Here is a 115343-nt window from a genome sequence, read left to right on the forward strand (position 1 = left end):
CCATTCCGTATGGAATGGCGTTTTTTATGCTTACTGTGCCAGCGCATTGACCTTCTTGGCAAGACGCGACTTCTTGCGTGCTGCAGCGTTCTTGTGATAGACATTGTTTGCAGCCGCCTGATCGATGGACTTGTATGCCGCAACGAGGAGGGTTTTCGCCTCGTCTGCGTTGCCGGCAGCAACAGCGTCGTTGACGCTGCGAATGGCGCGGCGGACGCGCGTCTTCTCTGCAACATTGCGTGCACGGCGCTTGGCGTCAGACTTTACACTCAGAATGGATGCCTTGATGTTTGGCAAATGGTTCACCCCCTCAACGAAAAATGTACTGGGTCATTCTATCACACGACATTCTAAAATGCAAATTTTTTTTCGCGCTCGCCGACGGAGCGAAGGCTTGCGGCGTTAAGCAGGAGAATGAGTGCGGATGCTGCATGCCAGAGTGCGCCCGAGACGGGGGTGAGAATGCCTGCCGCAGCGAGCCCGATGCCGATGAATCCGAGCGTGTTGCCGAAGATCTCGTTCTGCTCGATCTTCCCGCGTGTACGGCGTGCCATGCGGATGAGCACGAGGAGCTTGTGCAGATCGTCGCTGAGGATGACCGCATCAGCGGTGGTAGTGCTGCTGCTCAGAGCGATGCGGATGCTGCTGCCGTGTGCCGCGCATTGGTGGAAATGGACCAGTGCGACAGGCGCGGAGGACGCGGATACACGCTCCATATCCGCATCGCTGCGAAGATCCGAGATGCCGGCAACTGCGCCAATGCGCGCTGCTGTCTCTGTGTCATCGTCCGCGCGAAGGGCAGGATGCAGTCCCATGCGGCGCAGGGTTGTGATCATGCGTGGAAAATCAGCGTTGAGATTGTCCGTACGGTTTAGAACGTTGCAGTCAAATACGATCGTTTCCGCACATCCGAGCGTTTTGAGAACATTGCTCGTACGGACGAGGATACTGCGGCGTGCAAGGCTGAGTTCGGCCCCCGCCGCGGCGGTTGATCCCGCGAGAAGACAGGCGCAGGGGCTGAACGCGATGACGGCGGTCACAGCGCGTACCATCTCACCCGTCCCCCAGTAGATGAGCACGGCAAAGCACAGAAGGGCAGCAATGCCCATCAGGATTTTTTGAGTTTCCGATGCTTCCAATCTCATGAGAAAGGCCTCCTTGGAACGACATGATTTTCAAAAGACGAACTTGTTTCAGTTTTGAACATATAGTACAATAGACGAAGAAAAAACGTAAGAAACAGTTCGACTTGAATGTCCGTTATTGGACAAAATAAGAAATATGTTCAAATCGATCGAATGGATGGAAGGAAAACGCGATGGAGCGACGCCGTAAAAAGACCAGACAGGCAATCCTTGCTGCATTTCAGGAACTCCTTGCACGCAAACGGTACGAGAATATCATTGTGCAGGACATCATCGAGGCAGCGGATGTCGGACGCAGCACGTTTTACACGCACTTCGAGACGAAGGATCTGTTGCTGCGTGCAATGTGCGAGGATATGTTTTCCCATGTGCTCGAGGATGTCACGGATGAGGGCAGTCACGATTTCTCTCGTGACCGCGACAACCCTGCGACGATCATCTCGCATATGCTCTACCATATGCAGGATCAGCAGAAAAATATTCGCAGCCTCCTGACCTGCGAGAGCCGTGACATCTTTCTCCGCTATTTTCGCGAGAAGCTGGGGGAGACACTGCGCGCACGCGGGGACGCGCTCCTGCGTGAGCACCGTTTGCCCGAGGACTTTCTCATCCATCACATCACGGGAAGCTTCATGCTGATGGTGGAGTGGTGGATGCAGGGCGGCTGCCGCCAGTCACCGAAGGAGATGACGGAGATGTATGCCGCACTTATCACCCCGATCTTTCGCAAGATGAACAATGCATGAATTTGAAAGGTTTTGAACATACGGCGCATTGTTTTCTGTAAATTTTTCTCTGTCAGCTTCTTGATTCGCAGGCAAACATAGAGTACAATAATGGTACAATAAATATAAAAAATGGGAAGTACAAAAGTCCTTTGTCCTTTTGGTGAGTTTGAAAAAAGACTGAAAACGACGCAGGAACTTGCAGGAAATTTGGCTTGTTTATCGAATTAACTAAGTATATTAAAGTAAATATCGGAGGGAAAACACGAAAGAATGAGTGCCACCTCATTGAACTCGGCAGGAATACGGCGAGGCGGATGGGTGTACGGCAAGCCCAACTGTTTTGCCATTGCATATATGTTGGGGATACCGCCAGGTATCCGTGAGGGGAGAAATACCTATGAGAAAAACAGAGTGCTTGGCAATGATCCTGGCAGGCGGACAAGGCAGCCGCCTTGGTGCGCTCACGAAGCGCGTCGCAAAGCCGGCGGTTCCGTTCGGGGGGAAATACCGCATCATTGACTTTCCTCTCAGCAACTGCGTGAACTCCGGCATCGAAAAGGTCGGTGTTCTGACGCAGTATCGTCCGTTGGAGCTGAACCAGTACCTCGGTTCGGGCAGCGCGTGGGATCTCGATAAGCGTGACGGGGGACTTTTCGTCCTGCCGCCCTATGCGCGTGAGAAGGGGGCGGAGTGGTATCGCGGTACGGCAGATGCGATCTACCAGAACCTCAACTTCGTCGATATGGCGGATCCCGACTATGTGCTCATCCTCTCGGGCGACCACATCTATACGATGGACTATGCGTGGATGCTTGAGTCGCATAAGAAAAACAAGGCACAGGCGACGATCGGGGTCTTTGAAGTGCCGTGGGACGAGGCGTCGCGCTTCGGCATTATGAATACGGACGAGAGCGGTCGTATTGTCGAGTTTGAGGAGAAACCGGCAAAGCCGAAGAGCAATCTTGCTTCAATGGGCATCTACATCTTCAATCGTGACTATCTCGCGGAATACCTTACTGCTGACGCAAAGAGCGAGACTTCGAGCCATGACTTTGGCAAGGACATCATTCCGAAGATGCTCGCCGATGAGGGGCGACTTTATTCCTATGCCTTTAACGGTTATTGGAAGGATGTCGGTACGATCGAGAGCCTGTGGCAGGCGAACATGGATCTTCTGCAGGATGAGCCGCCGTTCGAGCTCTCGGGCAAGTGGCGCATCTATTCGTTCAACCCGTCCATGCCGCCGCAGTTCGTCGGCATGGAGGCAAAGATCACGCGCTCGATGATCAGCGAAGGTACGATGATCCTTGGCACGGTTGAGAACTCCGTGATCTTCCCGGGCGTACGCGTCGGCAAGGGCGCGGTGGTACGCAACTCGGTTCTCCTTCCTTCAGCGGTCGTCAGTGACGGTGCTGTTGTGGACTATGCGATTCTCGCGCAGCGTGCTGTGATTGAGGAGGGGGCTCAGGTCGTCGGCGAGCAGACGCAGATTACGGTCATCCCCGAAGGAGAGACGGTGACAGCGGCTTCGAGCGAGAAGTGCGTCGGCTGATCCGAAGAGAATGGAGTGAACTACAATGAACAGCGTGATGGGCCTCATCAATCTGCAGGAGGATAGCAGTCTCATTCGTGAGCTTGCAGATCGGCGTGCCGTTGAATCCATTCCCTTCGCCGGACGCTATCGCCTGATTGATTTTTCTCTCTCGAGCATGGTCAACTCCGGTGTTCACAAGGTGGGCATCATGCTTCCCGACGAGCCGCGTTCGGTGCTCGACCATCTGCGCTCGGGCAAGGATTGGGATCTGGCACGCCGCCATGACGGCCTCTTCTACCTGCCGGCAGCGCACGATGATGCGCAGCGCCGCAAGGGCGACCTCAAGAATTTCTATTATAATCTTGACTTCATCGAACATGCGTCTTCGCGTTATATTCTGCTTGCGAACGGCAGCTTTGTCTACAACATCGACTTCAACAAGGTGCTCCGCTTCCATCAGAATACGGGCGCGGATATTACGCTCGTCTCGCATACGACGGAGGACGAGAACACAGGCAACAACATTGTGCTCGATACAGCGGAGAATGGCCTCGTTCTCGACATCGCAGAGAAACCGGTCGCGTATCAGGGCATGAAAGTCTCCATGGGCATCTATCTCATGGATAGGCGCGCATTCGTTGAGATTGTTCGCTATGCCTATGAGCGCGGCGGCATGGATTTCATGCTTGACGGGATCATCCGACGCTTCGGTGACTACACGATGTTCGCGTACGCGCACGACGGCTACATGGCTCACGTGGACTCCATGTCGACCTACTACCGGGCGAATATGGAGATCCTCGATCCCAAGGTCTGGCAGGGGCTCTTCATGGGGGAGCGTCCCATCTACACGAAGATCAAGGACGGCGTACCCGTGCAGTACAAGGAGACAGCGAAGGCCACGAACTCCCTCATTGCAAACGGCTGCATCGTGCGCGGTGAGGTAGAGAACAGCATCCTGTTCCGTGGCGTCAAAGTGGGCAAGGGTGTGAAGATCCGCAATTCGATCATCATGCAGAAATGCGATATTCAGGATGGCGCGCTTGTCGAAAATGTTATTTGCGACAAGAATGTCACCATCACGGCGGAGAAATGGCTGAAGGGAGCTGCAGAGTATCCGCTTGTGATCAAGAAGAATATCACAATCTAAAGAAATCTGTTTATTTGCCGTTAGCGGTTCCTTCTCCGCTCCGATTCTCGGAGCGGGAGGGACTATAACGGCTTCTTGTTTCTGATACTTCTTACGGGGATTTCTGCCGTGTGTAGGAAAAGAAGGTCGGGGGGAGACAAGAGAAGTTTGGAAAAGGAGTGGACGATTTGGCACAGAAGGATCAGGTCAACCGACCGACAGGGAAAGCTCTCGAGACGATGAAAAAGATCCTCAAGAGCCGTTTTATCACGACCGCGCATGTGATGTTTGGACGCGAGGTAGAGGAACTGACAGAGGTTGAGATCTACAAGACAATCGCAGCAACCGCCAAGCAGTCCATCTCGGATAACTGGATCAAGACGAACAAGCAGTATGCCGAGCGCAAGGAGAAGCAGATCTACTACTTCTCCATTGAGTTCCTGCTCGGCAGGCTCTTAAAGTCCAACCTCATCAATCTCGGCATCGAGGAGGCTCTGAAGGAGGTCCTAGGAGATTTCAAGCTGAACCTCTCGGATGCCTACGAGGTAGAGCCGGACGCGGGCCTCGGCAACGGCGGCCTCGGCCGTCTCGCCGCCTGTTTCATCGACTCACTCGCAGCGCATCGTTATCCGGGGCACGGCTGCACGATTCGATACCAGTACGGGCTCTTTGAGCAGAAGATTGTCGGCGGCAACCAGGTTGAGATTCCCGATAACTGGCTCCGCGACGGCTTTGCATGGGAGTACCGCAAACCCGATAAGTCCGTCGATGTCAAGTTCGGCGGCAACGCCTATATGCGTGACATGGGGAATGGCAAGCTCGAGCTTGTCCATGAGGATCCGATGATCGTCATGGCGGTACCGTACGATATGCCGATTGTCGGCTATCACAACGCGACGGTGAATACGCTGCGTATGTGGAATGCCGAGGTCAACCGTGACTTCTCCGACTACGGTATGTTGACGCAGGAGCAGATTCAGCAGCGGAATGATTACCGCAGCTTTGTCGAGTCTATTACGCGTTACCTCTATCCGGATGACAGCACATTCGAGGGACGGCGTATGCGCCTCATCCAGGAGTACTTCTTCGTCTCGGCAGGGGTGCAGAGCATTGTCCGTCACTACAAGAAGACGGGCATGAGCATCTACGATTTCGGCAAGAAGATCGGCATCCACATCAACGATACCCATCCCGCGCTCTGTGTCGCGGAGCTCATGCGTATCTTTGTCGATGAGGAGGCACTGACGTGGGAGGACGCGTGGGCGATCACGCGCGATACGATTGCGTATACGAACCATACGATCATGCCTGAGGCACTTGAGACATGGAGCATTGATATGTTCCGTCCGCTGCTCCCGCGCATCTACATGATCATTGACGAGATCAACCGCCGTCACCTTGAGGAGGTGCGCCGCCGCTATCCAAACAATGAGGACAAGGTGCGTGCGCTTTCCATCATTCAGGACGACGTGATTCACATGGCGCGTCTTTCCATCATCGGCGGACACAGCGTCAACGGTGTGGCGAAGATCCATACGGGTATTTTGAAATCCACGACACTCAAGGATTTCTATGACTATACGCCGCGCAAGTTCAACAATAAGACCAACGGCATCACGCACCGCCGCTGGCTGATGGGGGCAAACCCCGAGCTCGCGGTTCTGATTGACGATGCGCTCGGCAGTCATTCGTGGCATCGCCATCCGGAGAAGATGGATGGACTGTATGACCGTGTCGATGACAGAAACTTCCTTGAGCAGCTTATGAAGATCAAGCACTTGCGCCGCGAGGGGCTTGCCCGTTATATCGAGCGGCACAACGGGGTGAAGCTCGACCCGGATTCGATGTTCGACATTCAGGTTAAGCGCATTCACTCGTACAAACGGCAGCTGATGAACATTCTGCACATCATGTACCGCTACCAGCGTGCTCTCAGCGAGCCGGGGTTCCTAACGCAGCCTGTGACCTACTTCTTTGGCGGCAAGGCTGCACCGGGCTACTACATAGCGAAGGAGACGATTCGCCTCATCAACGTGGTTGCGGATCGGATCAACAAGGACAAACACGTCAATGACTTCATGAAGGTCATCTTCATCGAGAATTTCGGTGTTTCCATCGGCGAACTGGTCTATCCCGCAGCGGATGTCAGCGAGCAGATCTCGACCGCATCGAAGGAAGCCTCGGGTACGGGCAATATGAAGTTCATGATGAACGGTGCGATCACGCTCGGCACGCTTGACGGTGCAAATGTCGAGATCCGTGATGCGGTCGGCAATGAGCACTGTGTCATCTTCGGGCTCAAAGCCGAGGAGGTCATGAACTACTATGCGACGGGGGCGTACTCTGCGTGGGATGAATACAACACGAATGAGAAGGTACGCACGGTGATGAACCAGCTCGTCGACGGCACTTACGGAGATTTCCGTTCGCTGTATGACTATTTGCTGCACGCGAACGATGAATTCTTTATCTTAAAGGACTTCAATGCGTACGACAACGCACGCATCGAGGTCATGCGGCGGTTCAAGGACAAGGAAGGCTGGGCGCGCACGGCGGCAATGAACGTCGCGCACTCCGGCGGGTTCTCGTCCGACCGCACGATCGACGAGTATGCACGGGAGATCTGGAACATCCATCCCGTTATTATCTCGTAGGTATACGAGCGGAGTACGGTATATATCCGCACTCCTTACGAGGAAAACACAGGAGGGGTTCGTATGAAAACATCCGCGCTCAGTGAGTTTGATCTGTACCTCTTTCATCAGGGAACGAATTATCATGCCCAGGAGATGCTCGGTGCGCATTTTGTGGAGCAGGGCGGCAAAAAGGGCGTCCGCTTTACGGTGTGGGCACCAAATGCAAAGGCGGTCAGTGTTGTCGGCGAGTTCAATGATTGGAACGTCTTCATTCATCCGATGAACCGCATCGATGACGGCGAGATCTGGGAGGTATTCGTCGAGGGGCTCGGCGAGGGTGAAATCTACAAGTATGCCATCGAGCCGCAGTGGGGCGGTCCGCGCATCATGAAGGCAGACCCCTATGGATTCTATGCTGAGAAGAAACCGCAGACAGCGTCCCGTACCTACGACATGAACCACTACGAGTGGCAGGATGCGGCGTGGCAGAAGCGCAAGGAGGAGGAGTCCTCCTATGAGCGTCCCATGCTGATCTACGAGGTGCATGCGGGCTCTTGGCGGCGCACGCTTGAGGGCGACTACCTCTCTTACCGTGAGCTGGCGGATCAGCTTATCAGCTACGTCAAGGACATGAACTATACCCACATTGAGTTCATGCCGCTCTGCGAGCACCCCTATGATGGGTCGTGGGGCTATCAGGCAACGGGGTACTTCGCCGTGACGAGCCGCTACGGCACGCCTGATGATTTCCGTTATCTGGTCGATACGGCGCACCAGAACGGCATCGGCATCATCATGGACTGGGTGCCCGGGCACTTCTGCAAGGACGAGCAGGGGCTGCGTCATTTCGACGGCAAGAACCTCTATGAATCCGACAATGAGATGCGTGCGGAGAACTGGGAGTGGGGCACCACGAACTTTGACTACGGGCGCACAGAGGTGCAGAGTTTCCTCATCTCGAATGCGCTGTTCTGGTTCGAGGAGTTCCACATCGACGGCCTGCGCATCGATGCCGTTGCAAATATGCTCTACCTCAACTACGGGCGCAAGGACGGCGAGTGGCAGCCGAACAAATACGGCGACACAGGCAATCTTGAGGCGATGGACTTTCTGAAGAAGCTCAATGAGACAATCTTCAAGTACCATCCACAGGCGCTGATGATCGCGGAGGAGTCGACCTCATGGCCGCTCATCTCAAAGCCTGTCTACATGGGCGGCATGGGCTTCAACTACAAGTGGAACATGGGCTGGATGAACGATATGCTCTCCTACATGAGCCTTGACCCGATCTACCGCAAGTGGAATCAGGACAAGATCACGTTCTCCCTCATGTATGCGTTCTCCGAGAACTTCGTCCTGCCGCTCTCACACGACGAAGTCGTGCATGGGAAATGCTCGCTCATCAGCAAGATGCCGGGCGACTACTGGCAGAAGTTCGCGGGGCTGCGCGGATTCTTCGGCTACTGGATGGCGCATCCGGGCAAGAAGCTGCTCTTCATGGGCGGTGAGTTCGGACACTTCATTGAGTGGAACTTTGACGACAGCATGGACTGGCATCTCGTCGAGCAGTACCCGATGCATACGAAGATGCTCGCGTACTCGAAGGCACTCAATAAGTTCTACGTCGATAACAAGCCCTTCTGGGAGGTTGATTTCGACTGGAACGGCTTCCAGTGGATTGACTGCAACGACAGCGAGAACAGCATTATCGCACTCGTCCGTCGCGCCGAGGATCGCAGTGACTTCATCGTCTGCGTCCACAACTTTACCCCCGAGGTGCGACACGGCTATCGCATCGGCGTGCCGACGAAGGGGACGTATGTCGAGGTCTTCAACTCCGACGAGGAATGCTACGGCGGCAGCGGCGTCCTCAATGCAGGTGATATTGTGAGCGAGGACTACGCATTCCACGGACGTGAGCAGTCCATCGTCATCACCGTACCGCCTCTGGCGACCACATTCTACCGTTTGAAGCAGCAGAGCGGTGCGGGAACGCCCGACCATAAAGTGGCTGAGGCAGTCGATGCCGTTGCAAAAAAAAAATCGGTAACTTCTAAGGCAAAGGCGGCAGCGGCAAAGAAGGCGGATGCAGCTCCGGCTACGGAGAAAACCACCCCGAAGAAGCGCACGGCATCAGCAAAGACCTCCGCTGAGAAAGAGACGAAAAAAGCTGCGCCGAAGAAATCAACGCGTACGAGCACCGCGAAGAAAGCTGAGACGGGGGGAAAGTCCGTAAAGAAGGCGGCGTCCAAGAAACCGCCGGCAAAGACTGTGGCAGAGAAAAAGGCATCACCCGCAAAGGATGCGACGAAATCCTCGAAGTCCCTGGAAACGTCCGCCGCCAAGACGAAAACAGCATCCATGACAGCGACGAAAAAGAAGCCTGTGCGCAAGGCTGCGGCAGAGGTTGAGGAAAAACCAAAGAAAACGCGTGCGGCAAAGTCATAAGACAAAGAACTCTCTGCACGCATTGAACAGGAGAATGACGAAAGCTGCGAAATACAGTATGAAAAACTCGCAGGGCGGATGGTTACGGCATCCTTTCGCGAGATAAAGGAGGATATTGGGATGAAGGTACTTTATGTAGCATCAGAGGCAGTTCCCTTTGTCAAGACCGGCGGTCTTGCGGATGTGGCAGGGTCGCTCCCCGCTGCACTCGTCAAGGATGGCGTGGATTGCCGCGTTATCCTACCGAAGTACGGCGCGATTTCTGAACAGATTCGGAACACGATGGAGCATATCTACGATGGGGTCCTGAATGTCGCATGGCGGGACAAGTTCGTCGGTATTGACAAGTATGTGCTGGACGGCGTGACCTACTATTTCGTGGATAATGAGGAGTATTTCAATCGCGAAGGCTTCTATGGATATCCCGACGATGCGGAGCGGTTCTCATTTTTCAGCCGCGCTGTACTCAATCTCCTGCCTGCGCTGGATTTCTGGCCGGACATCATCCACGCGAACGATTGGCACTCCGCGCTCGTCCCCGTGTTCCTAAAGCTCGAGCATCAGGCGGATGAACGCTATGCAGGGATCAAGACGATCTTCACCATTCACAACCTCAAATATCAGGGGGTATTCCCGAAGGATGTCATGACGGATGTGCTCGGGCTTGACTGGCAGTATTTCAACAACGGCGATTTTGAGTTCTTCGATGCGGTCAATTTCATGAAGGCGGGTATCATTTACGCCGACTACGTGTCGACCGTCAGTAAGACCTATGCCGAGGAAATCCAGTACGATTACTACGGCGAGCATCTTGAGGGGCTTCTGCGCAAGCGTCGTGAGGAGCTGTTTGGCATCGTCAACGGCATTGACTATGATGTCTACAACCCCGAGACGGACAAGAATCTCTATGTCAACTACAGTGTGAAGAAGGCGGTCGAGGGCAAGAGCGACAACAAGGTGTGTCTGCAGCGTGACCTTGGGCTGCCAGAGAATCGCCGCACGCCGATGATCGCGATGGTCACGCGCCTTGTGGCGAACAAGGGGCTTGATCTCGTGGTGCGTGTACTGGATGAGATCCTGCAGCATGAGAATGTTCAGTTCGTTCTGCTCGGTACGGGTGACCGCGGCTACGAAGACTGGTTTAAGGAACTTGCGTGGCGTTTCCCGAACAAGGCGTCGATCAACATTCGTTTCTCGAACGAACTTGCACAGCGCATCTATGCGGCATCGGACATCTTCCTCATGCCGTCCATGTTCGAGCCGTGCGGTCTCGGACAGCTCATCGCCATGCGCTATGGAACCATCCCCGTCGTGCGTGAGACGGGCGGGCTCAAGGATACTGTCGTCCAGTTCGATCGTTCGGACGTGGACAAGGGGAACGGATTCCTGTTCTACGAATACAATGCGCACGAGATGATGTATGCGATCAAGCGTGCACTCGCTGCATACGGAAATCTTCGCGAGTGGCGGCAGCTGGTATTCACGGCGATGCACAGTGACTTCAGCTGGAAGCGGTCGGCAAAGGAGTACGAGACCCTCTATGAACGCCTCCTGCACGAAAAATGAGTTGCTTTGCTGTGCATTGGGTGACCGCATTTAGGTCATATACGATGCAACTTTTATGAAACCGCTGGTGAATTCGTTCAAAATAAGAACATTTGATTCGCCAGTGGTTTCTGTGCGTTTAATTTTAGGAAGGGGGAGGATGTTATGCTGGAAGCTTATCAGGTGGAGCACAACTCGCAGAATATTTATTACCGCTCCATTGTTGGGGCAGCCGAAGCAGGGAGTCGGCTGCGTCTTGGCATCCGCATTCGTACCTACGAGACCATACAGCAGGTGCTCGTACGCCTGTGGCAGGATCAGACGGGGGAGCGTCTGATTCCACTTGAGACGAGGGACACGCAGGGAGAGCAAAAATTTTATACCGCGTGGTTCAACTTGCCGGACTATGGCTGTCTTGTCTGGTATTACTTTGTCATTACGACCGAGAGCGGCACCTATTTTTACGGAAACAATGCGGAAATGCTGGGCGGTGTTGGAGCACTCAGTATGGAGGCACCTTCATCCTATCAGATCACGATCTATAACAAGGGGGCGCATACGCCCGACTGGTTCAAGAATGCCGTCATGTACCAGATCTTTCCCGACCGTTTTGCACGCTCGGGCGATACGATTGTGAAGAAGAAGGGGGCGGTCATCCGCACGGACTGGACGGACGACCCAATGTATCTCAAGGATCCGGACACGAAGGAGATCATCGCCTATGACTTCTTCGGCGGGAATCTGCGCGGTGTGATGGAGAAGCTGGACTATCTGAAGGATCTCGGCATCTCCTGCATCTACTTCAACCCCGTCTTTGAGTCCGAGAGCAACCATCACTACGACACGGGAGACTATCACAAGATCGATCCCGTGCTCGGTGACATTGAGGACTTCCGCGCGCTCGTCACAGCGGCGGAGCAGCGTGGCATCCGCATCATCCTCGATGGCGTGTTCAGTCACACGGGCAGCAACAGCATCTACTTTAACCGTCAGCATCAGTATAGATCGATCGGCGCGTATCAGTCGAAGGAGTCCCCGTACTACTCGTGGTATCACTTTCGCAACTACCCGAACGAGTATGACTGCTGGTGGGATTTTGACACACTTCCAAACGTCAACGAGACCGATCCTGCCTATATGGATTTTGTCATCACGGGTAAGGACAGTGTACTCCATCACTGGATGAATGAGGGGATTGCGGGGTGGCGGCTTGATGTGATCGATGAACTCCCGCCGACGTTCTCCAAGACGTTCTTTGCCGAGCTCAAGAAGCGCGACCCCGATGCCGTCATGATCGGCGAGGTCTGGGAGGACGCGTCGAACAAGGTTGCGTACGGAACGCCACGCGAATACCTTTCGGGCAACGAGATGGACTCGGCGATGAACTATCCGCTGCGCACCATCATGTTCGACTTTCTCACGGGTGCGTCCGACGGACATCAGACCGCACGGCGGCTCGCAAGCCAGATCGAGAACTACCCGAAGGAAAACCTCTATGCAATGATGAACCTTATCGGCAGTCATGACGTGCAGCGTGCGATCACCGTGCTCGCGGGCGTTCCCTACTACGAGGGGATGCCCGCCATCGAGCAGTCGCGTGTGCGTATGACCGATGAGCAGTTCGATCTCGGTATGCGCCGCCTCCTCATGGCGACGCTCTGGCAGATGACCTACCCCGGCGTGCCGAGCGTCTACTACGGCGACGAGATTGGAATGCAGGGCTTCAAAGACCCGTTCAACCGCCGTCCCTACGATTGGGAACATGGCAACAAGGAGATTCGCAGCTGGTTCGAGCGGTTCATCGCCATCCGCAACGAGAACGATGCACTCCGCACGGGTGAAATTCTGCCGCTCTATGGCGCGGGTGATGTCATTGCATACGCGCGCACGATCCGTTCGGGCTACGATGTGTTCAATCAGGAGAAGGAGGACGGCGTATTTATTGCCGCATTCAACCGCAACCTGACGGAGACGCTGACGATCGAGATCGATGTGAGCGACTTTGCCTGTGGCACCTTCGAGGACGCATTCAAGCCCTCGCGCACCTATGAGGTGGAGCGCGGGCGGCTGCGCATCAAGATCCCGCCGCTCTTTGGGCTGCTCCTGCGCGAGCGCAAAGAACCGCGCCGCTACGAGCGCAAGGCAGGCGTACTCCTACATCCGACCTCCCTGCCGTCGAAATACGGCGTGGGCGACTTCGGTAAGGAGGCGTACCGTTTCCTTGACTTCCTCGCAGAGGCGGGGCAGAAGGTTTGGCAGGTTCTGCCGCTCAGCCCGGTCGGATACGGATACTCACCCTATCAGTCCATCTCCGCATTTGCGGGCAACATTATGATGATCGACCTCGAGGAGCTTGCCGCGCGCGGTTGGCTGACGGAGAAGGATCTCTTTTTGCCATATGAGGCGAACACGGCGTTCATCGACTTCGAGCGTGTCAAGCAGTTCAAGAAGGATGTGCTCGAGAAGGCATTCCGTGCGTTCCGCAAGACGAGTGCGAAGGACAAGGACTACAAGGAATTCTGTGAGAAAGAGGCGTACTGGCTCGACGACTACGCTCTCTTTCATGCGGGCAAGAAGGCGTATGCACGTACGGCGTGGACGGACTGGCCCGATCCGGTCAAATACCGTGCCCCCGATGCACTCAGGGAGCTTGCCGCACAGCAGGCCGATGAAATCGAACTCGACCGTTTCAAGCAGTACATCTTCCATCTTCAGTGGAATCGTCTGCATGACTATGCGCGGAAAAAGGGCATTGAAATCCTTGGCGATATGCCGATCTTCGTCGCACAGGACAGCGCGGATGCGTGGGCACATCAGCACCTCTTTGACCTCAATGAGGACGGTACACCGCGCACGGTCGCAGGTGTACCGCCCGACTACTTTGCTGCGAATGGGCAGCTCTGGGGCAATCCGCAGTACAACTGGGATGCGATGAAGGCGGAGAACTACGCGTGGTGGAAACGCCGTTTCCGCAAGCTGCATGAGCAGGTGGACATCCTGCGCATCGATCATTTCCGTGCCTTTGAGGCGTACTGGTCGATCGACGGCAAGGCGGAGACGGCGATCAACGGGCGTTGGCTCAAGGGACCCGGAAAGCCGTTCTTCGATGAGATCGAGCGTGAACTCGGGGAGCTCGACATTGTCGCTGAGGATCTCGGCATCATCACCAGTGAGGTTGAACGTCTGCGCGACGACTGCGGCTTCCCCGGCATGAAGATCGTACACTTCATGCTTGAGCCAAATGAGTCGGGACGCGTCGGCTTCGTCACCCCCGAGAACAGCATTGTCTATACGGGGACGCACGACAACAACACTACCGTCGGCTGGTACACACGCGACATCGACGAGGTGCTGCGCGAGACTCTGGCGAACATGACGGGCACGACCTCGGATCGCCCGAAGACCATCTGCAAACGCCTCATCAAGGCGGCGTACGCATCGCACGCACGCATGGCGATCATCCCCATGCAGGATCTCCTCGCACTCGACGAACGCGCCCGCATGAATACGCCGGGGACGGTTGGTATCAACTGGCGGTGGAGCCTCAAGAAGGACTACCTCCTTGAACTCGACCCGAAGAAACTCAAGGCGCTCTGCGTGCGATACCATCGGTGAGAAATTCTGCAGGCAAGATCATCCCTCCGCATCTCGACGCGCGGAGGGATTCTTCATGGAATGAACGGCTGAGATTCTTTCTTTTTTTCGCATTTTATGGTATGCTGAAATAGATTCTTTGTAGGGAGGAAGTACGATGGCAGAGTATACATATACGGTGGAGAAGCCGTGTCCGGTCTGTGGAGAGAAAACGCATGTGACGAAGCTGAAGGCGCGTCTCATCACGCTAAGTACGGATGAGGATTTCTGTGTGCACTATCAAGGGGTGAACCCCTACCGCTACCGTGTCTGGCTGTGTGAGCACTGCGGATTTGCCGCCGATGAGAAGCAGTTTGCGGACGAACCGCTCTCCGCACGCGACAAGGCGAAGATCCAGGAGCTCCTCGAAGGACGTACCATCAACCTGCCGTATCACGAGGAGCGCACGGTGGAGGAGGCGATCCGTGCCTATAAGCTCGGCATCTACTTTGCCGAGCGTCTCGGCTGGCCGCTTCAAAAGCAGGCGGGGTACTGCATGGGCATGGCGTGGGTCTACCGCGATACGGAGGAGCGGGACAAGGAGAATGAGATGCTGCGCAGTGCCGCTGAGCTCTATGAGAAGTCGGTGATGACGGAGCACTATCCGATCAACGGGATGAGCGACAGCATGGCACTCTATATCGCAGGTGCGGCGTACTACCGTTTGGAGGACTATGAGAAGGCGACGCAGATGCTCTCGCAGATCATGAGTGATCAGGAAGTCCGTAAGAACGATACAAAACTATTCGAGCGCACGCAGAACCTCTGGCTCGAGCTGCGTGAGAAGAAGGCGGAAGCGGAGAAGGCAGACAGCTGATGGTAATTGACATTCCTGCAAACTTTATCGAGCAGGTGAAAAATATTGACTGGGGCAGTGTGCGTGAGGCGGTGGCAGACTATGGTCCTGCACTCACGGTACTGCGTGACACATGGGATCGCGAGACACTGGCGCAGATTGCCGAGGGGCATCTCTTTGTGCGCGACTCCGTGCTGAACGAGGCGATTGCAAAGAACATCGGGACGGACAGATCGGTCCGCAGCATTGTGCTTCATTCCCGGGCAAATGGGCGGCTTGATATCACCTGTACGACAACGAAAAAGTATAAGACGGTTGAGCTTTCGGGCATCATCGAGGAATTCGTCCACGACGGAGACAAGTCCTATGCGGTCTACCGTGTGCGGGAGAAGAACATCCCGAATCACGGGTTTGTCTCATGGGTGTTTTCGCGCGTTTCGCTCTCGATGGCGGAGCGTCTGATGGGGCGGTTTGACGTGTCCGATGCACTGCCCGTGGAGATTCACGGCAACAAGGTCTATGTGGACTTTCATGAGGTGCTTGCCGCGTCGAAACTCGGGCAGACGACGTTCCAAGGGCACAAGCTGACGGATATGATCGAGATTGAGAGCGCAGTGGTGCAGGAGGGCGGTATCATGTTCGATACGAAGCTGAACGTGCCCGATGATGTGAAGTCCGCGCTCAAAGGGCTTTTGCAGGAGCAGCGTTCATCGGTCTCTGAAGAAAGTGCAGGGAAAGGGGAGACATCGTGACAGAATCACGTTTCATTCGCATTCTTTGTTTTGCCATCCTGGCGATCCTCCTCCTGCCGCAGTCAGCCGACGCGGCAAAGAGGGCGCCAGTCACGGAGAAGATCGTCTTTATCCCGCATGACAGCCGTCCGATCTCAAGTAAGCAGACGGCGGATGTTGTGCACCGTGTGGGTTATGAGATCATTGTCCCGCCGCAGGAGCTGCTCGGCAATCGTGAGGACTGGGGACATCCCGATGAGCTGTGGCGATGGGTTGACGAAAATATCGCACAGCCGGGAGTCAAGGCGGCGGTCATTTCCTCAGATGCCATGGTTTACGGAAGTCTCGTCGGCTCGCGCAAGCACAGCTTTTCGCGCAGCGAGGTGCTCGCACGGGCACAGCATTTCGATGAACTTCAGCGTGCGCATCCCAAGACACCGCTCTATGTGTTCGGCTCGATCATGCGGACACCGCGTACGGGCGAAGCATCGGGGCATGAGGAGCCGGAGTACTATCGCCGTTACGGTGCGGATATCTTCCGCTATACCGTCCTCCGTGACAAGGATGAGGTCGAGGGGCTCACGCGCCGCGAGCGCAAGGAGTACGATTTCCTCGGACGTCTGATCCCGAAGGAGGCACTTGCCGACTGGATGGGGCGTCGCGAGAAGAACTATGCGGTGAACGAATATCTGATCGACCTTCTGCGAAAGCGCAATACATTCCGCTATTTGACCCTCGGGCGTGATGATAACGCCCCGTTCTCCCAGACGCATCTGGAGAGCCGTCACCTCTCAGCGGCGGGCGCGGATCTCGGCAAGGCTCGCTTCCAGACAATGGCGGGCATCGATGAGATTGCCCTGCTCATGCTGACGCGCGCGGTGAACGAGCAGAAACATGAGATCCCATTTGTCTTCGCACAGTACAACTGGGGGCGCGGCGCAGATACTGTACCTGCGTACTCGGATGAGAAGATCAGCACGTCGATCTCGGATGCCGTGCTTGCAGCGGGCGGTATGATGGTGCGTGCGCCGGAGAAGGCAGATGTCGTGCTCACAGTGAACACGAACCCCGACGGGCGCACCTATGAGGCGAATGCAGTCCTCAATGACGGCACGCCGCGTGATGGGACGATGTATTTCGCCGACCTCGTTGCAGACTATGTGGCGAAGGGGTATCCTGTTGCCATCGCCGATATCGCGTTTGCCAACGGGGCGGACAATGCGCTCATGACAGAGCTGCAGAAACGTGGACTTCTCTACAAGATCCAAGCCTATGCCGGCTGGAACACGCCGACGAACAGCTCCGGCTTTGCCCTCGGTGAGGGGATGCTCGTCCGTCACATGAACGGGGATTCGGTGGATCACCTTCTGACAACGCGCTACCTCGATGACTGGGCGTATCAGGCGAATGTACGCAACACGATCGCACGCCAGCTTACATGGCTGCGCGGTGACGGATTCTATGGCAGTCTCGGCTCGAAGATGGATGCCGTCTCCATGCGTTCGTCGCGCATGATGAACCGCTTCATCGAGGAGAACCTGCCGCCAATCGCCGAGATTGACTCTGTTGTTGTGACATTCCCGTGGAACCGCATGTTTGAGTCGGACATTCTGCCCGAAGATCTGGGATTTGCGCAGGAGTACCTTGCGAGGAGGAAATAGCATGTATGGAAAGATACTGATTGCCTATTTTTCTGCATCTCCTTCGCGGCGTACGGAGCAGGTTGCACACAAGATTGTGGATGTAATCGGTGGTGATCTCTATGAGATCGTGCCGGCTGTGCCGTATACCGAGGATGATCTTAACTGGAATGACAGCAAAAGCCGCTCAAGTATGGAGATGCGCGATCCGCAGAGTCGTCCCGCGATTGCGGGTGAGCCGCTTGACCTCGCGCCCTATCAGGTCATCTTCGTCGGATTTCCAATCTGGTGGTACGTCGCGCCGCACATCATCAATACCTTCCTTGAGAGTTATGACCTTACGGGCAAGATCGTTGTGCCGTTTGCCACCTCGGGTGGTAGTGCGATGGGGCAGACCACCACGCATCTGCGTCCCTCGGCAGAGGGCGCATTGATGAAGGAAGGCCGCCGCTTTGATATGGGCGAAACACCGATGGCGATCAACTCGTGGATTGCTGCACTCGGGATCTAAGGAGTTACTGATAAAATAGATCCTTAGATTGGTGTAGATTTTTCGCCGAAATGCAGAAAAAAATGTCAAAATGATGACGTTGAATTTATCAGTGCTTCCTTAAATAAAACACGATGGCATTATGGAGGATGATGTGTCGTGTTTTTTATTTTGCCCATGTTTAGGTCCGCAGCGTGCCGTTTTCTGCTCTGATGTGTTTATACTCGTGAAAATGGGAAAAATCAGATAAGATAGAATCTCTGCATAAAAAAGTAGTTTCTTTACATTGAACCCAAAACCATCGTAAGATAAAATTATGATAGGATAAACCATAGGAATAAAGGAGGAACGGTTATGCTTTGGAGAAAGAAGTGGACAGCACTCTGCACGGCATTGTTGGCAGGAACGATGTTCGTCACGGGCTGCGGAGGTGATTCCGCAAAGAGTGACAGCGGGAAGGAAGAGAACGTACTTGTCATCTACAACTGCAACACGGATGACTGGACGGCTCCGCTTGTCAAGGAGTTCCAGGAAAAGACTGGCATCGAGGTGCAGCTTGTGGCAGGTGGTTCAGGAGAGCTCTTTGGGCGAGTGAAGGCGGAGAAGGACAATCCACTCGGTGACGTGATCTGGGGCGGTGTGCGCGACTCCTATGTCGGACTGAAGCCGTATCTGATGCCGTATGCCTCAACAGAGAAGTCTGGCATTCAGGATCAGTTCATCGAACCGGATGATATGTTCTACAATGACACAGCTGATTTCTATGTGCTTGCCTACAACACAGATCTCGTGAGCGATGCGGATGCGCCGAAGGGGTGGAAAGATCTTACCGATCCGAAGTGGAAGGGCAAGATTGCAATGGCTGATCCCGCGAAGTCGAGTACGAGCTACACCGTTCTCCTGATGGCGCGAGAAAAGCTCGGCGGCAATATGGAGGTGGTCGATCAGCTCGTCGGGAATCTTGACGGGAAGATCATCAGCGGCTCGGCGGCGCAGATCAAGGCGCTGTCCGATGGTGAGTATTCGATCACGGCGACGTTTGAAGAGCCTGTTGTCAAGTACATGACAAACGGTTCACATATGAAAATCGTCTACCCTGAGGAGGGCACTGTTCTGAGTGCTGGCTGCGTTGGCATCATCAAGGGTGCGAAACATGCGGAAAACGCAAAGAAGTTCATTGACTTCGTCATGAGCAAGGAAGTCCAGACGCGCATCGGCGACTTCTCGCGCCGCTCGACGCGCAAGGATGTTCCGACACCTGCACAGCTCAAACCTGCGGATCAAATCACCTATGAAGTGTTGGATGTGGATCAGGCGGTAAGAGACAGAGATGCGCTTTTGGGGCGCTGGCGTCAGGCTGTCACGAAATAAGGAGACCATGGAGGAGGGCGGGAGCGATTGCTCCCGCCCTTTTGCTATCATGCCTATAAAGTGGATGGGGTATGTCATTCTGAAAGGAAGAAGACAATGAGCTATGCAGTGCATATACAGGATCTCGTGAAGAACTACGGCGATTTTTTCGCAGTGAACCATGTATCGCTGGACATTGAAAATGGGGAGTTCTTCACGTTGCTTGGCCCTTCGGGCTGCGGCAAGACGACACTTCTCCGCATGATTGCGGGCTTCAATGAGATTGACGGTGGGACGCTCTCCTTTGATGCAAACCGCGTCAACGATCTGCCCGCCTACCGGCGCAATATTGGTATGGTGTTCCAGAACTACGCTGTCTTCCCACATATGACCGTCGCGGATAATGTTGCCTATGGATTGAAGGCGCGCGGCGTTTCGGGCAAGAAGCTCGAGGACAAGGTGAAGGAGGGACTTGCTCTCATGCGCATCGAGTCGCTCGGTGAGCGTATGCCCGCGCAGCTTTCGGGCGGTCAGCAGCAGCGCGTCGCTCTCGCCCGTGCGATCGTGATCGAGCCTGACGTGCTCCTGATGGATGAGCCGCTCTCAAACCTTGACGCAAAGCTGCGTCTTGAAATGCGCATTGCCATTCGCCGTATTCAGCGCGAACTTGGCATCACGACGATTTACGTTACGCACGATCAGGAGGAGGCTCTTGCCATATCGGATCGAATTGCTGTCATGAATACGGGACGTGTCATGCAAGTTGACCGACCTGAGACGATCTATCAGCAGCCCGCGAACACGTTTGTCGCAAACTTTATCGGTACGTCGAACTTCATCACCGGCATGGCGGACACGGATGGATTCAGTGCCCTTGGTACGGTGCACTTTGCTCGAAAACTGAAGCGTGCGTATGAGGGCAAGATTCAGATTGCGGTGCGCCCCGAGCACATCCAGATGGAAAATCCGGGCGTGGGGCTGTTGACGGCGCGGGTCGTGCGTGCTACATTTTTAGGGACACACTATGAGTATGAGGTGGAGATCGAGGATGGTACGCAGGTCAAGATCAATGCCTACCAGCTCTATGCCGGCAGCCGCTATACGGAAGGGGATACCGTTGGTTTGCGGCTCTCGGAGGAGCACATGAATGTCTATACAGAGTCGGGAGAGGAGGCACTCTCATGAAGCTCTTTTCTGCGGGGCGTACCCTTTATGACCGCGTGAACAGCTGGACGATTGTCACGATTCTCGCTGTGTGTTTGCTGCTTGTTTTTGTCGTCTATCCATTCTCTGTCCTGGTTATCCATTCCTTTGTCACGGAGGCGGGCGAGATCTCGTTTGCGCACTATGCCCAGTTCTTCCAAAGCGGCTACTACATGCAGACGCTCCTCAACAGTTTTAAGGTATCGGTTGCAGCGACGGTGCTCGCCGCTTTGATCGGTATTCCCATGGCGTATTTCACCTCGCGTTATCGTATTTTCGGCAAGAGCGTGATCGATAATATGTGCATTTTAGCAATGCTCTCGCCGCCGTTTATCGGTGCGTACTCGTGGATTGTCCTATTGGGGCGTGCAGGTGTCATCACAAAGTTCGTGCAGGAGCATTTCGATATCATCCTGCCATCAATTTATGGATTTTCGGGCATTCTGCTTGTCTTTACGCTGAAGCTCTTTCCCTACGTCTATCTGTATGTTTCGGGCGCACTTCGGAGCATGGATGCTTCGCTTGAGGAGGCGGCGGAGAGTCTTGGTGTGAGTGGATGGGAAAAGCTGCGAACAGTTACACTTCCGTTGATACTGCCGACAATCCTCTCTGCATCGCTGATGGTCTTCATGACATCGCTCGCAGACTTCGGAACGCCTGCGCTGATCGGCGAGGGCTTCCGTGTCCTGCCCGTCTCGATTTACGATGAGTATATGGGCGAGATGGGCGGTAACACAGGCTTTGCGAACGTGCTCAGCGTCGTCGTGATCCTCTTTGCCGTTCTCGTTCTACTGCTTCAGAAAAAGGCGATTGCGGGGCGGGACTACACAATGAGCAACCTTCGCCCGCCGCGCGTGCGTGAGCTGTCCGGTGTATCGAAGGCCGTTGTCACGGCAGGTGTCTATTTCGTTTCGCTTCTTGCGATCCTTCCGCAGATCACGGTCATGGTCACGTCCTTTGTTAAGACGAGCGGACCCGTATTCCTGCCAGGATTCGGGCTTGACAGCTATCGTGAGGCATTTTCCAAGCTCGATGTAGCGATTACGAACTCGTTCCTGTTCTCGATCATCGCGATTGCGATCATGGTTTTTTGCGCACTGCTGATCGCTTATCTCATCGTGCGCCGTAGCTCGCGTATCGTCGCGCTCATCGATGTCATGGTGATGTTCCCCTATGTTATACCGGGGGCTGTGCTCGGTATCATGCTTGTCGCGGCGTTCAACACAAAGCCGATTCTCTTGACGGGGACGGCGGCAATCCTTATATTATCCTATGTTATACGAAAGCTGCCGTTTACCCTGCGCTCCAGCGTCGGCATCCTCTATCAGATTGAGTCGAGCGTGGAGGAGGCGTCCATCAGCCTCGGTGTACCGCCGATGAAGACGTTCTTCCGCATCACGGCGCGGCTCATGCTCCCGGGGGTTGTATCTGGGGCTATTCTGAGCTGGATTGCGACTATCAATGAGTTGAGTTCGTCGATGATTCTCTACACAGGCGGAACACAGACGATATCCGTTGCGATTTTCAGTGAAGTTACGAGCAAGGCCCACTTTGGGACGGCGGCGGCGCTCGCGACAATTTTGACAGTATCGACCATTCTCTCGCTCTGGCTGTGCAAACGGCTGTCAGGTGGAAAATTGTCGATTTAGGGAGAGGTCATGCGGCTGCTGCGTTCCATGAAGTATCGAAAACGACTGCTTGCCGGTATCGTCCTGATCGGCGTAGTTCCCATTTGGTTGATATCGGCAGGAATTCTTGGGATCGTCCACCACTATATCCGTACGTCGGAGATCCTGCGCTGTGAACAGGATGCGCGCAAGGCGAGTGTAGAGCTGGAAGAAGTTCTCAGCAGATATGTCAATCTCTGCGATCTGCTTGCCGAGTCGCCCGTCATCATAGAGCAGATGGAAAAGACGGGGGATCTGCAGGAGGTCTATGCGCAAATGTACCTCCTCATGCGCGGTAATCATGAGAATGCAGTGCTTCATATCCTTTCATGTGATGGGCGTGTGCGCATCTCGACGGGGAACCATATCCCACGCGACTATGGGCTTCCTGCGCATAACGGCTGGGGGATTTTTCGTCAGGCGACGGAGGAAAATGGTGCGATTCTTTCGGCACGTGACAGGACAAAGGTTGGTGCATATGGACCGCTCTTTTCCATATGCCGCGCGATTCGGAAAGACGGAGCAGTGGTCGGCTATGTCGTGATGGATATCCAGAGGGCTGCACTGCAGAGCATCCTTTTTCGCGAGGCGGGTGCACCTGCCGTGATGCTCGCCGATCGTTACAATTACGTCGTCTACAATGGGCGTAACCCGCAGGCAGAGGGGTTTGCCGCTGCACTTCCCCCACGAGAGAAGTTGCGGGGAGCCTTCGGCAGCTTCCCCATCGGGGGGGCGGAGGGCAATCAGGTGTGCTTTGTTCGCTCGTCACGCTATGGGCTCCTCGTGCTGGAACAGACGAATATCGACTGGAGCATCTTCTGGTATGTCTTTCAGGCAGTCCTTTTGGTAGATACCGTTGTCATAGCCGCTATTCTGTTGTTCTCTTCATGGCTGTCGCGCAGCCTTTGGTCGCCCCTTGCAGATTTGGCGGATGGTATTGAGCGCGTGCGACACAATGATTTTGCTGCAGCTCTCCCTGTACGGCGGCGCGACGAGATCGGCAGACTGGCGTACGGATTCAACAAGATGGTGCGTCATATCAGGCGGCTTCTGCGCGAAGTCAAGAGCAAAGAACAGGCTCTGCGCATCGCACAGATGAGGTCCTTTCAGGAACAGGTCAAGCCGCATTTTATCTACAATACCCTCGACATGATCAAGTGGAGCGCCAAGCTTGGCGACACGGGCAGTGTGGCGGAGCTCGCTGTTGCGCTTGGAAAGCTCATGCGAAAGGTGCTTGGTACACAGGAATTTATTCCCGTGTGTGAGGAGTGTGAAATACTCGAGGCGTATATCGCTATTCAGAAAAAAAGATTTTCTGACCGACTGTGTGTTTCCATCGACATCGCAGAAGAGATGCAGCCGCTTTTGCTGCCAAAGCTCATCCTGCAGCCGCTTGTTGAAAACGCTATCGTGCACGGGATTGAGGATCAGCAGACGATGGGGAAGGTGGAGATTGTTGGGGAGATGAAGGGAGAATACATGGTCTTTTCTGTCCGTGACAATGGGCGCGGTATGGAAGCGGCACGAGCCGAGGAATGCCTTTCGAACGCGGCGGGTCCGGCGCATATCGGAATGCACAATGTGCATATGCGTGCAAAACTCTATGGCGACGCAAGCTGTGGGCTGCAGATTCGGACGGCACCGGGTGGAGGCATGGAGGTGTGGCTTACGCTCTTAAGACAGGGGGGAGCGCGGTCTTGAAAAAGGTGATTGTGGTAGACGATGAGCAGATCCTGCGACAGGGGCTTGTCATGATGACACCTTGGCAGGAGGCGGACTGCGTTGTAGTAGGCGAGGCAAAGGATGCAGAAGAAGCTCTTCGTCTTATGGAGAAGGTACAGCCGGACATCGCCGTGGTAGACATCAAGATGCCCGGCATGAATGGGTTGGAGCTCATCGAGACTGCCGAGGCGCGTGCCATTTGCAGCAAGAAACCGCTCTATATCATTCTCTCGGGGTACGGGGAGTTCTCTTATGCACAGCAGGCGATTGAGCTTGGCGTGAGCAGCTACCTCTTAAAGCCCGTCAGCGACGATGAGTTGATGGATGCCGTCCGCAAGGCTTCCGCAGCAGTTGATGCACGCAGGAGCGTGGAAAAACTAACCGCTGCACAGGGCAGTAATGAGAGTGCTCTCTTTACCCATTTTGGTATGGGAAAGATCCAAAACCAATACCTCGCACAAGCGGTACGTCTGATGGAGGAACGATGTAAGGAGAATCTGACCATCAAGGAGGTTGCGGATGAGATTGGTATCAGTGCCTCCTACCTGCATCGCCTGTTTCGGGAGCGTGCGGAGTATTCCTTCGGTGAGTATCTGACGCTCTGCCGTATGCGACGCGCTGCGAAGGATTTGGGCGAAGGACGGCTTCGTATCTATGAGATCGCCGAGCATTGCGGGTATCGGAATACACGGTATTTCAGCTCTGTCTTTCGGCGTGTTATGGGTATGACACCGACGGAGTATCGAGAGGGTGTGGCTGCAATAGGGAGCGAGGAGCGACGGGACAGTTCGAGTTAGGGAAGCTCTGATAAAATAAAACTCCGCGCTAATATAGCGCGGAGTTTTTTGCGATAGAATATAAGAGACTGCAAACAGAGGAGGTGTCCGCGTGATACAGCGTGCGGCACAGCCAGCCGCTGCGAAGGCGTTCGCGGCGAAGTGGAAGGGGCGCGGCTGCGAGAAGGGGGAGAGCCAGAAGTTCCGGATGGAGCTCCTGCACACCGCCTACGGTGTAGAGAAACCTGCTAATTTGCTTGTATTCGAGCAGCAGGTCATGCTCAATTACACGAGCTGAGGTTAGTTGCTGCAACAAAAATATTGTTGTAGGCAATATAGCCAATTGGTTAAAGGAGACAGATCAAACGTGATTTCATCAAAGATTCGATTTCCCGTGATCTTCGTGGGGATCTTCGTTGCAGCGATTCTCGCGTCACTCTACGTTGCGACGTTCGGACGCATGGAGAAGGCAGATGCGGCAGAGAGCATCAAACTTTACTGCGATGCCTTTGTGCGGCAGGATGAGGAGGCGCAGAAAAAGCTGACCTCGTACGGTGCCCCGACGGACTCATTCAATATGCGGGCGGCGTTCTCGAATGCCCTGCAAACGTCAGGGGCGATGCTCACGCCCGAGGAGGCGGCGGAGATCGCCGATGCCTATATGGAGTCGCTGCGCACGGCGACGGTGGAGACGGCGGTGACGGAGCAGGGGGAGGAGCACGCGATGGTCGAGGTGACGGTGACGCGGTTCAATATGATTGCGGCACGCGAAAAGGCATCTGCGCTCATGCGTCAGCGGATGAAGCTGGACGGCACGCCTGAGGAGCTCCGTAAGACGGCGGTCGAGGCGACGGCAGAGGCATATCGAGAGCTCGAGCCTGTGGGCACGGTGACGTTCTATGTGCCCGTACGCTACAACGGAGAGACACGAATCTGGGATCCCGCTGATCCGATGCAGTTCGGATTTGATCTTTCGAAACAGACGATGGGAGTGGAATGATGGCAAAAGCAGATTGGCAGAAACTTGACCGCGCGACGGTGGAGGGGAATCCGCGCCGTCCTGAGGGGGATGCGGGGCGTGCAATGCTCGCACGTATGAACGAGAGCCACGCGCGGCTCGTGGACTGGGGGCTCGCGCACCTCGCTCTCCATGCGGGCGATACCGTACTCGATATCGGCTGCGGCGGCGGCAATACGCTCGCGCGGATGGCGGAGCGTGTGACGGAGGGGCATCTCACAGGAATCGACTACGCGGAGACCTCGGTGGAGGCATCACGCACATTCAACGCTGCTCTTGTCGATGCGGGACGCATGGAGATTCTGCACGGCTCGGTCGAGGCTCTGCCGTTCGCGGACGCGCATTTCGATGCGGTGGTGACGGTGGAGAGCTTTTACTTCTGGCCGTCGCCTGAGAAAAGTCTGGAGGAAGTCGCGCGTGTGGTGAAAAAGGGCGGTACGTTCCTCCTGCTCGCCGAGATCTACGGGCGGGACGATCTGCCCGAGGGCATCCGCGCGAAGGTTGCGGGCTACGATCTGACGAATCCGACTCCCGAGGAGTTCGATCGGCTTTTCCGTGCGGCAGGCTTCTCGGAGGTTACCCTCCATTTCAAAGACGGAGAATACTGGATCGCTGTGTGCGGCGTACGGTGAAAATGGCTCTACTTCCGAAGTAGTGGAAATGGTATCATTATCTAGGGAAGCAAGGCTCCATTCGCTTATGTTTTCAATCGACCTTCGATCGGTATCCATGCACATAAGCTGCTGGCGCCCCTACCGTCACGCTGACGCGTGCCACCTCCCCCGCAGCGGCGGGGGAGGCTGATCTACTGTGCCCAAAGCCTCCCCCGTGCACCGACGGGGGAGAGGGGACCGCGGAGCGGTGGAAGGGGCGCTTTGAACGGCATAAGCACTGCTTGTGTATTGATGTGTTCATGGCGGCACCATGGATCAGTGCTGCCTTAACGGCATCTATTCTAAAAATAACTTTTCAACTAGTTTTGGAGTAGAACCCCCAAAATTACTACATCTGTTGGCTGCTCAATAAATCGAAAAAAGTTGTTGTACGAGGTCGTTTGATCTCATACAACAACTTTTTTATTATCCCTGCTGTTCCTGTACGAAGCGGATGAACTCGTCGGTCTCCGCCTGTCCGCTCAGCTTTGCCGTATACATGTGGTTGCCCATTTGCGGCCACATCATCTCGGGCATGCGCTCGCACATGACGATCTTGCCCGCATATCGCGCGAGAATGTCCTCGTGCGTATGCACATAGCGGTGGAAGTCGCGACGGCTCGCGTATGCACAGTAGCAATGCTCATTCCGATCGGGGAGGAGGCGGCGGTTCGCCGTGATCATGTCCGCCCAGATCTCGTAGACATCGGTGGAGTGCGCGAAGTTCATCATATCGGTGGTGTAGCCGCCCGCCGGCCGCATATTGACCTCGAGCCCGACGAAGTCGCCGACCGCACCGAGCCCCGGTTTTTCTTTTGTCAGGCGGAAGAACTCCAGGTGGACGAAGCGGCTGTGCACATGAAATGCCTTGAGCGTGGCGCGCCCTGCCTTCTTGAGCGCATCGGGCACGATGTCCGTCGTGTAGTAGGAGAGGTCGAGCTGATAGAGTACGATGTCCATAACGGACGGCGGCCAGACGGTCATGGACTCAAAGATCGGGTTGGCATCTGCGTCCACAATCGCATCGTAGGAGCAGATGTCACCTGTGACGAACTCCTCCATGACGTAGGGGACGGTCGGCTTCGATGCGTAGAAATGGCGCAGCTCGTCATGGTTGTCGATGCGGTAGGTATCTGTTGCACCGACCCCCGTATCGGGCTTGACGATGACGGGGTAGCCAACCTCGGCGAGGAACTCCTCAGCGGCGGCGAGCGTCGTGACCTTTGTGAGGCGTGCAGTCGGGATGCCTGCCTTTTTATAAAAGGGTTTCATCGCAGACTTGTTCTTGATGTGGTCCATGTCGCCCGTCTGCCAGCCCGTGCGGATGTTGAAGTCGGTACGCAGGTGCGCATCACTCGTAAGCCAATACTCGTTGTTCGACTCAAGCCAGTCGATGCGTCCGTACTTGAACGTGAAGAATGCGACGGCACGCAGCATCTGGTCGTAGTCGGCGAGCGAGGGGACGAAGTAGTATTCGGTCAGCGACTCGCGTACCTCGTGAGCAAGTTGATCGTAGGGGGTGTCGCCGATGCCGAGGACGTTGACCCCCTTCTTTTTGAGGCGGTCGCAGAAGTTCCAGTAGACGCGTGGGAACTGCGGAGATATAAAGATAAAGTTCATGATGCTGCCTCACTCAAGGTTCTTCACGTAGGACGAAGGGGAGAAAGTAGGCGAACTGCTTCTTCCACCAGTCCCAGTCATGATCGACATCGTAGCCCCAGAAGTCGACCCATGCGTGGATGTCCTTGCTGTAGAGCACATCACCCATGAGTGCCGTCGTGCGACGTCCTTCCTCCTCCCAGCGTCCCTGTCCGACGCACAGGACGATGCGTCTCTGATTGTAAAGGTCTATATAGGGGTGGTCGCCCGGCATATTTGCGAGGAAGTCGAGCGGAGAGTTGTCATAGAGTACGTCGTTCATCCAACCGTCGGTGAAGAATTTCGCATCGTAGACACCCGAGAGCGCGAGTACGCCGCCCATGAGGTCGGGACGGCGGAAGAAGACAATCGCGGCGTGCAGTCCGCCGAGGCTGCATCCTGCGGCGATTGGCAGTCGACCGCTCGTGTTTTCCCTGTAGATGCGGGGGACGACCTCGTCGATGATATAGCCGTAGTACTGCTCCTGCCGCTGTGCACGCCACACCTTGTCGCCCCAGGTGTTTGACCATGTCTCCGTGTCCACAGTGTCGACGCAGAAGAGCTGGATGCGTCCGCGCTTGAGATCATCTGCCATTGCCTCGATCATGCCGAAGTTCTCGAAGTTGTCGCTCATGGCATCCTGTGTCGGGAAGATGAGGAGCGGAACACCGCTCGGCTTGCCGTAGACGCGTATATTCATGACGCGGTCGAGCCGCGTGCTGTGCCAGTTGATTTCGGTCGCGTTTGTCATAAAAACCTCCTTGGGTTATCCTCTGCTGACAGTTACACTCTAGCGAATCCAATGAGGTTTGTCAAATGGAATCCTGCGTTCTTATGTTTCTCCTCGTATGGTGGGGACGCGGCAGAGGAGAAAGATGAGGTGCGCTGTCCACACTGCGCCGAGCAGGATGCGTGCGGGCAGGAAATCCGTCACATAGAAGGACAGCCCCATGATTGCTGTCACGGGGAGAAGGATGCGCAGTTTTTTCGCGCGTGTCATGCCGCGGCGGCTGTCCTCCATGAGTCGCACTGTCTCGCGGTGAATGCGCGTCGTCCGCAGCCACGCGTCCAGACGGCGTGAGCCGCGCGTGAAACAGTAGGCAGCGAGCAGGACGAACGGGACGGTTGGGAGGACGGGGAGGAATACGCCGAGGATGCCGAGCCCGAGACTGATGAGGCCGAGCGTTACAAAGAAAAATTTTTTTAGGAGCATGGATTTTCCTCTGAAATAAGAATCATTTACCGAAAAGAGAATAGCATGAGACGAAGAAAATGGCAACGCAGCATTTTGTAGTTTTTTTGATTTGTGGTATAATGAAAAACAGTTTTTTAGAGACTCCTGTGTCATCGATGGAGTCTCACGTTGGAGAGGAATGAGACGAAGATATGATCCGAATGAAAAATGTCTCAAAGATATATGACAATGGTGTTGTTGCCCTCGATCATGTCAGTATCGAGATCGGGAAGGGGGAGTTCATTTTCGTGGTCGGCGTGAGCGGCGCGGGCAAGTCCACGTTCATCAAGATGCTCTTCCGAGAGGAGCTGCCGACAGAGGGGGAGCTGTTTGTCAACGGGCATGATGTTGTCCATATGGATCCGCAGGATGTGCCGTATCTCAGGCGCGGGCTCGGTGTGATCTTTCAGGACTATCGGCTGCTCTCGGACAAGACGGTCTACGAGAATGTGGCGTTCGCAATGCGCGTGATCGAGGCACCGCGCCAGATGATTCAGCGGCGTGTGAATGCGGTGCTGGACGTGGTCGGGCTGCGTGACAAATATCGCAATTTCCCCTCGCAGCTTTCGGGCGGCGAGCAGCAGCGCGTGGCGATCGCACGCGCCATTGTGAACGATCCTGCGATTCTCATCGCAGATGAGCCGACGGGGAATCTCGATCCCGAGACGAGTTGGGACATTATGGATATTTTTAAGCGAATCAATGCATCGGGGACGACCATCGTTATGGCAACACATGACAAGGGCATTGTCGATACGATGCAGCGCCGTGTCATCGCCATTGAGGGCGGCCACATTGTGCGCGATGAGCAGCGCGGAGGGTATGGCTATGAAGATTAGAACCGCCGAATACTATGTGCAGGAGGTCTTTCGCTCCTTACGACGCAACAACTGGATGACGTTTGCGGCGGTTGGTACGGTGGCGGTCTCACTCTTTATCCTCGGGGTTTTCCTCATCCTCGCGCTGAATATGAACCGTGCCGCCTCTCTGCTTGAGTCGCAGGTGCAGATCAGCGTCTATATGAAGGATGATCTCGCGGAGGATGAGGAGCAGGAGCTCGGAGCAAAGATCCGTGCCCTGCAGGGGATTGAGTCGGTCAAATACGTTGGGCGTGAGGAGGCGCGTACACGCCTCTCGGAGCGTCTCGGCGAGCAGAAGTATCTGTTGGACGCACTCGGCGACAAGAATCCGCTGCCGAATGCCTACGAGGTGACTGTGCGTCAGCCGGACATGGTGGAGACGGCGGCGAAGCAGATCGAGCGCATGGACGGCGTGGAGTCCGCGAAGTATGGACAGGATGTGGTGGAGCACCTCTTTGACATCACGCGCCTTGTGCGTATCTTCGGCGTGCTGCTCATCCTGCTGCTCGGCGGTGCGACGGTCTTTATCATTGCAAATACGATCCGTCTGACGGTATTTGCACGGCGGCGCGAGATTGCAATTATGAAGTATGTCGGTGCGACGGATGAGTTCATCCGCTGGCCGTTCGTGTTGGAGGGCGTTGTGCTCGGCTGCATCGGCGGCGTGATTTCCGCATTCGTCCTGCGCAGTTTCTATGCGGGCGTGACGAACAAGGTCTACGATACGCTTGCGTTCTTCCCACTGATCCCGCAGTCGCCGTTTATGACATACGTGAGCATTGTCATTGTACTGCTCGGCATGGCGATCGGAGCGGCGGGCGCATGGGTGTCGCTGAAGCGTTTCCTGAAGGTGTAATACGGATATGGAACAAGGGTTGAAAAAGACGTTTGTGGCGGCACTCGCCGTGACCTTTCTTGCTGCAGGCCAGAGCACGGCTGCGACCCTCGAGGAGGAGCGCGACAGCTACGATGCACAGGTGGAGGAGCTTGGGCGGCAGAGCGACGAGCTCGCGGGCAAGATCGACTCGCTCTCAGAGCAGAAGCGCATTCTGGACGAGCAGGCGGATGCGGCAATCGCCGAGCACAAGGCACGCCGCGCCGAGCTGAACGCGACGCTCGAACGCCTTGAGGAGAACGAGGAGAAGCTTGAGGTCGCCGAGCGCGACTATGCACGCAAGAGCGATGTGCTTGGGAGGCGCGTGCGCGACATCTACATCAACGGGCAGATCTCCTATGTGGATGTGCTCTTCGGCGCGAAGGATTTTTCGGATTTCCTCACGCGCATGGACCTCCTAAAGCGTGTCATCAAGCAGGACTACGACCTCGTGCATGAGGTACTCGCACAGCGCAACGCGATGCGTGCGCTCAAGGAGGAGCTTGAGAAGGATCGTGCGGCGCAGGAACCCCTTGAGAAGAAGGCGCGTGAAGCACGTCTTGCGATGGAGGACAAGGTCGAGGCGCAGCAGGCACTCATCGAGCAGATGAAGTACGACAAGGAGACGATTGATCGCAAGCAGGACGAGTCACGCGCGGCATCGGAACGCATCACTCGTATGCTTCAGCGCAGCGGCCTGCGGAATCTCCCCGTGCAAGGCTCGGGTGCGATGATCTGGCCGCTTGCGGGCTCGATCACGTCGGATTTTGGTTGGCGCACGCACCCCATCACGGGGGCGCAGCGCTTCCACAGCGGCATCGACATCGGCGGCGACTACGGCGATCCGATCTACGCAGCACAGGCGGGAACGGTTGAGTACGCGGGCTGGATCTCGGGCTACGGCAACGCCGTTATCATCAACCATGGCGGCGGCATTTCGACGCTGTACGGACACTGTCAGTCGCTCGATGTGAGCACGGGGCAGAGTGTCGCGCAGGGCGAGCTGATTGCCGAGTGCGGCTCCACGGGCAACTCCACAGGGCCGCACTGCCACTTCGAGGTGCGCGTCAACGGTGAGCCGGTGAATCCGCTTGGGTATTTATAAACGAAAGAGCATATGAGCAGAAAAAAACTAATTTCTATCGTCCTTTTATCCGCATTCCTCGGGAGTATGCTGACCGTCTTTGCAGCGGGGGCACTCCTGCGCTCGGCGGGGCTGTATGCGGACGATGTCCTGCGCCTTTTTGGCGTGATGCAGTTCATCCAGACGCGCTACGTCAATGCGCCGAATACGACGAAGCTCATTGACGGTGCGATTGGGGGGATGGTCTCCTCGCTCGACGATCCGCACTCCGTCTATATGCCGCCCTCGATGTTCAAGGAGCTGCGCCAGCACACGGAGGGCTCGTTCGGCGGCATCGGTGTGACGATGGGGTTCAAGGACAACAACGTCAAGATCATCTCCGTCCTCGAAGGGACGCCCGGTGAGGCGGCGGGGCTGCGTGCGGGGGATGAGATTCTCGCCGTGGATGGCACGCCGACGAGCGAACTTCAGAACGAGGAGGTTGCGCTCCGCATCCGCGGCGAGGCGGGGACGCAGGTCGTTCTGCGCATCCTGCGTGACGGAGCGGAGCAGGAGTACACGATCACGCGCGACATCATACAGGTTGCGTCTGTGCGCGGTGTGCTCGTCGAGGGGACGAGCATCGGCTACATCCGTATCGGCTCGTTTGCCGAGCATACGGGCGAGGAGTTTGCTGCGGAGATGAGTCGCCTTGCGGGCGAGGGGATGACCTCGCTCATCATCGATCTGCGTGAGAATCCGGGCGGGCTCATCACGAGCTGTGCTGCCGTTGCCGAGCAAGTTGTTCCGGCAGGCGTGATTGTCTCTGTCATTGATCGCAACGGCGGTGAGGAGGTCTATCGCTCCTCGCTCAGTGAACGCAAATATCCGATTGCTGTGCTCATCGATGAGAACAGTGCAAGTGCCTCGGAAATCCTTGCGGGTGCACTCCAGGATACGGGCGCGGGCACGATCATCGGTACGACCTCGTACGGCAAGGGGTCGGTGCAGGCAGTCCTGCCACTCTTCCACGAGGACGGTTTGAAGCTCACGATTGCAAAGTACGTGACCCCGAGCGGTCGTTCCATCGACGGTACGGGGATCACCCCCGATATCATCGTCGAGCGTTCGCCCTCGGACACGACGGATGTGCAGTTTGAGGCGGCGAAGAAGTATCTCATAGAACATCCGTCACTCTAAGGTAAAAATAACAGCGTTTTAAGAAAGACATAGCGCCCCTGCGTTAGCATGGGCGCTGTGTTATATGGACGAATTTCCTATATGGTGGAGGAAGATTTTATGTATCATAAGGGACGCGGGCGGCGTACGTTTGCGGTGTTGGCTTTGAGCACGGCACTTTTCCTGCCCCTGCACGCGAATGCGATGAGCCTTACACTCGCGGATGCAATCCGGATGGCACTCGCCGCGAATACGGGCCTGCGTGTCACGCAGACGGGTGAGCGGTCTGCCGATGCCACATTAAAACAGGTACGCGGCAGGAACAGCATTGCAGCAGAGGCGTCCGACACCCTGCGTACGAGCAAGACACGAGATGAGGATGCACAGGCGAGCAATGCGCTCTCACTCTCTGCGCGTCTGCCGCTCTATAGCGGCGGTGCGAACGAGGCGAATATCGCAGCGGGTGAACTCGGCGCACGTGCGGCGCGCCTCACCACCGAGCGCGCGCGCGAGGATCTGAAATACGAGGTGACTGCCGCCTACTGGGATGCCGTGGAGGCAGGGAAAAAGATCGAGGTGCAGCGGGACACCGTAAACAAATACGATGCACACCTAAAGAATGTCACTGCTCTTTACGAGGCGGGGGCACAGGCAAAGATCGACGTGCTGCGCTCCTCTGTGGAACTGTCGAATGCACGGCAGGAGCTCATTCGCGCCGGGAATACCTATGAGGTGAGCCTCGCAGCACTGCGGAATCTGCTGAATATCAGCCGCACAGAGCCGCTGACACTCACGAGCGACGTCGCGTATCAGCCGTTTGAGACCACGATGGAGAACTGTATTTCATATGCGAACCGCAGTCGCCTCGATCTGGCAGAGGAGCGGATGAAGGTGCAGCAGAAAGAGCTTGCCGTCAAAAGCGCACGGGCAGGGAAGAAACCCTCCGTCAGTCTCACACTCGGCACGGGGCTCTCGAGCCAGTTCCAACCGCGTCATGATACGAGCTCAGATGTGTCCGCCTCCGTTGGGGTCAGCTGGAACATCTTTGACAGTGGTGTTACGCGTGGGGCGATTGAGGCGGCGGAGGCGGAGCGTGACATTGCCCTGCTGACGCTGAAAAAGGCGGAGGAGACCATTGATCTGAATCTCCGCAAGGCGTATCTCAATATGCGCGAGGCAGAGCAGCGGTTTACCGCGACGGGGGATGCGGTACGTCAGGCACGCGAGGACTATCACATCGCGAATGAACGCTACCGTGCGGGCGAGGGCATTCTCCTCGACATCATCGATGCGCAGACGGCGCTTGCTGCGGCGGAGACGAATGCGATCAGTGCGCGCTATGACTACGCACGCTATCGCGCACAGGTCGAGAACCTGATGGGGACAGAGCTGACGGACAGCGAGCGTGCGGCGGCAGAGAGGCTTCCCGCTGTGACCGCAGAGGAACGTGCTGCAGCACAGGCGGCATACATTGAGGGCGGTACGGATGCTGCTGCGAAGGCGGTGAAGTAAATGAAACGTGGCAAAATTATCGGCATCGGCGCACTGGCGGCAGTGCTGGTCGCGGGCGGTGTGTATTGGTACATGGAGTCGAGCGCGGCGGAAAAGACGGCACAGGCCGTTGAGACCGTTGCTGTGCAGCGCATGGACATCAAGTCGACCGTTGAGGCAACAGGGACGATTCGCCCCGTGGACTCCGTGGAGGTCAGCTCCAAGATCACCGCACGCATCAACTCTGTTCTCGTCAAGGAGAACGATACGGTCACGGCGGGGCAGGTGGTTGCGACGCTCGACGGCAAGGACTACGAGGCGAAGCGCGACCAGGCGCAGTATCGCGTGACGAATACGCGTGCGAAGTACAACCGCATGAGCTATCTCGAAAGCATCGGCGCGAAGTCCAAATCCGACCTCGAGGATGCGGAGTACAACTACGATACGGCGCAGTCGACACTTGAGGAAGCAAACTCCGACGCAAACGAGACGATCATCACCGCGCCGATTTCGGGCGTTGTCGTGGGCGAACCGAAGACGGCGGGAACGATGGCAGTGCAGGGCTCGGACAATCCAACCGTCATCATGCGCATCGCCGACCTTTCGAAGAAGCAGATCAAGGCGAAGGTGGACGAGACCGACATCGGAAACATCCGCATCGGGCAGGAGGCGACGTTTACCGTCGATGCCTTTACGGACAAGAAATTTACGGCACGCGTCTCGAAGATCTCGCAGACCGATGTGACGAACAGCTGGGACACGAGCTCCTCCTCCTCGTCTACCTCATCGAGCACGAGTGTCATCTACTACTATGTGACCCTCGATGTGGACGATCCGGAGAATCTGCTCCTGCCCGCGATGACGGCACGCGTCGTCATCAACACGGCGGATCGGAATGACGCACTCGTCGTACCGCTCTCCACGCTCAAGACGGACGCAGCGGGCTCCTATGTCCTCGTCCTGCAGGAGGATGGCACGCAGGAGACGCGCTACGTGGAGACAGGCATCTACAGTGATGAGTATGTCGAGATCCTTTCGGGGCTCAGTGAGGGGGAGCGCGTCGTCAGCACCTACACGGCAAAGATCGTCCCGATGAGTATGCAGGCGGGCGGCCCGCCGCCGTTCTGATACGGGGGGATTTCGATGGAACAAAAAGAAGTGCCCTCGACCATCCGTCTGCACGGCATCCGCAAGCTCTACCGCATCGGCGGCGAGACGCTTGCCGCACTCGACGGCATCGACCTCGATATTCGGCGCGGTGAGTTTGCCGCGCTCATGGGACCGTCAGGTTCCGGCAAATCGACGCTTATGAACATCCTTGGCTGCCTCGACCGTCCGAGCGCGGGATCGTATCTGCTTGACGGCGCGGAGGTCGCGGGACTCAGTGACGATGCACTCGCCGCGACGCGCAACAAGAAGATCGGCTTTGTCTTTCAGAATTTTAACCTGCTCCCGCGCATCTCCGCCCTCGACAACGTCGCCCTGCCCCTCGTCTATGCGGGGGTGAGGCGGCACGAGCGCACAGAGCGGGCGCAGGAAATGCTCGCAGCCGTAGGGCTCTCCGATCGTGGGGCGCATCTGCCGAACGAGCTTTCGGGCGGACAGCGGCAGCGTGTCGCGATTGCCCGCGCCCTCGTGAACGATCCGCACATCATCATGGCGGACGAACCGACGGGCAACCTCGACACGAAGTCCACGCAGGAGATCATGGACATCTTTGAGCGGATGCACGAGAAGGGACACACGATCATCCTTGTCACGCACGAGCCGGAGATCGCCCTGCGTGCCTGTCGTCAGCTCCTCGTACGTGACGGCAGGATTATGCGCGATGAGGGGAAGGGGGTGGTGATGGATGTTGTTTAAGGAATGTTTCGGCATGGCGGTGAACGCCCTGCTCGCGAACAAGCTCCGCTCCCTCCTCACCATGCTCGGCATCATCATCGGCGTGGGGGCGGTCATTGCCATGGTCTCCATCGGTATGGGCGTGCGTACGAGCGTCGCGGACTCCTTTGCGAGCCTCGGCTCGAATATGCTCATCGTCATGCCCGGCTCTGCGAACACGGGCGGTGTGCGCGGCAAGGCGGGCTCGCGCAAGTCACTGAAATACGACGATGCGAAGGCGATTGAGAGCAAGATCAAAGGGATTGACTACGTGTCTCCCTCGGTCTCCGGTGCCTATCAGGTCGTGAACGGGAATCTCAACTGGAATACGACGGTGGAGGGCGTTACACCCGAGCTGATGCAGATCCGCTCACTCAAGGTCGAGAACGGGTCGTTCATCACCGCAAACGATATGGCAAAGCGCAGCCGTGTCGCCGTCATCGGACCGACTGTCGCCTCGAATCTCTTTGGGACGGAGAACCCCATCGGCAAGAACATCCGCATCCACAATCAGCCGTTCAAGGTCATCGGACTGACGGCGGAGAAGGGACAGTCCATCGGGCAGGATCAGGACGACGTGATCTATATCCCAATCACGACGGCACAGGAGCGTATGCTCGCCATTACATACGTCCAAGCCATCAACATACAGGTATCGAGTCCCGAGCGGATGAATCAGGTGCAGGCAGACGTTGAGAATCTGCTGCGTCAGCGGCATCATATTCGTCACGGGGCAGAGGACGATTTCACCGTGCGCAATATGACGAGCCTCATGGAGAGCTTTACGGAGAACACGAATATGATTACGCTGCTCCTTGGATCGATCGCGGGCATCTCGCTGCTCGTCGGCGGCATCGGCATCATGAACATCATGATGGTCTCCGTCACCGAGCGCACGCGTGAGATCGGCATCCGCAAGGCACTTGGCGCGACCTCCTCGAACGTGCTCATGCAGTTCATGATCGAGTCCATGGTTATCGGCATTGTCGGCGGCGTGATCGGCATCACGCTCGGCGTTTCCCTCTCCAAAGCAATCGGCGCGTTTGGCGGGCTTACCACTACCATCGAGATCCTGCCGATCCTCGTCTCGTTCTCCTTTGCCGTTGGCATCGGACTTTTCTTCGGCATCTACCCCGCCCGCAAGGCGGCACGGCTGGATCCCATCGACGCGCTCAGGTATGAATAAGTATAGAAAAACCACGATAAATGCCTCCTCCGTTTGTAACGAGGAGGCATTTATCGTGGTGGTATATTAGCTTCCCCCGTCGCGACGGGGGAAGTGGCGAGCGTAGTGAGCCGATAGGGGCACTACTTTATATCTACTTATTGATAATCAGCGCCATAAAGACGAGATCCTCGGTCTCGGAGGCGTTGGCGATGGCGTGTACCTCACCGTCGCCGCAGAACGTCGTCGTGCCGGGGCCGATCTCGATCTCCGTGCCGTTGTCGTTGTAACGTGCACGTCCCAAAAGAATGTGATAGGTCTCCGTATTGCCTTCGTGCTTGTGTACGCCCATCGATGCGTGCGGGGGGATCGTCACACGCGCGTACATCGCACATTTGCCGTCGAGCTCAGTCGGACTGAGCAGCTTCTGAATGTGGATCGTACCGTTACCGCCAAAGCGCTTCTCGGCATCGATGTGCTCGGATTCGATGATTGCCATAAATGAACTCTCCTTTGTAATTCGACACAGATTCTGATAGAATGGAGAAGCGAAGAACACGGTAAGACGTGTCTCGCTATATATTCTAAATATTCGCGATGGAGGCGTATTTTCCTTTTTTATGATCTATATTTTGAAATTCGGCGCGGCGTGGATTCTGCCGCCGGGGATCTTTATTCTCGCGATGATTGGAATCACTGGTTATCTTTGGAAAAAACGACACCAACATCGTGCGGCGGGGCTGCTCGCCGCCCTTTCGCTTGCACTCTATCTGCTCTCCATCGGTGCCGTCTCGGATCGGCTGATGGGAAGCCTTGAGCAGACGTATGAAGTGCCGGCGCATCCCGAGGGAGACGTGATTGTCATGCTCGGCGGCGGAGCGATTGCAGATGTGCAGGATGTGGACGGCGTGGGGATGCTCGCGCAGAGCCCGTCCTCACGGCTTCTTACAACGCTGCGTCTGCATCGTCTCTACAACCTGCCGATCCTCCTCTCGGGCGGACAGGTGTTCAGCGATACGGGCTCGGAGGCGGAGATCGCACGGCGCGTTCTCCTCTCACTCGGTGTGCCCGATGAGATGATCTATGTCGAGGGGCGCAGCCTTACCACGGGGCAGAACGCACGCTATTCGGCAGAGATTCTGCGGCGTAATGGGTTCACGCATCCGATTCTCGTGACCTCGGCGTTCCACCTGCCGCGTGCCGTGCTCTATTTTGAAAAGGAGGGCTATGCGGTTACGCCGTATCCTGCCGACTTCATGGTGAGCGGCAATCCGCAGATATATCTCATCAAATTCGCACCGAATGTGAATGCTCTCTATACGAATACATATTTCCTCCAAGAGAAGCTGCGCATCTTCGTGACGAGGTATCTCGAATGACAAAGAATATGACGGAGGGTGAGCCCACACGGCTCATCTTCTTTTTCGCACTGCCGCTTGTTGCGGGCAATATGATGCAGCAGCTCTACGCCTTTATTGACACGCTCATTGTCGGGCGTTTCCTCGGGGTCAATGCGCTTGCGGCGGTTGGCTGTACGGGAAGCCTCATGTTTCTGACACTCGGTTTCATCATGGGATTCTGCACAGGTGTTACGATCTACACGGGCCAGCGTTTTGGCGCGGGCGACCATGCGGGGGTGCGGCAGAGTGCGGCGGCGTGCATCCTGCTCGGTGTGGCGTTGGTACTCACGTTGACGGCGATTGTCCTGCCGCTCACGCGAACGCTGCTCATTCTGATGGAGACACCGCCCGAGATCATGGATGGGGCGTATGACTTCATCTCGATTGTCTTTGCGGGGCTTGTGATTTTTCTCCTGCTCTATCTGCAAAACTGCCTGATTCGCGCGCTCGGCGACAGTAAGATGCCGACGATTTTGCTCGCCGTTACGCTCGGCATCAACATCGTACTCGAGCCGGTTGCCATCCTCGTGCTCGGCTGGGGCATTCCAGGCGCGGCGCTTGCAACGGTTTTCTCGCAGGGCATTGGTGCGCTCCTCTTTTGGATCTATATTCGGCGACGTGTGCCCGCGCTGCATACACGCTGGGCAGATTGGAAGCCCGATCGTTCCGTTCTTATGGCGCATTTGCGTATGGGACTGCCGATGGCGTTCCAGTCCTCTGTTATTGCCATTGGTGCGATCATCGTGCAAGTCGCGCTGAACAATCTCGGTGCACTGCCCGTTGCAGCGTATGCAGCGACGCAGAAGATCGATGCTGTTGCCGTCATGCCTATGCTCTCGTTCGGCTATGCCATGGCGGCGTACACGGCGCAGAACTACGGTGCACAGAAATATGAGCGCATCCGCATGGGTGTGCGCGCATGCCTCAAAATGTCGATGGCGTTTGCCGTCGGCATAGGCATCCTCCTGATTGCGTTCGGCACATTCTTCCTGGAGCTCTTTGTCGGTGCCGATGCGGCGGGCGCGGAGGAGGTCATTGCCTACGGGCACACCTATCTCGTTGTTACTGGCTCGACCTACACCATCCTCTCGCTCCTGCTTGTCTACCGCAATGTATTGCAGGGTCTCGGGCAGAGTGTCATACCGACCATTGCGGGCGTGATGGAGCTCATCATGCGTGCGGTTGCAGCCATCTTCCTCTGCAGTTCACTCGGCTTCCTCGGCGCGTGCATGGCATATCCCCTCGCGTGGATCGGCGCAGCGATTCCTGTCGTACTTGCCTATCTCTGGACGGAGAAGACCTTGCGGCACGAGTCCTAAGGAAGCACTGATAAATTCAGTCCCGCCATCTTAGCGCATCTTTTTTGCCCGCTTTTTGTCGGCAAATCCTCCACATAGCTTTGGCTATGCGTCCGATTTGCCTCCTCAATCGGACGAAATGCATTCAGTATATCATGCGAGAGGGGAGTTGCCTGTGGTAGCCCCTCTTTTCATCCATCGGAATGGGGGAAATCATGGAAAAAAGTTATCAGCTCGGGCTCTACGAAAAGGCCATGCCGGGGACGCTCACATGGTACGAGAAGCTGACCGCCGCGAAGGAGGCGGGGTTTGACTATGTGGAGATGAGCATCGACGAGACGGACGAAAAGCTCGCACGTCTCCATATGAGCACGGCAGAGATGGAGGAGATCCGTATCGCCATGCGCGAGACGGGGATGATGTTCGGTTCAATCTGCCTCAGCGGACACCGTAAATATCCGCTCGGCGATCCCGATCCTGCAAAGCAAACGCGAAGCATGGAGATCATGGAGGATGCAGTGGGGCTTGCCGCCGCGCTTGGTATTCGGACGATCCAGCTTGCGGGCTACGATGTCTACTATGACGAGGGCTCTGTGGAGACGCGTGCAGCATTTGCACGCAATCTCGTGAAGTCTGTGCTGTTGGCGGCTTGTGGCGGCGTACAGCTCGGCTTTGAGACGATGGAGACACCGTTTATGGACACGGTTGAAAAGGCGATGCACTACGTCGATCTTGTGCGCTCTCCCTACCTCGGTGTTTATCCCGACAGCGGCAATCTGACGAACGCGTCGCTTATTTACGGAAAAGGTGTTTTGGATGACATGGAGATGGGGCGCGGGTACATGGTCGCACTCCATCTGAAGGAAACCGTGCCAGGCAAGTATCGGGAAATCCCATTCGGTATGGGGCACGTTGACTTCGCCGCCATTGCAAAGAAGGCGTGGGAGCTGGGGGTGCGCCGCTATGTTGGTGAGTTCTGGTATACGGGGAACGCGGACTGGAAGGGAGACCTTGTATTTGCGAATGCATTCCTGCGCCGCGTACTCGATGCGGCGGCAGAGTAGGGAGGGAAACACATGCTGAAAAGCTCGAGTTCCTGCACTACGTCCACACGGGCAAGGGGCATCATCACGACGAACCGCGAGATCGACAAGATCGCGCACTATGAACTGACCAAAGACTGAGGAGAGGAACAGTATGCTGGAACAACTCAAGGAGCAGGTCTACGAGGCGAATATGCTCCTGCCGAAACATCATCTCGTGACATTCACATGGGGAAACGTGTCGGGCATCGACCGTGAAAAGGGCCTTTTCGTCATTAAGCCGTCGGGTGTGGAGTACGATGCGATGAAGCCATCGGACATGGTCGTTGTCGATCTCGACGGCAAGCGCGTCGAGGGCGATCTTAACCCATCGTCCGACACAGAGACACATCGTATTTTCTATCAAAAATTCCCGAACATCGGCGGTGTCGTGCACACGCATTCGCGGTGGGCAACCCTCTTCGCACAGGCAGGACGCGGCGTGCGTGCCTATGGAACGACGCACGCGGACTACTACTACGGCGAGATCCCATGCACGCGCGACATGACTGAGGAGGAGATCAAGAGTGCCTACGAGTACAACACAGGCGTGGTTGCTGTCGAACGTTTTGAAAAGGCACATCTGAATCCCGACCATATCCCCGCTGTTCTCGTCAAGAATCACGGACCGTTCTGCTGGGGCAAAGATCCCTTTGATGCCGTGCACAACGCCGTCGTCCTCGAGGAGGTCGCCATGATGGCGTTCCACACCGAAATGCTCACACCGGGCGTACAGGCGATCCAGCAGACCCTGCTTGACAAACACTTCCTGCGCAAGCACGGTGCAAACGCCTACTACGGGCAGAAAAAGTAACACACATACGAATCATCCAAAGAGCAGAGCAAGTCTGCTCTTTTTGTATTGCCAACGGCTTTATTGGGGCGATGATCCGTATAACAAAGAGCGTGCTGCTGCGAGCGCTTACGAACGTGAAAAGCCGCGTGGTTTTGTTCGCTTCAAGTAAGACAAAGGCGCATCGAAGGTGGAATATGGTCTTCGATGCGCTTTTATGGTATAATGCGAACAAAGGGGGCGATACAATGATTCCGTATGAAGTCATTGAAGCAAAGGAGATCCTGCATGAAGGTTTTGCAGAGCTTTTGGCAGATGTGAGCCGTATCAAGGATCGCGTGGGACTTGATCCGCAGGATGCCGTGCATCCGGTGTCCGGCTTCCAAAGCGAACTCCGCACAATCTTGCACAGGATTCTTGGCGATCGCTACAATACGCCCGAAGATATAGCGGAACTGAAGCAGGAGTTTGTGCGTGCCCGCGCTTACGTTCGAGAGTTGGAGACAGAAGATGCCGGAGAACTACAGCGCAAAGGAGCTTGATGAACAAAAAGAAAAATCAAAGCCGATTTATTAGGCGCGGTCACACCATCAAAAAATCCACAGGCATATCTTCTTGCCGGGCAGCCGGGGGCGGGCGAATGCCTCTATGATCGGGAGAAAACGCCATTTCGCGATCCTTCCGAACTCTTTCGCGAAGAGTTCTCGCGTGATCTTACACATCATGAGCGCGAACGTATTGTACGCGACTGTGTACCATACGTCAGTCGCGCTCGGGTGGAGGAAACGCTGCACGCATACGAACAGTTCTTTCCCAAGGAGGAGCACGGCAGTTTTACAGAGAATGAATAGGAGGGATTTTCTTGTATCGAAACATTTTGTGTATGACCGCGCTGGTCATGGTGCTCTTTATGGGGACTGCTCTCGCTGCGCCGCGTGCGATGACCGTGGATGATGTCGCGGTCGCCGGCATTGCTCCCGGCAATGATCTCAGCTATGTGCGGAGCATCTACGGTGAGCCGGACAGCGAAAAAACAATACGGATAGGCAACTATAATCACCCGGCATATCTGGTTGATTATTACGGGCAGGGATTTGTCATCACCTACAACATCATGGAAGAGGGTGCATGGAATCCTCTTGTTCAGACCATCGAGAGTACGAACGATGCACTCGTTATGCCCTCCGGCATCCACGTTGGCATGAAGATTGCGGATGTGCAGCAGATATTTAACAACTTGAAGGAACAACCATCTGATAAATCTGGTGAAAAAAAGTATGTATCACCACTTGACGGATTTGGTGTTACTCTTTCCAATGGAAAGGAAGGGATACGTTTCCTTGTCCTGCAAGTAGATCAGAAGGGGATTGTTCAAAAGATTCTTCTCACCGACAAATACGCTGACATATAACAAGATAGCACAAAAAACACCTGCTTACGGGAATCTCCCGCAAGCAGGTGTTTTTCAGTGCGTTTCTTTGACCTCCAGTGCCCATTGCTGCGCCTGTTCTTCAATCATTTCCGCAATCTCATCGTCGCTTGGAATCTCATGCGCTGCGTAGGTGTTTGGGAATCCGAAGTCATGACCGAACATATCGACCGCCTGATCTTGCGTGATAACCTCGCCTCCGATAAACTCTGGATGATCGGGATTCACATGAATTGCATTGCTATTTACCTGCTCCGTAGTTTTGCAAACTTCCGACGGCGTATCATGTATATTCTCAACAGCGGGGAGTGTCAAAGTCGCCGTACAAAAAAATCCTAAAAATCGCCATTATTTTTCTCTATAACTATTGACAAAGAGCCTGAAATTTCAAAGCATATTCCGCAGAAACTCCTGTGTTCGCTCCTCTTTCGGTGCACGGAAGAATGTTTGCGGCTCGCCCTGCTCGACGATGACACCGTTCTCCATAAAGATGACATTGGTTGCCGCTTCGCGGGCGAATGCCATTTCGTGCGTGACGACGATCATGGTCATGCGCTCGGCGGCAAGCGCCCGCATGGTGCGGAGCACCTCGCCCGTGAGCTCGGGGTCGAGCGCGGAGGTCGGCTCGTCAAAGAGCATGATGTCGGGCTTCATGGCAAGTGCCCGAGCGATGGCGACGCGCTGCTGCTGTCCGCCGGAGAGCTGGCTCGGGTAGTAGTTCTCACGGTCGGAGAGTCCGACTTTGGCAAGGAGTTCGCGCGCGTAGGGGAGAATCTCGTCCCGCGACTGTCCCTTGACGTGAATGGGGGCCTCGATGAGATTTTCGATGACGGTCATATGGGGGAAGAGATTGAACTGCTGAAAGACCATGCCCGTAGACATGAGGATGTGCCGCTCGTCGGCGGTGCTTGCGTAGGTCGCGGTGGTTTCGCCGTCTTTTGTCCAACAGAGTTTTTCCCCGCGAATTGTGATGTCCCCACGGTCAATCGTCTCAAGTTTGTTGATGCAGCGCAGAAGTGTCGACTTGCCTGATCCGGAGGAGCCGATGATGGCGAGCACTTCACCGCGTGCGAGACTGAGGTCGATGCCGCGAAGGACGCTGAGGTCGCCGAAGGATTTATGAATGCCGCGCATGGAGAGCATGATTTCGTTAGTTGTCGTATCTGCCATAGTACGCCTCCAGCTTTTTGAATCCATAGGTGAGTACGGCGGTCATCGCGAGGTAGAAGATGCCGGCGATGAGGAAGGGGGTCATGTCAAATTCGCGCTGAACGATGGTGCGTGCGACGCGCAAGAGGTCGTTCATGGCGAGGATGTAGACGAGGGAGGTGTCCTTGACGAGGTTGATGGTCTCGTTGCTGACGGGGGGCAGGGTGATGCGCAGCACCTGCGGCAGGACGATGCGCCGCATGGCGAGCGGTGCACTCATACCGAGTGCACGCGCTGCCTCAAACTGTCCGCGTGGGATGGCCTGTATGCCGGAGCGGAAGATCTCGGCGAAGTAGGCGGCATAGTTGAGGACAAAGGCGAGGAGTGCCGCCGCGATGTCGGGCAGCAGGATGCCGACCATCGGCAGAGCAAAGTAGACAAAGAGCAGTTGGAGCATCAGCGGTGTGCCGCGCATGATCCAGATATAAATCTCAAGTAGTCGGCTGAGCGGCCGAAAACGCGAAAGCCTCCCGAGCGCGGCAAAGAGTCCGAGCGGGAGGGAGAGTGCGAGCGTGACACAGAAAATCTCGAGGGTGATGGTCGAGCCCTCGAGCATGAGCAGTACCGTATCCAGTGTTTTATCCATTCGTTTTATCGTCCTTGCAGCGGCAAAAAGAGACTGCCGCCATTGAGCAGCAGCCTCCCGTTGTCACATGTTTATTTTGTGATATCTTTCGTGAACCACTCGGTCGAGATCTTTGCGATTGTGCCGTCCTTCTTCATCTCATCGAGCACCTTCTGCACCTCGTCACGCAGCGCAGTGTTGTCCTTGGCGAATGCAATGCCGAATTCGCTCGTGGGGCCGACGACGACATCAAGTGCTGCAAGCTCCTCGGGGTGTTTGCTCATGTAGTAGCGCCCGACAATCTCATCGCCGATGACCGCATCGAGACGTCCGTTCTCGAGATCCATAAAGGCTGCGACGTAGTCGGGGTATTTCTTGACCTCCTTGACATCGTTCTTGTAGAACGGGGTCGCGTCGATGTACTCCTCCGCCGTGCCCGCGCTCTGCGTGCCGACCGTCTTGCCCGCGAGACTCTTCTCATCCGTGACGGAGGTATTGCCCTTCTTCACGAAGATGATCTGGCGGTTGTCCATGTAGGGATTGGAGAAGAGCATATTCTCCTTACGCTTGTCGGTGATGTCGAGCCCATTCCAAAGGATCTGGACGCGTCCGCTCTTGAGTTCCGCCTCCTTGCTCGACCAGTCGATCGCCTTAAACTCCACCTCGCGTCCGAGACGTTTTGCTGCCTCCTTTGCGAGATCCACATCGAAGCCGACAATCTCGTTCTTCTCGTTCTTAAAGCCCATCGGCGGGAAGTTGTCGTCAAGTCCGACGATGATTTTTCCCATCTCTGCCGCATTGTCTGTCGATACTGTTTTCTCGCTGCCGCAGCCCATGAGGAGTGCCGCCGACAGTGCCATGACCGCCGCGCCTGCAAAAATATTCTTCCAGTTCATCGTTCCATCTCTCCTTGTTTTGCTTTAGTAAGATAAAGTGCTAACGTAGAATATTATACGTTATTGATTAAAATAAAGTCAAGTTTTATTTTACACAGGCAGGGATTTTTTCGTAAAGGTCGAAATATTTATAGGTGCAATAGTTTCGTGCGTAAATGAAGAGGAGATAAATCGAGGGAGGGCTTACCTTGCGTGCAATATCCGTAAGTGATCTGGAAGATGGGATGATACTTGCGCGGACGATCGTCAATGCCAAACGTGTGGTTGTCGTGTCGGAGAATACGGAGCTGACAGCGGCGCATATCACGCGCCTCAAGTTCCTGAAGATTCCCGTTGTCTACATCAAGGATGAGACGGAGCTCAAGGAGGATCGATCGCCGATCTTCTCGCGCAGCAATCTCTTTATCAAGCAGTATGAGAATGTGGTTGGGACGGCGAAGTCGATCTTCGAGGAGACGAAAAAGACGGGGAATGTGCCCGTCGCCGAGACGAATGAGATGGTGCAGGCGGATCTCTTGCCGCTCTCGCGCCGCAGTGGGACGATTGACTATCTGAACGAGGTCAATCATCTGGCGAGTGATATCTACAACCACTCCCTGCGTGTCTCGATTCTCTCGGGTGTTATCGCGAAGTGGATGAAGCTGGACCGTGAGACGGCAAAGGATATTGTACTTGCGGGCTTCCTGCATGATGTTGGCAAGTCGAAATTTGACCAGCGGCTTCTTGAGAAAAACATCGATACGCTGACAGGGGAGGATTATGAGCGGTACATCCAGCATACGGTAGACGGCGCTCAGATTCTGAATGGTGTTGCGGGACTGACGGAGGGCGTGCGCCTCACCGCGCTCCAGCATCACGAACGGATGGATGGGAGCGGTTTTCCGTTCAATATCCAGGGGGAGGATATTCACCTCTACGCGCGTATCGTCGCTGTGGCAGATCTTTACGACAACATCACGGTGGAGCGCGAGGGTTATCCGCGCCGCACACCGTTCGATGCGGTGACGGAGATCGCGCGGCAGATGTATACGAAGCTGGATCCGCAGGTCTGCATCCCCGTACTGACGAACATCAAAAATGCGTTCCTTGGTTCGCGTGTTCTGCTCAGCAATCACCGTGAGGGGACAATCACGGCGTATCCGCACGGCGTTGTGCCGCTTCCGATCGTGACGATCTCAGAGGACGAGGTGATCGATCTCAACGAGAACAAGAAGATCACGATTGTCGAGTATAATCCGAAATAAGTGCATCAGAAAAGCCCGTCGGAGTGTATCCGATGGGCTTTTTTCGTGAGTTCGATCATGTTAGCTGATGCTCTGAAGGGTGTTGTACCACACGAGTACCTTGTCATAGGTCGGCTGAAGATGGTTGGGTTCAAGATTTTCGCGTGTGCAGCAGGTGATGACTTTCTCCCAATCGCCCTTTTCGTAGGCGACAACGAGATCGAGCAGTCGGCGCAGGTCATTGTCCTTGCCGCGCAGGGCATCGCAGAGTTCGTCGGACAGGGAGACTTCCTTGAGAACGTCATCCATGGGCAGACTCAGAAGCACGTCGAGCAGCGAGAACATGCCGAGCAGGAAGGCTGTGTCGGATGTAAGGCCGGGACGCTTGAGATCACATGCGATGAGCTCGCAGAACTTTGCACGCAGGAGCGAGAGGGTGAAGAGTTCGGGTGGTTTGTCCTCGGAGAAGGTCTGGAGGCTGATGAGTGTTACCCAGCGACGTATACCGCTGGCACCGAGGAGTACGGTCGCCTGCTTGAGGTTGGATACATGGTTGTTGAGTCCGACACCCGCAGAGTTGATGTAGGTGAGCAGCTTGTGGACGAGGTTCGTATCCGAAGAGATGACACCGGTGATGGAGGAAAAATCGACATTTTGACGATTGATTTCCCGCAGGAGGCGAATCTTTGAGAGTGCGTTGCTCGTGAGCCTCTTTTGATGGAGGACTGCAGGTTTACAGAAGAAATAGCCCTGAAAGAGGACGTAGCCAAAGTCGAGCGCTTGCTGGAACTCCTCCTCTGTCTCGATTTTCTCCGCAAGGAGACGAACGTGCTTTGGCAGGATTTCACGCAGCTTTTTGCGCTCTTCGGGATCTGTCGTGATGCGGAAGTCGACTTTGATGATGTCCGCCATGTCGATGAGCGGTTCGTAGCCCGGCATCAGGACGAAGTCGTCGAGGGCGATCTTGTAGCCCTCCGACTTGAGCTCCTGCACAACTTGTAAAATCTCGGGGGTCGGCTGAACAGTCTCCAGAATCTCCACAACGACGCTTCCCGCTGGAAGGAGTTTCGGTGCACGGTTCAGGAGGTTCTGCTCAGTGAAGTTGATGAAGGCACGTTTATCCGAGACGAGCTTGTTCATGCCAAAGTCGAGCATGGCATTGACCATGACGCTCTGCGTTGCCACGTTGCCGTCGAGGTTGGGGTCAAAGGCGTTCTTGAGGCCGCTGCGAAACAGGATCTCGTATGCGTATACCTTTTTTTGCTGATCCAATATGGCCTGTCGCCCAATAAATGCTTCTTCCATTGTAAAAGCCTTTCTTTATGGGTCCATTTCCAATGGGGTGTCATGGTTATCTCCTGAAATAATGACACCCTATATACGGCGCATTATAGCATAAAGTCTGCGAAAAAGAAATGAAAAAGATTGGCTTTGATGTTATAATGGAGAAAACGAATTTGGATGTGATTGTTCTTGCTGAATGATATACAGATTGGCCGTTATCTGCCCGGGGATTCGTTTCTGCATCGTATGGATCCGCGGGTGAAGATGGTGTTGCTCTTTTTCTTCCTGCTGCTCATTTTCTTTGTGGAAAATGCAGCAGGATTCCTTGCTCTCGCTGTTTCCGTTGCTCTTTTGATGGTGTTTTCCGAGGTTCCGCTCGGGATGCAGCTCCGCTCGATTCGACCGATCCTCTGGATCGTTTTGTTTACGTTCGGCGTGCATCTCTTTATGACGCCGGGGACGGAGGTCTTTCGCGTCGGTCCATTGGGCGTGACATGGGAGGGACTTGCGCGCGGAGCGTACATCTCGCTGCGCCTCGTACTGCTCATTCTGCTCAGCACACTGCTGACACTGACGACGAGTCCCCTGCGTCTGACGGATGGGCTTGAGGCTTTGCTCTCGCCGCTGCGCCGCTTTCGTGTGCCAGTGCATGAGCTGTCGATGATGATGACGATCGCGTTGCGCTTTGTGCCGACACTTCTTGAAGAGTTGGATCGCATCATGAAGGCGCAGAAGGCGCGTGGTGCGGACTTTGAGCGTGGGAATATTATGCAGCGTCTGCGCGCGGTTGTGCCCGTGCTCGTCCCGCTCTTTCTCTCGGCATTTCGCCGCGCAGATGAACTTGCACTTGCGATGGAGGCGCGCTGCTATCGCGGCGGCGAGGGGCGCACACAGATGAAGGAACTAAAAACGGGGCGGCTCGATTATGCGGCGATTGCCGTGTTTGTGCTCGGAGCTGCGGGGATCTGCGCCTTGAGTCTCGGAGGGCTGCCCATTGCGCCCTGAACATGTGGAGCGGATGAAGGCGCGTGCGCGCAATATTGCGCTGGTGGTCGCCTATGACGGGACGAATTATCACGGGTTTCAGCGGCAGACGCCACCCGTTGTCGCAGTGCAGAATGTGCTTGAGTGCGCGCTCGGAAAAGTCTGCGGGGAGGACGTGGAACTCGCCGCAGCGGGGCGGACGGACGCAGGGGTGCACGCCTACGGGCAGGTGGTGAACTTCTTTACGGACGGACGGATTTCCGTCGAGCGCCTGCCGCGTGCTGTGAACGGACTACTGCCGCCCGATATTGTGGTAACACAGGCATGGGAGGCAGAGCGTGATTTCAGTGCGCGGCACTCGGCGACGGGGAAGGCGTATGTCTACCGTTTGGAGGAGTGCACTGTTCCGAATCCCTTTACACGCAGCTATGCGTGGCAGATCTTTCAGCCGCTTGATCACGATGCGATGCGTGGGGCACTTGCCATGCTCGTGGGAACGCATGACTACTCTTCGTTCCGCGCAGCGGGCGGCGCACCGATGTCGCCTGTGCGGACACTCGATGAGATACGGTTGGAGGAGGAGGGGGCAGGGCGGCTCTCCTGCTATCTGCACGGCAACGGTTTCCTCTATCATATGGTGCGCAATATCATGAGCGCGGCGGTGAGTGTGGGGCTCGGGCGCATCTCGGTGGAGCGCTTTGCCGAAATCTTTGCCGTGCGTGATCGGCGGCTTGTGCCTCCGACCGCGCCTGCCTGCGGACTCTATCTACTCTCGGTGGACTATGTGGCACATGATCGAAACGATGTGAGGAAGTGAGTGCGATGGAGCGGGAGGCAGCACAGCGGCTTGTTACAGAGGCGGCGCGCGAGGTGCGGCGTGGAATCTCGCAGGAGGGGACGGGCGGCAGCCACGTCATCACGCTGGTCAATGCCATTCTGGATGCGGCTCTCGCAGAGGAGGCGACGGACATACACCTTGAGCCGATGGGCGGCGGGCTGCGTATCCGTATGCGTGTAGACGGTCTCCTGCAGGAGCGACCGATCCGATTTCCAGCGGAGCTTGCGCCCGTCATCATCGCACGTCTTAAGGTGATGGCGGGACTGGATACGGCAAAGCGTAACCGTCCGCAGGACGGACAGATCCGCTATCGACAGGGAGCGCATTCGATCGATATGCGCGTGGCGGTGCTTCCCGTGGTGGAGGGGGAGCGTATGGTGGTGCGCATCATGGATGCGACGGAGCGGTTCCTTGGATGCGCGGAGCTGGGCTTCACGCAGCGCAATCAGGAGTTGTTTGAACGGCTGATTCGCCGCCCGACGGGGCTGCTCCTCCTCTGCGGCCCGATGAATTCGGGCAAGACGACGACACTCTACGCCGCACTCTCAGCGCTGAACGAGCCGAGCTGTCACATCATGACGCTTGAGGATCCCGTGGAGCGGCGGCTTGAAGGGATCAGCCAGTTCCAGGTGAATCCGGAGGCGGGGCTGACCTTTGTCGTGGGGCTTCGTGCGGCACTGCGGCAGGACGCGCAGAAGATTCTCCTCGGTGAGATTCGCGACCGCGAGACGGCGGAGATGGCGGTGCGCATCGCGCTCACGGGGCACGCGCTCTTTTCAACGCTGCACACCGAGGATACGGTGTCGGCGGTCTTTCGTATGATCGAGATGGGCGTGCCGCCCTATCTGCTTGCAGCGACGCTGTCGGGCGTGATTGCACAGCGTCTCGTGCGGCGTGTATGCTCGAACTGTATGGAAAAATATACGGTCGCTGACGGCTCGCGTGAGGCAGTCCAGCTTGGCGATCTCTACCATGAGGGGCTGGAACTTGTGCGGGGACGCGGCTGCGTGTATTGTCACGGCAGCGGCTACCGCGGGCGCATGGCGATTCATGAGATCCTGCCCGTGTCGGAGCGTATCCGTGCTGCGATTCTCAATGGGCGCGACAAGGAATTGCTGCGCAGTGCAGCAATGGAGGACGGTATGGAGACGCTGTGGCAGGATGGCGCGGCAAAGGTATTGGCGGGGGAGACGACCCTCGCAGAGGTGGAGCGGGCACTCTATGGATGAGCGGGAGAGACTTGCGGATATTCTGCACTGCATGATCGCGGCGGAGGCGTCCGATCTGCACATTGCACCCGAGCAGCGTGTGCAGATGCGGCGTGACGGTGTGCTCATGCCGGAGGATTTTGTGCCGACGGCTGCCCTGATGGAGCAGTTGACAGAGCGCATGATGTCGGAGGAGCAGTGCGCCCTGATTTCTGAATGCGACATTGATTTTTCGTGGATGTATGAGGGGCGGCGTTTTCGCGGAAATGCCTACCGTATGAAGGGCGGGATCGGCATCGCCCTGCGTCTCCTGCCCGCGCGCATTCCGACCCCAGAGGAGATCGGGATGCCCGCGGGGCTGTGCGTACTTGCCGAGGCACAGAACGGGCTTGCCCTCGTATGCGGCGCAACAGGCACGGGTAAGACAACGACGCTCGCCGCGTTGATCGAGCAGATCAATCGTACGCGGCATGTGCACGTCATCACGCTTGAGGATCCGATCGAGTATGTTTTTCCGCCGGCGTGTGCATTTCTCAGTCAGCGGGAGGCGGGGCGTGACTTTACATCATTTCCTGCTGCCGTGCGGAGCGCACTGCGCGAGGATCCCGATATCCTGCTTGTCGGTGAGATCCGTGACCGCGCGACGATGGAGGCGGCACTGATGGCGGCGACAACGGGAGTACTCGTCCTCGGGACGCTGCATACGCGCGGTGCGGCAGAGACACCGCTGCGCGTGGAGAGTATGTTTCCGCCGGATGTGCGCGACGCTGTGCGGGCGCAGCTTGCCGATGTGCTGACGGGGATCTTCGCGCAGCGTCTCCTTCCGCGTCGCGGCGGCGGGCGTGTTGCCGCGTTCGAGGTGCTCATGGCAACGCCCGCCGTGCGGAACATTCTGCGGCAGGGCAGCTGCTCGCAGCTTGCATCCGTGATGATGAGTGGTGCGGCGCAGGGCATGCAGACGGCGGAGATGGCGGAGGCGATACTCAGGGCGAAGGGTATGCTCGCATGAAGAAGTTTTCGTACCGTGCCTGTACGTCGGCAGGCGTGGCACTGCGTGGGACGATCGCGGCGGAGTCGGCGCCCGAGGCGGTGCGGATCCTTGCTGCAGAGGGCAAGACCGTGCTTCGTCTGCGGGAGCGGCGTGAGTTCTGTCTGCCCGATTTTCTATGGCTGCGGCGCGGCGGCATCACCGCGGAGGAGCGGATTGCGTTCCTGCACGAGCTGGCAGCTCTTCTCGGCGCGGGGCTGCCCGTGCATGAGGCATTGGCACAAATCACCGATGGCGCACGAGAGGGCACATACGCGCGGATGACGGCAGCACTCTATCAGGCGGTGCTGCGTGGTATGCCACTCTCCCAGGCAATGGCGCTGCAGAGGGCGACGTTCTCCGAAAGCCTGATCGGAATGGTGCGTGCGGGTGAGGAGAGCGGAATGCTCGAAACGATCCTACATGAGGCGGCAGCAGTTCTCACCGAGGCACATGTCCTGCGCGAATCCATACGCAGCGCACTTGCCTATCCTCTCTTTTTGCTTGCGGCAACCGTTTTTTCGCTGCTCCTCATGACCGTGTTCATCCTGCCAATCTTTGCCGCACTCCTGCGTGATCTGGGAGCAGAGGCTCCCCTGCCGACACGCGTGATGCTCGCGCTCTCCGATGCTCTTGCGGCACATCCCTATGCGCTGATCGCCGCTGTCATCGGGGGCTGCCTTGTTATTCCTTTGCTGTTGGCACAGCCCGTGCTGCGCCTTCATGTCGATGCGCTGCTTCTGCGCATCCCTGTGCTGGGGACGTTCCTGGGGCTCGCTGCGTGGCAGACTATTCTGCGAACGCTCGCGATTCTCCTCAAGAGCGGCATTCGTCTGGATCGCGCTGTGGCACTTGCACGATCAATGACGGGGAATCGTGCGCTCGCCGATTATCTCGGGCGGATGGAGCGAAACCTTGTCGAAGGCCGTACATTTGGACAGGTGATTGTGCACGCACCGTATGTCCCACAGATTCTGCACGGAATGCTCGCTGCTGGAGAGGCGGCGGGGGATCTGGAGCGCCTCCTGCAGCATGGGGCAGACTACTGCCGGCGCCGTGCTGCTGCGTACAGTACGCGCATGGAGGCTTTGACCGAGCCTGCGATGATCGTCATCGTCGCCGCGCTCATCTTCTTCGTGGTGCTCTCCGTTCTCCTGCCGATCTTTGATACGATGGACGCATTGATGTGAAAAAATAAATGGGGCCTCCTGAAGTCATGTAACTTCAAGAAGGCCCCTTTTTATTTTCGTCGATGCAAACGCTCGTAGAACAGGGAGCAGCACATACACGCTGCGAAGATGAGCATCAGATCGAGTTGGTACGCCCATGTCCCGACAATACCGCCGAAGGACATGTGCTCAAAGAGTATTTTTCGTAGATATGCGTTGTGATAAAGGCGTGCACACCCGCAATGATGAGCAGAATGCCGCGCACGTTATAAACGCGTGTCATCTGTGGTCAAAAGGCGATTTGGGAGAAAGAGGAGGACTGCCGAAATGAGGACATAGAGGAATGTGTGCATCAGTTGCTATACCCCAGCGAGGAAAGCCAGTTGGCAACCTCAAGCTTTGCCTGATCGGGATTGTTATGCACGAATTTTCCCTGAATCCCGAACCCCTTTTGCATCTGTGCACCCTTTGCAAAGTGCGGAATCTCCTCCTCCATACCGCTCATAGCGTTGCCTGATCCAGTACAGAACGGGATGATCGTCTTGCCTGTGAAATCGTAGCTTTCAAGGAAAGTGTAGACGGGCATCGGCAGATCCTGGTACCAGATCGGGTAGCCGAGATAGACGATGTCGTAGCTATCCATATCCTCCATTCGTGCGGCGAGCGGGGGACGCGCCGACGATGCTTGTTCCTCCTTGGCGACCTTTGTCATCTCCTGATAGTTGATAGGATATGGTGTGATCGTTTGTATCTCGAAAATTTTGTCCGCGTGTGTGATCTCCGCGATCTGCTCCGCAATGATATGTGTGTTGCCCTTATCGATCACGCCAACTTCGAAATTCTCGCCTGCGCGTGAGAAGAATGCAACAAGCACGCGCTTTCCGGAAAAATTCGCGGGTGGATGAATGGGGCGCGTGAGATCCAGCACTACAGAATCCGCATGATCGAGATCGTCGCCATCGGTGGACATGTTTCCGCAGCCAATGGCAAGAACGGCAAACACTGTGCAGAATATCAGTAAGATCTTTTTCATGAAATCACCTCTTTTGTGTTTCGTTATTATATAGGAGAAAAGAACTAAATTCAATGACGTTCTACACAAAAAAGCCGTGCATAAGTACTGTGCACGGCTGACTTTATGCTGTCGTTTATTTCCCTGTGAACGTGAATTTGACCCCCTGCGTGAACGATGGAATCGCCGTGCCTTCAACTTCGATCTGTCCTGGCATCGAGCCCTTTGCATTGAAGAGGATGGTGCAGTGTCCGCTCTCGCGGATGGTATCGTTCGCGTTCTCCCCGACGCGCACGATCTTGTACTTCTGTTTCCCGACGGAGAGGGTGTCGCCGACGGCAATTTCCCCGACCAGCTCGCTCGGTGTATGTTCGATGACCATCTCGGCGAGATTCGGGTGTGCACCCTCGTCGAGCAGGATCACGCTGTTATTGGTCTCAAGGAATTTGCGTGCCAGTTTGCCGATGGCGGTGACACTGACTTCATATTTTACACTCATTTGAAATGCCTCCCCCGGATGGTATCCGAATCTCTCAACGTTATCTTAAAATTATTCTACCACAAGGATATCCCGTTGTAAAATCTTTTCGCCGCGCTCGTGCATTGACAAGTGAAAAGGAAATTAGTACACTTTCACTGAGAGGGATCATCAATAGATATACGAAGATTCCGACAGGATGACTTCATTAGGGGGACTTGATATGCAGGACATTCGTTTGGACAGTCCGCTCAAGGGACGTCTGATCCCACTTTCAGAGGTGACGGATCCGGCGTTCGCGAGCGGTGCGATGGGTCGCGGTGCGGCGATTGCCGATCCCGAGGGGCGTGTGGTGTCACCGGTGGACGGCGAGGTCACCGTGCTCTTTGGCTCGAAGCATGCCATCGGCATTCACTCGGCGGACGGGGTGGATCTCCTCATCCACGTCGGTGTGGATACGGTGAAGCTCGAGGGGAAGCATTTCACGGCGCACGTTGCACAGGGAGATACGATAAAGCGCGGGCAGCTGCTGCTTGAGTTCGATCCCGAGGCAATCCGTGCGGAGGGATATGAGACGACGACCCCCGTGCTCGTGACGAATGCGGCGGACTTCGGGAAGATCACGTTCGCCCTCGATGATGCGGAGATCTCCTCGGGCGGTGATGAGCCTGCCGAGGAAGCACCTGCAGCAGCGGCTCCGGCGGAGGATGACATCGATCCGAATCTGCCGAAGGAGGAGCGTGTCGCAAAGCTCATCTGGAAGTACGTCGGCGGCACGGGCAATGTCCGCAGTGCCGAGCACTGTGCGACGCGTTTGCGCCTCATCGTCAACGACAAGTCGATCATCGACGAGAAGGCAATCGAGAACATCGACGGTGTGAAGGGGCAGTTCTTTGCCGCCGCACAGTACCAGATCATCCTCGGTACGGGCTTCGTCGACAAGGTGTTCGATGCCTTTGTCGCGGGCACGAATCTCGTGGGTGCGGTGAACAGCAAGCAGGAGGCGTACGATCAGATGACGCCGCTGCAAAAGGTTTCGCGCACGCTCGGTGACGTGTTCGTTCCGATTATCCCCGTGCTTGTTGCCACCGGTCTTTTCATGGGGCTGCGCGGTGCGGCGCAGAGTCTCGGCGTCGAGATGAGCGACAATCTGCTCCGCATGAGCCAGATTCTCACCGATACGGCGTTTGCATTCCTGCCCGCGCTTGTCTGCTGGTCGACGATGAACCGCTTCGGCGGCACGCCCGTCATTGGCATCGTCCTCGGTCTCATGCTCGTTGCGCCGCAGCTGCCGAATGCGTATGCGATTGCGGCGGGCGATGCCGTTCCGCTCTCGATGGACATCCTCGGCATTCCGATCCCCGTCGTCGGCTATCAGGGCTCTGTTCTGCCCGCACTCGTGCTCGGCATCTTTGCCGCGCGTCTGCAAAAGTGGTTCAAGACCTTCGTGCCCGACATCATCGACCTCATCGTAACCCCGTTCCTGACACTGTTCGTCTCGATGCTGCTCGGTCTGCTCATCATCGGACCCATCATGCACACGCTTGAGATTGGCATCTTCGGTGCGGTGCGTGCCTTCCTGGAGCTCCCGTACGGCATTGGCGGCTTCATCGTCGGCGGCGTGCATCAGGTCATCGTCGTATTCGGCGTGCACCATGTCTTCAACGCGCTCGAGGTGCAGCTGCTCGCATCGACGGGGCTTGACCCGTTCAACGCGATCATCACGGGTGCGATCGTCGCGCAGGGCGGTGCTGCGGTCGCTGTCGCAGCGCGTACGCACGACGCAAAGAAGCGTGCGCTCTACATCTCCTCGGCGGTTCCCGCGTTCCTCGGCATCACAGAGCCGGCGATCTTCGGTATCAACCTGCGCTTCATGAAGCCGTTCATTTACGGTCTCGTCGGCGGCGCGTGCGCGGGCGCGATTGCGGGCTTCCTGCATCTCGCGGGCACGGGCATGGGCATCACGGTGCTGCCGGGCACGCTGCTCTATCTTGACCACCTCGCTGAGTACGTTCTCGTTAACGCAGTCGGCTTCGGCGTGGCGTTCGGTCTGACCTTCACCTTCTTCCGTCCTGAGGAGTGAGCACTGTGGAGAACTTTGACAAGCGGGCAGTCGACGCGCGGCTTGCGGAGGGATTCCCCTTCACGCACCGCTGGCACAACCGCTTTCATCTCGAAATGCCGTTCGGCCTCATCAACGATCCGAACGGGATGACCTACCATAACGGCGCATACCACATCTTCTACCAGTGGAATCCGTTCGGCTGTGCGCACAAGAATAAATCATGGGCGCACACGAAGACACGGGATTTCTGCACCTACAGCATCCCGCAGCTCGCGCTCTGGCCGACGGACGAGCACGACAAGGACGGCTGCTACTCGGGCTGCGGCACGGAGGAGGACGGGCATCTGCGCATCCTCTATACTTGCAATGCAAAGGATGAACAGGGCAACCGCAGCTCTGTGCAGCGGTTCGGCACGTTTACCAAGGCTGCGGGCGCGGTCAAAAAAGAGGAGATCATCATCGACGGCCCGCCTGCAGGCTTTACGGCGCATTTCCGCGACCCCTATCTCTTTGAGCGGGGCGGCGTGCGCCACCTCATCATCGGCGCACAGACACAGGACGAGCGCGGCTGCGTGCTCGTCTACCGTGAGGCACCGATCCGTTGGGAGTGTCTGGGCGAACTCCGCACGCAGCTGAAGGACTTCGGCTATATGTGGGAGTGTCCCAATCTCCTCTCGTTCGGCGACTGCGATGTGCTCGTCTTCTGTCCGCAGGGCGTGGAGGCGCGCGCTTACGACCGCCAGAACGTCTATCAGGCGGGCTACATCGCAGGACACGCCTCGATGGATGCGATGGAGATGCTGATGCACGGGCGGTTTAAGGAGCTCGATCACGGCTTTGACTTCTATGCGCCGCAGATCGTCACGCACGAGGGGCGGCACATCCTCATCGGCTGGATGGGGATGCCCGACCGCGAGCAGGACTACCCGACACGGGAGGAGGGCTGGATGCATAGCCTGACGCTCCCGCGCGTGCTGACACTGCGGCAGGGGCATATCTTCTCAGAGCCGGCGCGTGAGCTGAAGGCACTGCGCCACCGTGAGACCGAGCGCACGATGGAGGCGGAGGGGGAGAGCGAGTTCTCTGCGACCCTCTACGATCTCACAGAGTTCATCCTCGATCTCACGATGGGGGAGGCGCATACGGTCTCCGTCGAACTCGTCTTCGGACTTGAAAAGCTCGTCTTCCGCTACAATCGTCTGGAGCAGGTCATGACCATCGACCGCACGGGCATGAAGCTCGGCGGGCGCGGCAAACGCGTCTTCAAGCTGTATGCCGAGGATACGCTCTCCATGCGGGTGTATGTTGACCACGGTGCCGTCGAGGCGTTCTTTCAGCACGGCGAGGAGGCTGCGGCCATCGCCATCTTCCCCGAGAAGAACATTCAGCCGACGCTGCGCGTCTTCTCCGACGTGGACATGAAGCAACTGTCGGGCGTGCTCTGGGAGCTTGAGCCGTTTCACTACGAGGCAGTGGGCACGATATGAGCGTCATCATCTTACGGCGGTTTGTCAGTATGCTGGTCGTGCTGCTCACCATGACCGGCGGGACATTCGTGCTCATGCAGCTCTCGCCCGTCGACCCTGTCGCGCTTCACTTTGTCATGATGGGCGTTCCCGCCGACCCGCAGCTTGTCGCGGAGTTTCGCGCGGAGCTGGGACTGGATCAGCCGCTGATCATTCAATATGCGCACTGGCTGTGCGGGATACTGTCCGGCGATCTCGGCTACTCCATCGCCTATGGTGTTCCCGTTGCGGACTTGGTGCGTGAGGCACTGCCGCGGACGCTTGCGCTTGCGGGACTCTCTGTTCTGTTTGCCGCAGTGGCTGCAATTCCGCTCGGTCTGCTTGCCTTTTATCGGCATGGAACATGGATCGATCATGCCGCGCGCATCCTGTCATTTCTAGGAATCTCTCTGCCGACCTTCTGGGTCGGCCTTTTGCTGATTTTGCTGTTCTCCGTTCATCTGCGTCTCGTCCCTGTGACGGCGACGGATGGCCTGCGCGGGATGATCCTGCCGGCTGCGGCTCTCGCCATCTGGATTGCGGGGCTCTATATTCGTCGCCTTCGCAATGCTCTGCTCGAGGAGCATGGGAAAAACTATGTGATTGGGGCGCATGCGCTCGGACTGCCGGCTCATGTTGTCCTATGGCGTTATATCATGCCGAATGCCCTGACGGGGCTTGTCCCGATGCTCGGGCTTACGCTCGGGAATATTCTCGGCGGCTCTGCCGTCATTGAGACGATTTTTGGATGGCGCGGCATGGGGCAGCTGATGACGACGGCAATCCTCGCGCAGGACTATCAGCTGATGCAGGCGTATATCCTGTGGGGGACGGGGGTTTTTGTGGTGATGAATTTCATCGCCGATCTCATCTGTCTCCGTTTGGATCCGCGCCGCATGCAGGAAGGGGGGGCGCGTCAGCTATGAGTTATCTGTGGGGCAGACTGCTGCGCCGTCGGGATTTCTGCATCATCGGCATGCTGCTCATCGTGTGGGCACTGCTCGCAGTGCTTGCGCCCTATATCGCTCCCTACGATCCCTATGAACAGGATCTGACGATGCGTCTGACGGGCAACACGGCGGTGCATTTCTTCGGAACGGATCAGCTCGGGCGCGACATTCTTTCACGCATCTTGTACGGCGGGCAGATCAGCCTGTCGGTCACGCTACTCATTGTCGCAATCACAGCATTTTTTGGCATCGCTGTCGGGATGGTCGCAGGATTCCTGCGGGGGACGGCGGATCGCGTCATGACGGCACTGCTGGACTTCTTTCTGGGAATGCCGTCGCTCGTCGTCTCCATCGCTCTGATCGGCGTGCTCGGACCGAGCATTCCGCATCTCATTCTCGCACTCTCGTTCACGCATTGGGCGGAGTATGCCCGCGTTGCACGCACACTCGTGCAGTCCGAGCGGGAGAAACCCTATGCACGGTATGCGGTGTTCAGTGGAGCAGGGCTTTGGGGCGCACTGTCCTCCTACCTCCTGCCGAATGTTCTGCCGCGCCTTTTGGTGCTCATTTTTCAAAATATCGGAGAGATTCTGCTCACGGTTGCGGGACTTTCTCTCATTGGCATCGGCGTGCCTCTGCCCTATCCGGAGTGGGGAACGATGCTCATGGGCGCGCGCGACTATTTGCAGACCGCCCCGCAGCTCATGATTTACCCCGGGGCGGCGATCTTTGTGACGATCTTTCTGTTCAACTATATGGGGGATATACTGCGCGACGTAATGGATCCGTCCGGGGGGTGATGTGTATGACAGGGAATCGTGTCTTAGTGTAGTTTTTGGGAGAAAGAAGGAGAAAATCTATGAAAAAATTGTATGTGCTCATGACTCTGATGCTCCTGATGATGGGGCTTCTCGCGGGCTGCGGCTCGGAGAAACAGGAGGCTGCGGGCAAGCATCTGAATGCTGCCCTGTATTGGTTCGGCGAGTCCGTCGATCCGGCGCATGAGTGGGACGGCTGGACGGTGACGCGCATCGGCGCAGGTGAGACGCTTGTCACAGTTTCGGACAAGATGGAGTTCACACCGCAGCTTGCCGACAAGTGGGAGGCGGTCAATCCGACGACGTGGCGTTTCCACATCCGTGAGAATGTGAAGTTCCAGGATGGTGAGGCGATGACGCCGGAGCTCGTCAAGGCATCGCTCGAGCGTACACTGAAGGAGAGTCCGCGCTCGCAGAAGTCCTCGAAGATCAAGGAGATCAAGGTGGACGGACAGAACCTCCTCATTGAGACGACGGAGCCGTACGGCGCGCTCGTTGCGGCACTGACGGAGCCGGCCTTTGTTATCATCAACACGAAGGCGGATCTCTCGAAAGCGGATTCCGCACCTGTGCTGACGGGGCCCTATCAGATTGTCGGCTTCAAGAAGAACGAGGAGATTCAGCTCAAGAAGAATGAGCACTATTGGGACGGCACACCAGGGCTTGACACGCTCACGGTCAAGAACATCGAGGATGACAACAAGCGTGCGATGGCACTGCAGGCGGGCGATGTGGATTACATCCAGCGGTGCAACAGTGCGAGCCGCAGTCTCTTTGAGAATGACAAATACAAGATCCATGAGATCACGGGTGTGCGTGTCTATATGTTCCGCATGAATCTCGAGCGCGTGCTTGCGGATGCGCATCTGCGCCGTGCACTCAGCTATGCGGTTAATTACGATGATCTGGTGAAGATCGAGGGGAACGGCACAGCTGTCGCGGGGGCGGTATTCCCGCCGCACCTCGGACCCTCGTATCAGGAATCGCTGCGTCAGCATACGGATCTCGCAAAGGCTGCGGAGGAGCTTGCCGCCGCAGGTTATACCGCGAAGAATGCAGATGGCTATGTGACGAAGGACGGCAAGGAACTCGAGCTGACGATCAATGCGTGGGGCAGCAAGTCCGAGATCTACGAGGCTCTGCAGAACCAGCTCAAGCAGGCGGGCATCAAGGCGACGATCCGCCGCATCCAGAACTCCGAGGAGGCAAAGACGAAGCGTGACTTCGACCTGACGGAGAGCAACTGGATCACGCTCGGCACAAATGATCCGTTCTGGTATCTGGATCAGACGCTCCGCTCGACCAGTGAGGAGAACGTCGGCCACTACAGCAACCCCGAGGTTGACAGCCTCCTGAAGCGAATGGGCGACTCTGCGGATGCCAAGGAACGCCTTGCACTCGCCGGTCAGATTGAGAACCTCGTGCTGCAGGATACGCCGAGCCTCTTCCTGTTCAGCGTGGCGAACCAAGTTGTCGCGACGAGCAAGGTGTCGGGCGTCTATATGCACCCGATCGACTACTACCTCATCACGAAGGATCTGACGATTGGCGGGAAGTAAGGCGGACGGATCAGTCTCCCTGCTCTCGATTGCGCGCCTGACACTGCGCATTCATGCACATTGTGTGCTGCGTGATGTGACGATGGCGGTCAGGCGCGGTGAGATTGCAGCTGTCGTCGGTGAGAGCGGCTGCGGGAAATCAACCCTCCTGCGCGCCGTCATCGGCGTTCTGCCGGACGGCGGCATCATCGACGGCGGCGCGATCTCCTTTTGCGGGACGGAGCTGCTCGATGCTGCCGCGTACGTGCGCAGCGACTTGATGGGGCGGGACATCGCCGTTCTTTTCCAAGATCCCGGTGCCTATCTGAATCCCATACGCCGCATCGGTGCACAGTTCTCCGACTATCTGAAGGCGCACGGTGCAGGACGCGATTGGCGGGAGACCGCGATTGCCGCTCTGCGCCGTGAGAGTCTGGAGGATCCCGAAAAGATCATGGAGGCGTATCCGTTCCAGCTCAGCGGCGGTATGCGTCAGCGCGCTGCCACGGCAATGACGCTCTCGCTCGCGCCGAAACTCCTCTTGGTCGATGAGCCGACAAGCGCACTCGATGTCATTGCGAGCCGCAGTCTGCTTGATCGGCTCAAGCGTATGGCGGGGGAGCAGCGCTGCTCCATCGTCTTTGTGACACATAATATGGACGCAGCAGCCTATGTAGCGGATACGATCTACATCATGCAGAGCGGCAGATTTGTTGAACATGGCAGGGCAGAGGATGTCCTGCACCGGCCGTCGCATCCCTATACGAGGGTCTTGCTGGATGCTGTTCCGTATTTGACGTGAGGATCGGGGTGCGTATGAAAGAAAATGTTCTTCGCGTTCAGGATCTAAAGAAAACCTATCGTGAGGGAACGCGCCTCGTCGAGGCGGTCAGGGGGGTGTCCTTTGACCTGTATGCGGGAGAGATCACCGGAATCGTCGGTGCAAGCGGCTGTGGGAAGTCGACGCTCCTGCAGATGATTGCGGGACTTGAAACGCCGTCTGACGGATGTATTTCCTTTTTGGGACAGACGTTGACAGCGGCGCAGAGAGGATGGCCGCGCGATGTCTACCGACATCTCCAACTGATCTTTCAAAATCCGCTCGAGGCATTCAGTCCGCGTATGACGGTCGGGCAGTTTCTGCTTGAGCCGCTGCGCCGTTTCGGTCTTGTCACCGACGGGGAGGAGCGCAGTACCCTGCATATGATGCTGGAGCGTGCACACCTGCCGTCCGATACGGCAGAGCGTCTGCCGCATCAGCTCAGCGGGGGGCAGCTTCAGCGTGCAGTGATGATCCGAGCACTTTTTGTTCGTCCCAGTCTGCTGCTCTTTGATGAACCGACCAGCGCATTGGATGTTGTTACACAGGCAGCTCTTCTGGATTTTATCCGCGAACTGCATTCTGAGTATGGGTTTACAGGGCTTTTTGTCACACATGACCTTGCGGTTGTGCAGAAGATGACCACACGCGTTCTTGTCATGGAGCATGGTGAAATCGTCGAAGAACTGTCGTCAACGGCACTGAAGGAGGCAGTACATCCCTTCACACGACGGCTGATTGCAGCACAGCTGCCGCATGATTGCGTCTGACAAATAATAAAACGAGGCCGCTGCACGAAGTTTTAGCTTCGTGCAGCGGCCTCGTTCGTGTGCGTATACTCAGATTCTGCTCTTGATCTTGTCGAGGCAGTCGAGAACCTCCTCGGACAGGCTGTCCATCTCTGCCAGATACCGTTCGACATCCTGCATGTGTTTGTTGTTATATGCTGTAATCGTTGCGGCACAGACTTTGTGGAACTTCTCATGTGCGACGCCGAGCGTTGTGAATTCGGGCATATGACCGTATTTTTCCTTGCCCTCGGAGAAGTACCATTTTCCGAGACGGCAGATGGCATGGTTCTCGACATCTGCAGGATTCAGCTCGACATTGCCCCAGATCATCTGGTGCACCTTCATGCCCCAGACCATGTGGTCGGTCTTGGCGAACTCGATCATCTCATGCGGACCAAAGCCCAGCTTCAGTGCGCCGATCTTCATGCGTACATCGTTGACCTTGCGTGTGGAGTCATAGAGACCGTAGTTGCAGTTCTTTGAGCCATCCGTCATGCGTACCACATCACCGACGGTGGACTGAAGGGTGGCGTTCATCTCCTCGAATGCGGCGGACTGGCGTTGTGCGAGCGGTACAAGGTTGTCGATCGTCTTGTTGATGGAGTCAAAGACCGAGGTGAGTTTGCCCGTTTCACCGGATGCCTGCCCTACCGCTTCGACGTTGGCGCGGAAGGATTCGTCCATATGTTGGAACTCGCTCGTAATCTGCTCGACACCCGTGCGGATCTTTGTCAGCTGGTCGCGGATCTCGTCGACGGAGTTCTTGGACTGCTCGGCGAGTTTGCGTACCTCGTCGGCGACCACTGCAAAACCGCGTCCGTGCTCACCGGCGCGCGCTGCTTCAATGGAGGCGTTGAGGGCGAGGAGGTTTGTCTGCTCGGCGATGCTGTTGACCGTGACGACGAGATTGTCGATGCTTGCCGTACGCTCGTGCAGGGTATGGACATCCTGCGTCATACTCGTGAGCCCCGTCTGTGCCGTGTGTGTCTCCCGGGCAACGGTCTGGATGCTCGACTGCGTGAGATCCATCGACTCCTTGCCGCGTCCCGTCTGATTCGCCGTCTCCGAGGTTGCCTCGGCAAGGTAGACAATATCCTCCGTCATCGAGTTGACTGCATCGAGCAGCTCTTTGACATTTGTCTCCACGATGCGATTTTCGCGTGCGAGTTCATTCAGGCGCGCAGAGGCGCGTACAGTGTCGTAGACCGATGTGTTGACATCGAGGGAAAGGGCGGTCAGCGTTTCTCTCTGGTTTTTGGCAAATTGTTCGACGAGCTGTGCGAGATTCTGCATTTGAGCGTCCTTCAGTTTCGGGGCGCGTGCAGTCAGTTCGCCGCCGATCAAGGTGTTCAGATAGCTCGCAAGTGCTTTTGCGTCGCCCTGTTCGGAGGTGGCTGTCGGTCGTTCCTCTGCGACCTTTCGCGATGAAAAAAACATAATACGTCCTCCCTTTGAATGCTTATCAAACTGTTTATTCCCAAAAGTCTGATAATAAATAATACAAACCCCGATCCATCTCTTTTTAGAATGCGTTCCGAACTTTCTCTTCACAGTGCTCGGGCAATCTGCCAACTACGCGGTTTGCGTTTTAGGTGCGGCTATTATACCATAATCCGTGTGTCATGAAAAGAAAAAAATTGGGGTTATCAATGTTGTTTTCGCCGCATAAAAAAACCGCCGACAGGTGTGCTGTCGTGCGGTTCTTCCTGTATTCGCGTGTCAGTGTGTATGATGGCTGTCCTTGAGGATGCCGATCATTGCCTTCTGCACAACGTCGAGCACATCGTGGAGCAGGGCGTTATACATCTCGCCGCCATCGACAACGCCGCGCCCATTCTCCGTTAGGAAGAATTTTTTCGGATGCTCCGATGCCGCATATGCTTCATCAAATTTTGCCTTGACCAGTGCTTCAAAATCCATGAAAAGCCCTCCTTAAACACAATAACCAATGGCAGTATTATAACATATTTTTTTCTCGTTGTCCTGTTCTTTTACAGATTTTTCAAAAGAGTATCAAGGGATCAGCAGCCAGCCCGCCAGTTCGTCCAATCCGTAGGAACGCAATGCGAGACGCAGATCCTCAAGCGGCGCGATGAGTGGAGCAAACGCGAGGCGTAGTTTGAAGCGCGTGAGGGTGTGCGTATTCGCGCCGAAGATGGGGATGCGATCCATCTGGTAACGGCCTTCCTCGGGGGTGGAGAGCCCATAGTGTACGGTGAAGCCCCCACGATAGCCCGCCGCACGTGTGATTTCTTCGATCTCCGCATTGACACGGCCGCCGGGGTAGGCGATGTAGTGCATATCATAGCCGAGTTTGTCCGAGAGGAGATCATGCGAGTCTGCAATTTCGTGGCGCAGTTCGTCTGTCGATGTGAGCTCAGCGAGATTTGCATGCGTCATCGTGTGACTCTCGAATCGGATGAGCCCGGACTCTTTCATCTCGTTGATCTGATCCCATGTCAGGTAGTTCGGGTAGGCGTTCGTGAAGTCATAGATGAGAAAGATGGTCGCCTTGAACCCATACTTTTTCAGAATGGGGTAGGCGTACTCGTAGTTGTCCGCATAGCCATCGTCAAAGGTGATGATGACGGGCTTGTCGGGCAGCGGTGTCCCATTTTCGAGAGCGTCCATCATCTCGTCAATCGTGATGGTGGTGTAGCCCTCGTCTGCAAGATACGACATCTGCGTCTCGAACTGGTCGGGCCAGAGTGTGAGCGGGTTGCCGTTCTTCTCCTCGACTTGATGATAGTTGAGAACCGGCACACCAGGGGCGGAGCGCATGAGAACACAGCCGATGAGGAGGAACAGGAGAGAGACGGCGAGCAGGGAAAAGAGCAGCCGCTTGCGGAAGCATTTCACATACATTACCTTCTTCATTAGGGAGCACTGATAATTTTCTCAGCGACTCTTTAGAAATAACATTTTGTTAAGTGTAGCCCAACCATTATGCTATGTCAAGCACTCCATTTCCGCAGAGTATCGTGAAAAGTCTTTGATAAAAAAGGTTTTTCGGGCTATAATGCAGAGGTAACAACAATAAATAAAGGGGCGAAGGAATGAATCGAAACGAACTATGCTGGTGCGGCAGCGGAAAAAAATACAAGAAGTGTCATGCGGACTTCGATGAACGCATTGCGTCCATCCGCTACGATGTGATCAAGGGGCAGGTACGCCCGCCGCGCAAGATCATCAACAATGCGACGGATATTGAGGGCATTCGGCGGGCAGCGGTTATCAATGACGGCGTGCTCGATCTCATGGAGACGCTCGTGCGTCCCGGTGTGGATACGGAGACGCTCGACCGCGCAGCGAACGACTACATCGTGGAGCGCGGTGGGATTCCAGCTTGTCTCGGCTTCGAGGGCTTCCCGAAGAGCATCTGCACCTCGATCAACAATGTGGTCTGTCACGGCATCCCGTCAAAGAAGGATGTGCTGAAGGAAGGCGACATAATCAACGTCGACTCAACGGTCATCCTTGGCGGCTACTACGCGGATGCCTCGCGTATGTACCTCGTTGGCAAGGTGCCTGCTGCGGCAGAGCGGCTTGTGCGTGTGACGAAGGAGTGTATGGAGCGCGGCATTGCGGCGGCGCGTCCGTGGCACTTCCTCGGCGATGTGAGCGCGGCGTGCGGCGACTGGGCGCACGCAAACGGCTACTCTGTCGTCACGGCCCTTGGCGGGCACGGCGTTGGCAAGGACTTTCACATGGAGCCGTTCGTTCCTCATGTGGGTGAGCCCGGTACGGGCATGCTCATGGTGCCGGGTATGGTGTTCACGGTCGAGCCGATGATTAACGCGGGTGACTACGATGTGACGGTGGACGAAGACGATGGATGGACGGTGCGGACGAAGGACCGTACGCTCTCGGCACAGTGGGAAAAAACCATCCTCATTACGGAGACGGGCGCAGAGGTGCTTTCATCATGACGCATTTCGATCAGCTCGGCGTTTCAGAGACACTTGCCGTACTGCTGAAAAAACAGGGGATTACCGTGCCGACCCCCGTGCAGGAGCAGGCAATACCACCCGTGCGTGCGGGGCGCGATGTCATCGCACAGGCACAGACGGGCACGGGCAAGACATTCGCATTCCTCCTGCCCCTGCTTGAAAAGATCAAACCGCAGGGAGAGGTCGCGCAGGCACTTGTCATTGCACCCACGCGCGAGCTGGCGATCCAGATTGCACGCGTGGCAGAGCCGCTCGGGGCGGAGCTTGGCGTTGGGACAATTGTGATTTACGGCGGGGCAGACATCGAGCGGCAGAAGGAGAAGCTGCGCCGGCATCCCCAACTCATCATCGGCACGCCCGGCCGTCTGCTCGATCATGTGCGGCGCGGAACGCTTGCCCTCGGCAACGTGAACAAAATCGTCCTTGATGAGGCGGATGAAATGCTCAAGATGGGCTTTATCGAGGACGTGGAGACCCTACTTGGACACACGGCACAGGACTACCAGCTCGCGCTTTTCTCTGCGACTATGCCCGCACGCATCGTGCAGCTCACGAAGACCTTTATGACGAACCCCGCACGCATCCATATTGAGGGCGAGCGGACAACGCTCGAAAATATTGAACAGATTGTTATTTCCGTGCGTGAAGGGGAGAAGATCGATCGCCTTTGCGCATCCATCAATGAGGAAGCACCCTATCTTGCGATGGTGTTCTGCGCGACGAAGGAACGCACACGCGCTCTGATGATGGAACTTGCACGGCGCGGCTATCTTGTTGACGCCCTCAGCGGTGATCTCACCCAGACGCAGCGTGCGTTTGTCCTGCGGCAGTTCCGTGAGGCGAAGCTGCAAATTCTGTGTGCGACCGACATTGCTGCGCGCGGACTTGACATCGAGGGCGTGACCCACGTCTACAACTACGATCTGCCGCCGACCGTCACGGACTACATCCACCGTATCGGGCGCACAGGACGCGCGGGTGCAAAGGGGCGGGCGATCACGTTCGTTGCGGCGCATCAGCACGAGAAGCTGCGCAAGATGGAAGCGGCACTCAAGGAACGCCTGCGCCGCACGGCTGTCAAGAAGAAGCCTCGTCCTGCACGTCCTGACGAGGCGGGCGGGCAGGCAACAGAGCGAAAAGGGGGACAGAAACGGTTTGCGCCGAAAAGCGCAAAGCCAAAGCCGCGCAGTAAGAAGTCGGGCAAGACTGTGACGAATATTGGACGGCGCAGTCGGAAACGTCGGTAAGGGCAATTTGATGCGTCGCTCAGTCGTGTGGGCAGAATGTGGTGTAGCCCCCCTAGTGAACCTTAGTGGAGCAAGTGATCGTGTGTGGGGGAGGACGTTCATAAATGTCTCAAATATGAGATTAAAGCAAAAATTTCCATAGAGAAGGAAAAACAACGTGTTTCGTCGAATCCTTTATAGTATGCAGACAATTCCAAAGAGGAGGCATATTCATGATTGGGATCAAGAATGTCATTGCGATCATCTGTGGGGGCGGTCCCGCGCCCGGCATCAACAGTGTCATCTCCGCTGTCGTCAGCGAGGCAACGCGCCATGGCTGGGACGTGCTCGGCATCTACGATGGCTTCTCCCGGCTTGCACGCGGCGAGAAGAACTATGTCCGTCTCGAGCCCGCAAACATCAGCCGTATTCATTTGACGGGCGGCTGCATCCTTAAAATGTCGCGCTTCAACCCAACGAAGAAGGAATCCGACCTCCGCACGGTGGTCGAGACCCTTACCGAGCTCGGCGTGACCCATGTCGTCACCATTGGCGGCGACGACACGGCATTCAGCTCCATGGCGGTCTCCGAGTATGCCCGCAAGATGGGGCGCACGATCAACGTCGTTCACGTCCCAAAGACCATTGACAACGATCTGCCGCTGCCCGAGGGCGTTCCCACATTCGGCTTTGAGACGGCACGTGCATTTGGTACGATGGAAATCGAGAACCTCATGGAGGACGCGAGCACGACGAACAACCGCTGGTACTTCACCATTGCAATGGGACGTACGGCGGGGCATCTCGCACTCGGCATGGGACGCAGTGCGGGCGCGGCGATCACGGTCATCCCAGAGGAGTTCGCACAGGACAAGATCCCACTGCAGCAGGTCGTCGACGTGATTGTCGGTTCGATTGTGAAGCGCTACCTCACGGGGCGCAACTATGGTGTCGCCGTCATCGCCGAGGGTGTCATTGAGAAAATTGCCGAGGAGGATTTTGCAAAGCTTGGCAACGTTGTCACGGACGAGCACGGGCACATTCGCTACAGTGAGCTTGACTTTGGCGAGATCCTCAAGCAGGCAGTGCTCGCGGAGACGAAGAAGCTCGGCATTACCATCACCGTCATCGACAAGGAGATCGGCTACGAGCTGCGCTGCACCGCACCGATTGCGTACGATATCGACTACTGCCGTTCGCTCGGCTATTCGGCTGTGAAGTTCCTCATGAGCGGCGACTCGGGCGCGATCATCACGATCCAGGACAATCAGGCTGTGCCGATGCGTTTCGATGAGATCCGCGATCCCGAGACGGGCAAGACGAAGGTGCGCAAGGTCAACATCAACTCTGTGCATTACCGCATTGCACGCGGCTTCATGATGCGCCTCGAAAAGGGCGATCTCGAGGATCCGGGACTTGCAAACGCCTACCGCATGACGCACGAAGAGTTCAAGGAGCGTTACTCCTACCTCTTTGACGGAGATGCGGCGGAGTAACACAATAGAGAGAAAGTGATGGAGCAGAAAATTTCTGCTCCATTTTACATTTTGGGTATTGACGAGCTGTTCCCTTTGCCGTATAATACCGTATTGTTAGCGCAACACGCAAGCGATAATCGCGGGGTGGAGCAGTCGGTAGCTCGTCGGGCTCATAACCCGAAGGTCACAGGTTCAAGTCCTGTCCCCGCAACCAATTGCATAGCTTCCATGGGTAGGTGGCCGAGTGGTTAAAGGCAACAGACTGTAAATCTGTCATCTTCGGATTACGATGGTTCGAATCCATCCCTGCCCACCACCATATCGCGGGGTGGAGCAGTCGGTAGCTCGTCGGGCTCATAACCCGAAGGTCACAGGTTCAAGTCCTGTCCCCGCAACCAAGTCTGTGCGCTGGTGTAGCTCAGTCGGCAGAGCGTATCCTTGGTAAGGATAAGGTCACCAGTTCAATCCTGGTCATCAGCTCCATATAACGGCGGCATAGCTCAGTTGGCTAGAGCATGCGGTTCATACCCGCAGTGTCCGGAGTTCAAATCTCTGTGCCGCCACCATTTTGAATGTTACCCCCGCTTCGGGGGTTCTTTTATGCTTCTTAGAGAAAATGCTTTCACAATGCGTTGACAGCGTTTTCTAAGTATGATACATTGGTAAGAGTGATTTCACAAAAACTGATTGAGGAGAGTTGATATTCATGCGCAACAACATTACGCTTGAGTGCACGGAGTGCCATAGCCGCAACTATCGCACGAACAAGAACAAGAAGAACAACCCGGACCGTCTTGAGTTCAGCAAGTTCTGCAAGTTCTGCCGCAAGCATACGCCGCACAAAGAGACGAAGTAAGCGTTCTCTGTCATGGGAAAAATAGTCAAATTCCTGCGGGAAGTTGTCGCAGAGATGAAGAAGGTCTCATGGTCGACGCAGCGCGAGCTTGCGACCTATACGGGGGTCGTCGGCATCGCTATTGTTGTCGTCTGCGCCCTGATCTGGATCTGTGACACGATTTTTGCGCGTGTCTTTCAGGTCATACTGCATTACTAGACCGGGAGAACGATATGGCAGATAAGGAAGAACTCTATCTCAGGCAGGCAAACCCGCATCGGGCATGGTATGTCATCCACACCTATTCGGGCTACGAGAACAAGGTCAAGGCGAACCTTGAGCGGCTCATGCACACAGCGAGCATGAGCGAGATGATCTTCAACGTCGTTGTTCCCGTCGAGAATGAGATCGAGATGAAGGACGGCAAGGAAAAGGTCGTCCCGCGCAAGGTGTTCCCAGGCTATGTTCTGGTTGACATGATTGTTGATGAGCACTCGTGGTACGTCGTTCGCAACACAACGGGCGTCACGGGCTTTGTCGGCTCGGAGAAGCATCCGATCCCACTGACGGCGGAGGAGGCGGAGCGTATCCTCTCGGGCTGCGTCGGTGGAGCGCCGAAGCGGCGTACGAAGGTAAACGTCGGGGATACGGTACGCATCGCCTCGGGCGCGTTCGAGGACTATGCGGGTAAGATCACTTCTATTGACTCGTCGGGACTGCGCGTACAGGTCGACGTGGAGGGAACTCCGCTCGATGTCGAAATCGATCAGGTCGAACTGATTTGAACATAATACACACCGAAAGGAGGTGATGTGTCGATGGCAAAGAAGGTTGCGCGTGTCGTAAAACTGCAGGTTCCTGCGGGTAAGGCGACACCGGCTCCTCCGGTAGGCCCTGCGCTTGGTCAGGCGGGCGTGAACATCATGGCGTTCGTCAAGGACTTCAATGAGCGCACGGCAAAACAGGCGGGGCTCATCATTCCGGTTGAGATCACAGTTTTTGAGGATCGTTCCTTTACCTTTATCACGAAGACCCCTCCAGCAGCAGTTCTGTTGAAGAAGGCGGCGGGCATTGAGAAGGCATCGGGCGAGCCGAACAAGACGAAGGTCGCGAAGCTCCCGCGCTCGAAGGCACGTGAGATCGCCGAGTCCAAGATGCCGGATCTGAACGCCGCATCGATCGAGGCGGCGACATCCATGATCGAGGGCACCGCCCGCAGCATGGGAATCGAGATCACAGACTAAGTCTGTGGCACAGTGGAAGGGCATACGCCCGCTATGACCACGAAGGGAGTTATTCATGGCAAAGTTTGGTAAGAAATACCAAGACGCTGCGAAGCTCATCGAGAGCGGCAAGCTCTACGCTTCGCAGGAGGCGATGGAGCTCGTAAAGAAGACGGCAACCGCCAAATTCGACGAGACCATCGAACTGCATGTGCGCCTCGGCGTCGATCCGAAGTATGCGGATCAGCAGGTGCGCGGTGCACTTGTCCTGCCGAACGGCACGGGCAAGACTCAGCGCGTTCTCGTCTTCGCTAAGGGCGAAAAGGTCGCAGAGGCGGAGGCCGCCGGTGCGGACTTCGTTGGCTCGGATGAGATCGTGCAGAAGATCCAGGGCGGCTGGCTCGACTTCGATGTCGCCGTCGCAACGCCCGACATGATGGGCACGGTCGGTCGTCTCGGTAAGGTGCTTGGTCCCCGTGGACTCATGCCGAACCCGAAGCTCGGCACGGTCACGATGGATCTCAAGAAGGCGATTGGCGAGATCAAGGCTGGACAGGTGGAGTACCGCACGGACAAGGCGGGCAACGTCCATGTCCCCATCGGCAAGGCGTCGTTTGACGCGGATAAGCTCCGCGAGAACTACCAGGCAGTCATCGATACGCTTATCCGTGTGAAGCCGGCAGCGGCAAAGGGGCAGTACATCCGCTCCATCACGGTTGTTGCGACGATGGGACCTGCCGTCCCCGTTGCGCTCAGCTAATCAGCGCATACGGAATTTCCCCGGGCTGTAGACAGCAGGTTTGCGAAAGCATCTAACGACAATGTCGCCTGCCGAGGCCGGACGTGAATTTGAACATTCATCTCCGGCAGTAGAGCAGCCGGAGATTTTTCATTCGAAAGAATAAGAGCCGTCCAGATTGGTGTGGATTTTTGTTTGAGCAAGGAGGAACACCGGACGCGCAGTTAAGCCCTGCGTGGAGGATGTTCCGACGCGGCGAGAACAGAAGGACGTGCCAAGATGAACGGCGACAAGAAAGGAGGGAAATGATTACATGGCAGATCACAAGAAAGAAGTCATCGTCGAGAAGCTGAAAGAGCAGCTCTCCTCGGCGAAGGGCTCGGTCTTTACCACCTACAAAGGTCTTACGGTCGCACAGGATACGGAGCTCCGTCGTGAGCTGCGTGCTGCGGGCGTTTCCTATCATGTTGTGAAAAACACGATGCTGCGGCGCGCAGCTGATGCACTCGGACTTGAGGGGCTTGACCCGCATCTTGAGGGCACGACAGCATTTGCGTTCTCGGCAGAGGATGCGGTCGCTCCGGCGAAGGTCATCTGTGACTACATCAAGAAGAACAAGCTTGACGATAAGGGCATTCTGTCCGTTAAGGTTGGTACTGTTGAGGGCAAGGTGATCGAGGCGAACGAGGTGCAGGCGCTTGCGTCGCTCCCGTCGCGCGAAGAGCTTATCGCAAAGCTCATGGGCAGCATGAATGCGCCGATCTCGAATACGGTGAACGTGCTTCAGGGCGTTATCCGCAATGCCGTCTATGTGCTTGATGCAGTGCGTGCGCAGAAGGCATCCGCATAAGAAAATAAATAAGAAATTACATTATTTTGGAGGTATATCATGAACAAGGATCAGATTCTGGAAGCTATTGAGAACATGACTGTTCTCGAACTCTCCGAGCTCGTCAAGGCTATGGAGGAGAAGTTCGGTGTCAGCGCTGCTGCACCGGTTGCTGTTGCTGCGGTCGGCGGTGCTGCTCCGGCTGCTGCAGGCGGTGAGGAGAAGACGGAGTTCACAGTTGTTCTTGCAGCTGCAGGCGACAAGAAGATCAACGTCATCAAGGCTGTCCGTGAGGCAACGGGACTCGGCCTGAAGGAAGCGAAGGAGCTCGTTGACGGCGCACCGAAGCCGGTCAAGGAGAACGTTGGCAAGGCTGAGGCTGAGGAGCTCAAGAAGAAGCTTGAAGAGGCCGGCGCAACGGTCGAGCTGAAGTAATTCAGACGAAACTGATTTTGAGAAACCGCTTTCCCATATGGGGAAGCGGTGTTTATTTGCCGCGAATGAGGAAGTACATAGATACATTAGAATTGTGAAATTCATGCAAAAAGAACAGATGAATCTAGGAATAAGGTCATATATATGTTAAGATGAAAAAACAAATAAACGATAACAACATTGGGATAATAGTAAAATCATGTGTGGAGGCGTTGATGAAAAAGTATCAGATGAGGAATGGAGCGGGCATGCAGCGTGTTGGAAAACATACGGCGCGTGTCTTTCTTGTCTCCTGCTTGGCAATGTCTGCCTGTGCATCTCCTGCCTTTGCTGCAGCGGCGGGCGTGACCGCCGAGCAGCGCATATGGGTTGCACGCTATACGTTCTCGGGAGAGAATCCCTTGACGGCGGCGGAACTGGAAGATGTGCTTGCAGCGCACAGACATAAGGACGCAACACTCGCGGAACTTGAGGCACAGGCGGATGAGCTCACAAAGCATCTGCGCTCGAAGGGATATTTTGTCGCATTTGCCTATCTTGCGCCACAGGACTTTAAGGACGGTGTTGTGGACTTCACGATTGTTCCGGGACACTACGATCAGATCATTGTGAACAACGAGTCCTATCTCAAGGAGGAGGCGATCCGACGCGAGATCGGTATTTCTTCCGGTGAGATTGTGAAAAAAAGTACACTCAATCGAGGTGTTTGGCTGACAAATGACCTTTCGCGCGTGGAGGCAAATACACAGCTGAAGGCGGGCAGCCGGCAGGGGACGACGGATCTCATCGTCAACGTGAAGAACAAGGGACATCGTACATGGGGCTATATCGGCATCGATAACGGGGGCTACCGCTATACGGGACGCTATCAATACAGTGCATTCGTCAACTATGCCAGCCCCGCGCGCGAGGGAGATCTGCTCTCTGTCGGCGGTGTTATGTCGAACGGCGGCATGTGGTCGGGGTCCGCTTCCTACTCAACACCGATTGCAAAGCAGGGGGAACGAATTGGTATCAGCTATGCCCGTTCGCATTATACGCTTGGCGGTGCATTTGAGGCACTTGACTATACAGGGACGGCGGAGACGCTGAGCGTACACTGGCAGCATAATTTCAAGCGCAGCCGTGATGTGAATATCTACGGAACCATTCGTCTCGACCTCAAAAGTCTCGAAGATGAGGCAAAGGGAATGGCGTACAGCAATCCAAAGAGTGCGAAGAACTGGGTGTTTGGTGTGAACGGCGACAGTTTGGATCGTTTTTGGACGGGTGGAAAAAACACGTTTGCACTGAACTATACGCACGGTGATCTCTCCATTGACGACGAGATGCAGCGTTTGTATGATGCTGCAACGGCGCAAACGGCAGGTCAATTCGGCAAGTGGAACCTCGAACTTACACGGCTGCAGCACGTCAGTGAGCGCGTTTCTCTCTATCTGAGTTATCAGCGGCAGTGGGCGACGAAGAATCTGGACTCCTCAGAGAAAATGTCACTCGGCGGACCGAACGGCGTACGCGCCTACCCCGTCGGCGAGGCATCGGGGGATGACGGCTGGCGCTGGACATCAGAGCTGCGCTGGAACCTGCCGACGCGTGAGGGCGATGACAATGTATGGCAGCTGATTGCATTCGCCGATGGCGGTCATGTGAATCTCTATCACAACAAGCTGCCGGGCTACACAGGTGTTGCAGGACGCAGCCTTTACGGTGCAGGTGTGGGCGTGAACTGGAGCAATCAGGCAAATTGGGTGGCACGCGCGTACTATGCGTGGAAGATCGGCTCTGAGAAGGCAGTCTCAGATACGGATCGCAGCGGTCGCTTCTGGTTTCAGATTTATAAATTCTTCTGATGATGTTATAACAACTGTAGGGTTTATCGAAGGGGTATCAATATGAGCATGATGAGAAAACAGCGGCGTGGGCGGATGCGCCGCAGTCTGCGCGGCGGTATCGGCATCCTTGCGGCGGGTGCATTGATGATGGGCGGCATGAATCACGCGCTGGCACTGCCGCAGGGCGGACAGGTTGCGGCAGGTGCAGCAGACATTGCCGCATCGCAGGCGGAGATGGCGATTCATCAGGCAACGCAGAATGCCGTCATCAACTGGAACTCGTTCAACATCGGCGCGGGCGAGCGCGTTAATATCTATCAGCCGAATGCCCAGGCGGCACTGCTGAACCGTGTACTCGGGGGGAATCCCTCCGAGATCTTCGGCACGCTCTCGGCGAACGGTCGCGTCTTTCTCGTCAACCCTGCGGGTGTGCTCTTTGCACCCGGTGCACAGGTAGATGCGGGTTCGATTGTCGCCTCTACGATGAACATTACGAATGCGGACTTTATGGCGGGCAAATACGCCTTTGTTGGCACGCCGTCCGATGGAAAAATCATCAACCGTGCCTCTCTTATTGCAAAAAATGAGGGAACGGTCGCCCTGCTCGGCAAGAATGTCGTGAACGAGGGGGTTATTGTTGCGCGTAAGGGCGCAGCGGTACTCGCGGCGGGCGAAGCCGTGTCGCTCGACTTCAACGGCGACGGTAAAGTCTCGGTCGTCCCGACGAAGGCGGCGATGGAGCAGGCGGTTACGAACAAAGGTCTCGTCGAAGCCGACGGGGGCCTCGTTTTCATGTCTGCAGCGACGGGTGATGCACTGACGCGCTCGGCGGTCAATCAGGAGGGTATCGTGCGTGCCGCAAGCCTTGACGGCAAGGCGGGCGCGATCCGCATGACGGCGAACGACGTGCGCCTTGCGGCGGGCAGCGTGACGGACGTGAGCGGCGCGAAAGCCGGCACGGTTGAGATCGGCGGCGGCTGGCAGGGCACGGGCGACCTCGCGCACGCACAGAATGTCACGATCGAGCGCGGCGCGGCTCTGCGTGCCGATGCGACGGCAGCGGATGCCGCGGGCGGCACGGTCGCCGTATGGTCGGACGCTAAGACGGCGTTCGCGGGCGAGATCACGGCACGCGGCAAGGGCACAGGTGCGGGCGGCGCGGTCGAGACTTCGGGTGCGAAGGTGCAGATTACAGGTGCAGTCAACGCCTCATCCGAAGCGGGCAAGGCGGGCGAGTGGCTGATCGATCCCGGCGATATTGAGGTCAAGACGCGTGCGGCGGGTGATCCTGAAGCCGGCTCTCAGGCGGACGTACAGACCGTCACAAATTCGCTGAACGGCGGCACATCTGTAACCATTCAGACGGCGAACCTCACGGGGCCAAACGACAACTCCATCACCGTATCGGATGCCATCAACAAGACGGCGGGCGGCGACGCGACCCTTTCCCTGAAAGCAACGGGCAGTGTCAACATCAATGCCGACATCACGTCGACGGCGGGCAAGCTCAATGTGGACATCACCTCCGATACAAACCACCGTGCAGGCGGCAGCGTCAGTGTTGCGACCGGAAAGAATATCAAGACGCTCGGCGGCAATGTCAAGATCGGCGGCGGTCTTGTTGAGAATGGCGTCGGCTTTGCCAATTCACAGAGCGCGGGCGAGGCGGGCATCACACTCAACGGTGTCACGATTGACACAACGGACGGCACCACGGCGAGCGGCAATGTCGAACTTGCAGGCAGCACGACAGCGAACGCGGCGGGCGTATCGCTTACGGGCGCGACGATCACGGCGGGCGCGGGCAAGGTCACGCTCGTCGGCAAATCCACGGGCGGCGGCAAGGGCATCGCTCTCGGCGGGAACATCACGACGCGCTCGGTCGAACTGCGCACGGATTCCATCGATCTCTCGGGCACGATCACGGGCGACGGTGATCCCGCAGGTACGGCGAAGGTCTGGACGCTTTCGGATGGGAAGACCATCAACTTTGGCACAGGCACGGGCGGACTTGACCTCGCAGGCGATACGTTCACGAGCACGGGAAAGATTCGGAACTTCAAGAAGAATACGGTCGGCGACGCCGCGAAAAAGGCGAATATCATCGCAAACGGCGTGACGGCGGACGAAGATCTGGAAATGTATACGGGTGCAGGCACGCTGACGGTCAGCGGCGCGGTGAATATCGCTTCGACGCACGCACTGACGCTTGGCTCGAAAAACGCCATCACGGGCGCGGGTGTCATCACGACGGACATGGCCGTGCTTGAGGCGGCGGATGCAGCCGTGAATCTCACGGGCGCGAACGCCGTCAAGAAGCTCGACGGCAAGGCGAAGGCGCTGACACTCAAGAACGGCGGCGATCTCAAGGTCGGCGAAGATACGGGGCTTGTGACGACGAACGGTGCGGACGTCGAAGTGACGGCGGGCGATCTCACGGTCGGCGCACACGGCATCACGAACGGCGCGGGCGCGATGAAGCTCAAGGCGAGCGGCACGCTCAAGCTCGATGCGAATGCTGAGGTCAAATCGACGGGCGCGGCGGCGACATCACTCGAAGCGGCGACGGTCAATTTCGACACGGCGAGCAAGGTATCGACAGCAGGCGGTACGATCAATGTCAAGACGGATGCGCTGACGCTTCCTTCGGGAGCGCAGGGCACTCTTTCGAGTGCAAACGGCGCGGTTACGGTCGAGACAAGGACGGCGGGCAAGACGATGTCCGTCGGTTCTTCGAGTGCCGATGTTCACATGAATGACCTCAATTTCATCAACTCGGGCACGGGCGAAATCCAGATCGGCAATGCGTCTACGGGCAACGTCGAGATCGGCACAGCCGATGTCAAAGCACCGCTGACGGTGGAATCGGGCGCAACGCTCAAGTTCTCGGGAACGCTCTCGAATACGGGCAATAAGAACACGACGTTCAAGGCGAACGCCGTGGACTTTGCTGCGGGCGCAAACCTCGCGGCGGGCACGGGCACGATGAAGATGGTGACGGACAGCGTCACGAACTGGAACAATGTCACGTTCGCTGATACGAACGATGCGGGTACGTTCGTCTTGAAGCCCAAGACGGCAGGGAACTTCACCGTCGGCGGCACGGCAGGTCTTGTGACGGATGCAGGCTTTGGAAAGCTCAAGGCGGGAAATTTCCACAATGTCAGCATCGGAGACAAGGCAAACGCAGGTATGGCTACGATTGACACCATTTCGAGCGGCAATCTGCCCAAGTATACGAGCATCCTGACGCAGGGGAAAATCAATATCACGGGCGCGGTCAACGGTGCGGCGACGGATACGCTCACGCTTCATGCCGATGCGCCGGGGACGACGCTCGGAGACGGGCTTTCCCAAAGTGCGCCCGTTTCAGTTGGCAACCTGCTGCTCCTCGGCAAAGGCTCGATGGATCTCAGTACGCAGCCGAACGCGATCAAGAACATCGCCGCCGACATGTCGGACGGTGATCTCAAGCTCAAGAATCAGACGCACATGAAAGTTGCTGTCGTTGAGAATCGTACCGTCACGCCGAAAGTGGATGTCGATGGACTAAAGACGAAGACAACGGACATCAAGCTGGATGCTGGGCAGAAACTTACGGTTGAGGGCAAGCTGAACTCCACGGACGACACGAAGATCGAAGCCGACGACCTCGACCTCGGAAATAACAAGGTCAACGTCGGCAAGAAGCTCACGCTCGAAAAGGCGACAAAGTCGCAGACCATCAACGTCGGCACGGGCACGGGCGACTGGAACATCAACAACGCGAATTACGGCAAGATCAAGATCGGCGGCGCGACGCAGACGGGCGATGTCAATATCAAGGGCGCAACGTTCAAGAAGCCATCGGACATCGAGACCACGGGCAAGGTCACGCTGACGGGCGCGACGAAGGCGGGCGCGGATGGTAAGTCCGACATGAAGATCAAGGCGCATGCGGCAGAACTGCCGACGGCGTCCGATACGCTCGCTGTCAAGAATCTCGACCTCGACCTCTCGGGGGGCATCGATCTCGGCCTCGGCAAGATCAACGGACAGAAGGACGGCAAGGTCACGGCGAAGGGCGCATCGGCGAGTCAGGACATCTATATCAGTGACAATGCCGCAGACGCTCCTGCCGCAGATTTCCGCATCGCCTACCGTACGATCAATGACACGCTCAACGGCTTCGGCGGCTTCGACGTCGCGGGTGAGAAGCATGTCTACTTCTACGGCGGCGCAGTCAAGAAGTCCATCAATGCGGCGGGCAAGCTCGGCGTCGAGGTGCGCGACAATCTCTCCATCGAGGGCAAGGGAACGAAGCTCACGATTGGTGCAGATCCGACGCAGGCGGGGCACGATCCCGCCTCGGTCATCACGGGAGGTTTTACCGTCAAGCAGGGCAAGACCGTCCATGTGAAAGGCTCGGGTGCGACAAAAAAGGGCGAAGGGGCGGAGATCAATATCCAGACGGGCAGTGACATCCATCTGGAACAGGGAGCCAAGCTGAAGGTCGAGGGCAACTATGCCATGGCGACGCTCAATGCAAGAAACGGTGACGTCGTGCTGAACGAGGACGCCAAGGTTGAGGTCGCCGCTGGCTCCACACCCGTCTGGGTCGATGTCACGGGCAACCAGCTGAAGCTCGACGCACGCGCTCAGCTCGATTCGGGCACCGATACCGTCGGCGCTCTTCGCGTGCATACGAATAAGATCGTCACGCCGGCGGCAGACGACAATACGACGAACATTGTCGGCAAGAGCGGACTCGTCATCACGCGCAAGACGGCGGGCGATCTGACGCTAAACAACTCTTCGACGGGCGCAGGGCTTCATGTCACGAGCGACCAGCTCAACGGCAAGCTCTTCGGCAATCAGTTCAGTGAGCTTGTTCTCGGCGACAATCGCAGCCAGACGGTCACGATTGATGGCCTTGAGGCAAATAACCGCGTCGTCGTCAAGACGGCGGAGACGGGCAAGGTCACAGTCGGTGCGGGCGGGCTCAAAGTCGGCACCGATGGATCGGGCAAGCCTTACAATGTGACACTGACGACGGGAGCTATCGAGAACCCGACCGGCGGCAAAATGAATATTGGCGGGGGAAGTGCGCTGAACCTCTATACGAACAGCATCGCGAACCTCACCCCGAGCAGCGGCAGTCCGTCCGTCACGGGCACAGGCACGCTCGGCATTGGGACGTACAACGGCTCGAAGACCATCGGGCTTGGCGACGGTGCGACGGGCGATCTGCAGCTGACGAACAATAAGTTCACACAAGTATTCGGCCCGAACTTCTCGCATTACGCCGTCGGCAACGGTACGCAGGGCACGATCAATGTGAAAAATTCTTCCCTCGGGAAGGACGTGACGCTCCAAGCGGATAACATCAACTTCGCAGGGGATATGACGCTTGCGGCGGGAAAGACGCTCGTTGTCAACGCCAAGACGGCGGCGAACCAGACGGCGGGCAAGATTACGGCGGCGAACCTCGCCGCCGTCGGCGGCAACATCGCGCTTGAAAAGGACAACGAAATCGGCACGCTCGCCGCCGACGCGCTTTCCGTCAAGGTCAAGTCCAATGCCTTGACCATCGGCGAGATTACGACGCCTGCGGGCGCATCCGTCCCCTCGCGCACGATTACGGGCGTCAAGGCGGGTGAGTCCGGTGGCACGGCGGGTGACGTCGTGCTTTCGGCGGACGCCATGACCTTCGACAAGACCGTTGAGGGCAAGGGCAATTTGACCATACAGCAGGCGACGGCCGCGACGAACCTCAACGTCGGCGTGACGGGTACGGGGCTGAATCTGCCAGAGAACCTCTTTGGCGGCGCGAAGATCAAGGATGGTTTCAAGCATGTCTATCTTGGACGCGAAGATGCGACGGGAGCGACAAAGGTCGGCGGCAATCTGAACTTCGTCGATCCGACGACAATCCGCTCAGGGAAAACCGCAGGCTCGATGACGGTTGACGGCTCGGCAAACATTCGAACGAATGGCAACGACTTCGCACTCGAATCGAAGGATTTGACGACGGCGGCTGGAAGCAATGTCGATACGGGCACGGGCGCACTCACGCTCAAGACCGATGCGATGAACTTGAACGGCAAGATGAAGGGCAAGAAGGCGCTCAATATCCTGCCGATCTCGCACAACCGCGACATCAAGCTCGGCGGCACGGTGAACGATCCGGCGAAGCTCTCGCTGCTCGACAAGTATTTCAATGGAAACAACCGTCAGTTCTGGGAGTATGAGATCATCAACATCGGCGACCGCGGAGGCGGCGGACGCCTCTATCAGAGCGGCACGATTGACATGCCGTTCACCGTCAAGATCCAGCAGGCGATCACGAGCGGCACAGGTGGCGTCAACCTCTCCGGCTCGATCAATACGCACGGCAGGGACTACACCGTTGCCAGCCGTGAAGTCAATCTCGACGATGCACATATCAATGCCGACGGCGCTGACCGCGATCATGACGGCAATGTCGCCATCCAGGCGGACAAGCTCAACACGGCGAATGGCAGCACGATCACAGGCCACGGCGATGTCTCCTTCGACACCTATACGCCGGGCAAGACGCTCAACTTCGGCACGCCTGGTGCGGGTGGCTCTGCCTCCGATCCCACACTTCCGTCCGACATCTTCAGCGGCACGGGGCTTCTGCGCAAGAACCCCGATGGCAAGGGCTTCAAGAAGATTCGCATCGGTGGTCAGAATGCAGGAGATATCAAGGTCGGTAATGTCGACCTGCCTGAGGGGCTTGCGGATGCCGTTTCCATCAAGACGGGCGGCAATGTGACCTCGACGGGCGTATTGAAATCAGTTCCGACGCTCGAAGTGGATGCACATAACGTAAATCTCACGGGCGCGAATGAGATCAAGAACCTTGGCAATATCACGTCCGCGACGGGCGTTTCTGTCGAAACGAAGGGCGGAACGAATGTTACGGGCAAGATCACGGGCAATAACGCTCCGATCAATATTACAAACAAGGACGGTGGTAACGTCACGATCGCGCCCGGCGGACAGATTGTCGGCACGGGTACGTCCGATGTCCTCATCGAGGCGAAGGGCGGCGCGTTCAAGAACAAGGGCGGCGCGAACGCCATCCAGACCGCGCCCGGCCAGCGCTACGTCGTCCATACGGAGGACTCCGTTGAGAACGAGATTGACGGTCTTGTCTTTGAGTTCCGCCGCTACGGCACGGACTATACGGCGCGTGGCTCGGTCACGATTCCACCCGGCAAGAACGCGATGTTCTACAAGTATCAGCCCGAGCTCAAGCTCTACTCGACCCGTGCCTACGGCGACGAGAACAGCACGTTCTTCAACTCGACGGCGGGCTTCCATATCGAAGACGACGGCAACCTCAAGCGCCGTGCGCTCGACAAGACGGAGGTCGACTATATCCGCGACCATGTGCAGGATTCGGGCACGCACAATTTTGGCACGACGAAGCATACGAACGTCAATGCCGACGTCAATACGGCAGACGGCACAGTGACGAATGCTTTGACCGATGTCAATATGCGTTCGGGTGCACGTACCTACGGCTCGAATTCGACGATTGCCAATGAGAAGATCACCTATCAGGGACATAACGACCTCAACTACAAGATCACGGTCGACTATCGCATCGTGCCGCGCGTCGTCACGGTTACGGGCAAGACGGAGACGGTCAACTATAACGGCAATCCGCACAACTACACAGGCACGAACGGTGTTACGTTCACAAACTTCGCGAACGGCCAGACGGCGGCAACGCCGGGACTGCTCTCGGGTGCTGTTTCCTATACCCCGATCGCGGATGTGACGAAGACGTCGGGCTATGCGCAGGGCGCAGTCCATGCGGGTGAGTACAGTGTTGACCTGAAAAACAGCACGCTCTCCGCGACGAACTACAAGTTCAAGTACGTTCCGGGCAAACTCACGATAAAGCCCATAGATATTCACTTCACCGCGCCGAGCGGCGAGCGCATTTACGGCACGTCGAACGACAGCGTGACCATGACGTCGAGTACGACGCATACAGGCACGCTCCTTTCGGGCGACAGCTTCGCCAAGTATACGGTCACGGCGACGGACGGCACGAATGATGTCACCGAGCGCACGGGTGTCGGCACTTACACGATGACCTTGAACGGTGCGGCGCTTGCCACGGGCAGCCGCAGCCTTGCGACGGACTACCATATCACGTCCGATCCCGGCACGCTGACGATCAAGAAGCGTGCACTCACCATCACGGCGGGCGATAAGTCGCGCGTCTATGGCGATGCAAACACGACGGCGGGGTATATGAACAACACGCGCAAAGTCAACGTCGGCGCGGCTACCGCGACGACGGGTCTCGTCAATGGCGATGCCATCGACGATGTGACGGAGACGATCGACCCGACGGCGACCGTTACGACGAACGCCGGCACAGCAGGTCTTTGGACAAAGGCGAGCGCCGCGCATTTCTCGTCGGGTACAGCAGCGAACTATGACATCACCTATGTCAACGGACATTTTAATATCAAGAAGCGTACGCTGACGCTCGTCGCGGGCGATAAGAGCCGTATCTACGGTACGGCAAACAGTACGGCGGGCTATGTGAATGGGACGAATCTGTTCCGCGTTAAGGCGGGGACGAACCTTGTGAACGGCGATACGATCTCGACAGTCACGGAGACGATTGATTCGCGTGCGACCATCACGACGGATGCAGGAACGGCTGGGCTCAAGACGAAGATTGCGGGTGCAGTCTTCGGCACGGGCAACGCGAACAACTACGATATTTCGTATGAAGATGGCAGCTTTGCCATCACGCCGCGTGACCTCACGCTGCGTGCAGGAAACAAGACGCGCATCTACGGAACGGAGAACAGCACCGCTGTCTATACAGGCGGTACGACGAAATTCCGCGCCGATGCCGCGACTGCGACCACGGGCTTGGTGAACGGCGACACCGTTACCGATGTCACAGAGACAACGAATGCGGTGCGTACGACGAATGCCGGTACAACGGGGCTCAAGACCTCGATCACGAATGCAGTGTTCGGCACGGGCAAGACATCGAACTACAACATCAGCTATGTCGACGGCGGCTTTGATATCACGAAGCGTGATCTCTACATCACGGCGGGCGACAAGAGCCGCGCCTATGGTGCGGATAACGCAACGGCGCAGTATGTGAACGGCACGAGCCGTCTCAATGTGCGCACGGCGGACGCTACAACGGGACTTGCGAACGGTGATCGGATTTCCTCCATTACGGAGACGATCGACCCGACCGCTGCGGTCACGACGAATGCGGGCACGCCGCACCTCTGGACAAGGGCGAGTGCCGCACAGTTCTCGCATGGCACGGATGCCAACTACAATATTCACTACGCAGACGGCAGATTTACCATCACTCCGCGCGAGGTGCTTATCACGGCAGGCAGTGCCTCCCGTGACTACGGTGCACCGAATCCCGTTATAACCGCATACACGATTGAGCGTGGCGATCATACCACGCAGCGCGGTCTGCTCGCGGGCGACGATATCAGCGGCATCACATCGCACTATGATGCAGGGATGAATGCGACCACGCGCGGTGGTCTCTATCGGGGTGTGATCCACGTCGATCCTGCCTCGGTCGCGGCGGGCTATACAGGAGCAACGGCACGCTCCAACTATCACTTTAACTATGCGCCCGGTAATCTGACAATTGCTATGCGCGGCTTCGATATGAGCACGCCTGAGGGCAGAGCCGTAACGACGGGGACTTCCTCTGCAGCGCAGATTGTGGCGGGGCTTACGGGCAGACATACAGGTACCTTTTCTGCTGCGACGGGTGTAGGTACATCCGGTGAAAGCAGAACGAGCAACGGGAATAACGGAAACTCTGTGACAGTGGGTGCACCCGCAACGGAAGCCCGGCGGGATACGAGTTTTGCCGATGGTGTAACTGTTCAGATGCCGCAGGATGCAGCACCGACGAATTGGGCAAACCGTGTCGTTGTGACGAATGGCAGTACGCCCGAGGCGCATGATTTCGTCGAGCACAAGGACGGCTCGTTCGGGTTTGATCTCGGTAGGACGCGCGGTAACCGCGGGTTCCGTCCTGAGGATCCGGCCAACAATACGTCGGAGGCAATTCCTGTGCTCTTTACGGATGGTGGAGCGCGTGACCTTGACGGCATCTACACGGTCAACTATTCACCGGAGAAGCTGGCGATCAAGCCCTCCTCGAAGAAGGTTGACATCCCAGATCCAAAGGAGATTCGCAACACCTCAGAGCAGGCACTCAGCTTCCTCTACCAGACGGCGAACGGCTCTTTCAAGGTGACATTCGGCAATGGCATTGTGACGCTCTATCCGCAGGATGAGCCGGCGCTCTCGATTGTCACAGCAAAGGATCGCAAGGCGGAGCGCGCTGTGCTCGCCTCAGGGCTGCTCACGGCGATCGAGGATCTCGGTGTAACACCCGTAGAGATCCGCGCTGTCTACATTTTCAATGTGATGGAGGAGCAGACGGCAGAAGGGTAAAACTTCATAAATCATATGCTGCTTGGGGGCTGCTGCACGAAGCTTTTCGTTTCGTGCAGCAGCCCCCTTCTTTTTCTAAAAAATCATTTTGACTTTTTGTCATTTTGCTCTTGACTTTTTGCTTTTTCCCGTGTATATTCAGTATAGCTTTTGATTAGCACTCAGTTTTAGAGAGTGCTAACAGTGGTTAAAAGGAGAGGAGAGGGGTGAATGTCGGACGATCTGGACGCACGCAAGAGTCAGATCCTGTGGGCGGTCGTCGATGACTACATCGCATCGGCAGAGCCGGTCGGATCGCGCACACTCGCGCGGAAATACAATCTCGGCATCAGCCCTGCCACCATTCGGAACGAGATGGCGGATCTCGAGATGCTTGGCTATCTGGAACATCCGCACACCTCTGCCGGACGAATTCCATCATCGAAGGGCTATCGCTTCTACGTCGATGGACTGCAGCCCGTTGCGCCTGTGACGGATGCCGAGAAGAAGAAGATTCACGACTGGTACAGCCGTCGCGTGCGGCGGCTTGACGAGGTGTTCCAAGAGACGGCTCGCCTGATCGCGGATGTGACGCACAATGTTTCGCTCGTGCTCGCGCCGCAGGCGGCACAGTCGACGTTCCGCATGCTGCAGTTCCTTCCGCTCGATATGCGGCACGCAATCGCCGTGCTCATGACGGATGCGGGCTTTGTGGAGAACCGCATCGTCGAGATTCCCGATGGTGCGACGTTTGCAGACTTTCAGCGCATGGCGGGGGCGGTCAACACGACGCTCTCGGGCAAGGCACTCAGCGATGTGACGAAGACGGATATGCGCCGCGTGCGCGATGCCATCGGCGATGAATCCATCTTCGTTGCTGCCGTGGAGGTCATGCACCGCGCGCTTGAGGGGCGATCGGAGGATCGTCTCTACCTCGGCGGCACGGCGCAGCTGCTCGGGAATCCTGAGTTTCAGGATCTCGAACGTGTCCGTGCAATGCTCCTCGTCCTTGAGCGTGAGGATCTCGTCAAAGACATCCTGCATACGCACGCAGGCGAGGGGCTTGAGGTCACAATCGGGCGCGAGAACGCGAACAGTACGTTCTGGGACAGCAGTTTCATCACGGCGACGTATCATGTCGACGGCAGGCTGCTCGGGACGATTGCCGTGCTCGGTCCGACGCGCATGGAATACGCGAAGGCGATGCGCATCCTGGACTATGTGAACACAAATCTGACAGAGATGATCTATCAGCTGAAATGGTAGGAGAGGTGAACGGCTTGCAGGAAAAGGAAGAGCTGACCGCAGAGGAGCAGCCCGTGGAGGAAATGACAGAAACGGAGGACACTCCCGCAGATGTGACCGTGGAGGATGTCCCCGCAGAGGAGGACAAGGCTGCCGCTCTTGAGGCACAGCTCAAGGAAAAGGGCGACCGCATCCTTCGGCTTCAGGCGGACTTTGAGAACTTCCGTCGCCGTACGGCGAAGGAAAAGGAGGAGCTTGCCGCTGTCATCACGCAGAACCTGCTCACGGATCTCCTGCCGCTGCTCGACAACTTCGAGCGAGCGATGGCGGTCGAGCAGTCGGACGGCGAGGCGTTTCAAAAGGGCGTGGAGATGATCTTTACGCAGCTCCGCGAGGTGATGGAAAAGCATGGGCTTGAGCACATCGAGGCGGAGGGGAAGCCCTTCGACCCGAACGTGCATCAGGCGGTCATGCGCGTCGAGAATCCCGATGTGGAGGACGGCACGATCACGCAGGTTTTGCAGAAGGGCTACCAGGCAAAGGGCAGGGTCATTCGCCCCGCGATGGTGCAGGTAGCCGGTAACTAAACAACGCAAATAACATCTATAAGATTTTGGAGGAATATAAAATGGCTAAAGTAATTGGTATCGACCTTGGAACGACGAACTCCGTTGTCTCCGTCATGGAGGGCGGCGAGCCGACCGTCATCACGAACCCTGAGGGCAGCCGCATCACGCCGTCCGTCGTGGGCTTTACGAAGGATGGGCAGCGTCTTGTCGGGCGCCTCGCGAAGAACCAGGCGGTCTCGAATCCCGACCGCACGATTTCGTCCATCAAGCGTCACATGGGCGAGGGCAACTATCATGTGACGATCGACGGCAAGAACTACACGCCGCCCGAGATCTCCGCGATGATTCTGCAGAAGCTCAAGAGCGATGCAGAGGCATACCTCGGCGAGACTGTTTCGCAGGCAGTTATCACCGTCCCGGCGTACTTCAACGACAGTCAGCGTCAGGCGACGAAGGACGCGGGCAAGATCGCAGGACTTGAGGTGCTGCGCATCATCAACGAGCCGACGGCGGCAGCTCTCGCCTATGGTCTCGACAAGGATCAGGACGAGACGGTACTCGTATTCGACCTCGGCGGTGGTACGTTCGACGTGTCTATTCTTGAGCTCAGTGAGGGTGTGTTCGAGGTCAAGGCGACGAACGGCGACACGGTGCTCGGCGGCGATGACTTCGACAAGAAGGTCATGGACTGGATGGTCGAGGAGTTCAAAAAGGAGAACGGCATCGACCTCTCGCAGGACAAGATGAGCGCACAGCGTCTTATCGAGGCGGCAGAGAAGGCGAAGATCGAGCTTTCGAGCATGAGCCAGACGAACATCAACCTGCCGTTTATTACGGCAGATGCCACGGGTCCGAAGCACCTCGACCTCACGCTCTCGCGTGCGAAGTTCGACGAGCTGACGGCAGATCTCGTGGAGCGCACGATGACCCCGACGCGCAAGGCGATGGAGGACGCAGGTCTTTCGGGCAGCGACATCGACAAGATCATCCTCGTCGGCGGTTCGTCCCGTATTCCTGCCGTGCAGGAGGCAATCCGCAAGATCCTCGGCAAGGAGCCCTCGAAGGGCGTGAACCCCGATGAGTGCGTATCCATCGGTGCGGCGATTCAGGGCGGCGTGCTGGTCGGTGAGGTCAAGGACGTGCTGCTCCTCGATGTCACCCCGCTCTCGCTCGGTATCGAGACCCTCGGCGGTGTCTGCACGAAGATCATCGACCGCAATACGACCATCCCGACCTCGAAGAGTCAGGTGTTCTCCACGGCGGCGGACAATCAGCCGGGCGTTGAGATCCACGTTCTGCAGGGCGAGCGCGAGATGGCGGCGGGCAACAAGACGCTCGGCCGCTTCCAGCTCACGGATATCCCGCCCGCACCGCGCGGTGTACCCCAGATCGAGGTCAAGTTCGACATCGACGCGAACGGCATCGTCAACGTGTCGGCGAAGGACCTCGGCACGGGCAAGGAGCAGAAGATCACGATCCAGTCCGACAGCGGCATGAGCAAGGAGGACATCGAGCGCATGGTCAAGGAGGCGGAGAGCCACGCCGCCGAGGACAAGGCGCAGAAGGAAGCCGTCGACGCACGCAATGCGGGCGACAGCCTCGTCTATCAGGCGGAGAAGGCGATCAAGGATCTCGGCGAGAATGCCGATCAGGCACTTGTCTCCAAGACACAGGCAGCCGTCGACAAGCTGAAGGAAGCTCTCAAGGGCTCGGACATCGAGGCGATCAAGGCGGCGACTGAGGAGGCACGCCAGCCGCTCTATGAGCTCTCTGCTGCGGCATATCAGCAGGCACAGCAGGCGGCAGGTGCGGCAGGTGCTGCACCGGGCGCGGATGCGAATGCGGGCGCACAGAGCGCACCGCAGGACGACAATGTTGTTGATGCGGAGTTCACCGAAGTCAAGGACGATAAGAAGTAAGGTGGTATCGTGAGCGAGAAACGCGATTACTACGAAGTCCTGGGCGTCCAAAAGGGCGCCTCGGACGACGAAATCAAAAAAGCATACAAGAAGCTCGCGCGCAAGTATCACCCCGACCTCAACCGTGACGACCCCAAGACCGCCGAGGAGAAATTCAAGGAGGTCAACGAGGCGTACGATGTGCTGAAGGATCCGCAGAAGAAGGCGGCGTATGACCAGTTCGGCCACGATGCTTTCGACCCGCGGCGCGGCGGCTCTGCCGGAGGGAATCCCTTCGGTGGAGCCGGCGGATTCGGCGGCTTCGACATGGATGACATCTTCGATATGTTCGGCATGGGCGGCGGCGGACGCCGTGCACGCCGGCAGGGACCCGAGCGCGGCGCGGATCTGCGCTATGATCTCGAGATCTCGTTTGAGGAGGCGGCATTTGGCAAGGAGGTCGAGCTCTCCATCCCACGTGAGGAGAACTGTCCCACCTGCAGCGGCTCGGGCGCGGCAAAGGGCTCAAGTGCAGAGACCTGCTCGACCTGTCACGGCAGCGGGCAGGAGCAGGTCATGCAGCGGACAATGTTCGGCAGCATGATGACCTCACGTACTTGCAGTCAGTGCCACGGCACGGGCAAGATCATCAAGAATCCGTGCGGTGACTGCAACGGCACGGGGCGCAAGCGCATCACGAAGACGATCAAGGTCAACATCCCGCGCGGCGTGGACGACGGACAGCGCGTCCGCGTCTCGGGCGGCGGCGAGGCAGGCGTGCGCGGCGGCGCGAGCGGGGATCTCTACGTCTACATCTTCATCCGCCCGCATAAGCTCTTTCAGCGGCGCGGCAACGATGTCCTCATCGAGATCCCGATTACGTTCGTACAGGCATCGCTCGGCGATACGGTACAAGTACCAACCCTCGACGGCGCGGTCGATCTCAAGGTGCCGGCGGGTATCCAGACGGGAACCGTTCTGCGCATCAAGGGCAAGGGCATCCCGAACCTGCGCGGTTCGGGGCGCGGCGACGAGCACGTCCGCGTCAAGGTCACAACCCCGCAGAAGCTCTCCTCGAAGCAGAAGGAACTTCTTAAGGAGTTCGCCGCACTCAGCGGAGATGCGGTGAATCCAGAGCAGAAGAGCTTTACCGAGAAGTTCAAGGATCTCTTTGCATAAGCTGGGGGCTGTTGGACGAACGCCCCTATCGGCTCGCTGTGCTCGCCACTTCCCCCGTTCTGGCAGGGGAAGCTAAGATGCCACAATCCCTAGCCTCCCCCGTGCGACACGGGGGAGGGGGCGCTTATAGCGATATCGCTGACATAATGACAAGGGCTGTTGGACGAAGTTTTTTAGCTTCGTCCAACAGCCCCATTTTCTGCATTGACATTGGTTCATGCATTTGTTAGGATAAACGGAATTAGTTTTGTATTTTGGAGCGCTTGATGGCGGGAGGGCTCATGGAAAATGTCTACACGTTAGTCAAGCGTTTTTACTCACGGAACGGACGTGCGAATATCTTTGTCGCACGCACGCTGGTTGAACGCTATCTGCGTGCGGCGGCATGGCGTGGGCGAAGCAATGAGGATCTCTGCACAGATTGGTACTGCATCGAGGATTTCCTCGCCGTCATTCAGCGGCGCGACGACTCTCTTGCGCGGCTCTTCATCCGCATTGACTATTTGGCACTTTTCTTCCGATATGCTGATGCGCACATTGACCGCCGTCCGCTGAAACGTCATGTGGAGGATTATTTTGCCCGCATGAATGCCTTTCTCACTTATCTCGACGAGACGGGCGACTACGACATCGACCTCGGCGAGCTCGATGCGGATCTCGAGATGTTCTATATCACGGGCCGTTTCCGCCTACCCGAGCGTGTCGAGTGGGAGGAAATCGATGGTCTGACGATCGAGGATATCGAGGAAGACGAGCGCATCGAGATGGAGGAGCTGAACAGTCGGCTCAACGAACTCCTGCACCGCATCGGTGAATACTATCGTCGTCCCGAGTACCAGCTTGACATTGGCCGCGCCGCAATGATCTACACGGGTGACCTCTACGATATGGAGGAGTACGAACACGCATCGGAGGAGGAAAAAGAAACCTTCTGGCTGCGGTTCTGGGACTACTTTTTCTTTGACTACCATCTGATCCGCACGGATGAGACTCCGATCTCCCGCTATAGTGAAATGGAGTGGGACAATCTCAGCTACGATGACCGCGAGATCATTCGCGACCTGCTTGCGGCGCGGTTTGCCGTGCTTGCCGTGACGGAGGAGTATGACGATCACGTCGTCTGCCGCGACATCCTGCGCGATGAGGAGATCGTTTTGCCGCACCCAGACATCCCGGGAGTGCTCAGCAAGAGCATCCTGTTCGGGCATATCTGTGATGAGGGCATGATGATGCTCAATTACATCACGGCGATCCCCGCGAGCAAACGTCTGCAAAAGCGGATCAGCGACACCCTGCATCGGGAGTATGAGCTCTTTCGGATGCAGTCGCCCGATGGGACGATGGATGAATTTCTTGAGCGGGAGGCGGCACTCGTACGGCACACGATTCATGTGCTTTCGACGCTCGCGCAGCTCGATGTGCTGCCCCGCCGCACCCTGCCAACACCGATCCCGCGCACGCTTCACCCAAAAGACTGCGCAGAGGAATTGTCCGTGCTTGCCATAGTGGCAGAGAAGCTTGGCTTCAGTTGTTACGGTCGGGCACTGATGGCGGGGCTTTACCTCGACTATGCACAGGCGGATTCCGTGCGGGCACAGACGGCAGAGGCACTCACGGCGACCATCTTTCTCTTTGCCGAGATCAACAACATCGACCTTGCACCCATCACGGAGCTCTACCATGTGTTCGGTTCAACCAAGAGAAAAGTATGTGCAGCGCGTGACCGTATGCGCGAAACACTTGGCTGCATTTCGTTCGATCCCCGCTATCTCGGGGAGGAGGGATTTGTGACAATGCTCTACAGCGTTGTTCACGGGAAAACAAACTTTTAGGGAAGCACTGATAAATTCAGCCGCGCCATCTTGACACATCTTTTTTGCCCGCACTGTGTCGGCAAATCCTCCACATAGCCCTTGCTATGCGTCCGGTTTGCCTCCTTGTTCGGACGAAAAAATCTACGCCAATCTGACGGACTTCATTTTATCAGCGATTCCCTAGAAAGGAGGCGTCTATGGATCAGAACTCGCATGTGCGGCCGATGAGCAGAGAGGAGAATGCCGCCTACCACGGTGTGACGGTGGATGAGAGCGGCGCAGAGCCGCAGACAGACGATGAATCAAGGTACGGCAGCTCGTATGGTGGTACATCACGCGGCTCCTCCGTGCGTTATATCCGTATCGGCGGGGGACAGCAGCGATCATTCCTCACGAGCCTTCTCTGGGCGGCAGTCCTCGGAACACTGCTTGCGCTCTTCCTCTTTGTCGCCCTGCCCGCCATCGTTATGGTCATTGTCGGCATCCTCGTGCTTGGTGCAATCGTCAGCCTCATCGGACGCGGACGCATTCTATCGTGGCTCATGCGGCGACTATACGGGCGGTGAACGTTGGGGGATCGCCTGAACAGAGGTATGGAACTGTACTTTATAGAACTACCCCAATATATAAAAGTTCCATATAAAATGATTCGCGAATCAATTGATGAGAAGTCGCTCGTATCGGGCGGCTTTTTTATTTGCTTTTCCTCTTGTTGAGATATGTAGAGAAAGATGAGGGAGGTTGTATTCCTAAAATTATGATTGACAATAGATGAGGTGAATAGTATATTTAGGATTATAGTACTATGGGGGGCTATAGGTGAACGGACTGACACGGAGGTAGTCATCATGTTTTATGGAACGAGAAGCAAACGACAGCTGTCACTACTCATCGCATTCGCATTGTCCGCGGGGGGGGGGCAGCTGTTTTTTAGTCACGCACATGCGGCCGATGTGACGGGGGGAGATGTCACCTATGATACGACCCTTCCCGCTGATCCAATTGCAGGTGGGGTTATTACAAATACCAGCGATAATGGCAATGTACATCATAACAAGCTAACAATTGGAGCCATAGAAATTGGCGGGCGCAATTTCTATGGCGGATATACGACAGGCACCGGCAATTCTGAAGGAAATGAAGTTGTTCTTGCAAATAGTGATTCGCAGAATCCATCTATGGCTACCATATATGGAGGTTGGGCGAATCAGGGAACAGCAACGAATAATACGATCACCTTGGCAGGATTGGGCGCTGCAACAAATGGATCACGTTCGCGACATTTTACAACGCTATACGGTGGATTCAGCAATAATTCATCTGCTGACGTAAGAACAGGAAACACGCTGAAGGTAACGACGGCAAACAATCATACCAACGGGATATATAACTTTGAGAAGATGCAGTTTGATCTTGGCTCGGGCATCAATTCCGGAGATCAGATGCTTGAAGTATATAATCAAGGACAAGCCTTTGATTGGAACAATATCAGTGTGACAGGTGCGGCGAACTGGATGTCGGGAGCAACCGGGTCTAAGAAGGTAACGCTGTATAGCGGCGCAACACTGAACCTAACGAACTATGCTGTTAGGACGACTACGGCAGGGAACTTCGAGTATGGAATGCGTTCGGATACGGCGACCCCCAATGCATCTTCCGTAACGGCAACAGAGTTATACTTTGAAGGAAACCAGTTTAAGAATGCAGATATAAAATATGAAACACAGCCATCTTTGCCCACAACAGGAGTCGTTTATGCGGGTACTTCAACGTTAGGGAATACAACAACAAAGAACAAGCTGACGATTGGTGCAATTGAAATCGGCGGGTACAATTTCTATGGCGGATATACGCAATCACCAACCGGCAATTCTGAAGGAAATGAAGTTGTTCTTGCAAATAGTGATTCGCAGAATCCATCTATGGCTACCATATATGGAGGTTGGGCGAATCAGGGAACAGCAACGAATAATACGATCACCTTGGCAGGATTGGGCGCTGCAACAAATGGATCACGTTCGCGACATTTTACAACGCTATACGGTGGATTCAGCAATAATTCATCTGCTGACGTAAGAACAGGAAACACGCTGAAGGTAACGACGGCAAACAATCATACCAACGGGATATATAACTTTGAGAAGATGCAGTTTGATCTTGGCTCGGGCATCAATTCCGGAGATCAGATGCTTGAAGTATATAATCAAGGACAAACCTTTGATTGGAACAATATCAGTGTAAAGGGGCTGAGAGCTTGGGCGAATGCTCTTGCCGCAAATAATGTCAATACGCCGACGCTTACTCTCTATAGTGGAGCGAATCTTACGCTCAATAACTATGCGCCAACGATCGTTGGAACCCGTGGAGACTATGAGTTCGGAAAAAGATCCGATGCTTCTGGAACGGGAACAGTCACGGCTACAACTCTCTCTGTCGACGGCAACCGTTTCCAAAAAGCAACAGAGACACCGACGGCAAGCGCCGCAGAAGCGCATGCGGGCATCTCGACCTATGGGAACACGACCAATCACAACACGCTCAATCTAAAGGATAACGGCGGTACTCCGGTTGACATCACGGATGCACGTGCGGGCTATACGAACGCCCTCAACGGCGGTTCGAAAGATAATACGCTGAACCTGCTTACAGGTGGTTCTGTCACAAACGGTTATGCGGGCTACACGACGGGCGTGCATCTCCTTGCCAATCCTGAGGATGAGAACCATCCGGAACTGGTCGACACCACGAAGAACGCCGACGCGAAGAACAACACCGTCAACATCAAGGGCGGTACGCTGAATGCGGGCGGCAAGCTCTACGGTGGGTACATTGCCCCGAACGCGGCACTCACGCCGCCGAACAACGTCTCGGCAGGCAACGCCTCGGACAACACCATCAACATCGAGAACGGCACCTTCGACGGCAACAATGAAATCTACGGCGGCTATACGAACGGCACGGGCAAGGCAACGGGCAATACCGTCAACCTTGGCAAGAGTGACGGCACATTAGTGTCGACCACACTCTCGAACGTATTTATCTATGGCGGTGCAGCGAGCGGTACGACCAATGATGTCTTTAGCGACAACCTCCTCAATGTCAATGCAAAGGGGATCACGGCGCGCGGCATTCAGAACTTTGGCAAAGTCAAGTTCAATCTTGGGGGCATGGGGACGATTGCCCGGACAGATACCCTCCTCACCCTCAGCGGCGGTGCAACAACGGGGATCGACTGGGCGGGTGTTGAGGTCAATACCAACAACCATACCTTTACACCGAGCACCTACGAAAAGCACCTCTTTACGGCGATGCACAACAGCGCCGGTATCAACTTCATGAAGGGGACAACGGACACCTATGCACCCCTCGGTGCAAAGGAGAAGATCGTTGGTGATCTGGAATATGCGATGGATCGGGACAGCTCTGGACAGAACGTTAATGTCGAGGGCTATCAGTTCCGCAATCACACAGCGGCGTACAGCGAGGCAACACATCATACCGACGCATGGGCAGGGCGCACAGCGAGCGGACAGACCGTCACAAACAACAAGCTCACCTTCACAGGGAATGCAACGAACGCCTACGGCGGACTAGTCGAGAACAAAAAGCACAACAGCGACGGCACGTATCAGACAGCGGGTTCTGCAACAAAGAACACGCTCGATGTCACGGGCGGCACACTTGCCAATGCCTACGGCGCAAAAGTCACGGCAAAGAACGGCAGTGCCAATGAGAACAACGTCAATATTGCGAGCTCTGTCACGGGGGCTGTCTACGGCGCAGAACTCACGGGGACGGGCACCGGAGACGCGACCAAGAGCACCGTCAAGATCACTGCCGGAACTGTCGGCGGCAATGTCTATGGCGGCAAGGTCGCGGGCACAGGTGCAGCAACGGGTCATACCATCAACCTGTATGGCGGCTCTGTCGGCGGCAGCGTCTACGGCGGACACACCGCATCGGGAGCCACCACAGGCAACACCGTCAACCTCGGGAGCGGCACCACAAACAGTGCCACCACCGTCACGGGTACCATCTACGGCGGCAATCAGGGGGCGGACACCAATAACGTCCTGAACGTCAACACCAACGCCACGGCGGGCAACATCGCCAATTTCGGCATGGTGAAATTCAACTTCAACAGCACATTCAACCAGGCGAATCCCATGCTGAACCTCGTTGGCGGCGCTGTAACCAACCTCGACTGGAACAAATTCAAGCATACAGGGAATGCACCGAGCGGAACATCCGTCCTCATGCAGAACATGACGGGCATCCACGTCAGTCATTACCACGGTGCGAGGGAAATCTCCTCCACGGGCACGCATGAGTACACCATCGACACCGACACCAACACGTCGGTGGCAAAGCAGATCCTCTTCGGCGGCTACCAGTTCAAAGATGCAAACGTCACCCCGACGACCAGTGACCCGGCGAAGGACATCTGGGCGGGACGCTCCGTCATCGGCAACACAACCACCAACAACATCCTCACCATCAACGGCACGAACCACCGTGATGCCTACGGCGGCTGGACCGCGGGCACGGGCACGACTGCTCCGGCAAAGTTCAACAGCACGAGCAACACCGTCAACCTCAAAGCGGGCTCCGTACGCAACATCTACGGCGGCTTTACCTCCGTACAAAGCGGCAGTGCAACAGGCAACAACGTAAATATCTCCGGCGGCAGTGTCAGCGGCACCGTGCACGGCGGGTATCTTTCCCATGCCTCGGCGACGGGAGATGCCACGGGCAACACCATCACCATCACGGGCGGCACGATGGCCGATGTCTACGGCGGCTTTACGGCAGGAACGGGAGCCACCACGGGCAACACCGTCAACCTCGGCAGTGCGGCGAATGCCGTCGCCTCGGGTACCACCATTGGCACCATCTACGGCGGCAACAAGTCGGCTGCCACGGACAACACCCTCAACGTCTACGACAGCGCCACGGCGAGGAACATCGCCAACTTCGACAAGATCAACTTCAAGGCGACGAGCACCCACATCACGGTGGGCGACACCCTTTTGACGTTGACAACCGGTGCCACGAACTTTGACTGGAACAAACTCCACGTCGATAACCTCGACAACCTGAATTCCAGTGCCACGAGTGACCGCATCCTGACACTCATGCATAACAGCAACAACATCAACCTCAGCAACTATACACCCACGGGAACGCGCGGACGCATCCACACAAACGACTACGAGGCGGACATTGCAACCGACGGCAACAGTGCCACCACACAGAACGTCTACCTCAAGGGCTACCGCTTCCAGAACAACACCACGAACTATGCGGGCGGCACAGCCACGGATGCATGGGGCGGACGTTCCATCATCGGCAATAAGGTACAGAAAAACAAGCTGACGCTCACGGGCGGCAGCGCGACGCTCAACGCACGCGGCGGCATGGTCGAGAACACCACCGTTCCGGGCACCACGGGCGATGCGGCAGAGAACAAACTCATCCTGAACACCGGTGCACAGACCGCAAATGCCTATGGCGCAGAGGTTAAGACCAAGACGGGCAGCGCGACTAAGAACGAAGTGACCATCAACGCCGGCACCGTGCACGGTAACGTCTATGGTGCAGCATTGACGCATGCCGCGGCAACGGGCAGCGCAACGGACAACACCGTCACCTTCGCCGGCGGCTCTGTCACAGGCAACGTCTATGGTGGACACACCGTTGGAACGGGCTCTGTTACGGGCAGCAACATTCTCCTCGGCGGCGGCTCTGTCGGCGGCGATGTCTACGGCGGCTTTACGAACGGCTCGGGCGCAACGACTGGCAACACCGTAAGCCTTGGCAACGGTACCAACAGCAGCGTCACCAATGTCACGGGCACCATCTACGGCGGCAACAAGACGACGGATACGGGCAACACGCTGAACGTCAACACCAACGCGACAGCGGGCAACATCAAGAACTTCGAGAACCTGAAGTTTAGTATCAACAGCAATGCGCTGAACGCCGCGAACCCCATGCTGACCCTCAATGCAGGTACGGCAACGAACAACCTTGACTGGGGCAAGCTCACCGTCGATGCGACGAAGTTTAACAGCCCGATCAGCACCTACGAGGCGTATAACCTGACCCTCATGCGGAACGTGAACGGCATTGACTTCAATAAGAACAGCGTCAATACCTACAGTGCAAACGGAGGCATTAAGAGCGTCACGAGCGGAAACTTCGAGTTCAGCATCGACACGCTCGGCTCCTCGGTTCATACCACCGAAGTGCGTGCGGCAGGGTACCAGTACAAGAACCATACCGGCGCAACCTACACCGCGGGCGATGGCACCCACAACGCCGCATGGGCAGGACGCACCGCCGTCGGCAACAAAGTCGAGAACAACAAACTCACCGTGACGGGCGGTACAATCAACGTGGCAGCGTACGGCGGCCTTGTGGAGAACCACAAGCTCGACGCACACGGCAACCCGCTCCCGACGGGCGACGCGGAAAAGAACACCGTCGTCGTCGCGAGCGGCAATGTCGCCAACGCCTACGGTGCCGAAGTACGCACCAAGAACGGCAATGCCACAGAGAACACCGCTGAGATCACGAATGGCACCGTCGGCTCCGTCTACGGTGCATCCCTTGCGGCTGCAAATGCAGCAGGCACGGCAGACAAGAGCAAAGTCACCATCGCGGGCGGCACGGTCAATGGCGCTGTCTACGGCGGACATATTGCGAACGCTGCGGCGACGGGACAGATCAAAAACAGCGAAGTAAACATCAAGGGCGGCAGTGTCGGCGGCACCGTCTACGGCGGCTACAACAGCGGCAGTGGGGATGCCACGGGGGCAACCGTCAATATTACGGGCGGAACCCTCCACGACGTCTACGGCGGTCATGCAAACGGCACGGGCAAGAGCACGGGCAACACCGTCAACCTTGGCACGGCGACGACCGCATTTACCGCAACGAGCGTCGGCACCGTCTACGGCGGCAACAAAACCGGTGCAGCCGGCATTGCAGGCAACACCCTCAACGTCAACAGCCGGAGTGCGCGTGCGACCGATGTCAAGAACTTCGAGAACGTCAACTTCGACGTAGCGCACAACGTCAGCCATGGGGACACCATGCTCACGCTCACAAGCGGTGCGGGAACCACCATCGACTGGTCGAAGATGAAGCTCAAGAACCTTGACACCATCACGGCAAGCCCCACGACGGATCGCATCCTGACCCTCATCGACAGCACGAGCAACATCACCTTTACGAACTACAATCCCGTACGTGCACGGGAGGCGAAAACGGACGGCGACTACGAATACGTCCTGAACACCGACAATGAAACGGCAACAGCGAAAAAAGTCAACGTCACAGGCTACCGCTTCCGCAACAACCATCCGACCTACAGCGCGGGCTCTGCCACCGAGGCGTGGGGCGGACGCAGCAAAATTGGCAACAAAGTCGAAAAGAACTCTCTCAAGGTGACAGGCGGCAGTATCACCACGGCAGCTTACGGCGGCATTGCACAGAACCTTGAGGCAGGCGACGGCGTAGACGGCTACAAGAAGACGGGTGATGCGGCAGAGAACAAACTCATCCTCGAAGGCGGCACGGTCAAGCACGGCTATGGCGCAGATGTCCGCACCGAGGCAGGAAACGCCACCAAGAACACCATCGATCTCAAGGGCGCAGCGGTCAGCGACAACCTCTATGGCGGCGCATTGACCCACGCCTCCGCAAGCGGCGCAGCCACGGGCAACACCGTCAACCTCCTCAGCGGCAGCGTTGGGGGAAGCGTCTACGGTGGCTTTGCCAACCATAACGGTACGACCACGGGCAACACCATCGCCATCGGCGACGGCACGAACAACGCCGCTGTCACCGTTACCGGTGATCTCGTCGGCGGCAACAAGGCAGCCACGGGCAACATCCTTGACATCAAGAGCAAGGGCGCACAGGTCGGCAGCCTCAAGAACTTCGGCACGATCAAATTCAACCTTGGACCGAGCGTTGCCGACGGGGATACCGTCCTCACCCTGAACCGGGATACCACACTCACCTACAGCACCATCGAAAAGCCGACCGGCACAACGGTCTCCACATGGCTTGGAAACGTCATGGAAAAGAACGTTCACCTCTTCCAGATGGCAGCGGGCAAAACCCTCACACTGAATGGGTACACCCCTGCAACGGGCAGCGAGCGTTCGGGCGACGTCGAATACAGCCTCGTCACCAACAACAACCAGGCGGCAACCACCGGCGGCAGCCTTGACCTCTCGGCTTACAAGTGGCAGAACGCGAACGTCGAAGTAAACAGCGGTGCCCATGCCAACGTCTTTGGCGGTAAGACCGTCTACCAAACGGACGGCAAAACCTTGCACAACAAGCTCACCCTCAAAGCGGGCGCAAACGTCACCAATGCCATCGGCGGCGACACACAGACCACAAACGGCACGGCCGAGGACAACACCCTCAAAGTCGAAGCCGGAACAGCAACGAATGCCTACGGTGCCAAGACTAAGCACGGCAAGGCATACAAGAACCAAGCCATCGCTGCAGGCGGCACGGTTACCAACCTCGTCGGCGCCAAGAGCACCAACGGCGCAGCCGAAAAGAACGATGCGCTCATCAGCGGAGGCACGGTAACGAACGCCTACGGTGCAGAAACCCTTGTGGGCGATGCCACGGAAAACAGCGCCGTCATCACCGCGGGCAGCGTTACGGGCAGTCTCAAGGGCGCACAGAGCGCCGGTAAGGCTCTTAAGAACACCGTCGAGATCAAGGGAGGCACCATCAGCGGTGCCAAGGTCATGGGTGCGGAAGCAGCCGGCAATGCCGAGAAGAACACCGTCACCATCACCAATACCCCCACATCGAACGCCGCAGCGGAAATCGTTGGCGGACGTTCCACGGGCGGCGATGCCATCGAGAACGTCGTGAACGTCAACGCAAGCATCACCGGTGATGTGTACGGCGGACGCGCTCATAACGCATCCCTGCGCAACACCGTCAACATTGCCGACGGCGTCACCGTCACCGGCAACGTCTTCGGCGGGGCATGCGTCATCGCCAAAGACAACCAGATCTATGTCGGCAAGGGCTCGACCGTCACCGGCAACGTCACGGGCGGCAGTGCGCCGACCAGTGACGGCAACACCATCCATCTTACCGGCTCAACCGTCGGCGGCAACGTCATCGGCGGCACGGGACTTGCCGCGAATGGCAACACCCTTGCCATCCACCATGACAGCGCACATCCGACCTCGCATATCAACGACTTTACAGGCATCAAGAAACTCCACTTCTACCTCAGCGAGGGCATCGAAACCAACAACCCGACCCTCCTGAAGCTCGGCGTTACCAACAAGAGCCTTGCAAACATCGACGTGGGACTTGGTGTCCATGGACGCGCACGTGCGCTCAAGGTCAACGACGTTATCAGCCTCATGAAGGTTGCAGGAAACGGTACGCTCAGCGACATCCCGACCGACAACAAGGTCACAGGCATGCAGGGCGTCTCTCTGCTCTATGAATTTGCATTCAAGAAGCGCAATACGGATGAGCTCATCGCAACGGTTACAAAGGCGGCGATCAGCGACCAGACCAAATCCTTCGTCGAGACCAGAGCCGCCGCCACCGACTTTATCAACCGCGGCGCAAACCTCCTTGCAGGACCCGGCATCGCATCGGCAAAGAAAGAAGCAGCCGTAGGCAAGCAGGAGAACGAAATACGCGGCTACCATCTCTGGGCGGCAATGGATCAGGGAAGCGTCGACACAAAGACCGGCTCCTATGCCGAGACGAAGGGGTACAACCTCAGCCTTGGCTGGGCACGCGAGCTGAAAGGAAAATCTGCGACACTCATCGTCACTCCGTTTGTCGAATACGGCAAGGGCAAATACGATGCCTACCTCGACGACGGCACCCATGGCAGCGGAAATATCAGCTACTTTGGTGCCGGCATCATGGGGCGCATGGAGACCTTGAAGGGACTGTGGGCAGAGGCGGCACTGCACGGCGGTAAAGTGAGCAGCGACTACAGCGGCTCCGTCTATACGGGCAGCACCTCGCGCTACGACAGCTCGAACGCCTACTATGCAGCACATCTTGGCATCGGCAAGGAAGTCAAGACCAACGACAAGGATAAACTGAACACCTATCTGCGCTACTTCTGGTCGTACCAGTCGGGCATGCAGACAGATATCCACTCGAGCGGCTCAAGTATGAGCACGGACGACTACGACTTCAGCGCGGTGAACTCGAACCGTATGCGTCTTGGCTTTACGTATACGCACAAGGACAGCGAAAAGAGCGAAGTCTATGCGGGACTTGCGTGGGAGTATGAGTTCAGCGGCAAAGCGGGCGCATCGTATCAGGGGTATGATACTCCGAGTCCGTCGCTGCGCGGCGGGAGTGCGATGATCGAGGCGGGCTACCGCTTCGCACCGCAGGGCAGCCGCTTCTCGTATGATCTGCACTTCACGGGCTGGCTGGGCAGCCGTCACGGCTATACCGGCGGCGCTCATGTCAACTGGGCGTTCTGATCGGAGATATTTTCTCACAAAATCCGTGTGTTTCATTTGTGCAGGGCTTTACAAAATCTCTGCACTATGCTATACTTCAATAAATTCATTTAAGATCTGGAAAGAGTGGGTGGAAGCCCACTCTTTCATTGCGTATGAGAAGAGGGAGAGCATGAGCGCGAAGATCGAGGAGCGCGTCGAGGAGATTGTACGCGGTCTCCTGACAGATGTGCCGGAGTTGGACTTGGTCGATGTCGAGTATGTGCGCGAGCGCGACTACTATCTGCGTGTCTACATTGATAAGACGGGCGGTGTTGATATCGACGATTGCCAGAGCCTCAGTGAGCGTCTTGAGGAGACTCTTGACCGTGAGGACTTCATTCCCGATGCCTATATCTTGGAGGTGTCGTCACCGGGGCTCGACCGCGTGCTGCGAAATCCGCGCGACTTCGTGCGCGAGCACGGCAAGATGGTCGATGTGACGCTCTATGCGCCCTTTGACGGAAAGAAGCAGTGGACGGGCGTACTTGCAGGCTGTGATGGAGAGATGCTGACCTTGGACGAGGGGATTCACATCCCCATGGAACAGGTTTCGCAGATACGTCTGCATATCGACTTTTAGGGAGGATTTGGGTTTTGGCAAGAAAAAGCACAAAGGAGAAGAACGACGGAAAGGAGTTCCTTCAGACACTGAAGGAGCTTGCGTATGAAAAGGGCATCGACGAGGAGCAGCTCTTCGAGACCATCAAGGATGCGCTGACTTCGGCATATCGGCGCAACTTCAACCTGACGCAGAATGACCGGAACGTCCGTATTGTTCTGTCGCGTGAAACGGGAGCGTTTCACGTCTTTGCCATCAAGGATGTGGTTGAGGAAGTAACGAACGATATCACGGAGATCTCCCTCGCTCAGGCGCGTGCCATAAACCCTGACTATGTGGTTGGCGATGTGGTCGAGATCGAGATGACCCCTGCGAACTTTGGACGCATTGCAGCGCAGACGGCGAAACAGGTTGTCATGCAGCGTCTCCGCGAGGCGGAGCGCGGGATTGTCTACGATGAGTATATGAATCGCAAGGCAGATATCGTGACGGGGATTGTCCAGCGCGTTGAGGGACGGAATGTCTTCGTCGACATCGGGCGTGCCGAGGCATTGCTCATGGCGACGGAGCAGATGCCGACGGAGGAGTACAGCTACGGCGACACGCTGCGTGCCTACATCATCGAGGTAAAGCGTACGGCGTGCGGTCCGCAGATCCTCCTCTCGCGTACGCATCCGGAGCTGCTCAAAAAACTCTTTGAGCTGCAGGTGCCCGAGATGCAGGAGGGCGTGGTCGAGATCAAGTCGATTGCGCGTGAGGCGGGCAGCCGCTCGAAGGTTGCGGTGTACTCCTCGGAGGAGCGTGTCGACCCGATCGGTGCCTGTGTCGGGCCGCATTATATGCGTGTACAGGCGGTGGTCGACGAGCTCGCGGGAGAGAAGATCGACATTGTGAAGTGGAGCGATGATCCCGCAACCTACATTGCGAACTCGCTGAATCCTGCAAAGGTCATCTCTGTCGCGGTCAACGAGGCGGAGAAGGTCTCGCGCGTCATTGTTCCGGACTATCAGCTCTCACTTGCGATCGGCAAGGAGGGGCAAAATGCCCGCCTCGCGGCAAAGCTGACGGGGTGGAAGATCGACATCAAGAGTGAGTCACAGGCGCAGGAGCTCATGGCTGCCGCCGATGAGACGGCGGAGATTCCTGCGGTAGCAGAGCCCGTGGCAGAGGGGGCAGAATGACGGAGACGAAACAGCCCGAGCGGCTGTGCGTCGGCTGCCGTCAGCTGCATCCGAAGGGCGGGATGCTGCGCATCGTGCGCGCTCCCGACGGGACGGTTGCATACGATCCGACGGGCAAGGGCCCGGGGCGCGGCGCGTATCTCTGTCCATCCTCCGAATGTCTCCGACTGGCGCGCAAACAAGGCGGCCTTTCGTGGTCGTTCAAGGGGAAGGTCGCCACTGCCGTCTACGATGCGTTGGAGGACGTTGTCCGACGTGAGGAGGGCGAGCGATGAACGCTGAGATCGAAAAGTGCACGCAGAATCTCCTCAGCATGGCGGCGCGTGCACGGCGCATCCTGTCCGGTGCGTTCGTGGTGGAGGAGGCACTGAAACGGAAGCAGGGGACCTACTTACTGCTTGCGGCAGATGCCTCGGAGGAGACCAAGACGAAATTTACCCGCATGGCGGCACAGCAAAATGTGCCAACGGCGGAATTACTGACCATGCAGCAGCTAGGACACTGTCTCGGCAAGGAGTACCGTGCGGTTGCTGTGCTCATAGATAGAGGATTTGCGGACAGGCTCAGTGCCTATTTGCAGAATATACCGACGGGGGTGGATTGATGTCAGAATCGAAATACAGAATCACCGATTTGGCAAAGGAATTCAAGACGGACAAAGATACCATTATTGATATCCTAAAGAGCAAGAACTACAAAGTGAAGAATATGTTCAGCGCAGTCGGTGAGGAAGAGCGTGCCGCAGTCAAGGCAGAGCTTGGACGTGCGGCAAAACCCGTACGCAAGGAGTCCCTGCAGAGCAAATCCCCCGCTCCGAAGGCTGCTGAGCGTCCGGCAAAGAAGGAAAAGCGTCCCGTACAGGACAGTGCGCCGCAGACGGCTGCCCCCGAAAAGAAGGCAGAGCAGCCGTCTGCAGAAAAGGCTGCTCCCCCTGCACCCGCCGCATCGGAGGAAAAGCCTGTGCTGCGGGCGCGTACGAAGGCACCCGGCATCGTGATTGTGCGTCAGGCACCCGCTAAGACGCGCTCGGAGTCGCAGGATCGTCCCCGCACGTCGGGCAGCAGTACCGGCGGCGCAGGAAATCGCCCATCGCGTCCCGCAGGGGGGCGTGGCGGTGCGCGTCCCGCTGCGGGTGCGGCAATTCCGCCGCCGCCCCAGACTGAGGGGCGCAGCGAGAGCCGCCGACGCGGTGGTGGCCGCGGCGGCGATAACAGTGCAGCCGGCGGCGATCGCAGCCGCAGCAATCGCGGAGGTGGACGCCGCGACCGTGAGGAGCGCACGGATCTGCGTCAGAACGAGCGCGGGCGCGGCGCTGCACGTAAGGGGCGCAAGGGTCGCGCAGCAGTACCTGCGCCCGTGGCAAAGGTGGAGATCGCACGTCCGAAGCACATCAAGCTGCCCGAGACGATCGCGGTCAAGGATCTCGCCTCCAAGATGAGCTATACGGCGGCGGACATCATCAAGAAGCTCATGCTGATGGGCGTTATGGCGAGCATCAATCAGGAGATCGACTACGATACGGCATCCCTCGTCGCGGCGGAGTTCGGCGTGACGACGGAGGAGCTGCCGCCGGATGTCGATCCGACGCTGATCCCGGAGATTGTGGACGATCCGAAGACGCTCAAAGATCGCCCGCCGGTCGTCACCGTCATGGGCCACGTCGACCACGGCAAGACGTCACTGCTCGATGCGATCCGCAACACTTCCGTCAGCACGCATGAGGCAGGCGGTATCACCCAGCACATCGGCGCGTATCAGGTTGTGTGTCAGGGCAAGAAAATCGTCTTCCTCGACACGCCGGGGCATGAGGCGTTTACGGCGATGCGTGCGCGCGGCGCACAGATCACGGACGTGGCGATCCTCGTTGTTGCGGCAGACGACGGTGTCATGCCACAGACAGTTGAGGCCATCGACCACGCGAAGTCTGCCGGCGTGCCCATCATCATTGCCATCAATAAGATTGACAAGCCAGGCGCAAACCCCGACCGCGTCAAGCAGGAGCTCATGGAGTACGGGCTGGTCTCCGAGGAATACGGCGGCGATACCATCATGGTGCCCGTTTCCGCGAAACAGCGCATCGGCATTGACGATCTGCTCGAGAACATCCTGCTCGTCGCCGAGGTCGAGGAACTGAAGGCAAACCCGAACCGTGAGGCACGCGGTGTCATCATCGAGGCAAAGCTCGACAAGGGGCGCGGCTCGGTCGCGACCGTGCTCGTCCAGAGCGGCACGCTGCGCATCGGCGACTCCATCGTCGTCGGTACGGCGTATGGTCACGTTCGCGCGATGATCAACGATCGTGGGGACAACGTGAAAAAGGCGGGACCCTCCATGCCTGTTGAGATCCTCGGTCTCAACGATGTGCCGTCGGCGGGTGACATCCTTGCCGCCGTTGATGAGAAACAGGCACGCTCGATTGCGGAGGCACGCCTCGGCAATCAGCGCCGCGACCTCATCAAGTCGAAGAGTGTTTCGCTTGACGCGCTATTCCAACAGATTCAGCAGGGGGATATCAAGGATCTCAACATTGTCGTTAAGGCCGACGTACAGGGCTCGGTCGAAGCACTGAACTCCGCACTCCTCGGGCTCAACAAGAACGACGAAGTGCGCGTAAGCATCGTGCACTCGGGTGTCGGTGCGGTCAGTGAGTCGGATATTATGCTCGCGACGGCATCGAAGGCAATCGTCATTGCATTCAACGTCCGTCCGGACGCGAACGCACGCCGTCTCGCGGACACGGAGGATGTGGACATCCGTACCTACCGCGTCATCTACGATGCGCTGAACGATGTCAAGGATGCGATGAGCGGCATGCTCAAGCCGAAGTACAAGGAAGTCATTCAGGGGCGCGTCGAGATCCGTCAGGTCATGCGCTTCTCGAAGGCTCTTGTTGCCGGCTCGTATGTTCTCGAGGGCAAGATCCACAACAATTCGAAGATCCGCATCCTGCGCGACAACGTCGAGCTTTTCGACGGGGAGATCGACTCTCTGCGCCGCTTTAAGGATGAGGTGAAGGAGGTCGCCGCCGGCTACGAGTGCGGTATCTCCATTGTCGACTTCCGCGACTTTACGGAGGGCGACATCATCGAGGCATATACGATGGAGGAGATCGAGACCTCCATCGCCGAGGCGAACAAGGCGGCAGAGCAGAAGCGCGAGGCGCAGGCTGCCGCAGCTGCCGCAGCTGCGGCGTCGGAAGAAAAAGAAAACGCCGAATAACATGGAAAATAGAGGTGCAGTCCTTTGTCCGTCGGGACAGGGGCTGTACCCCTTTGTATAGGAAGCACTGATAAATTCAGCACCGCCATCTTAGCGCATCTTTTTTGCCCGCACTTCGTCGGCAAATCCTCCACATAGCCCTTGCTATGCGTCCGGTTTGTCTCCTAGTTCGGACGAAAAAATCTACGCCAATCTGACGAACTTCATTTTATCAGTGATTCCTATAGAGAGAGGAGGCGCACCTTGGCAAAGGTTCGCGTTGAAAAACTACAGGAGCTGATGAAGCAGGAAATCAGCGATATTATCTTCAATGAGCTGAAAGATCCGCGCATCGGCTTTGTGACGGTCACATCCGTCGCGTGTACGGAGGATCTGCGCGAGGCGAAGATCTACGTCAGTGTCATGGGTGACGAGAAGAAGGCACGCGATACGCTGCACGGGCTGGAGAGTTCGCTCGGCTTTGTGCGCCGTGAGATCGGGAAGCGCATTCGACTGCGCTTTACGCCAGAGATCAGCTTTGCGCTCGATACATCGCTCAACTACAGCGACCACATTCAGCGGCTATTGAACGAGATTCACGAGGATAAACCTGCGGGGGAAAAGGAGGAGACGGTATGAAGATCGCACTCGAACAGGCGGCGCAGATGGTCGCCGACGCGCAAACCGTCATCCTCACCTCGCACATCCGTCCCGATGGGGACAGTATCGGATCGACGCTCGGGCTGATGCACTATCTGAGAGAACAGGGTAAGGATGCGCGTGTCCTGATTGACGATGAGATTCCCCGTATCTTTCGCGTTTTGCCGGGGATTGAGCAGATTGAGCGTCCCGCAGAGGGAACACGCTATACGGCGGATCTCCTCATTGTCTGTGATGTGGAGCTGAAGCGCACAGGCGCAGTGCTTGATGCCGTCGATGCCGTGCGCGTGCTCAACATCGATCATCATGTGACGAACGATGAGGCGGCGGAGTATCTCTATCTGAATCCGGACTACGCCGCAACCTGCGAGATCATGCACGACCTCGTACACGTGATGGGCGGCAGCTTCTCGCTCGATGCCGCGACCTGTTTCTATACGGGGATGGCAACGGACACGGGATTCTTCCGCTTCTCAAACACCACGCCGCATACGATGCGTGCGGCGGCAGATCTCATTGAGATCGGGGTAAAACCAAATATCATCGCCGTGGCGATGGAGCTGAAATCCTACGATGAAGTCATGGCGCAGGTACGCGCCATCAAGAACCTGGAGATGTTCTATGACGGCAGGGTTGCGGCGGTCTTTATCGACGAGGAACGGGCAAAGGAAGTCACGACGACGGAGGGGCTGCTCGATGCCCTGCGCGTGATCGAGGGGACGCAGGTCGTCTTTTTCATGAAGTGGCTTGAGCAGGACACCTACCGCGTGAGTATGCGATCGAAGGGCACGAATGTCTCGCGCATTGCACAGGGCTTCGGCGGCGGCGGACATATCCGCGCGGCGGGCTGCACGCTTCATGGTTCCTTCGATGAGGCGAAGAAAACAATCCTGGAGGCAATCGGGGAGGAGCTGAACCGTTAAGACGTGGACGGATTCATCAATGTACTGAAACCTACGGGGCTTTCGTCGCACGATGTCGTTGACATTGTGCGGCGTATTTTTAAGCAGAAACGCGTGGGGCACGCGGGGACACTCGACCCGGCGGCGGCGGGGATCCTGCCCGTTGCGCTCGGACGTGCCGCGCGTCTCGTGGAGTATATGGAGGGCGCGGACAAGTCCTACCGTGCGGAGATCGCGTTTGGCTACGCGACGGATACGGGAGATGTCTACGGTGAGGTGATTGAGCGCGTGGAGAATCCCATGCTGCCGTCCGAGGAGGAGCTGCGGAGTGTGCTCGGGAAATTTGTCGGAGAGATCGAACAGACACCACCCGCCTACTCTGCGATCAAGGTCGGGGGACAGCGTGCCTATGATCTCGCGCGGCAGGGGACGGCGGTGGAGATGAGGGCGCGCACGGTTCGCATTGACCGACTGGATCTCGTCCATGCGGATGCCGCACATGCGCGCATCCTCGTCGATGTGGACTGTGCGAAGGGGACATACATCCGCTCGCTCTGCACGGATATCGGCACGGCACTCGGACTGCCTGCGACGATGCGCTTCCTTCTGCGCACGCGCGTCGGCGGCTTTATGCTCACGGATTCGTATACGCTTGAGGAACTTGCCGAGGTGCGGGAGATAGCTCTGTGTTCTCCTGATACTGCCCTCGATCTGCCGGTATATGAGCTCGCCCCGCAGCGCGTGAAGGCATTCTACAGCGGGCTCTCGACCTCGGAGCGGCGCATGGAGCTTGCCGAGGGCTGCTACCGTGTGTATGCCGAGGGCGTTTTTCTTGGCATCGGACGCTATGATGCGGCAGAACAGGAGATGTATCCTGCGAAGGCGTTCCCGCCGATGTGAATGAAATATTGGGGGCTGTTGCATGAACGCCCCTATCGGCTCGCTGCGCTCGCCACTTCCCCCGTTGCGACAGGGGAAGCTAAGATGCCATAATTCCAGCCTCCCCCGTTGCTGACCTGTCCAAGAAGCAAGTCCGTAGGACGAAGCTGATTGGGCGACAGGTCGTATGGGAAAACGTCCCAAGAACACAAGCGTAAGCGAAGTGTGATTGGATGACGTTGACCGCTCGGCGCGGGGGAGGGGGACCGCGTAGCGGTGGAAGGGGCGCTTGTAGCGATACCGCTGACATAATAACAAGGGACTGTTGCATGAAGTTTTCTAGCTTCGTGCAACAGTCCCCTTTTATTTTGCGAAAATGCTTCTCTGTGCTATAATGGCAGGAATGACAAAGGAGGATATTTTACATGAAGATAGATGACATCATCCACGGCTTTCGGCTGACTGGCTCGGAGGAGATTGCGGAGGCGGACGGGCGGGGGCATACGTTTGTCCACGAGAAGACGGGGGCACGGCTCTTTTTCCTTGAGACGGCGGACGACAACAAGGTTTTTTCGATCAGTTTCCGCACGCCGCCCGTGGATGATACGGGTGTGGCGCACATCGTGGAGCACTCCGTGCTCTGCGGCTCGCGCAAGTATCCGCTGAAGGAGCCGTTTGTGGAGCTTGTGAAGGGCTCGCTCAACACGTTTCTCAACGCGATGACGTTCCCCGACAAGACGATGTACCCCGTCGCGAGCCGAAACGACCGCGACTTTCAAAACCTGATGGATGTGTACCTCGATGCGGTGTTCTATCCATCCATGCGCACGAATCCGCAGGTGCTGATGCAGGAGGGCTGGCACTACGAGCTTGACGATGCGGATGCTCCTCTGCGTTACAGCGGCGTGGTCTACAACGAGATGAAGGGCGCACTCTCCGCGCCCGACGATCTGCTCGGCAGCCGTATCATGGCGGCGCTCTATCCCGATACGACGTATGGCTGCGAGTCGGGCGGCGATCCAGAGGCGATCCCCACGCTCACGCAGGAGATGTTCCTCGACTTCCACGCGCGATACTACCATCCCTCGAACAGTTACATCTATCTGTACGGGGATATGGATATCGAGGAAAAACTTGCGTATCTCGACCGTGCTTACCTCTCGCATTTCGAGCGGATTTCCGTGCCCTCGCGCATCGACCGTCAACAGGCGTTCGCGGGGCGCGTTGAAAAGGCGCATTTCTATCCCATTGGGACGGAGGAACCACTGGAGGAAAACAGTTTCCTCTCGCTGAACTGGGTCATCGGCGACACGTCCGACCGCAAGCGCGTGATGGCACTGCAGATCCTCGATCACGCGCTTCTCAGGATGCAGGGCGCACCGCTGCGTCAGGCACTGATCGATGCAGGTCTTGGGCGTGATGTGGATTCGAACTATGAGAGTGACATCCTGCAGCCGCTGTTCAGCATCATCGTGAGCAAGTCGGAGACGGCACGCGCCGATGAATTTGTGCGGATCGTCAAGGACACGCTGCGAAAACTCGCGGACGGCGGGCTCGATCACACGCTCGTGCAGGCATCGCTCAATACGCTTGAGTTCCGTCTGCGCGAGTCGGACTTTGGCTCCTCGCCGAAGGGGCTGATCTACGGCATCCGCATGATGAAGACGTGGCTCTACGACGGTGCGCCTGCAGACTACCTGCGCTATGAGGATGTGCTCGCAGAGTTGAAGGATGGTTTGGAAAAGGACTACTTCGAGCAGGTGATTCGCACATCCTTCCTTGAGAATCCACACGAGGCTCTCGTGACGCTCGCGCCAAGCCGTACGCTCGGGCAGGAGCGTGAGGCGGCACAGGCGGCGATCCTTGCGGAGAAAAAAGCGGCAATGAGCACCGATGAGATCGCGAAGGTGATGGATTCCTGCGCGGCACTCAAGGCAGCGCAGGAGGAGGCGGACTCGGAGGAGGCACTCGCGTCGATTCCGATTCTCGCACGCTCCGACATCCGTGCGGACGCGGAGCGTCTGCCGCTTGAGGTGCGTGACCTCGAAGGGACACAGATTCTTTACTCGGATCTTGAGACAAACGGCATTGTCTATCTGAATTTTTACTTCCCGATGGCGGCGATCGCACAGGCGGATTTGCCGTATGCGTACCTCCTCGCCGAGATGTTCGGCGCAGTCGATACCGCGCGGCACAGCTATGCGGAGCTCGCGATGCTGCGCAGTCTCTACACGGGCGGTTTCGGCGCGGACATTGTCGCCTATACGCGTGCAGGCGAGCCGGACTCACTTGCACCGCGTTTCAAGCTGCGTGCGAAGGTGCTGCGTGAGAATTTGCCACGGCTCTTTGACCTCCTCGCGGAGATTATGACGGAGAGCGATTTCTCGGGCACAAAGCGCGTGCGCGAGCTGATCGACGAGGAAAAGACGGGCATGGAGCTGTCCCTGCAGCGTGCGGCAAATCAGGTTGTTGCGTCGCGCATCGCCGCCGATCTCATGCCCTCGGGCTGCTATGCCGAGGTCGGCGGGCTGCCGTTCCACGACTTCCTGCGCACGTTCAAGGATGATTTCATGGCGCGTCATGCGGAGATGCAGGCGGCATTTGCACGTATCCTGCCGCAGATTTTCAATGCAAACGATCTGATGGTGAGCGTTACCACACCTGCAGTGAACTACGATGAAGTCGCGGCACAGCTTACAGCGTTCCGGCAGAAGCTCTCATCCAAGACCTTCCCCGCAGCGTCGTACACATGGGAGATTGCGCCGAAGAACGCGGGACTGATGACGCAGAGCCGCGTGCAGTACGTGGCGAAGGGTGCAAACTTTATCAAGCTGGGGTACAAATACACAGGCGTTCTGCGCGTGCTTGAGACGCTGCTGCGCTATGACTATTTCTGGACGCGGATCCGTGTGCAGGGCGGCGCGTACGGTGCGATGACGCAGTTCAACCGCAACGGCTTTATGATCTTTTCCTCCTACCGCGACCCGAACCTCGCGGAGACGTTCGCGGTGCTCGATGAGACGGCGGACTATGTGCGCTCGTTCGATGTGTCCGACCGCGAGATGGACAAGTTCATCATTGGCACGATGAGCAGTG

Annotated in this window: 92 protein-coding genes, 5 tRNA genes and 2 pseudogenes (1 of these 99 only partly in view); 79 read left to right on the top strand and 20 right to left on the bottom strand. The window is 56.9% G+C overall.

Annotated elements, in window-relative coordinates; genetic code table 11:
* Window positions 1-30: 30 nt before the first annotated feature.
* Window positions 31-297, bottom strand: a complete 267-nt coding sequence (gene rpsT / locus HMPREF9334_RS09965) for a 30S ribosomal protein S20 (RefSeq protein WP_006693343.1) — start codon at window positions 295-297, stop codon at window positions 31-33.
* A 53-nt stretch (window positions 298-350) separates the two neighbouring features.
* Window positions 351-1145: a cation-translocating P-type ATPase gene (locus tag HMPREF9334_RS09970; RefSeq protein WP_006693344.1), complete on the bottom strand. Its 795-nt coding sequence runs from the start codon at window positions 1143-1145 to the stop codon at window positions 351-353.
* Window positions 1146-1318: 173 nt separating this feature from the next.
* Here HMPREF9334_RS09970 and HMPREF9334_RS09975 point away from each other — a divergent pair, with 173 nt between their 5' ends.
* From HMPREF9334_RS09975 to HMPREF9334_RS10065, 19 genes are all read left to right on the top strand, one after another.
* Window positions 1319-1891 (top strand): TetR/AcrR family transcriptional regulator, encoded by a 573-nt coding sequence (locus HMPREF9334_RS09975; RefSeq protein WP_006693345.1) that lies wholly within the window; start codon window positions 1319-1321, stop codon window positions 1889-1891.
* A gap of 379 nt (window positions 1892-2270) precedes the next feature.
* Window positions 2271-3425, top strand: coding sequence for a glucose-1-phosphate adenylyltransferase (locus tag HMPREF9334_RS09980; protein ID WP_006693346.1), 1155 nt, complete (start codon window positions 2271-2273; stop codon window positions 3423-3425).
* 25 nt (window positions 3426-3450) lie between these two features.
* Window positions 3451-4557 carry a glucose-1-phosphate adenylyltransferase subunit GlgD gene (gene glgD / locus HMPREF9334_RS09985; RefSeq protein WP_006693347.1) on the top strand — a complete coding sequence of 369 codons (1107 nt, stop codon included), beginning with the start codon at window positions 3451-3453 and terminating at the stop codon, window positions 4555-4557.
* A gap of 167 nt (window positions 4558-4724) precedes the next feature.
* On the top strand, window positions 4725-7190 hold the full coding sequence (locus tag HMPREF9334_RS09990) for a glycogen/starch/alpha-glucan phosphorylase (protein WP_006693348.1): 2466 nt from the start codon (window positions 4725-4727) through the stop codon (window positions 7188-7190).
* Window positions 7191-7253: 63 nt separating this feature from the next.
* The gene (gene glgB, locus HMPREF9334_RS09995) at window positions 7254-9620 is read left to right on the top strand and encodes a 1,4-alpha-glucan branching protein GlgB (RefSeq protein ID WP_006693349.1); all 2367 of its coding nucleotides are present in this window, start codon (window positions 7254-7256) and stop codon (window positions 9618-9620) included.
* 120 nt (window positions 9621-9740) lie between these two features.
* Window positions 9741-11186, top strand: coding sequence for a glycogen synthase GlgA (glgA, locus tag HMPREF9334_RS10000; RefSeq protein WP_039957523.1), 1446 nt, complete (start codon window positions 9741-9743; stop codon window positions 11184-11186).
* A gap of 144 nt (window positions 11187-11330) precedes the next feature.
* Window positions 11331-14780 carry a 4-alpha-glucanotransferase gene (gene malQ, locus HMPREF9334_RS10005; RefSeq protein WP_006693351.1) on the top strand — a complete coding sequence of 1150 codons (3450 nt, stop codon included), beginning with the start codon at window positions 11331-11333 and terminating at the stop codon, window positions 14778-14780.
* Window positions 14781-14916: 136 nt separating this feature from the next.
* Window positions 14917-15615, top strand: a complete 699-nt coding sequence (locus tag HMPREF9334_RS10010) for a DUF2225 domain-containing protein (RefSeq protein ID WP_006693352.1) — start codon at window positions 14917-14919, stop codon at window positions 15613-15615.
* Window positions 15615-16346 (top strand): hypothetical protein, encoded by a 732-nt coding sequence (locus HMPREF9334_RS10015; RefSeq protein ID WP_006693353.1) that lies wholly within the window; start codon window positions 15615-15617, stop codon window positions 16344-16346. Before HMPREF9334_RS10010 ends, HMPREF9334_RS10015 begins: the two co-directional genes overlap by 1 nt.
* On the top strand, window positions 16343-17986 hold the full coding sequence (locus tag HMPREF9334_RS10020) for a DUF4127 family protein (RefSeq protein ID WP_006693354.1): 1644 nt from the start codon (window positions 16343-16345) through the stop codon (window positions 17984-17986). Before HMPREF9334_RS10015 ends, HMPREF9334_RS10020 begins: the two co-directional genes overlap by 4 nt.
* A gap of 1 nt (window position 17987) precedes the next feature.
* Window positions 17988-18476, top strand: a complete 489-nt coding sequence (locus HMPREF9334_RS10025) for a flavodoxin (RefSeq protein WP_006693355.1) — start codon at window positions 17988-17990, stop codon at window positions 18474-18476.
* Window positions 18477-18809: 333 nt separating this feature from the next.
* On the top strand, window positions 18810-19826 hold the full coding sequence (locus tag HMPREF9334_RS10030) for an ABC transporter substrate-binding protein (protein ID WP_006693356.1): 1017 nt from the start codon (window positions 18810-18812) through the stop codon (window positions 19824-19826).
* A 96-nt stretch (window positions 19827-19922) separates the two neighbouring features.
* Window positions 19923-20990 carry an ABC transporter ATP-binding protein gene (locus tag HMPREF9334_RS10035; RefSeq protein WP_006693357.1) on the top strand — a complete coding sequence of 356 codons (1068 nt, stop codon included), beginning with the start codon at window positions 19923-19925 and terminating at the stop codon, window positions 20988-20990.
* Window positions 20987-22657: an ABC transporter permease gene (locus HMPREF9334_RS10040; RefSeq protein WP_006693358.1), complete on the top strand. Its 1671-nt coding sequence runs from the start codon at window positions 20987-20989 to the stop codon at window positions 22655-22657. Before HMPREF9334_RS10035 ends, HMPREF9334_RS10040 begins: the two co-directional genes overlap by 4 nt.
* A gap of 9 nt (window positions 22658-22666) precedes the next feature.
* Window positions 22667-24376, top strand: coding sequence for a sensor histidine kinase (locus HMPREF9334_RS10045; RefSeq protein ID WP_006693359.1), 1710 nt, complete (start codon window positions 22667-22669; stop codon window positions 24374-24376).
* A gap of 5 nt (window positions 24377-24381) precedes the next feature.
* Window positions 24382-25194, top strand: a complete 813-nt coding sequence (locus HMPREF9334_RS10050) for a response regulator transcription factor (protein ID WP_245535262.1) — start codon at window positions 24382-24384, stop codon at window positions 25192-25194.
* A 91-nt stretch (window positions 25195-25285) separates the two neighbouring features.
* Window positions 25286-25471, top strand: coding sequence for a hypothetical protein (locus HMPREF9334_RS10055; RefSeq protein WP_006693361.1), 186 nt, complete (start codon window positions 25286-25288; stop codon window positions 25469-25471).
* Window positions 25472-25540: 69 nt separating this feature from the next.
* Window positions 25541-26173, top strand: a complete 633-nt coding sequence (locus HMPREF9334_RS10060; protein WP_006693362.1) for a hypothetical protein — start codon at window positions 25541-25543, stop codon at window positions 26171-26173.
* Window positions 26173-26823 (top strand): class I SAM-dependent methyltransferase, encoded by a 651-nt coding sequence (locus HMPREF9334_RS10065; RefSeq protein ID WP_006693363.1) that lies wholly within the window; start codon window positions 26173-26175, stop codon window positions 26821-26823. The genes HMPREF9334_RS10060 and HMPREF9334_RS10065 overlap by 1 nt, the downstream gene beginning before the upstream one ends.
* Window positions 26824-27270: 447 nt before the next feature.
* Here the strand turns inward: HMPREF9334_RS10065 and HMPREF9334_RS10070 are convergent, their stop codons facing one another.
* The 3 genes from HMPREF9334_RS10070 to HMPREF9334_RS10080 form a co-directional block, all read right to left on the bottom strand.
* The gene (locus HMPREF9334_RS10070; RefSeq protein WP_006693364.1) at window positions 27271-28464 is read right to left on the bottom strand and encodes an ATP-grasp domain-containing protein; all 1194 of its coding nucleotides are present in this window, start codon (window positions 28462-28464) and stop codon (window positions 27271-27273) included.
* A gap of 13 nt (window positions 28465-28477) precedes the next feature.
* A complete protein-coding gene (locus HMPREF9334_RS10075; protein ID WP_006693365.1) occupies window positions 28478-29233 on the bottom strand; it encodes an esterase family protein in 756 nt (251 codons plus the stop codon).
* A gap of 81 nt (window positions 29234-29314) precedes the next feature.
* Window positions 29315-29695 carry a YbaN family protein gene (locus HMPREF9334_RS10080; RefSeq protein ID WP_006693366.1) on the bottom strand — a complete coding sequence of 127 codons (381 nt, stop codon included), beginning with the start codon at window positions 29693-29695 and terminating at the stop codon, window positions 29315-29317.
* Window positions 29696-29868: 173 nt separating this feature from the next.
* On the opposite strand from HMPREF9334_RS10080, the gene ftsE reads away from it, so the two are divergent.
* From ftsE to HMPREF9334_RS10120, 8 genes are all read left to right on the top strand, one after another.
* A complete protein-coding gene (gene ftsE / locus HMPREF9334_RS10085; RefSeq protein ID WP_006693367.1) occupies window positions 29869-30555 on the top strand; it encodes a cell division ATP-binding protein FtsE in 687 nt (228 codons plus the stop codon).
* On the top strand, window positions 30545-31432 hold the full coding sequence (gene ftsX / locus HMPREF9334_RS10090) for a permease-like cell division protein FtsX (protein WP_006693368.1): 888 nt from the start codon (window positions 30545-30547) through the stop codon (window positions 31430-31432). Before ftsE ends, ftsX begins: the two co-directional genes overlap by 11 nt.
* Window positions 31433-31439: 7 nt before the next feature.
* Window positions 31440-32555: a murein hydrolase activator EnvC family protein gene (locus HMPREF9334_RS10095; protein WP_006693369.1), complete on the top strand. Its 1116-nt coding sequence runs from the start codon at window positions 31440-31442 to the stop codon at window positions 32553-32555.
* Window positions 32556-32567: 12 nt separating this feature from the next.
* On the top strand, window positions 32568-33713 hold the full coding sequence (locus HMPREF9334_RS10100; RefSeq protein ID WP_006693370.1) for a S41 family peptidase: 1146 nt from the start codon (window positions 32568-32570) through the stop codon (window positions 33711-33713).
* Between the two features lie 99 nt (window positions 33714-33812).
* The gene (locus HMPREF9334_RS10105) at window positions 33813-35204 is read left to right on the top strand and encodes a TolC family protein (RefSeq protein WP_039957526.1); all 1392 of its coding nucleotides are present in this window, start codon (window positions 33813-33815) and stop codon (window positions 35202-35204) included.
* Window positions 35205-36311 carry an efflux RND transporter periplasmic adaptor subunit gene (locus HMPREF9334_RS10110; protein ID WP_006693372.1) on the top strand — a complete coding sequence of 369 codons (1107 nt, stop codon included), beginning with the start codon at window positions 35205-35207 and terminating at the stop codon, window positions 36309-36311.
* Between the two features lie 15 nt (window positions 36312-36326).
* The gene (locus HMPREF9334_RS10115; RefSeq protein ID WP_006693373.1) at window positions 36327-37046 is read left to right on the top strand and encodes an ABC transporter ATP-binding protein; all 720 of its coding nucleotides are present in this window, start codon (window positions 36327-36329) and stop codon (window positions 37044-37046) included.
* Entirely contained in the window at window positions 37036-38250 is a 1215-nt protein-coding gene (locus HMPREF9334_RS10120; RefSeq protein ID WP_006693374.1) for an ABC transporter permease, read from the top strand. Before HMPREF9334_RS10115 ends, HMPREF9334_RS10120 begins: the two co-directional genes overlap by 11 nt.
* Window positions 38251-38383: 133 nt before the next feature.
* Here HMPREF9334_RS10120 and HMPREF9334_RS10125 read toward each other — a convergent pair whose 3' ends face one another.
* Window positions 38384-38728, bottom strand: coding sequence for a cupin domain-containing protein (locus HMPREF9334_RS10125; RefSeq protein WP_006693375.1), 345 nt, complete (start codon window positions 38726-38728; stop codon window positions 38384-38386).
* Window positions 38729-38849: 121 nt separating this feature from the next.
* Here HMPREF9334_RS10125 and HMPREF9334_RS10130 point away from each other — a divergent pair, with 121 nt between their 5' ends.
* Window positions 38850-39608 (top strand): YdcF family protein, encoded by a 759-nt coding sequence (locus tag HMPREF9334_RS10130; protein WP_006693376.1) that lies wholly within the window; start codon window positions 38850-38852, stop codon window positions 39606-39608.
* Complete coding sequence (locus HMPREF9334_RS10135) at window positions 39605-40948, top strand: MATE family efflux transporter (protein WP_006693377.1); 1344 nt, start codon at window positions 39605-39607, stop codon at window positions 40946-40948. The genes HMPREF9334_RS10130 and HMPREF9334_RS10135 overlap by 4 nt, the downstream gene beginning before the upstream one ends.
* Here the strand turns inward: HMPREF9334_RS10135 and HMPREF9334_RS12685 are convergent.
* Complete coding sequence (locus HMPREF9334_RS12685; RefSeq protein WP_071985996.1) at window positions 40945-41079, bottom strand: secretion protein HlyD; 135 nt, start codon at window positions 41077-41079, stop codon at window positions 40945-40947. The genes HMPREF9334_RS10135 and HMPREF9334_RS12685 overlap by 4 nt on opposite strands.
* A 51-nt stretch (window positions 41080-41130) precedes the next feature.
* Between HMPREF9334_RS12685 and HMPREF9334_RS10140 the strand changes: the two genes are divergently transcribed.
* From HMPREF9334_RS10140 to HMPREF9334_RS10160, 4 genes are all read left to right on the top strand, one after another.
* Window positions 41131-41991 carry an L-ribulose-5-phosphate 3-epimerase gene (locus HMPREF9334_RS10140; protein WP_050803436.1) on the top strand — a complete coding sequence of 287 codons (861 nt, stop codon included), beginning with the start codon at window positions 41131-41133 and terminating at the stop codon, window positions 41989-41991.
* Between the two features lie 133 nt (window positions 41992-42124).
* Window positions 42125-42823 (top strand): L-ribulose-5-phosphate 4-epimerase, encoded by a 699-nt coding sequence (araD, locus tag HMPREF9334_RS10145; RefSeq protein WP_006693379.1) that lies wholly within the window; start codon window positions 42125-42127, stop codon window positions 42821-42823.
* A 176-nt stretch (window positions 42824-42999) separates the two neighbouring features.
* Window positions 43000-43344, top strand: a complete 345-nt coding sequence (locus HMPREF9334_RS10150; RefSeq protein WP_006693380.1) for a hypothetical protein — start codon at window positions 43000-43002, stop codon at window positions 43342-43344.
* Between the two features lie 341 nt (window positions 43345-43685).
* The gene (locus HMPREF9334_RS10160) at window positions 43686-44213 is read left to right on the top strand and encodes a hypothetical protein (protein ID WP_006693381.1); all 528 of its coding nucleotides are present in this window, start codon (window positions 43686-43688) and stop codon (window positions 44211-44213) included.
* A 54-nt stretch (window positions 44214-44267) separates the two neighbouring features.
* Here the strand turns inward: HMPREF9334_RS10160 and HMPREF9334_RS10165 are convergent, their stop codons facing one another.
* The 4 genes from HMPREF9334_RS10165 to HMPREF9334_RS10180 form a co-directional block, all read right to left on the bottom strand.
* Complete coding sequence (locus tag HMPREF9334_RS10165; protein ID WP_006693382.1) at window positions 44268-44459, bottom strand: hypothetical protein; 192 nt, start codon at window positions 44457-44459, stop codon at window positions 44268-44270.
* 159 nt (window positions 44460-44618) lie between these two features.
* Window positions 44619-45401, bottom strand: a complete 783-nt coding sequence (locus HMPREF9334_RS10170) for an amino acid ABC transporter ATP-binding protein (RefSeq protein ID WP_006693383.1) — start codon at window positions 45399-45401, stop codon at window positions 44619-44621.
* A complete protein-coding gene (locus HMPREF9334_RS10175; RefSeq protein ID WP_006693384.1) occupies window positions 45382-46026 on the bottom strand; it encodes an amino acid ABC transporter permease in 645 nt (214 codons plus the stop codon). The genes HMPREF9334_RS10170 and HMPREF9334_RS10175 overlap by 20 nt, the downstream gene beginning before the upstream one ends.
* A gap of 71 nt (window positions 46027-46097) precedes the next feature.
* The gene (locus HMPREF9334_RS10180; RefSeq protein WP_006693385.1) at window positions 46098-46901 is read right to left on the bottom strand and encodes an amino acid ABC transporter substrate-binding protein; all 804 of its coding nucleotides are present in this window, start codon (window positions 46899-46901) and stop codon (window positions 46098-46100) included.
* A 224-nt stretch (window positions 46902-47125) separates the two neighbouring features.
* Here HMPREF9334_RS10180 and HMPREF9334_RS10185 point away from each other — a divergent pair, with 224 nt between their 5' ends.
* Window positions 47126-48145, top strand: a complete 1020-nt coding sequence (locus HMPREF9334_RS10185) for an HD-GYP domain-containing protein (RefSeq protein WP_050803438.1) — start codon at window positions 47126-47128, stop codon at window positions 48143-48145.
* 60 nt (window positions 48146-48205) lie between these two features.
* Here HMPREF9334_RS10185 and HMPREF9334_RS10190 read toward each other — a convergent pair whose 3' ends face one another.
* The gene (locus HMPREF9334_RS10190; protein WP_006693387.1) at window positions 48206-49429 is read right to left on the bottom strand and encodes an EAL and HDOD domain-containing protein; all 1224 of its coding nucleotides are present in this window, start codon (window positions 49427-49429) and stop codon (window positions 48206-48208) included.
* Window positions 49430-49597: 168 nt separating this feature from the next.
* On the opposite strand from HMPREF9334_RS10190, the gene HMPREF9334_RS10195 reads away from it, so the two are divergent.
* From HMPREF9334_RS10195 to HMPREF9334_RS10215, 5 genes are read left to right on the top strand one after another with little or no spacing between them, the layout of a single operon-like run.
* Window positions 49598-50413, top strand: a complete 816-nt coding sequence (locus HMPREF9334_RS10195) for an energy-coupling factor transporter transmembrane component T family protein (RefSeq protein WP_006693388.1) — start codon at window positions 49598-49600, stop codon at window positions 50411-50413.
* A 13-nt stretch (window positions 50414-50426) separates the two neighbouring features.
* Window positions 50427-51209, top strand: a complete 783-nt coding sequence (gene truA / locus HMPREF9334_RS10200) for a tRNA pseudouridine(38-40) synthase TruA (RefSeq protein ID WP_006693389.1) — start codon at window positions 50427-50429, stop codon at window positions 51207-51209.
* 5 nt (window positions 51210-51214) lie between these two features.
* Window positions 51215-52459, top strand: coding sequence for a GspE/PulE family protein (locus HMPREF9334_RS10205; RefSeq protein ID WP_006693390.1), 1245 nt, complete (start codon window positions 51215-51217; stop codon window positions 52457-52459).
* Entirely contained in the window at window positions 52452-53447 is a 996-nt protein-coding gene (locus HMPREF9334_RS10210; protein ID WP_006693391.1) for a type IV pilus twitching motility protein PilT, read from the top strand. The genes HMPREF9334_RS10205 and HMPREF9334_RS10210 overlap by 8 nt, the downstream gene beginning before the upstream one ends.
* Window positions 53444-54655: a type II secretion system F family protein gene (locus tag HMPREF9334_RS10215; protein ID WP_006693392.1), complete on the top strand. Its 1212-nt coding sequence runs from the start codon at window positions 53444-53446 to the stop codon at window positions 54653-54655. Before HMPREF9334_RS10210 ends, HMPREF9334_RS10215 begins: the two co-directional genes overlap by 4 nt.
* A gap of 115 nt (window positions 54656-54770) precedes the next feature.
* Here HMPREF9334_RS10215 and HMPREF9334_RS12340 read toward each other — a convergent pair whose 3' ends face one another.
* From HMPREF9334_RS12340 to HMPREF9334_RS10225, 3 genes are all read right to left on the bottom strand, one after another.
* On the bottom strand, window positions 54771-54917 hold the full coding sequence (locus tag HMPREF9334_RS12340) for a hypothetical protein (protein WP_245535255.1): 147 nt from the start codon (window positions 54915-54917) through the stop codon (window positions 54771-54773).
* Window positions 54918-54986: 69 nt separating this feature from the next.
* Entirely contained in the window at window positions 54987-55667 is a 681-nt protein-coding gene (locus HMPREF9334_RS10220) for a flavodoxin (RefSeq protein WP_006693393.1), read from the bottom strand.
* Window positions 55668-55782: 115 nt separating this feature from the next.
* Window positions 55783-56145: a PTS glucitol/sorbitol transporter subunit IIA gene (locus tag HMPREF9334_RS10225; protein ID WP_006693394.1), complete on the bottom strand. Its 363-nt coding sequence runs from the start codon at window positions 56143-56145 to the stop codon at window positions 55783-55785.
* Window positions 56146-56347: 202 nt separating this feature from the next.
* Between HMPREF9334_RS10225 and HMPREF9334_RS10230 the strand changes: the two genes are divergently transcribed.
* The 7 genes from HMPREF9334_RS10230 to HMPREF9334_RS10260 are packed head-to-tail and all read left to right on the top strand — an operon-like array spanning window position 56348 to window position 64590.
* Entirely contained in the window at window positions 56348-58207 is a 1860-nt protein-coding gene (locus HMPREF9334_RS10230) for a glucose PTS transporter subunit IIA (RefSeq protein ID WP_006693395.1), read from the top strand.
* Window positions 58208-58212: 5 nt separating this feature from the next.
* On the top strand, window positions 58213-59676 hold the full coding sequence (locus tag HMPREF9334_RS10235; RefSeq protein ID WP_006693396.1) for a glycoside hydrolase family 32 protein: 1464 nt from the start codon (window positions 58213-58215) through the stop codon (window positions 59674-59676).
* Complete coding sequence (locus tag HMPREF9334_RS10240; protein WP_006693397.1) at window positions 59673-60620, top strand: ABC transporter permease; 948 nt, start codon at window positions 59673-59675, stop codon at window positions 60618-60620. The genes HMPREF9334_RS10235 and HMPREF9334_RS10240 overlap by 4 nt, the downstream gene beginning before the upstream one ends.
* Complete coding sequence (locus HMPREF9334_RS10245; RefSeq protein WP_006693398.1) at window positions 60617-61444, top strand: ABC transporter permease; 828 nt, start codon at window positions 60617-60619, stop codon at window positions 61442-61444. Before HMPREF9334_RS10240 ends, HMPREF9334_RS10245 begins: the two co-directional genes overlap by 4 nt.
* Window positions 61445-61503: 59 nt before the next feature.
* The gene (locus tag HMPREF9334_RS10250; RefSeq protein WP_006693399.1) at window positions 61504-63021 is read left to right on the top strand and encodes an ABC transporter substrate-binding protein; all 1518 of its coding nucleotides are present in this window, start codon (window positions 61504-61506) and stop codon (window positions 63019-63021) included.
* On the top strand, window positions 63008-63802 hold the full coding sequence (locus HMPREF9334_RS10255; RefSeq protein WP_006693400.1) for an ATP-binding cassette domain-containing protein: 795 nt from the start codon (window positions 63008-63010) through the stop codon (window positions 63800-63802). Before HMPREF9334_RS10250 ends, HMPREF9334_RS10255 begins: the two co-directional genes overlap by 14 nt.
* Before the next feature lie 14 nt (window positions 63803-63816).
* On the top strand, window positions 63817-64590 hold the full coding sequence (locus tag HMPREF9334_RS10260) for an ABC transporter ATP-binding protein (RefSeq protein WP_039957529.1): 774 nt from the start codon (window positions 63817-63819) through the stop codon (window positions 64588-64590).
* A 69-nt stretch (window positions 64591-64659) separates the two neighbouring features.
* Here the strand turns inward: HMPREF9334_RS10260 and HMPREF9334_RS10265 are convergent, their stop codons facing one another.
* The 3 genes from HMPREF9334_RS10265 to HMPREF9334_RS10275 all read right to left on the bottom strand — a co-directional run bounded on the left by HMPREF9334_RS10265 (window position 64660) and on the right by HMPREF9334_RS10275 (window position 67488).
* The gene (locus HMPREF9334_RS10265; RefSeq protein WP_006693402.1) at window positions 64660-66048 is read right to left on the bottom strand and encodes a methyl-accepting chemotaxis protein; all 1389 of its coding nucleotides are present in this window, start codon (window positions 66046-66048) and stop codon (window positions 64660-64662) included.
* Window positions 66049-66330: 282 nt separating this feature from the next.
* Window positions 66331-66531, bottom strand: coding sequence for a hypothetical protein (locus HMPREF9334_RS10270; protein ID WP_006693403.1), 201 nt, complete (start codon window positions 66529-66531; stop codon window positions 66331-66333).
* A 93-nt stretch (window positions 66532-66624) separates the two neighbouring features.
* Window positions 66625-67488: a polysaccharide deacetylase family protein gene (locus HMPREF9334_RS10275; protein WP_425358159.1), complete on the bottom strand. Its 864-nt coding sequence runs from the start codon at window positions 67486-67488 to the stop codon at window positions 66625-66627.
* Between the two features lie 179 nt (window positions 67489-67667).
* Here HMPREF9334_RS10275 and map point away from each other — a divergent pair, with 179 nt between their 5' ends.
* The 22 genes from map (at window position 67668) to HMPREF9334_RS10385 (ending at window position 94351) form a co-directional block, all read left to right on the top strand.
* On the top strand, window positions 67668-68540 hold the full coding sequence (gene map / locus HMPREF9334_RS10280) for a type I methionyl aminopeptidase (protein WP_006693405.1): 873 nt from the start codon (window positions 67668-67670) through the stop codon (window positions 68538-68540).
* On the top strand, window positions 68537-69808 hold the full coding sequence (locus tag HMPREF9334_RS10285; protein WP_006693406.1) for a DEAD/DEAH box helicase: 1272 nt from the start codon (window positions 68537-68539) through the stop codon (window positions 69806-69808). Before map ends, HMPREF9334_RS10285 begins: the two co-directional genes overlap by 4 nt.
* Before the next feature lie 212 nt (window positions 69809-70020).
* Window positions 70021-71283 carry a diphosphate--fructose-6-phosphate 1-phosphotransferase gene (gene pfp / locus HMPREF9334_RS10290; protein WP_006693407.1) on the top strand — a complete coding sequence of 421 codons (1263 nt, stop codon included), beginning with the start codon at window positions 70021-70023 and terminating at the stop codon, window positions 71281-71283.
* A 120-nt stretch (window positions 71284-71403) separates the two neighbouring features.
* Window positions 71404-71479 (top strand) — tRNA-Met (locus HMPREF9334_RS10295).
* A 16-nt stretch (window positions 71480-71495) separates the two neighbouring features.
* Window positions 71496-71581, top strand: a tRNA-Tyr gene (locus tag HMPREF9334_RS10300).
* A 6-nt stretch (window positions 71582-71587) separates the two neighbouring features.
* A tRNA-Met gene (locus tag HMPREF9334_RS10305) sits at window positions 71588-71663 on the top strand.
* Window positions 71664-71672: 9 nt separating this feature from the next.
* Window positions 71673-71748, top strand: a tRNA-Thr gene (locus HMPREF9334_RS10310).
* 6 nt (window positions 71749-71754) lie between these two features.
* A tRNA-Met gene (locus HMPREF9334_RS10315) sits at window positions 71755-71831 on the top strand.
* Window positions 71832-71971: 140 nt separating this feature from the next.
* Window positions 71972-72121 carry a 50S ribosomal protein L33 gene (rpmG, locus tag HMPREF9334_RS10320; RefSeq protein WP_006693408.1) on the top strand — a complete coding sequence of 50 codons (150 nt, stop codon included), beginning with the start codon at window positions 71972-71974 and terminating at the stop codon, window positions 72119-72121.
* Between the two features lie 12 nt (window positions 72122-72133).
* Window positions 72134-72319 (top strand): preprotein translocase subunit SecE, encoded by a 186-nt coding sequence (gene secE, locus HMPREF9334_RS10325; RefSeq protein ID WP_006693409.1) that lies wholly within the window; start codon window positions 72134-72136, stop codon window positions 72317-72319.
* Between the two features lie 14 nt (window positions 72320-72333).
* Window positions 72334-72885: a transcription termination/antitermination protein NusG gene (gene nusG, locus HMPREF9334_RS10330; RefSeq protein WP_006693410.1), complete on the top strand. Its 552-nt coding sequence runs from the start codon at window positions 72334-72336 to the stop codon at window positions 72883-72885.
* A 33-nt stretch (window positions 72886-72918) separates the two neighbouring features.
* On the top strand, window positions 72919-73344 hold the full coding sequence (gene rplK / locus HMPREF9334_RS10335; protein WP_006693411.1) for a 50S ribosomal protein L11: 426 nt from the start codon (window positions 72919-72921) through the stop codon (window positions 73342-73344).
* 55 nt (window positions 73345-73399) lie between these two features.
* Entirely contained in the window at window positions 73400-74083 is a 684-nt protein-coding gene (rplA, locus tag HMPREF9334_RS10340) for a 50S ribosomal protein L1 (protein ID WP_006693412.1), read from the top strand.
* Between the two features lie 292 nt (window positions 74084-74375).
* Window positions 74376-74912 (top strand): 50S ribosomal protein L10, encoded by a 537-nt coding sequence (gene rplJ, locus HMPREF9334_RS10345; RefSeq protein ID WP_006693413.1) that lies wholly within the window; start codon window positions 74376-74378, stop codon window positions 74910-74912.
* A gap of 39 nt (window positions 74913-74951) precedes the next feature.
* Entirely contained in the window at window positions 74952-75326 is a 375-nt protein-coding gene (gene rplL / locus HMPREF9334_RS10350) for a 50S ribosomal protein L7/L12 (protein WP_006693414.1), read from the top strand.
* 215 nt (window positions 75327-75541) lie between these two features.
* Window positions 75542-77176: a ShlB/FhaC/HecB family hemolysin secretion/activation protein gene (locus HMPREF9334_RS10355; RefSeq protein ID WP_006693415.1), complete on the top strand. Its 1635-nt coding sequence runs from the start codon at window positions 75542-75544 to the stop codon at window positions 77174-77176.
* Window positions 77177-77218: 42 nt separating this feature from the next.
* Window positions 77219-87649: a two-partner secretion domain-containing protein gene (locus HMPREF9334_RS10360; RefSeq protein WP_006693416.1), complete on the top strand. Its 10431-nt coding sequence runs from the start codon at window positions 77219-77221 to the stop codon at window positions 87647-87649.
* Window positions 87650-87859: 210 nt separating this feature from the next.
* Window positions 87860-88894 (top strand): heat-inducible transcriptional repressor HrcA, encoded by a 1035-nt coding sequence (gene hrcA / locus HMPREF9334_RS10365; protein ID WP_006693417.1) that lies wholly within the window; start codon window positions 87860-87862, stop codon window positions 88892-88894.
* The gene (gene grpE / locus HMPREF9334_RS10370; protein ID WP_006693418.1) at window positions 88888-89460 is read left to right on the top strand and encodes a nucleotide exchange factor GrpE; all 573 of its coding nucleotides are present in this window, start codon (window positions 88888-88890) and stop codon (window positions 89458-89460) included. Before hrcA ends, grpE begins: the two co-directional genes overlap by 7 nt.
* Before the next feature lie 41 nt (window positions 89461-89501).
* Complete coding sequence (gene dnaK, locus HMPREF9334_RS10375) at window positions 89502-91361, top strand: molecular chaperone DnaK (protein ID WP_006693419.1); 1860 nt, start codon at window positions 89502-89504, stop codon at window positions 91359-91361.
* Between the two features lie 9 nt (window positions 91362-91370).
* Complete coding sequence (dnaJ, locus tag HMPREF9334_RS10380; protein WP_006693420.1) at window positions 91371-92519, top strand: molecular chaperone DnaJ; 1149 nt, start codon at window positions 91371-91373, stop codon at window positions 92517-92519.
* A 281-nt stretch (window positions 92520-92800) separates the two neighbouring features.
* Window positions 92801-94351 carry a hypothetical protein gene (locus HMPREF9334_RS10385; RefSeq protein WP_006693421.1) on the top strand — a complete coding sequence of 517 codons (1551 nt, stop codon included), beginning with the start codon at window positions 92801-92803 and terminating at the stop codon, window positions 94349-94351.
* Here HMPREF9334_RS10385 and HMPREF9334_RS12690 read toward each other — a convergent pair.
* Window positions 94348-94476, bottom strand: a pseudogene (locus HMPREF9334_RS12690) (secretion protein HlyD); the annotation flags it as partial. The gene HMPREF9334_RS10385 and the pseudogene HMPREF9334_RS12690 overlap by 4 nt on opposite strands.
* A gap of 54 nt (window positions 94477-94530) precedes the next feature.
* Between HMPREF9334_RS12690 and HMPREF9334_RS10390 the strand changes: the two are divergent.
* From HMPREF9334_RS10390 to infB, 7 genes are all read left to right on the top strand, one after another.
* Entirely contained in the window at window positions 94531-94899 is a 369-nt protein-coding gene (locus HMPREF9334_RS10390) for a hypothetical protein (protein WP_006693422.1), read from the top strand.
* Between the two features lie 1578 nt (window positions 94900-96477).
* On the top strand, window positions 96478-104847 hold the full coding sequence (locus tag HMPREF9334_RS10395; RefSeq protein ID WP_211204857.1) for an autotransporter outer membrane beta-barrel domain-containing protein: 8370 nt from the start codon (window positions 96478-96480) through the stop codon (window positions 104845-104847).
* 151 nt (window positions 104848-104998) lie between these two features.
* A complete protein-coding gene (locus HMPREF9334_RS10400) occupies window positions 104999-105448 on the top strand; it encodes a ribosome maturation factor RimP (RefSeq protein ID WP_006693424.1) in 450 nt (149 codons plus the stop codon).
* Window positions 105449-105462: 14 nt separating this feature from the next.
* Window positions 105463-106608 carry a transcription termination factor NusA gene (gene nusA, locus HMPREF9334_RS10405; RefSeq protein WP_006693425.1) on the top strand — a complete coding sequence of 382 codons (1146 nt, stop codon included), beginning with the start codon at window positions 105463-105465 and terminating at the stop codon, window positions 106606-106608.
* Window positions 106605-106883, top strand: coding sequence for an RNase P modulator RnpM (gene rnpM / locus HMPREF9334_RS10410; protein ID WP_006693426.1), 279 nt, complete (start codon window positions 106605-106607; stop codon window positions 106881-106883). Before nusA ends, rnpM begins: the two co-directional genes overlap by 4 nt.
* Window positions 106880-107212, top strand: a complete 333-nt coding sequence (locus tag HMPREF9334_RS10415; RefSeq protein WP_006693427.1) for a L7Ae/L30e/S12e/Gadd45 family ribosomal protein — start codon at window positions 106880-106882, stop codon at window positions 107210-107212. Before rnpM ends, HMPREF9334_RS10415 begins: the two co-directional genes overlap by 4 nt.
* A complete protein-coding gene (gene infB, locus HMPREF9334_RS10420; protein ID WP_006693428.1) occupies window positions 107212-109827 on the top strand; it encodes a translation initiation factor IF-2 in 2616 nt (871 codons plus the stop codon). Before HMPREF9334_RS10415 ends, infB begins: the two co-directional genes overlap by 1 nt.
* A 59-nt stretch (window positions 109828-109886) precedes the next feature.
* On the opposite strand, the pseudogene HMPREF9334_RS12695 reads toward infB, so the two are convergent.
* A pseudogene (locus HMPREF9334_RS12695) lies at window positions 109887-109991 on the bottom strand (secretion protein HlyD); the annotation flags it as partial.
* Between the two features lie 79 nt (window positions 109992-110070).
* On the opposite strand from HMPREF9334_RS12695, the gene rbfA reads away from it, so the two are divergent.
* From rbfA to HMPREF9334_RS10440, 4 genes are all read left to right on the top strand, one after another.
* A complete protein-coding gene (rbfA, locus tag HMPREF9334_RS10425) occupies window positions 110071-110445 on the top strand; it encodes a 30S ribosome-binding factor RbfA (RefSeq protein WP_006693429.1) in 375 nt (124 codons plus the stop codon).
* Window positions 110442-111389: a DHH family phosphoesterase gene (locus HMPREF9334_RS10430; RefSeq protein WP_006693430.1), complete on the top strand. Its 948-nt coding sequence runs from the start codon at window positions 110442-110444 to the stop codon at window positions 111387-111389. The genes rbfA and HMPREF9334_RS10430 overlap by 4 nt, the downstream gene beginning before the upstream one ends.
* A 3-nt stretch (window positions 111390-111392) precedes the next feature.
* Complete coding sequence (gene truB, locus HMPREF9334_RS10435) at window positions 111393-112268, top strand: tRNA pseudouridine(55) synthase TruB (RefSeq protein WP_006693431.1); 876 nt, start codon at window positions 111393-111395, stop codon at window positions 112266-112268.
* A gap of 404 nt (window positions 112269-112672) precedes the next feature.
* Window positions 112673-115343, top strand: the 5' portion of a protein-coding gene (locus HMPREF9334_RS10440) for an insulinase family protein (protein ID WP_006693432.1). Its footprint extends 251 nt past the window's final position; the window shows 2671 of its 2922 coding nt (coding positions 1-2671); it begins with the start codon at window positions 112673-112675; the stop codon falls past the right edge of the window.

It is taken from the genome of Centipeda infelix ATCC 43532, assembly GCF_000234095.1.
GTDB lineage: Bacteria > Bacillota > Negativicutes > Selenomonadales > Selenomonadaceae > Centipeda > Centipeda infelix.

Excerpts from the sequence above, each read along its gene's own strand:
- HMPREF9334_RS10040 (WP_006693358.1), top strand. The coding sequence starts at position 20,987 with ATGAAGCTCTTTTCTGCGGGGCGTACCCTTTATGACCGCGTGAACAGC.
- HMPREF9334_RS10210 (WP_006693391.1), top strand. The coding sequence starts at position 52,452 with ATGGATGAGCGGGAGAGACTTGCGGATATTCTGCACTGCATGATCGCG.
- glgA (WP_039957523.1), top strand. The coding sequence starts at position 9,741 with ATGAAGGTACTTTATGTAGCATCAGAGGCAGTTCCCTTTGTCAAGACC.
- HMPREF9334_RS09970 (WP_006693344.1), bottom strand. The coding sequence starts at position 1,145 with ATGAGATTGGAAGCATCGGAAACTCAAAAAATCCTGATGGGCATTGCT.
- HMPREF9334_RS10080 (WP_006693366.1), bottom strand. The coding sequence starts at position 29,695 with ATGCTCCTAAAAAAATTTTTCTTTGTAACGCTCGGCCTCATCAGTCTC.
- HMPREF9334_RS10025 (WP_006693355.1), top strand. The coding sequence starts at position 17,988 with ATGTATGGAAAGATACTGATTGCCTATTTTTCTGCATCTCCTTCGCGG.
- HMPREF9334_RS10160 (WP_006693381.1), top strand. The coding sequence starts at position 43,686 with ATGACCGCGCTGGTCATGGTGCTCTTTATGGGGACTGCTCTCGCTGCG.
- HMPREF9334_RS10135 (WP_006693377.1), top strand. The coding sequence starts at position 39,605 with ATGACAAAGAATATGACGGAGGGTGAGCCCACACGGCTCATCTTCTTT.
- HMPREF9334_RS10125 (WP_006693375.1), bottom strand. The coding sequence starts at position 38,728 with ATGGCAATCATCGAATCCGAGCACATCGATGCCGAGAAGCGCTTTGGC.
- HMPREF9334_RS10205 (WP_006693390.1), top strand. The coding sequence starts at position 51,215 with ATGGAGCGGGAGGCAGCACAGCGGCTTGTTACAGAGGCGGCGCGCGAG.
- infB (WP_006693428.1), top strand. The coding sequence starts at position 107,212 with ATGTCAGAATCGAAATACAGAATCACCGATTTGGCAAAGGAATTCAAG.
- truA (WP_006693389.1), top strand. The coding sequence starts at position 50,427 with ATGAAGGCGCGTGCGCGCAATATTGCGCTGGTGGTCGCCTATGACGGG.
- HMPREF9334_RS10220 (WP_006693393.1), bottom strand. The coding sequence starts at position 55,667 with ATGAAAAAGATCTTACTGATATTCTGCACAGTGTTTGCCGTTCTTGCC.
- HMPREF9334_RS10385 (WP_006693421.1), top strand. The coding sequence starts at position 92,801 with ATGGAAAATGTCTACACGTTAGTCAAGCGTTTTTACTCACGGAACGGA.
- araD (WP_006693379.1), top strand. The coding sequence starts at position 42,125 with ATGCTGGAACAACTCAAGGAGCAGGTCTACGAGGCGAATATGCTCCTG.
- HMPREF9334_RS10180 (WP_006693385.1), bottom strand. The coding sequence starts at position 46,901 with ATGAACTGGAAGAATATTTTTGCAGGCGCGGCGGTCATGGCACTGTCG.
- grpE (WP_006693418.1), top strand. The coding sequence starts at position 88,888 with ATGGTAGGAGAGGTGAACGGCTTGCAGGAAAAGGAAGAGCTGACCGCA.
- HMPREF9334_RS10240 (WP_006693397.1), top strand. The coding sequence starts at position 59,673 with ATGAGCGTCATCATCTTACGGCGGTTTGTCAGTATGCTGGTCGTGCTG.
- HMPREF9334_RS10120 (WP_006693374.1), top strand. The coding sequence starts at position 37,036 with ATGTTGTTTAAGGAATGTTTCGGCATGGCGGTGAACGCCCTGCTCGCG.
- HMPREF9334_RS10275 (WP_425358159.1), bottom strand. The coding sequence starts at position 67,488 with ATGAAGAAGGTAATGTATGTGAAATGCTTCCGCAAGCGGCTGCTCTTT.
- HMPREF9334_RS10260 (WP_039957529.1), top strand. The coding sequence starts at position 63,817 with ATGAAAGAAAATGTTCTTCGCGTTCAGGATCTAAAGAAAACCTATCGT.
- HMPREF9334_RS10230 (WP_006693395.1), top strand. The coding sequence starts at position 56,348 with ATGCAGGACATTCGTTTGGACAGTCCGCTCAAGGGACGTCTGATCCCA.
- HMPREF9334_RS10035 (WP_006693357.1), top strand. The coding sequence starts at position 19,923 with ATGAGCTATGCAGTGCATATACAGGATCTCGTGAAGAACTACGGCGAT.
- malQ (WP_006693351.1), top strand. The coding sequence starts at position 11,331 with ATGCTGGAAGCTTATCAGGTGGAGCACAACTCGCAGAATATTTATTAC.
- HMPREF9334_RS10175 (WP_006693384.1), bottom strand. The coding sequence starts at position 46,026 with ATGGATAAAACACTGGATACGGTACTGCTCATGCTCGAGGGCTCGACC.
- rpmG (WP_006693408.1), top strand. The coding sequence starts at position 71,972 with ATGCGCAACAACATTACGCTTGAGTGCACGGAGTGCCATAGCCGCAAC.
- HMPREF9334_RS10285 (WP_006693406.1), top strand. The coding sequence starts at position 68,537 with ATGACGCATTTCGATCAGCTCGGCGTTTCAGAGACACTTGCCGTACTG.
- HMPREF9334_RS10185 (WP_050803438.1), top strand. The coding sequence starts at position 47,126 with ATGATACTTGCGCGGACGATCGTCAATGCCAAACGTGTGGTTGTCGTG.
- HMPREF9334_RS10045 (WP_006693359.1), top strand. The coding sequence starts at position 22,667 with ATGCGGCTGCTGCGTTCCATGAAGTATCGAAAACGACTGCTTGCCGGT.
- dnaK (WP_006693419.1), top strand. The coding sequence starts at position 89,502 with ATGGCTAAAGTAATTGGTATCGACCTTGGAACGACGAACTCCGTTGTC.
- HMPREF9334_RS10140 (WP_050803436.1), top strand. The coding sequence starts at position 41,131 with ATGGGGGAAATCATGGAAAAAAGTTATCAGCTCGGGCTCTACGAAAAG.
- HMPREF9334_RS10095 (WP_006693369.1), top strand. The coding sequence starts at position 31,440 with ATGGAACAAGGGTTGAAAAAGACGTTTGTGGCGGCACTCGCCGTGACC.
- HMPREF9334_RS10215 (WP_006693392.1), top strand. The coding sequence starts at position 53,444 with ATGAAGAAGTTTTCGTACCGTGCCTGTACGTCGGCAGGCGTGGCACTG.
- HMPREF9334_RS12340 (WP_245535255.1), bottom strand. The coding sequence starts at position 54,917 with ATGACACGCGTTTATAACGTGCGCGGCATTCTGCTCATCATTGCGGGT.
- rnpM (WP_006693426.1), top strand. The coding sequence starts at position 106,605 with ATGACGGAGACGAAACAGCCCGAGCGGCTGTGCGTCGGCTGCCGTCAG.
- HMPREF9334_RS10110 (WP_006693372.1), top strand. The coding sequence starts at position 35,205 with ATGAAACGTGGCAAAATTATCGGCATCGGCGCACTGGCGGCAGTGCTG.
- HMPREF9334_RS10065 (WP_006693363.1), top strand. The coding sequence starts at position 26,173 with ATGGCAAAAGCAGATTGGCAGAAACTTGACCGCGCGACGGTGGAGGGG.
- rplL (WP_006693414.1), top strand. The coding sequence starts at position 74,952 with ATGAACAAGGATCAGATTCTGGAAGCTATTGAGAACATGACTGTTCTC.
- hrcA (WP_006693417.1), top strand. The coding sequence starts at position 87,860 with ATGTCGGACGATCTGGACGCACGCAAGAGTCAGATCCTGTGGGCGGTC.
- HMPREF9334_RS10070 (WP_006693364.1), bottom strand. The coding sequence starts at position 28,464 with ATGAACTTTATCTTTATATCTCCGCAGTTCCCACGCGTCTACTGGAAC.
- rplA (WP_006693412.1), top strand. The coding sequence starts at position 73,400 with ATGGCAAAGTTTGGTAAGAAATACCAAGACGCTGCGAAGCTCATCGAG.
- map (WP_006693405.1), top strand. The coding sequence starts at position 67,668 with ATGAATCGAAACGAACTATGCTGGTGCGGCAGCGGAAAAAAATACAAG.
- glgB (WP_006693349.1), top strand. The coding sequence starts at position 7,254 with ATGAAAACATCCGCGCTCAGTGAGTTTGATCTGTACCTCTTTCATCAG.
- HMPREF9334_RS10430 (WP_006693430.1), top strand. The coding sequence starts at position 110,442 with ATGAAGATCGCACTCGAACAGGCGGCGCAGATGGTCGCCGACGCGCAA.
- HMPREF9334_RS10390 (WP_006693422.1), top strand. The coding sequence starts at position 94,531 with ATGGATCAGAACTCGCATGTGCGGCCGATGAGCAGAGAGGAGAATGCC.
- ftsX (WP_006693368.1), top strand. The coding sequence starts at position 30,545 with ATGAAGATTAGAACCGCCGAATACTATGTGCAGGAGGTCTTTCGCTCC.
- glgD (WP_006693347.1), top strand. The coding sequence starts at position 3,451 with ATGAACAGCGTGATGGGCCTCATCAATCTGCAGGAGGATAGCAGTCTC.
- HMPREF9334_RS10190 (WP_006693387.1), bottom strand. The coding sequence starts at position 49,429 with ATGGAAGAAGCATTTATTGGGCGACAGGCCATATTGGATCAGCAAAAA.
- HMPREF9334_RS10265 (WP_006693402.1), bottom strand. The coding sequence starts at position 66,048 with ATGTTTTTTTCATCGCGAAAGGTCGCAGAGGAACGACCGACAGCCACC.
- HMPREF9334_RS10115 (WP_006693373.1), top strand. The coding sequence starts at position 36,327 with ATGGAACAAAAAGAAGTGCCCTCGACCATCCGTCTGCACGGCATCCGC.
- HMPREF9334_RS10150 (WP_006693380.1), top strand. The coding sequence starts at position 43,000 with ATGGTCTTCGATGCGCTTTTATGGTATAATGCGAACAAAGGGGGCGAT.
- HMPREF9334_RS10225 (WP_006693394.1), bottom strand. The coding sequence starts at position 56,145 with ATGAGTGTAAAATATGAAGTCAGTGTCACCGCCATCGGCAAACTGGCA.
- HMPREF9334_RS10010 (WP_006693352.1), top strand. The coding sequence starts at position 14,917 with ATGGCAGAGTATACATATACGGTGGAGAAGCCGTGTCCGGTCTGTGGA.
- rplJ (WP_006693413.1), top strand. The coding sequence starts at position 74,376 with ATGGCAGATCACAAGAAAGAAGTCATCGTCGAGAAGCTGAAAGAGCAG.
- HMPREF9334_RS10170 (WP_006693383.1), bottom strand. The coding sequence starts at position 45,401 with ATGGCAGATACGACAACTAACGAAATCATGCTCTCCATGCGCGGCATT.
- rplK (WP_006693411.1), top strand. The coding sequence starts at position 72,919 with ATGGCAAAGAAGGTTGCGCGTGTCGTAAAACTGCAGGTTCCTGCGGGT.
- HMPREF9334_RS09975 (WP_006693345.1), top strand. The coding sequence starts at position 1,319 with ATGGAGCGACGCCGTAAAAAGACCAGACAGGCAATCCTTGCTGCATTT.
- nusG (WP_006693410.1), top strand. The coding sequence starts at position 72,334 with ATGGCAGATAAGGAAGAACTCTATCTCAGGCAGGCAAACCCGCATCGG.
- HMPREF9334_RS09980 (WP_006693346.1), top strand. The coding sequence starts at position 2,271 with ATGAGAAAAACAGAGTGCTTGGCAATGATCCTGGCAGGCGGACAAGGC.
- HMPREF9334_RS10100 (WP_006693370.1), top strand. The coding sequence starts at position 32,568 with ATGAGCAGAAAAAAACTAATTTCTATCGTCCTTTTATCCGCATTCCTC.
- HMPREF9334_RS10075 (WP_006693365.1), bottom strand. The coding sequence starts at position 29,233 with ATGACAAACGCGACCGAAATCAACTGGCACAGCACGCGGCTCGACCGC.
- HMPREF9334_RS10415 (WP_006693427.1), top strand. The coding sequence starts at position 106,880 with ATGAACGCTGAGATCGAAAAGTGCACGCAGAATCTCCTCAGCATGGCG.
- secE (WP_006693409.1), top strand. The coding sequence starts at position 72,134 with ATGGGAAAAATAGTCAAATTCCTGCGGGAAGTTGTCGCAGAGATGAAG.
- HMPREF9334_RS10400 (WP_006693424.1), top strand. The coding sequence starts at position 104,999 with ATGAGCGCGAAGATCGAGGAGCGCGTCGAGGAGATTGTACGCGGTCTC.
- HMPREF9334_RS10105 (WP_039957526.1), top strand. The coding sequence starts at position 33,813 with ATGTATCATAAGGGACGCGGGCGGCGTACGTTTGCGGTGTTGGCTTTG.
- HMPREF9334_RS10395 (WP_211204857.1), top strand. The coding sequence starts at position 96,478 with ATGCAGTTTGATCTTGGCTCGGGCATCAATTCCGGAGATCAGATGCTT.
- pfp (WP_006693407.1), top strand. The coding sequence starts at position 70,021 with ATGATTGGGATCAAGAATGTCATTGCGATCATCTGTGGGGGCGGTCCC.
- HMPREF9334_RS10245 (WP_006693398.1), top strand. The coding sequence starts at position 60,617 with ATGAGTTATCTGTGGGGCAGACTGCTGCGCCGTCGGGATTTCTGCATC.
- HMPREF9334_RS10270 (WP_006693403.1), bottom strand. The coding sequence starts at position 66,531 with ATGGATTTTGAAGCACTGGTCAAGGCAAAATTTGATGAAGCATATGCG.
- HMPREF9334_RS10030 (WP_006693356.1), top strand. The coding sequence starts at position 18,810 with ATGCTTTGGAGAAAGAAGTGGACAGCACTCTGCACGGCATTGTTGGCA.
- ftsE (WP_006693367.1), top strand. The coding sequence starts at position 29,869 with ATGATCCGAATGAAAAATGTCTCAAAGATATATGACAATGGTGTTGTT.
- HMPREF9334_RS10015 (WP_006693353.1), top strand. The coding sequence starts at position 15,615 with ATGGTAATTGACATTCCTGCAAACTTTATCGAGCAGGTGAAAAATATT.
- HMPREF9334_RS10355 (WP_006693415.1), top strand. The coding sequence starts at position 75,542 with ATGAAAAAGTATCAGATGAGGAATGGAGCGGGCATGCAGCGTGTTGGA.
- HMPREF9334_RS10130 (WP_006693376.1), top strand. The coding sequence starts at position 38,850 with ATGATCTATATTTTGAAATTCGGCGCGGCGTGGATTCTGCCGCCGGGG.
- HMPREF9334_RS10250 (WP_006693399.1), top strand. The coding sequence starts at position 61,504 with ATGAAAAAATTGTATGTGCTCATGACTCTGATGCTCCTGATGATGGGG.
- HMPREF9334_RS10360 (WP_006693416.1), top strand. The coding sequence starts at position 77,219 with ATGAGCATGATGAGAAAACAGCGGCGTGGGCGGATGCGCCGCAGTCTG.